The 112992-nt window shown below is 68.1% G+C and carries 106 protein-coding genes and 1 pseudogene (2 of these 107 running past the window's edge); 54 read left to right on the top strand and 53 right to left on the bottom strand.

The genetic code is table 11. The features are described from left to right. The 3 genes in view from E0H73_RS13010 to E0H73_RS13020 are tightly spaced (at most 1 nt apart) and all read right to left on the bottom strand, a layout consistent with a single transcriptional unit that may run on beyond the window. On the bottom strand, window positions 1-310 hold the start of the coding sequence (locus E0H73_RS13010) for a cation:proton antiporter domain-containing protein (protein ID WP_165555625.1). It extends 995 nt beyond the left edge of the window; only the first 310 of its 1305 coding nucleotides appear in the window; the start codon lies at window positions 308-310; its stop codon lies off the left edge, out of view. Further along, on the bottom strand, window positions 307-1554 hold the full coding sequence (locus E0H73_RS13015) for a DUF2254 family protein (protein WP_165555627.1): 1248 nt from the start codon (window positions 1552-1554) through the stop codon (window positions 307-309). The genes E0H73_RS13010 and E0H73_RS13015 overlap by 4 nt, the downstream gene beginning before the upstream one ends. Window position 1555: 1 nt before the next feature. Then, window positions 1556-4120 carry a winged helix-turn-helix domain-containing protein gene (locus tag E0H73_RS13020; protein ID WP_131354307.1) on the bottom strand — a complete coding sequence of 855 codons (2565 nt, stop codon included), beginning with the start codon at window positions 4118-4120 and terminating at the stop codon, window positions 1556-1558. Between the two features lie 338 nt (window positions 4121-4458). On the opposite strand from E0H73_RS13020, the gene E0H73_RS13025 reads away from it, so the two are divergent. Continuing rightward, the gene (locus tag E0H73_RS13025) at window positions 4459-5178 is read left to right on the top strand and encodes a hypothetical protein (protein ID WP_131354309.1); all 720 of its coding nucleotides are present in this window, start codon (window positions 4459-4461) and stop codon (window positions 5176-5178) included. A gap of 33 nt (window positions 5179-5211) precedes the next feature. Here E0H73_RS13025 and E0H73_RS13030 read toward each other — a convergent pair whose 3' ends face one another. The 5 genes from E0H73_RS13030 to E0H73_RS13050 form a co-directional block, all read right to left on the bottom strand. Next, window positions 5212-5694 (bottom strand): DUF7144 family membrane protein, encoded by a 483-nt coding sequence (locus tag E0H73_RS13030; protein ID WP_131354311.1) that lies wholly within the window; start codon window positions 5692-5694, stop codon window positions 5212-5214. 23 nt (window positions 5695-5717) lie between these two features. Continuing rightward, window positions 5718-6161, bottom strand: coding sequence for a DUF7144 family membrane protein (locus E0H73_RS13035; protein WP_131354313.1), 444 nt, complete (start codon window positions 6159-6161; stop codon window positions 5718-5720). A gap of 152 nt (window positions 6162-6313) precedes the next feature. Next, window positions 6314-7138, bottom strand: a complete 825-nt coding sequence (locus tag E0H73_RS13040) for a bestrophin-like domain (protein ID WP_131354315.1) — start codon at window positions 7136-7138, stop codon at window positions 6314-6316. Between the two features lie 6 nt (window positions 7139-7144). After that, window positions 7145-8455, bottom strand: a complete 1311-nt coding sequence (locus tag E0H73_RS13045; protein ID WP_131354317.1) for a hypothetical protein — start codon at window positions 8453-8455, stop codon at window positions 7145-7147. 12 nt (window positions 8456-8467) lie between these two features. Then, window positions 8468-8767, bottom strand: coding sequence for a hypothetical protein (locus E0H73_RS13050; protein WP_131354320.1), 300 nt, complete (start codon window positions 8765-8767; stop codon window positions 8468-8470). A gap of 216 nt (window positions 8768-8983) precedes the next feature. Here E0H73_RS13050 and E0H73_RS13055 point away from each other — a divergent pair, with 216 nt between their 5' ends. The 3 genes from E0H73_RS13055 to E0H73_RS13065 are packed head-to-tail and all read left to right on the top strand — an operon-like array spanning window position 8984 to window position 11853. Next, complete coding sequence (locus E0H73_RS13055) at window positions 8984-9484, top strand: DUF1269 domain-containing protein (protein WP_131354323.1); 501 nt, start codon at window positions 8984-8986, stop codon at window positions 9482-9484. A gap of 14 nt (window positions 9485-9498) precedes the next feature. Next, window positions 9499-9978 carry a hypothetical protein gene (locus tag E0H73_RS13060; RefSeq protein ID WP_131354326.1) on the top strand — a complete coding sequence of 160 codons (480 nt, stop codon included), beginning with the start codon at window positions 9499-9501 and terminating at the stop codon, window positions 9976-9978. A gap of 27 nt (window positions 9979-10005) precedes the next feature. Then, the gene (locus E0H73_RS13065) at window positions 10006-11853 is read left to right on the top strand and encodes a glycoside hydrolase family 15 protein (RefSeq protein WP_131354329.1); all 1848 of its coding nucleotides are present in this window, start codon (window positions 10006-10008) and stop codon (window positions 11851-11853) included. Window positions 11854-11883: 30 nt separating this feature from the next. Here the strand turns inward: E0H73_RS13065 and E0H73_RS13070 are convergent, their stop codons facing one another. From E0H73_RS13070 to E0H73_RS13095, 6 genes are all read right to left on the bottom strand, one after another. Continuing rightward, on the bottom strand, window positions 11884-14238 hold the full coding sequence (locus tag E0H73_RS13070) for an arylsulfatase (protein ID WP_131354334.1): 2355 nt from the start codon (window positions 14236-14238) through the stop codon (window positions 11884-11886). Window positions 14239-14331: 93 nt separating this feature from the next. After that, complete coding sequence (locus E0H73_RS13075) at window positions 14332-16104, bottom strand: SulP family inorganic anion transporter (RefSeq protein WP_238163970.1); 1773 nt, start codon at window positions 16102-16104, stop codon at window positions 14332-14334. Window positions 16105-16124: 20 nt separating this feature from the next. Continuing rightward, a complete protein-coding gene (locus E0H73_RS13080) occupies window positions 16125-17054 on the bottom strand; it encodes a polyphosphate kinase 2 family protein (protein WP_131354337.1) in 930 nt (309 codons plus the stop codon). After that, window positions 17051-19858: a cation-translocating P-type ATPase gene (locus E0H73_RS13085; protein ID WP_131354340.1), complete on the bottom strand. Its 2808-nt coding sequence runs from the start codon at window positions 19856-19858 to the stop codon at window positions 17051-17053. The genes E0H73_RS13080 and E0H73_RS13085 overlap by 4 nt, the downstream gene beginning before the upstream one ends. Next, a complete protein-coding gene (locus E0H73_RS13090) occupies window positions 19855-21552 on the bottom strand; it encodes a SulP family inorganic anion transporter (RefSeq protein WP_131354343.1) in 1698 nt (565 codons plus the stop codon). Before E0H73_RS13090 ends, E0H73_RS13085 begins: the two co-directional genes overlap by 4 nt. 13 nt (window positions 21553-21565) lie before the next feature. Continuing rightward, entirely contained in the window at window positions 21566-23053 is a 1488-nt protein-coding gene (locus E0H73_RS13095) for a DUF2252 domain-containing protein (RefSeq protein WP_131354346.1), read from the bottom strand. Between the two features lie 229 nt (window positions 23054-23282). On the opposite strand from E0H73_RS13095, the gene E0H73_RS13100 reads away from it, so the two are divergent. Genes E0H73_RS13100 through E0H73_RS13110 form a run of 3 tightly spaced genes read left to right on the top strand, consistent with a single transcriptional unit; the run spans window position 23283 to window position 25611 of the window. Beyond that, on the top strand, window positions 23283-24569 hold the full coding sequence (locus E0H73_RS13100; protein ID WP_131354349.1) for a diacylglycerol/lipid kinase family protein: 1287 nt from the start codon (window positions 23283-23285) through the stop codon (window positions 24567-24569). Then, window positions 24566-25150: a phosphatase PAP2 family protein gene (locus tag E0H73_RS13105; RefSeq protein WP_165555631.1), complete on the top strand. Its 585-nt coding sequence runs from the start codon at window positions 24566-24568 to the stop codon at window positions 25148-25150. The genes E0H73_RS13100 and E0H73_RS13105 overlap by 4 nt, the downstream gene beginning before the upstream one ends. Next, window positions 25147-25611, top strand: a complete 465-nt coding sequence (locus E0H73_RS13110) for a DUF6069 family protein (RefSeq protein WP_131354356.1) — start codon at window positions 25147-25149, stop codon at window positions 25609-25611. The genes E0H73_RS13105 and E0H73_RS13110 overlap by 4 nt, the downstream gene beginning before the upstream one ends. A 9-nt stretch (window positions 25612-25620) precedes the next feature. Here E0H73_RS13110 and E0H73_RS13115 read toward each other — a convergent pair whose 3' ends face one another. Continuing rightward, complete coding sequence (locus tag E0H73_RS13115; protein ID WP_131354359.1) at window positions 25621-26235, bottom strand: hypothetical protein; 615 nt, start codon at window positions 26233-26235, stop codon at window positions 25621-25623. Window positions 26236-26245: 10 nt separating this feature from the next. Continuing rightward, complete coding sequence (locus E0H73_RS13120) at window positions 26246-27340, bottom strand: AI-2E family transporter (protein ID WP_202867353.1); 1095 nt, start codon at window positions 27338-27340, stop codon at window positions 26246-26248. Window positions 27341-27604: 264 nt separating this feature from the next. On the opposite strand from E0H73_RS13120, the gene E0H73_RS13125 reads away from it, so the two are divergent. The 6 genes from E0H73_RS13125 (at window position 27605) to E0H73_RS13150 (ending at window position 33241) form a co-directional block, all read left to right on the top strand. Further along, window positions 27605-28015, top strand: a complete 411-nt coding sequence (locus E0H73_RS13125) for a DUF7144 family membrane protein (RefSeq protein ID WP_131354362.1) — start codon at window positions 27605-27607, stop codon at window positions 28013-28015. A 12-nt stretch (window positions 28016-28027) separates the two neighbouring features. Then, window positions 28028-30055, top strand: a complete 2028-nt coding sequence (locus tag E0H73_RS13130) for an alkaline phosphatase family protein (RefSeq protein WP_131354365.1) — start codon at window positions 28028-28030, stop codon at window positions 30053-30055. A gap of 9 nt (window positions 30056-30064) precedes the next feature. Then, a complete protein-coding gene (locus tag E0H73_RS13135; RefSeq protein WP_131354368.1) occupies window positions 30065-31660 on the top strand; it encodes a phospholipase D family protein in 1596 nt (531 codons plus the stop codon). Between the two features lie 87 nt (window positions 31661-31747). Further along, window positions 31748-32314, top strand: coding sequence for a hypothetical protein (locus E0H73_RS13140; RefSeq protein ID WP_131354371.1), 567 nt, complete (start codon window positions 31748-31750; stop codon window positions 32312-32314). Then, window positions 32311-32793 (top strand): RDD family protein, encoded by a 483-nt coding sequence (locus E0H73_RS13145; RefSeq protein WP_131354374.1) that lies wholly within the window; start codon window positions 32311-32313, stop codon window positions 32791-32793. Before E0H73_RS13140 ends, E0H73_RS13145 begins: the two co-directional genes overlap by 4 nt. Window positions 32794-32803: 10 nt before the next feature. Beyond that, on the top strand, window positions 32804-33241 hold the full coding sequence (locus E0H73_RS13150) for a DUF7144 family membrane protein (RefSeq protein ID WP_131354378.1): 438 nt from the start codon (window positions 32804-32806) through the stop codon (window positions 33239-33241). A 4-nt stretch (window positions 33242-33245) separates the two neighbouring features. On the opposite strand, the gene E0H73_RS13155 is transcribed toward E0H73_RS13150, so the two are convergent. Then, on the bottom strand, window positions 33246-35729 hold the full coding sequence (locus E0H73_RS13155) for a helix-turn-helix transcriptional regulator (RefSeq protein ID WP_131354382.1): 2484 nt from the start codon (window positions 35727-35729) through the stop codon (window positions 33246-33248). 386 nt (window positions 35730-36115) lie between these two features. Between E0H73_RS13155 and E0H73_RS13160 the strand changes: the two genes are divergently transcribed. The 5 genes from E0H73_RS13160 (at window position 36116) to E0H73_RS13180 (ending at window position 39081) form a co-directional block, all read left to right on the top strand. Continuing rightward, complete coding sequence (locus E0H73_RS13160) at window positions 36116-36385, top strand: hypothetical protein (RefSeq protein WP_131354385.1); 270 nt, start codon at window positions 36116-36118, stop codon at window positions 36383-36385. Next, the gene (locus tag E0H73_RS13165; RefSeq protein WP_131354387.1) at window positions 36369-36614 is read left to right on the top strand and encodes a hypothetical protein; all 246 of its coding nucleotides are present in this window, start codon (window positions 36369-36371) and stop codon (window positions 36612-36614) included. Before E0H73_RS13160 ends, E0H73_RS13165 begins: the two co-directional genes overlap by 17 nt. Before the next feature lie 102 nt (window positions 36615-36716). Next, window positions 36717-37163 (top strand): DUF6325 family protein, encoded by a 447-nt coding sequence (locus E0H73_RS13170; RefSeq protein WP_131354390.1) that lies wholly within the window; start codon window positions 36717-36719, stop codon window positions 37161-37163. A 10-nt stretch (window positions 37164-37173) separates the two neighbouring features. Further along, complete coding sequence (locus E0H73_RS13175) at window positions 37174-37494, top strand: SHOCT domain-containing protein (RefSeq protein ID WP_131354393.1); 321 nt, start codon at window positions 37174-37176, stop codon at window positions 37492-37494. A gap of 9 nt (window positions 37495-37503) precedes the next feature. After that, window positions 37504-39081 (top strand): MFS transporter, encoded by a 1578-nt coding sequence (locus E0H73_RS13180; RefSeq protein WP_131354395.1) that lies wholly within the window; start codon window positions 37504-37506, stop codon window positions 39079-39081. Here the strand turns inward: E0H73_RS13180 and E0H73_RS13185 are convergent. Continuing rightward, complete coding sequence (locus E0H73_RS13185) at window positions 39062-39598, bottom strand: potassium channel family protein (RefSeq protein WP_165555632.1); 537 nt, start codon at window positions 39596-39598, stop codon at window positions 39062-39064. The genes E0H73_RS13180 and E0H73_RS13185 overlap by 20 nt on opposite strands. Before the next feature lie 141 nt (window positions 39599-39739). Between E0H73_RS13185 and E0H73_RS13190 the strand changes: the two genes are divergently transcribed. Then, a complete protein-coding gene (locus E0H73_RS13190) occupies window positions 39740-41233 on the top strand; it encodes a DUF2252 domain-containing protein (protein ID WP_238163971.1) in 1494 nt (497 codons plus the stop codon). Window positions 41234-41248: 15 nt separating this feature from the next. Next, window positions 41249-41812, top strand: coding sequence for an HdeD family acid-resistance protein (locus E0H73_RS13195; protein WP_131354404.1), 564 nt, complete (start codon window positions 41249-41251; stop codon window positions 41810-41812). 1 nt (window position 41813) lies between these two features. Here E0H73_RS13195 and E0H73_RS13200 read toward each other — a convergent pair whose 3' ends face one another. The 5 genes from E0H73_RS13200 to E0H73_RS13215 are packed head-to-tail and all read right to left on the bottom strand — an operon-like array spanning window position 41814 to window position 46796. Beyond that, window positions 41814-42890: a sulfite oxidase gene (locus E0H73_RS13200; RefSeq protein ID WP_131354407.1), complete on the bottom strand. Its 1077-nt coding sequence runs from the start codon at window positions 42888-42890 to the stop codon at window positions 41814-41816. Between the two features lie 26 nt (window positions 42891-42916). Then, entirely contained in the window at window positions 42917-43780 is an 864-nt protein-coding gene (locus E0H73_RS13205; protein WP_131354409.1) for an enoyl-CoA hydratase/isomerase family protein, read from the bottom strand. Next, window positions 43777-45117 carry a Dyp-type peroxidase gene (locus tag E0H73_RS46565; RefSeq protein WP_202867354.1) on the bottom strand — a complete coding sequence of 447 codons (1341 nt, stop codon included), beginning with the start codon at window positions 45115-45117 and terminating at the stop codon, window positions 43777-43779. The genes E0H73_RS13205 and E0H73_RS46565 overlap by 4 nt, the downstream gene beginning before the upstream one ends. Window positions 45118-45123: 6 nt before the next feature. Continuing rightward, window positions 45124-46254 carry a DUF4331 family protein gene (locus E0H73_RS46570; RefSeq protein WP_202867355.1) on the bottom strand — a complete coding sequence of 377 codons (1131 nt, stop codon included), beginning with the start codon at window positions 46252-46254 and terminating at the stop codon, window positions 45124-45126. A 5-nt stretch (window positions 46255-46259) separates the two neighbouring features. Next, entirely contained in the window at window positions 46260-46796 is a 537-nt protein-coding gene (locus tag E0H73_RS13215; RefSeq protein ID WP_131354412.1) for a hypothetical protein, read from the bottom strand. 151 nt (window positions 46797-46947) lie between these two features. Here E0H73_RS13215 and E0H73_RS13220 point away from each other — a divergent pair, with 151 nt between their 5' ends. Next, window positions 46948-47175: a hypothetical protein gene (locus tag E0H73_RS13220; protein WP_131354415.1), complete on the top strand. Its 228-nt coding sequence runs from the start codon at window positions 46948-46950 to the stop codon at window positions 47173-47175. A 133-nt stretch (window positions 47176-47308) separates the two neighbouring features. Here the strand turns inward: E0H73_RS13220 and E0H73_RS13225 are convergent, their stop codons facing one another. Beyond that, window positions 47309-50158 (bottom strand): beta-N-acetylhexosaminidase, encoded by a 2850-nt coding sequence (locus tag E0H73_RS13225; RefSeq protein WP_131354417.1) that lies wholly within the window; start codon window positions 50156-50158, stop codon window positions 47309-47311. Window positions 50159-50439: 281 nt separating this feature from the next. On the opposite strand from E0H73_RS13225, the gene E0H73_RS13230 reads away from it, so the two are divergent. Beyond that, entirely contained in the window at window positions 50440-51492 is a 1053-nt protein-coding gene (locus E0H73_RS13230) for a Gfo/Idh/MocA family protein (protein ID WP_131354420.1), read from the top strand. 1 nt (window position 51493) lies between these two features. On the opposite strand, the gene ppk2 (E0H73_RS13235) is transcribed toward E0H73_RS13230, so the two are convergent. Both ppk2 (E0H73_RS13235) and E0H73_RS13240 read right to left on the bottom strand, forming a co-directional pair. Then, entirely contained in the window at window positions 51494-52300 is an 807-nt protein-coding gene (ppk2, locus tag E0H73_RS13235; RefSeq protein WP_131354422.1) for a polyphosphate kinase 2, read from the bottom strand. A 42-nt stretch (window positions 52301-52342) separates the two neighbouring features. Further along, window positions 52343-52846, bottom strand: a complete 504-nt coding sequence (locus E0H73_RS13240; RefSeq protein WP_131354425.1) for a hypothetical protein — start codon at window positions 52844-52846, stop codon at window positions 52343-52345. A gap of 118 nt (window positions 52847-52964) precedes the next feature. On the opposite strand from E0H73_RS13240, the gene E0H73_RS13245 reads away from it, so the two are divergent. Then, window positions 52965-53630, top strand: a complete 666-nt coding sequence (locus E0H73_RS13245) for a Type 1 glutamine amidotransferase-like domain-containing protein (protein WP_131354428.1) — start codon at window positions 52965-52967, stop codon at window positions 53628-53630. 5 nt (window positions 53631-53635) lie between these two features. On the opposite strand, the gene E0H73_RS13250 is transcribed toward E0H73_RS13245, so the two are convergent. The 3 genes from E0H73_RS13250 to E0H73_RS13260 all read right to left on the bottom strand — a co-directional run bounded on the left by E0H73_RS13250 (window position 53636) and on the right by E0H73_RS13260 (window position 57628). Continuing rightward, window positions 53636-53977, bottom strand: coding sequence for a TraR/DksA family transcriptional regulator (locus E0H73_RS13250; RefSeq protein ID WP_131354431.1), 342 nt, complete (start codon window positions 53975-53977; stop codon window positions 53636-53638). A gap of 115 nt (window positions 53978-54092) precedes the next feature. Beyond that, on the bottom strand, window positions 54093-55436 hold the full coding sequence (locus tag E0H73_RS13255) for an MBL fold metallo-hydrolase (protein WP_131354434.1): 1344 nt from the start codon (window positions 55434-55436) through the stop codon (window positions 54093-54095). Then, the gene (locus E0H73_RS13260; protein WP_165555634.1) at window positions 55433-57628 is read right to left on the bottom strand and encodes a S8 family serine peptidase; all 2196 of its coding nucleotides are present in this window, start codon (window positions 57626-57628) and stop codon (window positions 55433-55435) included. The genes E0H73_RS13255 and E0H73_RS13260 overlap by 4 nt, the downstream gene beginning before the upstream one ends. 196 nt (window positions 57629-57824) lie before the next feature. On the opposite strand from E0H73_RS13260, the gene E0H73_RS13265 reads away from it, so the two are divergent. Continuing rightward, a complete protein-coding gene (locus tag E0H73_RS13265) occupies window positions 57825-58379 on the top strand; it encodes a CHRD domain-containing protein (protein WP_131354439.1) in 555 nt (184 codons plus the stop codon). Between the two features lie 34 nt (window positions 58380-58413). Here the strand turns inward: E0H73_RS13265 and E0H73_RS13270 are convergent, their stop codons facing one another. Then, the gene (locus tag E0H73_RS13270; protein ID WP_202867356.1) at window positions 58414-61092 is read right to left on the bottom strand and encodes an MGH1-like glycoside hydrolase domain-containing protein; all 2679 of its coding nucleotides are present in this window, start codon (window positions 61090-61092) and stop codon (window positions 58414-58416) included. An 82-nt stretch (window positions 61093-61174) separates the two neighbouring features. Here E0H73_RS13270 and E0H73_RS47170 point away from each other — a divergent pair, with 82 nt between their 5' ends. Together E0H73_RS47170 and E0H73_RS13280 are read left to right on the top strand one after the other, a co-directional pair. Beyond that, window positions 61175-62239: an alpha/beta fold hydrolase gene (locus E0H73_RS47170; protein ID WP_238163972.1), complete on the top strand. Its 1065-nt coding sequence runs from the start codon at window positions 61175-61177 to the stop codon at window positions 62237-62239. 141 nt (window positions 62240-62380) lie between these two features. Then, window positions 62381-63256, top strand: coding sequence for an alpha/beta fold hydrolase (locus E0H73_RS13280; RefSeq protein WP_131354445.1), 876 nt, complete (start codon window positions 62381-62383; stop codon window positions 63254-63256). A 1-nt stretch (window position 63257) separates the two neighbouring features. Here E0H73_RS13280 and E0H73_RS13285 read toward each other — a convergent pair whose 3' ends face one another. Beyond that, window positions 63258-64241 (bottom strand): LacI family DNA-binding transcriptional regulator, encoded by a 984-nt coding sequence (locus tag E0H73_RS13285; protein WP_131354448.1) that lies wholly within the window; start codon window positions 64239-64241, stop codon window positions 63258-63260. Window positions 64242-64322: 81 nt separating this feature from the next. Then, complete coding sequence (locus E0H73_RS13290; protein ID WP_131354451.1) at window positions 64323-65105, bottom strand: glucosamine-6-phosphate deaminase; 783 nt, start codon at window positions 65103-65105, stop codon at window positions 64323-64325. 365 nt (window positions 65106-65470) lie between these two features. Here E0H73_RS13290 and E0H73_RS13295 point away from each other — a divergent pair, with 365 nt between their 5' ends. The 8 genes from E0H73_RS13295 to E0H73_RS13330 are packed head-to-tail and all read left to right on the top strand — an operon-like array spanning window position 65471 to window position 73134. Continuing rightward, entirely contained in the window at window positions 65471-66505 is a 1035-nt protein-coding gene (locus E0H73_RS13295) for a LacI family DNA-binding transcriptional regulator (RefSeq protein WP_131354454.1), read from the top strand. A 57-nt stretch (window positions 66506-66562) separates the two neighbouring features. Further along, complete coding sequence (locus E0H73_RS13300; protein WP_131354457.1) at window positions 66563-67840, top strand: ABC transporter substrate-binding protein; 1278 nt, start codon at window positions 66563-66565, stop codon at window positions 67838-67840. Beyond that, the gene (locus E0H73_RS13305) at window positions 67833-68813 is read left to right on the top strand and encodes a carbohydrate ABC transporter permease (protein ID WP_238163973.1); all 981 of its coding nucleotides are present in this window, start codon (window positions 67833-67835) and stop codon (window positions 68811-68813) included. The genes E0H73_RS13300 and E0H73_RS13305 overlap by 8 nt, the downstream gene beginning before the upstream one ends. Further along, entirely contained in the window at window positions 68810-69700 is an 891-nt protein-coding gene (locus E0H73_RS13310) for a carbohydrate ABC transporter permease (protein ID WP_131354460.1), read from the top strand. Before E0H73_RS13305 ends, E0H73_RS13310 begins: the two co-directional genes overlap by 4 nt. 6 nt (window positions 69701-69706) lie before the next feature. Beyond that, window positions 69707-70459, top strand: coding sequence for a PIG-L deacetylase family protein (locus tag E0H73_RS13315; RefSeq protein ID WP_131354463.1), 753 nt, complete (start codon window positions 69707-69709; stop codon window positions 70457-70459). Between the two features lie 32 nt (window positions 70460-70491). Next, entirely contained in the window at window positions 70492-71244 is a 753-nt protein-coding gene (locus tag E0H73_RS13320; RefSeq protein WP_131354466.1) for a PIG-L deacetylase family protein, read from the top strand. Further along, complete coding sequence (locus E0H73_RS13325) at window positions 71241-72305, top strand: Gfo/Idh/MocA family protein (RefSeq protein ID WP_131354469.1); 1065 nt, start codon at window positions 71241-71243, stop codon at window positions 72303-72305. Before E0H73_RS13320 ends, E0H73_RS13325 begins: the two co-directional genes overlap by 4 nt. A gap of 1 nt (window position 72306) precedes the next feature. Continuing rightward, window positions 72307-73134 carry a sugar phosphate isomerase/epimerase family protein gene (locus E0H73_RS13330; RefSeq protein ID WP_131354472.1) on the top strand — a complete coding sequence of 276 codons (828 nt, stop codon included), beginning with the start codon at window positions 72307-72309 and terminating at the stop codon, window positions 73132-73134. Here E0H73_RS13330 and E0H73_RS13335 read toward each other — a convergent pair. Next, window positions 73125-74033 (bottom strand): LysR family transcriptional regulator, encoded by a 909-nt coding sequence (locus E0H73_RS13335; protein ID WP_131354475.1) that lies wholly within the window; start codon window positions 74031-74033, stop codon window positions 73125-73127. The two genes, E0H73_RS13330 and E0H73_RS13335, sit on opposite strands and share 10 nt — an antisense overlap. A gap of 79 nt (window positions 74034-74112) precedes the next feature. On the opposite strand from E0H73_RS13335, the gene E0H73_RS13340 reads away from it, so the two are divergent. Then, window positions 74113-75108 carry an aldo/keto reductase gene (locus E0H73_RS13340; protein WP_202867357.1) on the top strand — a complete coding sequence of 332 codons (996 nt, stop codon included), beginning with the start codon at window positions 74113-74115 and terminating at the stop codon, window positions 75106-75108. Here the strand turns inward: E0H73_RS13340 and E0H73_RS13345 are convergent. Together E0H73_RS13345 and E0H73_RS13350 are read right to left on the bottom strand one after the other, a co-directional pair. After that, a complete protein-coding gene (locus E0H73_RS13345) occupies window positions 75095-76336 on the bottom strand; it encodes a TolB-like translocation protein (protein ID WP_131354479.1) in 1242 nt (413 codons plus the stop codon). The two genes, E0H73_RS13340 and E0H73_RS13345, sit on opposite strands and share 14 nt — an antisense overlap. A 40-nt stretch (window positions 76337-76376) precedes the next feature. After that, on the bottom strand, window positions 76377-77363 hold the full coding sequence (locus E0H73_RS13350; RefSeq protein WP_131354482.1) for a glycoside hydrolase family 43 protein: 987 nt from the start codon (window positions 77361-77363) through the stop codon (window positions 76377-76379). A gap of 281 nt (window positions 77364-77644) precedes the next feature. On the opposite strand from E0H73_RS13350, the gene E0H73_RS13355 reads away from it, so the two are divergent. After that, window positions 77645-81031: a glycoside hydrolase family 84 protein gene (locus tag E0H73_RS13355; protein WP_165555635.1), complete on the top strand. Its 3387-nt coding sequence runs from the start codon at window positions 77645-77647 to the stop codon at window positions 81029-81031. Here E0H73_RS13355 and E0H73_RS13360 read toward each other — a convergent pair. Continuing rightward, complete coding sequence (locus E0H73_RS13360) at window positions 81016-82146, bottom strand: nucleoside hydrolase (RefSeq protein WP_131354485.1); 1131 nt, start codon at window positions 82144-82146, stop codon at window positions 81016-81018. The genes E0H73_RS13355 and E0H73_RS13360 overlap by 16 nt on opposite strands. A 110-nt stretch (window positions 82147-82256) precedes the next feature. After that, window positions 82257-83033 (bottom strand): universal stress protein, encoded by a 777-nt coding sequence (locus E0H73_RS13365; protein ID WP_165555637.1) that lies wholly within the window; start codon window positions 83031-83033, stop codon window positions 82257-82259. Between the two features lie 501 nt (window positions 83034-83534). Here E0H73_RS13365 and E0H73_RS48380 point away from each other — a divergent pair. Beyond that, a pseudogene (locus tag E0H73_RS48380) lies at window positions 83535-83753 on the top strand (PEP/pyruvate-binding domain-containing protein); the annotation flags it as partial. Window positions 83754-83874: 121 nt separating this feature from the next. After that, window positions 83875-84486, top strand: a complete 612-nt coding sequence (locus tag E0H73_RS47175; RefSeq protein WP_238163974.1) for an Rv1733c family protein — start codon at window positions 83875-83877, stop codon at window positions 84484-84486. Between the two features lie 92 nt (window positions 84487-84578). Here the strand turns inward: E0H73_RS47175 and E0H73_RS13375 are convergent, their stop codons facing one another. Beyond that, window positions 84579-84776: a hypothetical protein gene (locus tag E0H73_RS13375; protein WP_131354491.1), complete on the bottom strand. Its 198-nt coding sequence runs from the start codon at window positions 84774-84776 to the stop codon at window positions 84579-84581. Window positions 84777-85138: 362 nt separating this feature from the next. Here E0H73_RS13375 and E0H73_RS13380 point away from each other — a divergent pair, with 362 nt between their 5' ends. Together E0H73_RS13380 and E0H73_RS13385 are read left to right on the top strand one after the other, a co-directional pair. Then, window positions 85139-85699, top strand: a complete 561-nt coding sequence (locus E0H73_RS13380) for a hypothetical protein (protein ID WP_131354494.1) — start codon at window positions 85139-85141, stop codon at window positions 85697-85699. Window positions 85700-85760: 61 nt separating this feature from the next. Further along, a complete protein-coding gene (locus E0H73_RS13385) occupies window positions 85761-86321 on the top strand; it encodes a flavodoxin family protein (protein WP_131354497.1) in 561 nt (186 codons plus the stop codon). Between the two features lie 38 nt (window positions 86322-86359). On the opposite strand, the gene E0H73_RS13390 is transcribed toward E0H73_RS13385, so the two are convergent. Both E0H73_RS13390 and E0H73_RS13395 read right to left on the bottom strand, forming a co-directional pair. Beyond that, window positions 86360-86692 carry a pyridoxamine 5'-phosphate oxidase family protein gene (locus E0H73_RS13390; RefSeq protein WP_165555642.1) on the bottom strand — a complete coding sequence of 111 codons (333 nt, stop codon included), beginning with the start codon at window positions 86690-86692 and terminating at the stop codon, window positions 86360-86362. A gap of 11 nt (window positions 86693-86703) precedes the next feature. Then, entirely contained in the window at window positions 86704-87012 is a 309-nt protein-coding gene (locus E0H73_RS13395) for a helix-turn-helix domain-containing protein (RefSeq protein WP_131354503.1), read from the bottom strand. A 224-nt stretch (window positions 87013-87236) separates the two neighbouring features. Between E0H73_RS13395 and E0H73_RS13400 the strand changes: the two genes are divergently transcribed. Beyond that, window positions 87237-87890 carry a response regulator gene (locus tag E0H73_RS13400; RefSeq protein WP_131354505.1) on the top strand — a complete coding sequence of 218 codons (654 nt, stop codon included), beginning with the start codon at window positions 87237-87239 and terminating at the stop codon, window positions 87888-87890. Window positions 87891-87903: 13 nt separating this feature from the next. Here E0H73_RS13400 and E0H73_RS13405 read toward each other — a convergent pair whose 3' ends face one another. The 6 genes from E0H73_RS13405 to E0H73_RS13430 all read right to left on the bottom strand — a co-directional run bounded on the left by E0H73_RS13405 (window position 87904) and on the right by E0H73_RS13430 (window position 93558). After that, the gene (locus tag E0H73_RS13405) at window positions 87904-88425 is read right to left on the bottom strand and encodes a flavodoxin domain-containing protein (protein WP_131354508.1); all 522 of its coding nucleotides are present in this window, start codon (window positions 88423-88425) and stop codon (window positions 87904-87906) included. Between the two features lie 70 nt (window positions 88426-88495). Beyond that, window positions 88496-89311: a universal stress protein gene (locus E0H73_RS13410; protein WP_131354511.1), complete on the bottom strand. Its 816-nt coding sequence runs from the start codon at window positions 89309-89311 to the stop codon at window positions 88496-88498. A 170-nt stretch (window positions 89312-89481) separates the two neighbouring features. Continuing rightward, complete coding sequence (locus E0H73_RS13415) at window positions 89482-90459, bottom strand: Acg family FMN-binding oxidoreductase (RefSeq protein WP_131354514.1); 978 nt, start codon at window positions 90457-90459, stop codon at window positions 89482-89484. Window positions 90460-90560: 101 nt separating this feature from the next. Beyond that, a complete protein-coding gene (locus E0H73_RS13420) occupies window positions 90561-92303 on the bottom strand; it encodes a sensor histidine kinase (protein ID WP_202867358.1) in 1743 nt (580 codons plus the stop codon). 48 nt (window positions 92304-92351) lie between these two features. After that, window positions 92352-92798 carry a pyridoxamine 5'-phosphate oxidase family protein gene (locus E0H73_RS13425; RefSeq protein ID WP_165555644.1) on the bottom strand — a complete coding sequence of 149 codons (447 nt, stop codon included), beginning with the start codon at window positions 92796-92798 and terminating at the stop codon, window positions 92352-92354. A 139-nt stretch (window positions 92799-92937) separates the two neighbouring features. Next, on the bottom strand, window positions 92938-93558 hold the full coding sequence (locus E0H73_RS13430; protein WP_131354520.1) for a hypothetical protein: 621 nt from the start codon (window positions 93556-93558) through the stop codon (window positions 92938-92940). Between the two features lie 86 nt (window positions 93559-93644). On the opposite strand from E0H73_RS13430, the gene E0H73_RS13435 reads away from it, so the two are divergent. The 5 genes from E0H73_RS13435 to E0H73_RS13455 are packed head-to-tail and all read left to right on the top strand — an operon-like array spanning window position 93645 to window position 98433. Then, a complete protein-coding gene (locus E0H73_RS13435) occupies window positions 93645-95573 on the top strand; it encodes a thiamine pyrophosphate-binding protein (RefSeq protein ID WP_131354523.1) in 1929 nt (642 codons plus the stop codon). 16 nt (window positions 95574-95589) lie between these two features. Beyond that, on the top strand, window positions 95590-96306 hold the full coding sequence (locus E0H73_RS13440) for a flavodoxin family protein (RefSeq protein ID WP_165555646.1): 717 nt from the start codon (window positions 95590-95592) through the stop codon (window positions 96304-96306). 32 nt (window positions 96307-96338) lie between these two features. Then, a complete protein-coding gene (locus E0H73_RS13445) occupies window positions 96339-96965 on the top strand; it encodes an RNA polymerase sigma factor (protein WP_131354774.1) in 627 nt (208 codons plus the stop codon). Continuing rightward, window positions 96962-97192 carry an anti-sigma factor family protein gene (locus E0H73_RS13450; RefSeq protein ID WP_131354526.1) on the top strand — a complete coding sequence of 77 codons (231 nt, stop codon included), beginning with the start codon at window positions 96962-96964 and terminating at the stop codon, window positions 97190-97192. Before E0H73_RS13445 ends, E0H73_RS13450 begins: the two co-directional genes overlap by 4 nt. 38 nt (window positions 97193-97230) lie before the next feature. Then, window positions 97231-98433, top strand: coding sequence for a cation:proton antiporter (locus tag E0H73_RS13455; protein WP_131354529.1), 1203 nt, complete (start codon window positions 97231-97233; stop codon window positions 98431-98433). 15 nt (window positions 98434-98448) lie between these two features. On the opposite strand, the gene E0H73_RS13460 is transcribed toward E0H73_RS13455, so the two are convergent. Beyond that, a complete protein-coding gene (locus E0H73_RS13460; RefSeq protein WP_131354532.1) occupies window positions 98449-99657 on the bottom strand; it encodes an RNA polymerase sigma factor in 1209 nt (402 codons plus the stop codon). Between the two features lie 11 nt (window positions 99658-99668). After that, window positions 99669-100049 (bottom strand): YciI family protein, encoded by a 381-nt coding sequence (locus tag E0H73_RS13465; protein ID WP_131354535.1) that lies wholly within the window; start codon window positions 100047-100049, stop codon window positions 99669-99671. A gap of 124 nt (window positions 100050-100173) precedes the next feature. On the opposite strand from E0H73_RS13465, the gene E0H73_RS13470 reads away from it, so the two are divergent. The 3 genes from E0H73_RS13470 to E0H73_RS13480 are packed head-to-tail and all read left to right on the top strand — an operon-like array spanning window position 100174 to window position 101759. Further along, complete coding sequence (locus E0H73_RS13470; RefSeq protein WP_131354538.1) at window positions 100174-100962, top strand: helix-turn-helix transcriptional regulator; 789 nt, start codon at window positions 100174-100176, stop codon at window positions 100960-100962. Window positions 100963-100983: 21 nt separating this feature from the next. Further along, a complete protein-coding gene (locus E0H73_RS13475) occupies window positions 100984-101373 on the top strand; it encodes a VOC family protein (protein ID WP_131354541.1) in 390 nt (129 codons plus the stop codon). Continuing rightward, on the top strand, window positions 101373-101759 hold the full coding sequence (locus E0H73_RS13480; protein WP_131354544.1) for a hypothetical protein: 387 nt from the start codon (window positions 101373-101375) through the stop codon (window positions 101757-101759). Before E0H73_RS13475 ends, E0H73_RS13480 begins: the two co-directional genes overlap by 1 nt. 53 nt (window positions 101760-101812) lie before the next feature. Here the strand turns inward: E0H73_RS13480 and ppk2 (E0H73_RS13485) are convergent, their stop codons facing one another. Beyond that, on the bottom strand, window positions 101813-102703 hold the full coding sequence (gene ppk2 / locus E0H73_RS13485; protein ID WP_131354547.1) for a polyphosphate kinase 2: 891 nt from the start codon (window positions 102701-102703) through the stop codon (window positions 101813-101815). A gap of 121 nt (window positions 102704-102824) precedes the next feature. Between ppk2 (E0H73_RS13485) and E0H73_RS13490 the strand changes: the two genes are divergently transcribed. Next, complete coding sequence (locus E0H73_RS13490) at window positions 102825-104213, top strand: mercuric reductase (RefSeq protein WP_131354550.1); 1389 nt, start codon at window positions 102825-102827, stop codon at window positions 104211-104213. 10 nt (window positions 104214-104223) lie between these two features. On the opposite strand, the gene E0H73_RS13495 is transcribed toward E0H73_RS13490, so the two are convergent. Together E0H73_RS13495 and E0H73_RS13500 are read right to left on the bottom strand one after the other, a co-directional pair. Continuing rightward, entirely contained in the window at window positions 104224-105324 is a 1101-nt protein-coding gene (locus tag E0H73_RS13495) for a class I SAM-dependent methyltransferase (RefSeq protein ID WP_131354553.1), read from the bottom strand. A 90-nt stretch (window positions 105325-105414) separates the two neighbouring features. Next, complete coding sequence (locus E0H73_RS13500) at window positions 105415-108459, bottom strand: ATP-binding protein (protein ID WP_131354556.1); 3045 nt, start codon at window positions 108457-108459, stop codon at window positions 105415-105417. Between the two features lie 243 nt (window positions 108460-108702). Between E0H73_RS13500 and E0H73_RS13505 the strand changes: the two genes are divergently transcribed. The 4 genes from E0H73_RS13505 to E0H73_RS13520 all read left to right on the top strand — a co-directional run bounded on the left by E0H73_RS13505 (window position 108703) and on the right by E0H73_RS13520 (window position 112442). Beyond that, complete coding sequence (locus E0H73_RS13505) at window positions 108703-109446, top strand: metallophosphoesterase (protein WP_131354559.1); 744 nt, start codon at window positions 108703-108705, stop codon at window positions 109444-109446. Window positions 109447-109474: 28 nt separating this feature from the next. Further along, window positions 109475-110104 carry a LysE family translocator gene (locus E0H73_RS13510; protein ID WP_131354562.1) on the top strand — a complete coding sequence of 210 codons (630 nt, stop codon included), beginning with the start codon at window positions 109475-109477 and terminating at the stop codon, window positions 110102-110104. A 179-nt stretch (window positions 110105-110283) separates the two neighbouring features. Then, the gene (locus tag E0H73_RS13515; RefSeq protein ID WP_165555648.1) at window positions 110284-110886 is read left to right on the top strand and encodes a TetR/AcrR family transcriptional regulator; all 603 of its coding nucleotides are present in this window, start codon (window positions 110284-110286) and stop codon (window positions 110884-110886) included. Next, entirely contained in the window at window positions 110883-112442 is a 1560-nt protein-coding gene (locus tag E0H73_RS13520; protein ID WP_202867359.1) for an MFS transporter, read from the top strand. The genes E0H73_RS13515 and E0H73_RS13520 overlap by 4 nt, the downstream gene beginning before the upstream one ends. A 15-nt stretch (window positions 112443-112457) precedes the next feature. Here E0H73_RS13520 and E0H73_RS13525 read toward each other — a convergent pair whose 3' ends face one another. Both E0H73_RS13525 and qcrB read right to left on the bottom strand, forming a co-directional pair. Beyond that, window positions 112458-112826 (bottom strand): hypothetical protein, encoded by a 369-nt coding sequence (locus tag E0H73_RS13525; RefSeq protein WP_131354568.1) that lies wholly within the window; start codon window positions 112824-112826, stop codon window positions 112458-112460. 32 nt (window positions 112827-112858) lie between these two features. Then, window positions 112859-112992: the 3' portion of a cytochrome bc1 complex cytochrome b subunit gene (gene qcrB, locus E0H73_RS13530; protein WP_131354571.1), read on the bottom strand. The gene runs 1546 nt beyond the window's last position; the window shows 134 of its 1680 coding nt (coding positions 1547-1680); the start codon falls outside the window, past its right edge; it ends in the stop codon at window positions 112859-112861.

Here is a 112992-nt window from a genome sequence, read left to right on the forward strand (position 1 = left end):
CCAGAATCACGGACAGCGGAAGGCCGAGCGCCAGCAGGCGGCCGGGCAGGCGAATGTCTTCTTTCAGCCGTGAGACGTTGACTCTGGCCGCATCGGCGAACAACAGGAGTGCCAGCGTCAGCTCCGCGAGCAGATGGACGGACGGGGCCTCGACGTCGACGGAGAGCGGGCCCCAGTCAGGGTTCCCCAATGCATAGCCGGCGACCGCGAACACCAGCGGACCGGTGATGTTCAAGCGGGCCAGGAGATCCGAGACCACTGCCCACCCGAGGACGAGAAGCGCGAGGGCCGCGAACGTGCCCTCTGTCACCGCCCCGCCTCCGTCGAGAGGGGTTCGTATCGGCACGCCGCGAGCAGTGCGCAGACTCGAGAAGCGAGCTGGAGGAGAGCTGCGTGCCGCGGCGCCGGGGACGTCTCGACGAGATTGGTCAGCATAACCTGGATGCGCTCGAGAACCATCGGGATACCTGTTGCGACAGGCAACAGATCCTCGACCGCGGTCCGCAGATAGTCCTCCCAGGTCGGCAGCACCAGCCGGACTCGCGGTACGCCGTCGCCGTCGGCGATGTCGCCCACCCAGAGATTGCGACCTGCCAACACGCGCAACAAGCCCTCTGTCGCGTCAAGAGAGTCGACCGCCGTGGCCGGGTCGTTGACGGCCGGGGAGAGTGCGCGCAGTGCGATGTCGGCCAACAGCCGGATCGCCAGCATCGGGTCCTGATCGAAGGACCGTTCTGCACCACGGACAACAGCCGCACGCACCACCTCGTCGGAGAGCTCGCCGTGGTGGATGTCAGCCAGCGGCGAGCCTTCCTGGAGAGCGCTGCCGACGCCGACCCTGAAGACCACCAGCGCGTCGGCCTGCGCGGCAGCTTGCACCAAGCGGCGCAGGTCGAGTTGCTGGAGTACGGCCGGCGGCCCGGTCCAGGTGACGATCCGGAGCGGGGCTGACGGAGCCGGGGTGACGGGCACGCCGGCAGGTACCGAGAACGCGCTCGGGTACAGGTCGTCGATCACGGCGCGGCCCCGGGCGGCCAATGCCGCGAGCACCCGGCTCAGCTGCATCGACCGGAAGGCTCGGATCTGCAGTGCCCAGATCAGTCCCAAGGCGGTCAGCGTCGCGACGGTGGCGGTGATCGGCACCAGCAGCGACACCCGGTCGGCACTGCCGCCGGCCGTCCCCGCCGTGATGCAGAAGACGAATCCTCCGAGGGTGACGGCGAAGGTCCGCCAGACCAGCGGGTCGTCACGGAAGATGCTCAGTCGAGGCGAGAAGGTGCTGGCCGACCACTGCACCACGCTGAACAGCAGTGAGAAGACGATGGTGACCACGCCGACCACTCCGAGCCCGAGAGTGAACAGCAGTTGGGCCGCCTTGCCACCCTCGACGGTCGGGCCTTCGGTCACCCGAGGCAGCGCGAGTCCCAGTGCGAGTCCGATCCCCACGAACAGCAGCTCCAAGAGGCCGGCACGAAGCCGGCGCTGGGCCCGCAGCAGCCGCACCGGCGGAAGCCGGAACGCCCCGGGGACGCGGGCGTCGACCGGATGGCTCACCTCAGGCCTCGGGGCGTGGGGGGAGCAGACCCAGCTCCCATGCTCGCCGTACGGCCTCGTTGCGCCGGGAGGCACTCAGCTTGCGCAGGATGCTCCGAACGTGACTGCGGACTGTGTTGACCGAGACGTACATGATGCTGGCGATCTCTTCGGTGGTCAGCAGCTCGGCGAGGTATTCCAGCACCTCGTGCTCCTTGCTGCTCAAAGTGATGGTGACGACGAGTTCGTACTGGCTCCGGCTCGATCGATCCGCCGTACCGTCATGTCCTGGTCCCGGCGCGCGGAGCCAGGCGTGACGCCGCATCAGTTCGCCGGTCGGCTGAAGCAATTTGCGCAGTGGTCGCGGCGCGTCCGAGAACGGACGGCGGAGGTGCTCGGGTGCGGCCAGTCGCAAGGCGCGCTCCACGTGGAGGTCGCTCCGGCCGGACTCGCCGGTTCTGATCGACTCCGCGGCTCGAACCAGCCAGCTGTCGATCTGCGTCTCGAGGGAGGTTGCGCGCTGCGCGACCGGAGACGGCAGCGCAGGACCCTGCACACCGGCCTCGGTAGCCGCCCGTTGCAGGACCAGGATCGATTCGACCTGGTTGCGGCCGGGGGAATGCTCGATCACCGCGATGGCGTCATGTGGCCGGTGCTGAGCCACCAGAATCTTCGCCTCGTCCACGACCAGGAACTGGCCGAGCCAGTCGTCGGCGCCGGCGCGATAGCTGTTGCCGGCCGCCCTCAGCTCGGCACGGGCCAGGTCGGCATCTCCTCCGGCTCGCAGCACTCTCGCCCGGACCAGAGCCGCGAACGCCCCGAGAACCCGGACATCGAACGTCGGTACGGCGGCCCCGGCGCGATGCACCAGGTCCCGGGCTGCCGTGAGCCCACCCTGGTCGGCGCTCACCCAGGCTCGGGCCACGATCGCCGACTGTGGCTCATCCAGGCGAGCCCCGGACTCCGCCGGCGCGGTGGCTTGTGCAGCGAGCTCGCCGGCCCGCCGCAGATGGCCCCACACCGCCTCCACCAGCGCGGCCATCCCGAAGGCCTCCGCCAGCGCCTCGGGCAGACCGGCCTCGTCGGCAATGGCGATCGCCTCGGCGAAGGCCTCCGCGGCGCCAGGGAAGTCTCCCCGCTGCAGGAGGACCCGGCCTTTGCATCCGGCAACGAGTAGCCTCAGCTCCGGATGCGAGGCCCTCGATCCCACCGACGCAGCGAGGCCCGCTTCGGCGGCGAGTACGGCGTCCAGCGCCGTCGTGACATCGGCCTGAAGACTTGCACAGATCGCGTGCAGCACGGTGATCGCCAGCTCGTGAGCGGGGGTCCGAGGTGGGACACCCTGGTCCAGGCTGCAGCGAGCCTTGCTCAGTTCCGCCGTACACAGGTCGACATCGAACTCCGCGAGTGCTCGAGCGGACCGCACCACCGCGGCATCCGCTCCCTCGAGGTCGTCGGGAAGGTCAGCGACCAACCCTTTCAGCAACTGCCGTTGGCGCCCGACCAGGAGCTGCGCGAAGTCGAAGTCCTCCACCAGATACCGTGCCGCATCGCCCCACTGCCCGGCTGTGATGGCGTGGCGGACCGCCGTCAGCCGCTGCCCGTTCTGTGCGAACCAGTCGGCGGCCGTGCGGTGAAGCTCGGGAACCAGAGCCGGTCGCTCGAACAACAGTTCGGCCCGGAGGAACTCGCGGAACAGTGACTGGTAGCTGTAGCAGTCGTCGGTCCCGGGAACCGGCTGGGTGAACGCGTTCCCGTGGGACAGGAACTCCAGCGACCGGCGGTCACAGAAGCGACCCGTCAGCGCCTCGGCCAGCTCAGGCCAGAGCTGGTCGACGATGCAGGTCCGGAGCAGGAAGTCCCGCAGCGCGGCAGGCTGCGTCTGCAGTACCTCGGTCATCAGGAACGCCGCCACGTTCCCCACATCGCCCCGGAACTCCCGGATGGCCTGTGCGGTGTCGGCCTTCCCGGCCAGATTCATCGCCGCGAACGTCAGGCCCGCCGGCCAGCCGTCCGTTCGTGCCCAGAGTTCTGCCACTTCGGCGGGCGTCAGCTCGACATTCTCGTGCCGCATCAGGCCGGCGGCCTCCTCGACCGTGAAGGCCAGGTCGGCGGCGCGAATCTCCGTCACGGTGTTCGCCAGCCGGTAGCGATGCAGCGGCAGCGGCGGATCCGCGCGGGTCAGCAGGATGATTCGTACGCTTGCATTACCGCGGATGAGGCGATCGACGCTGTCCCAGAGCTCCGGCGTGAGGGTGAGGTCGCCGCAGTCGACCACCAGGACCAGTGCGGGCTCCTCGGCGAGAGCGGAACCCCTCAGGTGGAGGCCGTCGAGTGCGGACTGCAGCGAAGCCATGGACTGCTCGCCGGCGGCGTCCACAGTGATGTGCCTGACCGGGCCGGCCCAGGTGCCGAGTGCCTCCCACGAGAACAGCAGAATCGTCTTCCCGAAGCCTGCCGGTGCACTGACAAGCGTCAGCGGGCCCTGTACTCCTTGGCTCACCAGGTCCAGCAGACGCTGGCGCACCACCGTGCGCCAGGGGATCGCCGACGGTCCCGGCCGGGACGTCTGCTCCTGGTTGTGCATCGGGACCAAGCGACGTCCGCGCCCGTCCCCTGCCTGCTGACCGCCCGGCATGTCCCCTCCCGGCGATTGACCCCACGAGTGGTCGACGGGACGGTGCGCGGTGGTTTCACCGCAGATTTCGAGACGGCATGACACCGACAATCGTCGACCCTGCCCATGCTGCCCCAGGACCGGCGGCAGTAGCTCACCCCGCAGGGGTGAGGCGGGCCCACACGTCCCACCGCCGGACTCGTTTCACCCTGGAAGGAGGAGGCGAGGACCTGTCGGGCCGGTGCATGCTGACGCTGAGCTCGATGGCGGAAGAACGCGATCGAGAACCGGGGCAAAGGACTGAGAACGTGAGCGAGCTGAGGCGGTCATCCGGCGCCGATCTACCCGATCCCGGCACATCCCGCAGCACAAGCCGAACGATCCGCTCGTGGTGTCTCTACCTGGCCACCACAATCGGGCTCGTCTGCGCGATCGCCACGTGGGGTCTGGTCGGGGTCGTCATCAGTGTGGTCGTTGTCGCGATGGCAACAGCCGTCGTCGCCTCGTCCATGTGGGGAGGGGACGGACGGGTCGCGGTGGCCAGGGTCGTCCGGGTCACGCTCGGCGCCGGGCTGATGACGCCGGCCGCCGTGGGCCTGATCGCGGTCGCCAAGGTCGCCGGCGTACTGGTCGTGGTGATCCTGGCACTGACGACGCCGGCCCTCACCTCGCTCGTCCAGGCGCGACGGAAGGCCAAGGGGGATCGTCCCGTCGTACGGCCGGAGCCGACGACACCTCGCGACTCCGTGACGCCGCTCGCCGACGGTCCTGCGGCCATCACCCCGGCGCCGGAGCTCAGTTCTCTCGGCGACGAGGCGTTGTGCTTGGCCTGGCGCCGGAGCTTCCGCCTGCTGGAGACCGCCCCGACGGCCGCCGAGCGCCTGTCCGTCGTCGAGAAGCGTCAGCAGTACCTCGACGAGCTCCACCGGCGCTCTCCGGAGGGACTCGCGGCCTGGCTCGCCTCCGGCGCACGAGCCTCCGGCAACCCGCTTCCGTACGTCGACGATGCGCGGCGCCGAGCCAGCTGAGTCAAGGACTCAGCTGGGGCGCCGCGCCGTCCCTCAGGCCATCGGGGGGATTCGCTGCTTGGTGGCTGAGAGCTGGATCTCTTCCTGCTCGTTCCAGTCCACGCCGCCCTGCCCGCCGATCCGCTCGCGGACGTCGGACCACCGGACGGTGAGTGCGAACAGTACGACGGTGTCCAGCGCGATCATCAGCAGCGACCAGACGGGGTACGCACTGAGCCAGGCGATCTGCGTCACCGCGTGCAGGCACACGAGCACGATGGCCGCGAACCTGGCCCACGTCTGCGCCGCGAGCAGGCCGGCGGCCACGCCCAGCATCAGCAGCCCGGAGATGAGCAGCACCCAGCCGTAGCCGGTCGTGTCCACGACGATGAGGTTGTTCCGCGTCATGGCCAGCCGCTCGTCGTTGAACAGGGCGATGAAGCCCTGGAAGACGTTGACCATTCCGATCACCACGAGCAGCGAGCCGGCGAACACGACGATGCCGGCCAGCACGCCCCCGCCTCTTTTCTCAGCCATCTCGGTCTCCTCTGGATCAGCCGTCAGGCTCTGGCATCGTGCAGATCGCGACCGTGGACGGCCAGCGCCCAGATGACGAAGATGTCGATGGCGATGATGGTCAGCGCCCAGAACGGGTAGTACGGGATGAAGGTGAAGTTGGCCAGCGCACTCAGCACGGCCAGGATGATGCCCACGACCCGCGCCCACGTCTGACCCGCCATGACCGCGAAACCGGCCAGCAGCACGGCGATGCCGAACAGCAGGTGGATCCAGCCCCACGCGGTCGCGTCGAACTGGAACAGGTAGTTGCGGGTGGCTACGTAGAACTCGTTCTCGAAGAGCGCCACCAGACCGGAGAAGGCCTGGAAGCCCCCGGCCATCACCATCATGACGCCGGCGAACAGGGTGAAGCCGACCGCCCAGCCGCTGACTTCGTGTGACTCGCTCGCGCCTTCGTACTGCGATGCTGCAGCCCCTTGTGCCACTGTCGTTCACTCCTTTGTGCATGTCGTGATCGAACGTTCCGCCGCAGCGGAGATGGCACCAGGCTGACCCAGCACCCCGGCCGCGGCATCATCCCCAGGGGAGGAGCGAGCACAGAGTTGCTCGCTGTCCGTGGGTCGCGGAGCACCGCTCGTCAGCGGCGGTTGCCGTCGTTGTCACACGGAGGGGTGACGTCGAGGCCGATCAGCTTGACCTGGGTGTCGATCAGGCCGATGGTTCGCTCCATCGCCGTCGGTTGCAGCCGTCCCACCCCGGCGCCGTGCGGATGGTCGAAGAACACCAGCAGGAACAGCATGAGGGAGATCACCACCGTCACGCTGCCCATCAGGACGGCCTGCGTCAGCGCGCGCTCGGCCGGGTCGGCGAAGAACAGCAGGTACACGAAGATCACCGCGGAGATCACCGACAGGACCAGCCACAAGGGCGTCGGGATGATCCCCTCCGCGCCGTGCACCCGGTCGATGCGCGCCTGTTCCCGGTCAGCGGTCTGGTCCATCCACCGGTCGTACGCCGACTGCTCGACCGCGGTGCGTGGATCGGCGGTCGAGATCGTCCGAAACATCTCCACGCCCCACGGATTGATGGAGTTCCCGAGCGTGCCGGTGTTCAACGCGTTCCACTCGACGCCGACGACGGACCGTGCGTAGCAGGTCAGCTCCCCGCTGAGCTCCGTACGGGCGTTGCCGGGCAGGAACTGCGCCGTCTGGAGCTGCTGCGCCACGATCGTCGCCTCGGACTCGGCGCCGGCCCGCGACTGGTCGTACGACGTGAACGACAAGAAGATGATGAAGCCGAGCAGCACGGAGAACCCGGTGGCCAGCACACCGAAGACACCGGAGGCGCGGTCACCGTCACTGAAGTAGCTGCCCTGCGGCGCCCGCCTGCGCACGAAGAGCATTGCGGTGACGGTGACCGCAGTCGCGAGGACCGTGACCACCAGGGCCCAGACGATGTTCATGCGTCGCTAGTTCGCGGTTCCAGGTACGGCTTCGGCCTCGGCCGGTGGGACAGGGCGAGAGGTCGTCGCCGCCCGGCCGGCGCCGACCAGGACCTGCACGACGATCAGCAACAAGGCCACGAGTGCGAGCGACCAGAACAGCCGGGACGTCGAGATGTTGTTGCCCCACAGCAGTACGACGGCGCCCAGGAAGCCGATGGCCACACGCAGCCACCGGGCGTTGACCGCGACCCAGCGGCCCGCGCTGCCGACCGGGCCGTCGGCCAGGGCTCCGCCGATACCTTCCAAACCGTCGCGGATGGCACTGCGGACGGCAGTGCCGGACTTGTTGGGTCCCGCGAACCAGCCGATCACGATGATGACCAGGCCCAGCCGGAAGAACACCTGCCGGCCACGCTCGAGGTAGGACAGCAGTTGGTCGTAGAAGACCGCGCTCGCCGGACCGAACGTCGTACCCGACAAGGCGTCGATGAACAGCTGCCGTCCGATGGTCAGCGCCAGCGCGATCAGCAGCGCGTTCCCCGCCAGCAGCGCCCCGATGATCACCGTCGTCCGCGGACGCCGGCGCGAGAGCACCAGAGCGAGCAGATAGAGCGCCGCCACCACCACGATCAGCCACTGGGCCACCGGGTTCGCGAACGCGTAGATCGTCCGGAGTTGCTTCACCTGAGGTGCCTCCACCAACACGATCTGCCTGTCGACGTCGGGGATGGGCACGTTCTGCAGGATGGTGAGTCCCCGGTCGACCAGGCGTTGCTTGACCTGGTCGATGACCTGGGAGACATCTAGGACGATCTGGTCACCCTGCAGCGAGACGGCGCCGGTCTGATCACCCTTCAGCACGCGCTGGAGGGTCTGCTGGGCTCTGGTGTTGGCGGCCGTCCAGAGGTCGGCGAAGGCGTCCGACGCGATGAACTCCCGGACCTGGCGGTCGATCAGGCTGTTGATCGCGCCGGACAGCGGTCCGACCAGTCGCTGCAGCCGCGGCCGGTCGGTGATGACACCGGCGAACACGTCGTTCAGGAGCGCCTCGATGTCGACCTGGTCCTGGATCGTGTCGGTGACCTTCGTGGCGATGGCGTTCTGCACCTCTGGCGAGTCCACCAGCGGGCCGACCGTGTTCACGTAGCGTGTCGTGTCGTTCAGCGTGCGTTGTCCCCAGTACGCGATCGCCGCCGGCGTCGTCAGCAACGCCGCCAGCACCAGGCAGACGATCACCGCGGCCGAACGCCCCCTCGATGGCCGCTTCGTCTCGGGCGCCTCGGCGGGCACGCTGCTCTCTGGACCACCGGACAGGGTGGAGTCTGGGACAGACATGCCTGCGCCTCCTCACGCCTGGGCAGTACCTGGGTAGCCGGGGGCCTGGCGGCGCTGGGTCCAGCCGGCGCCCCAGTGCGCGACGTCGAGGAGCCCGGCGAGGACGATCCAGAACCAGTCGAAGCCGTTCAGGCCGCCGCCGGTGTAGAGGATGACGTACATCAGCGTCGCGAACGGAAGGAAGATGAGGCCGAGCAGCGGCCAGATCCACGAGTCGAAGGCGGCGTCCACCAGCCTGGGGCGCGCTATCCAGACGATCAACAGGCCGAGGCGCGGAAAGATCCCGGCGAACAAGGCGAAGAAACACCCCATGTCTGTCCTTTCGCGCACTCGGTCGACTTGGATCGTTGCGCGCGGGGCCGACGCTGAGCATCATCCGCGCGGGGTGAATCGACCCAGGGCGGCGCACCGCTCACCGCGGACCTAGTCCGCCGGGGGTGAGGCTTTCCGCCGGGGCCGGAGGAATGGTGAGGACGACAGGTACGTCGGACCGCGCGGTTGCGGTCGCCCGATCCAGAGGAGAGACCCGTGGGATCTGACAAGAACGCCCCAGTCGATCTGTACATCGCCGCGTACACGAACTCGGAGGCGGCGCAAGGCGACTGGGACGCCATCAAGCAAGCCGCTTCGGACGATGTGATCAAGGTCGACGGACTGGTCCTGGTCAGCCGCGGCATGGACGGCAAGATCAACGTCGACGACGATTTCCACACGGCGGTGAAGGGTGCGGCGTGGGGCGCGGTCGGAGGCGCGGTGCTCGGCCTCATCTTCCCGCCCAGCCTGCTGGCGAGCGCCGTGGTCGGTGCGGGTGCGGGCCTCGGTATCGGTGGCCTCAAGTCCCACCGGGAGAAGAAGGCGATCAAGGCCGACCTCGAGGACACCCTGCCGCTCAACAGTTCGGGCATCGTGGCACTCTTCGAAGAGACCTGGGTCCCCGATGTCGACAAGGCGCTGTCGCATGCGGACAAGGTGACCAAGCACGAGGTCGACGCGGACAGTGCGACGGAGGTCAAGGAGGCCGCCAAGTAGTCGCGAGCAAAGCCATGCTGAGAACCGACGTGCGTCGATGCGTCGTCGCGGCGCTGGCGACCGTTGCCCTGCTCGTCGTACCGACGGCGTGCAGTGACAGCTCGACACAGGGCACGACTGCTCCGTCACCGAGTGCGGCGCCGCAGGCAACGGGGGAGCCGACGGCGGACTGCGCTGCGGCGACGGCTCTGAAGTCGTCGCTGGACACCCTCAGGAATGTGCAGCCGTTGCAGGACGGTCTCACCGCGCTGAACACCGCGATGGCCGGCGTCAAGACCAGCCTGGACGCCGCGGTGGCCTCGGCATCGGCTGCACTGCAGCCCGCTGTAGAGGGTGTGAAGACGGCGTTCTCAGGGTTGGAGACCGCGGCCAGTGGCCTGACCGCGGACAACCTCAGGCAGAAGGCTCCGGCGATCCGTACGGCGCTCACCCAAGTCGGCACCGCCGCTTCGTCGTTCGCCACAACGCTGAAACAGAGCTGCCCGGCCGGCTGAGCGTCGGTAATCACAAGGAGCGCTGCCATGAAGGACTACCCGTTGATCGCCGATCACGGCCTGATCGGGGACCTGCAGACCGCCGCCCTCGTCAGCACCGACGGCTCGATCGACTGGTTCTGCGCACCCCGCTTCGACTCGCCGAGTGTGTTCGGGGCGCTGCTGGATCACGAGAAGGGCGGCCACCTGCGGATCCGCCCGGCGCACGGCACCTTCGAGACCAAGCAGCTGTACTTCCCGGACACGGCGATCCTGATCACCAGGTTCCTGACCGAGGCCGGCGTCGGTGAGGTGATCGACTTCATGCCGGCGACGAGCAGTACGCACGCGACCCTGAACCACCGGATCGTGCGGCTGGTGCGCTGCGTCCGTGGCCGGATGACGTTCGACGTGGACATCGCGCCGCGGTTCGACTACGGACGCAAGCCCCATGTTTGGCACCCGACCGAGCACGGGGGTGTCTACGTGAGCGACGGCGAGACGCTGACCTTCCACATCGTGAGGGAGCCCGACGACGAGCATCTCGGGCAGGCACGGGTGGACGACACCGGCGATGTCCAGTTCTCGATCACCCTCGAGGCCGGCCAGGTGCGCGGCCTGATGCTCGAGACGGCGGCCGACGGCCCGCCACGGGAGATCCGGGTCGCCGAGGCACAACGGCTGTTCGACGAGACGGCCGCGTTCTGGCGGACCTGGTTGGCACAGTCCACCTACACCGGTCGCTGGCGCGAGATGCTCCAGCGGTCGGCGATCACGCTGAAGCTGATGACCTACGCGCCGACCGGAGGCCTGGTGGCCGCGCCGACGACCGCGCTGCCGGAGCAGATCGGCGGCGAGCGCAACTGGGACTACCGCTACACCTGGGTCCGGGACGCGTCCTTCTCCATCTACGCCCTGCTGCGGATGGGGTTCACCGAGGAGGCCACGGCCTTCAGCGGCTGGCTGCGGGACCGCGTGCAGGAGAAGGTCGGCGGGGACGGCGGACCGCTGAACATCATGTATCGCGTCGACGGCTCCTCCGATCTCATTGAGGAGACCCTCGAGCACTGGGAGGGGTATCGCGGCTCCCGCCCGGTGCACATCGGCAACGGTGCCGCCGGCCAGCTGCAGCTGGACATCTACGGCGAGGCGCTGGACAGCATGTACTTCGGCGACCAGCGCGGGCTGACGATCGGTCACGAGGGCTGGATCGCGGTCCGGGATCTGCTCGACTGGCTGACCGACAACTGGGACCAGCCCGAGGAAGGCATCTGGGAGACCCGGGGCGGACGCAAGGATTTCACCTACGGCCGGGTCATGTGCTGGACCGCGTTCGACCGGGCAATCCGGATCGCCACCCACCGGTCCCGCCCCGGGCCGCTGGATCGGTGGGTCCGTGCCCGGGACGCCATCTACGAGCAGGTCATGTCCCGTGGCTTCGACCCGGAACGCCGTGCCTTCGTGCAGCAGTACGGCAGCAAGGTGCTCGACTCGTCGCTGCTGCGCATGCCGACGGTGGGGTTCGTCGCACCGCAGGATCCGATGTGGCTGTCGACGTTGCGGGCGATGGACTCCGAACTGGTCACCGACAGCCTCGTCTACCGCTACAACCCGGAGGCCTCACCGGACGGACTCCGCGGGTCGGAGGGCACGTTCTCGCTCTGCACGTTCATGTACGTCGACGCGCTCGGCAAGGCCGGCCGGATCGACGATGCACGGCTCACCTTCGAGAAGATGCTCACCTATGCCAACCACCTCGGCCTGTACTCCGAGGAGATCGCCCTGACCGGCGAGCAGATCGGCAACTTCCCGCAGGCGTTCACCCACCTCGCGCTGATCGACGCAGCCATGACCCTGGACGCCCAGCTCGACCGAAAGCAGCCCCCAGCGAGCTGAGGGCTGCTTCGGCAGGGCTAGTGGCGTCTCCTACTCGCGCATCAGCATCAGCGCGGCTTCGCGTTCGAGATCCAGGTACGGATCGCCGCTGACGTCGACCGCCACCCGGTTGATCGTGCCGCCGGCGAAGCGGTGCGGCGGCGCACCCGGGTAGTCGTCGGTGATCGGCTCGCCGCTGTGCCTGCCGACGTACAGACCCGCGCCGGCGATGGCGAAGGCTCCGAGCTGGGTCTTGATGCGTCCCTCGCCGACCTTCTCCTTGCCGTGGTAGAGCGAGAGGGTGCCGGTCGCGCCGTCGGGATCCATCCCTTGTTTCTCGAACGAGGCGGACAGGATCAGGTTCTCACCCGTCGGGATGTCCTTCGTCCCGACGATCTGCTGTTCGATCGCGCCGACGAAACTGTTCACGTAGTGCAGCCGGTTGTCCTTCACGTACAGCGCATGGCCGCCGAACCTGGCGCCGATCGCGAACAGCACGCCTTCGGCGCCCGGGGCCGGGATGTCGACCAGCGCGCCGATCGTGAAGGAGCGGTTGCGGGTGTTGACCGATTGCCACTCCGAGACCGGGGCAGTGTCCGGGTAGTACACGTAGCGGTCCTTCGCCGCGGTCAGCTGGGGCCGGGGTGTGGTGAGGATCTCCACCGCGGAGCGGTCGTCGAGTGGGAAGGCCTTGTTCCGGCCGGCCTCGGAGTACCAGAGGTTCACCAGTTCGCGCAGTCTGTCCGGCTGCTCCGCCGCGAGGTTCCTGGTCTCCGACCGGTCGACGTCGACGTGGTACAACTCCCATTCGTCGGAGTTGAAGTCGCCCCAGCCGGCGATGGTCGGGTGCGTGGTGACCGCCTTCCAGCCCTCGTGGTAGATCGCGCGGGATCCCAGCATCGAGTAGAACTGCGTCTTTCGTCCGGAGTCGGCGGTCGCGTCGTCGACGCTGGCCCGCATGCTGATCCCGTCGATCGCGGACTGGGTGTGTCCCTTGATCGCCTCCGGGACCTCGACGCCCAGGACGTCGAGAATCGTCGGGACGATGTCGATCGCGTGGTGGTACTGGTGCCGGAGCTCTCCGCGCGCCGCCGCACCCGCGGGCCACGAGATGATGCAGGGGTCCGAGGTGCCACCGCTGAACTCGTACCGCTTCCACATCTTGAACGGCGTGTTGAACGCCATCGCCCAGCCGTTCGCGTAATGGTTGTACGTCTTCGTGCCACCCAGGTCGTCGAGCTTGGCCAGGTTCTCCGCCAGGTCGTCGGCGATCCCGTTGGCGAACTTCATCTCGTTGACCGAGCCGTTCGCGCCGCCTTCGCCGCTCGCACCGTTGTCGGACACGACCACGACGAGGGTGTTGTCCAGCTGCTCGGTCTGCTCCAGGTAGCTGAGCAACCGGCCGATGTGGTGGTCGGCGTGGGCGAGGAATCCGGCGTACACCTCGGCCATCCGGGCGAAGAGGCGCCGCTCGTCGGCGTTCAGCGTGTCCCATGGACGGGTGTAGTCCAGCGCCGGGAAGGGCTGGTGGTCCGGGCCGCTGCGCGACTCGGGGGTGCCGATCGGATTCACCGGCGGCAGCTCGGTGTCGTCCGGCACCAGACCGAGTTTCTTCTGCCGCGCCAGGGTCTCTTCCCGCAGCGCCTCGTACCCCTGGTCGAAGCGGCCCGCGAACTTCTCGATCCATTCCTTCGGCGCGTGGTGCGGCGCGTGGCAGGCACCGGGTGCGTAGTACAGGAAGAATGGCTTGTCCGGAGCGATCGCCTTGGCGTCCTTGATGAACTCGACGGCCTTGTCGGTGATGTCGTCGGTGAAGTGGTAACCGTCCTCGGGCGAGCGTGGCTGATCGACCGGGTGGTTGTCGTAGACCAGGTCGGGATACCACTGGTTCGTCTCGGCGCCGAGGAACCCGTACCACCGTTCGAAGCCGCGGCCGGTCGGCCAGTTGCGACGGGTCGACGCGAGGTTCATCTCGTCGGTCGGGCACAGGTGCCACTTGCCCACCATGTAGGTGTTCCAGCCGCGCTCGCCGAGGATCTCCGACAGCATGCCGTTCTCCGGCGGGATCGTCCCGCTCGCGTTCGGGAACCCGATCGCCGCCTCGGTGATGCACGCCATGCTGTTGCGGGTGTGGTTGCGGCCGGTGAGCAGACACGACCGGGTCGGCGAGCACAACGCTGTCGTGTGCCACTGGGTGAAGCGCACCCCGCGAGCGGCGATCGCGTCGATGTTGGGCGTCTCGATCGGGCCGCCGTAGCAGCTCAGGGCCGAGTAGCCGACATCGTCCAGGACGATGTAGACGACGTTCGGCGCGCCTTCTGGTGCCCTTGGCGGTTCGAACGGCGACCAATCCGGTTCGGAGTCGCGAATATCGACATTGATCGATCCTCGGAACTGCACAGGCATGACGTCGTCCTCTTCTCGCTGATGGCTGCTTCCTTCAGCCGAGTTTTCGTCAAGCCCCGATCCCGAGTCGTCACCCCGACCGGATGAACGGGCTCACCGCCGGGAGCCCTCGTCGTCAGCCTCCTGCTGCGGACGGCGCCAGCTTGCGCCGGTCTGCTGGACGTACGCCGCGACCGCCGCGTCGAGCGTCGGGTGGAAGTGCGCCGGGTTGATCGTGCGGGTGAGTTCGTACCTTTCAATCTTCTCCCGCACCGGATCCTTCATCTCCGCGAAGACCAGGGACACCCCGCGCGCGTTGAGCCAGGCGTCCAGCTCCTGCAGCATGTCGGACGCCGTGGTGTCGACGTCGGTGATCGGCTCGGCGGCGACGATGATCCATTGCAGGCTGGGATCGTCCGTCGCGATCTCCCGCACCTTGTCGCTGAACATCCGAGCGTTCGCGAAGATCAGGGGCGCGTCGAAGCGGTAGACGACCAGACCACGCAGGAGTTCCGCGTCGGGGTAGCTCTCGGTGTCGTGCAGGCCCGCGACGCCCTCCACCCGGCCGAGCTCGGCCGTGTGCGGCCACCAGGTGCGGCGGAAGACGTTAAGGATGGACAGGCCCACGGCGACGAGAATGCCGGGTAGTACGCCCAGGAAGGCCACGCCGAGCAGCGCGATGATCGACAGCCCGAACTCCGTCCGGCGCTGGTGCCACAGCCGGCGTGTGCCGGCGATGTCGGCCAGCGACAGCGCCGCGGCGATGACGATCGCGCCCAAGGTCGGCTGCGGTACGTACTGCATCAGCGAGGTGGCGAAGACCAGGACCACGGTGATCATGCCGGCGCCGACGATGCCGGTCACCTGGGACCGGGAGCCGGCCTGCTCGGCGACGGCGGTGCGGGACCCGCTGGTGCTGACCGGGAAGCCCTGGAAGAAGCCGGCCGCGATGTTGGCGGCACCAATGCCGACCATCTCCTGGTTCCCGCGCACCCGCTCGCCTCTGCGGGCGGCGAACGCCGACGCGGTGGACATCGTGTCCGCGAGCGCGACGACGGCGATGGCGAACGCACCGATGAGCAACGGCGGCAGATCGTCCCAGCTGACCGCGGGGATCGTGAACGGCGGGAAACCCTGGGGGAGTACGCCGACGGTGTCGACGTCCTTGGACTCCAGGTCGAACGCGCCGACCACAACGGCGGCCAGCACCACGACGATGAGCACGCTCGGCAGTTTGGGCATGAACCGATTGAGCAGCAGGATGCCGGCCAGCGACGCCACCCCGATGACCGCGGCCGTCGCGTTCGCATCGCCGTCCGCGAGCCCGGAGAAGAACGCCTTCGCCTCGGCCACCAGCCCGTCGGCATCGACCGAGAACCCGAACAGCTTGGCCAGCTGACCGATCACGATGGTCAGCGCGAGCCCGTTCATGTAGCCGATCTGGGTCGGCTTCGACAGCAGGTCCGCCACGAACCCGAACCGGGCCAGCCCGGCGACCGTCATCACGACGCCGACGATCACCGCCAGCATCGACGCCAGCGCGACGGCCCGGGCGGGGTCGCCGTTGGCGAGCAGGAGTGGCGCGATCGTTGCCGCGATCATCGGTCCCAACGACGAGTCGGGACCGAGCACCAGTACTCTGGACGGCCCGAAGACGGCGTACCCGAGAAGGCAGAGAATCGAGGTGTAGAGCCCGGTCACCGCGGGCAGGCCGGCCAGCTCGGCGTACGCCATCCCCTGCGGCACCAGCAGCGCGGACAGGACCAGGCCGGCGACGATGTCTTTGGGCAGCCACGCCCGCTCGTAGATCCTGGCCAACCCGACACCGGGCACGTACTCCTGCCACCCGGGCGGATGGATCGCCGGTTGCTTGCCGTCGTCGGCCACGTTCGTCGTACCCCCTCGGCCTACTGAGCCTCGAACGGATCGGCCGCCGCGCCCTCGGGCGCCTGTGCCTCGAGGTCGCGCTTGATCTCCAACAGCGCCTGGCGTGCCTTCTTGCCGACCTTCGGATAGCGGGGATCGATCTCGATCAGCGTGTTGGCGATCACCGCGCCCGCGGCGATGCGCGCGTACCACTTGCGGTCGGCGGGGATCACGTACCACGGCGCCCATTCGGTGCTGGTCCTGGACAGCATCGCCGAGAACGCGCGCTGGTAGTCGTCCCAGTAGTCCCGCTCGCGGATGTCGGCCGCGGAGAACTTCCAGTTGTGGTCGCGAAGGTCGATCCGGCGCAGGAAGCGGCTGCGCTGCTCCTCCTTGGACAGGTTCAGGAAGAGCTTCACGACCTTGATGCCGTTGTCGTTGAGGGTCCGCTCCCACTCGTTGATCTCGCGATAGCGCCGTTTCCACAGTCCCTGGCGGGACCCGCGCGGGAGTTTCTGACGATCGAGGAGTTGTTGGTGCACGCGGACCACCAGCACTTCCTCGTAGTGCGAGCGGTTGAAGATGCCGATCTGACCGCGAGCCGGTAAGCGCAGCCCGTAGCGCCAGAGATAGTCGTGATCAAGCTCCTCGCTGGAGGGGACCTTGAAGCTGCTCACGGCCACACCCTGCGGGTTCACTCCGGTCATGACATGGCGGATGGTGCCGTCCTTCCCGCCGGCGTCGAGTGCCTGCAGCACCACCAGCACACCGTGGGTGTGCTGCGCGTACAGCCGCGACTGGTACTCGGCCAACAGGTCGATGCCCTGGTCCAGCAGTTGGCGGCCGCGCTTCTTCGAACTGATCGTGCCTCTGAAGTCCGGCTCGAAGTCCTTGGCCAGGCTGACCTTCGAGCCCGGTTCGACCCGGAACGGCGCGATGAAGTCGGCGATCCGCTGCTCGCGAGATGTCATCGGCTGTCTCCTGCCTCTGCGGTCGCCGGCGCGCTCCAGGCACGCGCCGGCGCGACGGCGTGGTCCGGCCTGAGCGCCGTACGTTGCTGCTGCCCGCGCCTCCTGACCACCTTGCCCACCTCGACGACGATCGGGAGCAGCGCGGCCAGTCCGATGCAGGTGAGCCACTGACGCGGAGAGAGTGAGACGGTGAGCAGTCCGCTCTGGAGCGTCGGGAGCTGGGTCGCCAGGAAGAGCAGCACAATGGGGATCAGGCCGATCAATGCGGCCTTCAGGATCGGTGGGGTGAGACCGCTGGTCGGGTCGCGTCGGTTGACCACGGCGTTGAACGTGGTCCCCAGCCCCATTACCACGAAGGTCATCGTCATCGACACGGTGCCTTGCGACGTACTCGGGTCGTCCGGGCCCGCGACCAGGGGCAGCAGGGCGGCGACGAACAGCACCAGGGCATAGCAGATCCACATGATCACGGCGCTCCGGTTCGTAATCGGTACGCCGGCATCGCGCGGCGGACGATGCATGACGTCGGGATCACCGGGGTCGACGGCGATGATCACGACCCCGACGGCCGTCGCGAAGAACAACAGGTACAGCACCATCGACGGAGTCATCGCCACGCCGTCGTTGATGTCGAACACGGTGGCGGCGAGGAAGAGGAAGACCAGCGACAGCAGTTGCGTCATCTGGTAGCGCACGTACGAGACGACCTTGTCGTAGACGCGCCGCCCGATCTCCACGGCGTGCACGAGGGTGCCGAAGTTGTCGTCGGTGAGCACCATCCGCGCGGCCTGCTTGGTGACCTCGCTGCCGCTTCCCATCGCCACTCCGATGTCGGCCTGCTTGAGGGCGGCCGCATCGTTGACGGCGTCGCCGGTCATCGCGACGATCAGGCCTTGCTCCTGCATGACCCGGGCGAGCCGCAGCTTGTCCTCGGGGGTGACCCGTCCGAACACATGCAACTCGGGCATGTGCTGCTTCAGTTGCTCGTCGGTGAGCGCGACGAGTTCCGTGCCGCTGATCGCTCCGGGACCAAGGCCCAGATCCTCGCCGATGGCCTGGGCCGTGACCGCATGGTCACCGGTGATCATGCGTACGTCGATCCCGGCGGTGAGCGCCGTACGGACCGCACTCTTCGCCTCCGTGCGCAGGGGGTCGATGATTCCGGCCAACCCAACGAACGACAACTCTTTGGTCAAGGACATGGGATCGTCGGTCATCGCCGTCAGCTCGTGATCGGCCACCAGACGGGCCGCGAACGCGAGGATGCGCAAACCCTTGCGCCCCATCCGTTCGTTGGCCTCGGCGATGCCGTCCTTCAACTCCGCGATCGGGACCTGCGAACCGCTGAGCGGTCCGCCCGCCTGGGTGCAGCGCGCGAGGACGACGTCCGGCGCGCCCTTGACCAGTTCGATGACGTTCTCGACGCCGTCGAGCGTCGCCCGGTGGAACGTCGCCATGAACTTGTACTCGGAATCGAACGGGACCTCCGACAGTCGCGGATAGGCACGCCGGGTCTCCTCCGCATCGATGCCGAGCTTCGCGGCCAGCACGACCAGCGCGGCCTCGGTCGGGTCGCCGATCACCGACCCGTCGTCGCCGACAACCGCGTCGCTGTCCAGCGCCAGTCCGAGGCCGAGACGGGTGAAGTCGGGCACCGGAGTCCCGGCCACCGAACGGATCGCGCCGCTCTTGCGGTATCCCTCTCCGTCGACGGTGAACCACGTCCCGTTCGCGTACAGCGTCGAGACCATCATCTGGTTCAGCGTCAACGTCCCCGTCTTGTCGGTGTTGATCGCGCTCGTCGCACCGAGCGTCTCGACGTCGGTGAGGTTCTTCACCACGGCCTTCGCGTCGGCCAACTGCCTCGCGCCGAGCGAGAGCAGGCCCGAGACGAACGCCGGCATGCCGGTCGGGATCGCGGAGATCGCCATCGCGATGCCGAGCAGCAGCAGGTCCTTGGCCGGCGTCCCACGGATCAGGCCGACCACGACGATCACCGCCACCGACCCCCAGGCAACCAGCCCGAGCACCTTCGTCAGCGAGTCCAGCTCCCGCTGGAGCGGTGACCGGGTGCGCGTCACCGAGGTGAGCATCGTCGCGATCCGGCCCATCTGGGTCTTCATCCCGGTCGCGGTGATCACGATCGTTCCCGTGCCCCTGGTCACCGAGGTGCTCTGGAACAACATATTGGTCTGGTCGCCCAGACCAACGTCGGTGGAGTCCAGCTCACCGGCGCCCTTGGCGATCGGCGCACTCTCGCCGGTGAGCGCGGCCTCCTGCGCCTCGAGTGTCGCGGACCGGACGATGCGGCCGTCGGCGGGCACGATGTCTCCCGCCTCGACCTGGACGATGTCGCCCGGAACCACCTGGGTGGCGGCGATCATCTCCACCTCGCCGTCGCGGACAACCCGCGCCTGCGGTATCTGCAGGTTGGACAGCGCATCGACGCTGGCCCGTGCCGTCAGCTCCTGGCGCGTGCCCAGTCCGATGTTCAGCAGGATGAGCAAGGCAACGATGATGCCGGTCGAGAGTTCCCCGATCAGCAGGCTGACGACCACGACGGCGACCAGCATGAGGTTCATCGGGTCGCGCAGTTGCTGGGCGGCGACTGCCCACGCCGACGGCGGCTTCTCCGCGGCGATCTCGTTCGGACCGTACGACGACAGCCGGCTCGTTGCCTCAGGCCCCGAAAGGCCCGCATCGGCATCGGACCCGGCCGCGGCGACCACGTCCTCCGCCGCGAGGGTGTACGGCGGTCGCTCGACTCCGGTCACCGAAGACGCTGCCATGCCGGTCTCGCTCATGAGTCTGTCCTCGTCTCCATCGCAGCTGTGTCGGCCTGGTAGGCGCGGAAGGCGTCCTCGAGCGTCGGGAAGACGTTGTCCTCGCCGATCGTGTCCAGCGTCCCGTACGCCCGCAGCGTCGCAAGCAGTTGAATATCCGGCTGGACCAGCACGAAGCGAGCGTTGCGGGCCCGGCTGTACTTGACGAGATTGGCCAGGGTCACGCCCGCCGAGTAGTCGATGTCATCGATCCCGCCGCAGTCCAGCGCCACCCAGCGGACCGGGTCCGGAGCCGCGGAGATCACCGACTCGAGGTGGTCGGCGAAGCGGTTGGCGTTGGCGAAGAAGAGTTCCGCGTCGTAGCGGAAGACGACGAGCCCGGGCAGACTCTGCGCTCCTGGCACGGCCGGCTGATAGGTCGGTTCGCCGGCCTCGTCCTGGCCGATGACGAAGTCGCCCGGTGTGTACTGCCGCCGGACCACGTCGAGCAGCGACAGCACGATGGCGAGGATGATGCCCTGCTCGACGCCGACGGCGAAGACCGTGATCGCCGTGATCAGAGCCACGATGAACTCGTCCTGGCGGCGCCTCCACAGTCGCTTCAGTCCGGGCAGGTCGATCAGGCTGACGCCGATCAGGAACACGATCCCGGCGAGCACGGCCTTGGGCATGTCGGCCAGCAGCCCGGTGAAGAACAAGGTGAACAGCAGTGCGACCGCCGCCATCGTCAGGTTGGCGAGCTGGGTGCGGCCCTTCTGCTCGTCGAGGATCTCCGTCTTGGTCGGGCTGCCGTTGACCACGAAGGTGCCGCTGAGGCCGGCGGCGAGGCTGGCGCCGCTGAGTCCCACGATGTCGCGGTTGATGTCGACTGCATCTCCGTGCTTGAACGCGAAGCTGCGGGAGGTGGCGGCGCTCTGGGCGATGATGAGCACGACGCAGGACAGCGCGGTCGGCAGCACCTTGGTCACATCCGACCAGGAGATGCCCGACGGAAGGCCGAGCGGCGGGAATCCGCCCTTCACGGCGCCCACCACGGCCACGTCGTGCGTACTCGCGTCGGTCACGGCGGAGATCGCCGTCAGCAGTACGACGGCAACGATGGCACCGGGGACGACCGGGAGGAACCGCTTGAAGACGACGATGGTCACGATCGTGGCCAGCCCGAAGGCGAACGTGCCGACACTGATCGAGGACAGTGAGCTGATCCAGTGCCACTGCTGTTCGAACCAGTTGCCGCTGCCCTTGGAGACACCGAGCAGGTCCGGAATCTGGCCGGACAGCACCTGGATGCCGACGCCGGTGAGGAAGCCGATCAGTACGGACGCGCTCAGGAAGTCGCCGATGAACCCCAGCCGCAGCAGGCGCGCCAGGATCAGCAGGACACCGCAGACCAGCGCCGTCAGGCTGGTGAACGCCAGCCAGTCGGGCGATCCGGGCGTGACTCCGGCGATGCCGAGGCCGGTGAGGCCTGCCGCGAGTACGGCGGCGGTGGCCGAGTCCGCACCCACGACGAGCAGCCGCGAGGAGCCCAGCAGGGCGAACAGGATGGTGGGGAAGATGATGGTGTACAGCCCGGTGACGATCGGCGTACCGGCGATGGACGTGTAGCCCATCACCTCGGGGATCGCCACCGCGGACAGTGTCAGACCGGCAATGATGTCGCGAGCGAGCCAGGCTCGCTGGTAGCCACTCAGGGCCTCGGGAACCAGTTTCATCCGTCGTCCCGGGTCAGACTTGTGGGGTGGCTTCGATCCGGTGCGTGCTGATGGCGTTGGTGAACTCCGCGAAGTCCCGGTCGTTCTGCTCGGCGTACCGCTCGGAGAAGTCGGTGATCGACTTGTCGAACGCATCGTCGTCGCCGAGATAGGCAGCAATGGAGACCGCGTCACCCGATCGTGCGTGCGCACGGGCCAGGGTCCATCCGCACGTCCGGGCGTAGAAGGCCATCGTCGCCGGCGCCATCAGTTCCACCAGCGCGGAACCCTTCATGTCGCGCAGTTGGCGCCAGTAGAAGTAGCGGTCTGCCTGCACGCCTTTGGACCAGCCGAGGAAGATGTCGCTGCTGGCCTGCATCAGTCGCTGGCCCTGGACCACTCGCTCGCCCGGTTGCCTGTAGGTGCTCTTGGGCAACGGTCCTTCGAGCACCGACGTGGTGGCTTCCTTGACTTGGAGGAACAGCGGGTCGCCGCGGTCCCGGCCCTGCAGCAAGACGATGAACGCCCGGGTTCCGACACTGCCGACGCCGACGACCTTCCGGGCCCAGTCGACGACCTCGAAGCGCTCGAGGAGTTGCCGGACATCGGGCCGAAGGGTGGAACGGTAGTCGCGGAACAGGGTGAAGACGACGTCTTCGAGATCTCCGGGCTCGATGCCGTACGCATGGTGGAGCTCGCGCGCGGGGACGATCACCGGCGGGACACTGGTGATGCGGTAGCGGCCGTCGACCTCTTCGCTGAGTTTGGTCAGCGCCTGATCGCTGGTGCGGGAGTGCGCCTTCTTCGCGTTCTTCTCGAACCGCTTGGTCGCCTCTTTCCGCTCCTTCGACGTCATGCTGGTCGTACCCTCGGCCGTGTCGGTGTCCTTGCGCTTGTGCTTGCCTTTGCCCTTGCCGTCGGTAGCGGACAGGAAATCGGTCACCGACTGCCTGATCTGGTCCTCGGAGGTGTGGGCGTACCACACGTCGAGGGTTTTCATCGAGGCGAACTGGGCCATCGTCTCCCGGTAGGTCGTGACGGCGTCCTTCGTGATCGCACGAGCGTCCGACTTCGAGAAGCCGTTGTTGTAGGCGGCCACCATCAGACTCGCCGCCAGCCGTTTCACGTCGTACTCGAAGGGGCCCGGAAGGGTCTCGTCGAAGTCGTTGATGTCGAACAGCAGGATCCGCTCCGGCGAGGCGTAGACGCCGAAGTTCGACAGGTGGGCGTCCCCGCACAGCTGGACGGTGAGACCCGACGTCGGTGTCTCGGCAAGGTCCGCGGCCATGATCTTGGCGGCACCGCGGTAGAACGTGAACGGTGAAGCCATCATCCGGCCGTGCCGGACCGGGACCAGGTCCGCGTCACGCCGGACGTTCTGCTCCTCGATCAGCGCCACCGGGTCCGGCCGGTCCGCGGCGGGCTTCCACCCGGCGTGACTGTCCGGATGCGCTCGCTCGCGCGCTTCCAGACCGCGTGCGCTGCGCTCGTCGAGAGTCAGATGTACAACTTTCGTCGCCATGATCGGCCGCCCTCCGGGTCCCATCCTGCGATGGGAGTACGTCGCCGACGATTCAGCAGAACCCGGGTCGCCACATCACCCCTGAGGGAGGATCAGGCCCCGCGCGTGGCCCTCACGATCATCCGGCGTGTGGGATGCCGCCGTGGTGGAGGCCGCACAGGATGGGCATGGCGTCGGGGCCTCGGCGCCGGAGCGGAGAGGCTGAGGGCGGGCCGATGGGGTGGAATTCGTGAGGCGGCGGATTGCGGCCGTTGTGGCGCTGTTGGTAGGAGCGGCAACGGTCGTCCTTGCGGTCGTGGTCGCGGTGAGTCAGTTCCCGCGTGGGCTTGCTGTGCTGGCCTGTGTCGTGATCGCTGCTGTCGCAGCCTGGTACGGCGTATTGCGGAGAGGGATCGCGCGCGTCGTCGGCCTGGCCGTGGCCGGGCTGGCGCTTGCCGGTGTGGTGGTCCTCGTTGTCGTGGGCGGAAGCTTCGGCGTCGATCTGATCGTCGTGGTGGGGCTCCTGGTCACTCTTGCTGCGACCCGGGCCGCCTTCACCTCCCACGTGGATCTGCCGCGCGTGCCACCCCCGCAGCATCCGGTGCTGTTCTTCAATCCGAAGTCCGGTGGGGGAAAGGCAGAACGCTTCGCGGTCGCCAAGGAGGCGCGCGACCGCGGGATCGAGCCGATCGAGCTGAAGCTGGGGGACGAGCTCGAAACCCTGGTCCGCGACGCGGTCGCCCGGGGCGCCGACGGTATCGCGATGGCCGGCGGGGACGGATCGCAGGCGATCGTCGCCGCGATCGCCGCCGAACTCTCGTTGCCCTATGCCTGCATCCCCGCCGGCACGCGCAACCACTTCGCGCTCGACCTCGGGGTCGACCGTGACGATGTGGTCGGCGCGCTGGACGCGTTCGTCAACGGCGGCGAGCGGCTGGTGGACCTCGCCGAGGTCAACGGCCGGGTGTTCGTCAACAACGTGTCGCTCGGCCTGTACGCCGAGGCGGTGCAGCGCACCGGCTATCGCGCTGCCAAGATCCGGACCATCCTCGACACCGTCCCGGACGCGCTCGGCTCCGGTGGCAGCGAACTCGACATGCGATGGACCGGGCCGGGCGGCCACGCGCACCGCGGGGGAGCGGCCGTGCTCGTGTCCAACAACCGTTACCGCCTCGGGCGTGCGGTCGGTTCCGGCACCCGGCCGCGTATCGACGACGGCCTGCTCGGCATCACCGTGATGGGGGCGCCCGCAGAGGCCGGTCAACGGCACCTCGAGCGTCCTTGGCGCGAGTGGTCGGCGCCGTCGTTCGAGGTCGATGCCGATCGCCCACTGCCGGCCGGTGTCGATGGGGAAGCGCTCGTCCTCGACGCACCGCTGCGGTTCCGGATCAGGCCCGGAGTACTGCGGGTCCGCATCGCGCCCCAGCACCCGGGCTCATCGCCGTCCGCGCTTGCTCCCGAGGGTCTCCGCGACGGCTTGGCCGCGCTTTGGCACATCGCCCTCGGCTCGGACCGCAAAGCTGCAACATCGCCGTGACCGACTCACAGCACCGGCTCTCCGGCTATGACCGTGCCGCCTACCGAGCGGTGGCGCGGCTGTCGACGCCGGCCTTGGACGAGCCGCTCAGACGGGTGTCCCATCTCGCCAACTTCTCCAAGCTGTGGTTCCTGGTGGCCGGTGCCCTTGCGCTGTCCGGCGGTCCGCGGGGCCGGCGCGCCGCGGTGACGGGGCTCGCCGCGATCGGGGCAACGTCCCTCGTGGTGAACCAGCCGCTCAAGAAGTTCGCGGGTGAACGGCTCCGGCCCGACCGCGCCGGCCACGGCGTTCCGATGGAACGGTGGGTGCCGATGCCCACCTCGGGATCCTTTCCGTCCGGACACTCCGCGTCCGCCGCGGCCTTCGCGGTTGCCGCCGGCGGCGTTGTGCCCGAAGTCCGGCCGGCGTTGCGGGTGATGGCGTCGGTCATCGCGTTCTCGCGGGTGTACACGGGCGTGCACTATCCGAGCGACGTTCTGGTCGGGGTGACCGTAGGAGCGCTGTTCGGGCGGTTGACCGGGCGGCTGGTGCGCCGGCGCTGGCCACCATCGCAGCCGAACGACAAGGAGCACACGTCATGACAGTTCAGCCCCAGCCCGCGCAAGGCGATGCGAACGTGGTCGCAGCCGGCCGGCTGTGGGCCGGCGGCGCGGCCACCGCGGTCGTCGCCGCACTGATCGCGATTGTCGGCATCCTGCTGGCTCGCGGCGTCTTCGACGTACCCGTCCTCGCACCCGAAGGCGAGGGCACCTGGGGAGACGCGGACACGGGCAGATACGCGTTGTACTGCGCTCTCGCGGCGCTGATCGCCACCGGTCTCATGCATCTGTTGCTGGTCTCCACACCCCGGCCCCAGCAGTTCTTCAACTGGATCATGGGACTGGCAACCGTCGCGGCAGCGGTCGCCCCATTCGCCACCAACGGGTCGACGGAGTCGAAGGTCGCCACCGCGGTGATCAACCTCGCCGTCGGGATCGCCATCACTACCCTGGTGAACGGAGCAGCGCGGGTGGCGAGACGAGAAGCCCGCACCGGTCGGTAGACGCTGACGTCAGGGTTTGCGGACAGCTGTTGCCTGCCGCCGCGGCCAGCGGGCGCGGCGGCTCTGGGCGCGGACCAGGAACTCGCCCAGCTGATAGTGCGGGTCGGACGAGGTGGCGAGCGACTCGGGCGCGCCGAAGGAGACGTCGGAGATGGTGAGCCGCGAACCTCGACTCAGTGCATCGTGATAGCCCACCAGCCGGCCGTCCACGCGAAGGTAGGTCTTGCCGCTGGTGTGCCAGTCGAATCTCAGTTCGGCGAGGTGCGTCCGGGGATTCGGCAGCTGGCCGATGTCGTGCCAGGTCCGGTGCAGCCGGACCCGGACCAGGGCCTGGGACGTGGTCAACGGTTCGAGACCCAGGGTGAATTCGTCACCGACGCGAAGGATGGGTAGCGATGAGGTGACGGTCGGCCCTGGGTGCTTGATCCGCACCAGGCAGCTGACCCCGATCACCTCGAGCAGGGGAGCGTCGAGGACATAGTGGAGCGTGCGACCTGGTGCGATCAGCACGGTGCCTTCGGACGGGCTCAGCGCCAGCGAGCTCGGCGACAGTGTGCCGGGCAGGCCTTGGAAGGACCGGATGTTGTGATCCGGGAAGTCGTGCAGCAACACCGAGCGCCACATGGCGATCTCCTCAACCGACCGGCTCGGCGGCGACGTCGCCCGGGGGGAGCTCCGCAGGTTTGGCCGGTGGCGCGTCTCCTGGGAGCTGGCCGCCGGAGATGAGGTCGCTGATCCAGCGGGTGGAGCGGTCGGCGTCGAGGAGCAGGGCTTTGACCAGGAGCGACAGCGGAATCGCCAGCACGGCGCCCAGTGGGCCGAGCAGCCAGGCCCAGAAGACCAGAGACAGGAAGGTCAGGGTCGTGGACAGCCCGACCGCGTCGCCGACGACCTTCGGCTGGATGAGTGACTGGATGATGAAGTTGATCACGCTGTAGGCCAGGATCACCCAGAGCATCGTCGCCCACCCGCTGTCGAGGAGTCCCAGCAACGCGGGCGGGATCACCCCGATGAAGAACCCGATGTTGGGGATGTAGTTGGTGATGAGGGCGACCAGCCCCCACAGCCACGGCAGCGGGATGTCCAGCAGGTACAGGACCCCGACGTCGAACAATGCCACGATCAGTCCGAAGACGGTGGAGACGATCAGGTAGCGCGTCGTACTCCGCGCGAAGCCGGACAGGGCGGAGGTGACGTCCGGCCTGGCCCGCGCCGCCTCGCGCAGGCGGTCCGGGAAGTGGGCGGCGTCGATGCCCATGAAGAACAGGACGGCGATGATGAAGGCGAGATCCCCGAAGACCCCGAGGAGTCCGCCCAGCCAGCTTTGCAGAAGGTCGAACAACTTCCCGAGATCGAACTTCTGCAGAGCAGCCTCGAGTTGCTCCTGGCCGATGCCGTGGTCGGCCAGCCAGCCGCGGACATCCGCGACCAGCTCGGCGAACTTGTCCTGATAGGCGGGCAGCAGGCCGGCGAGCTTGGCGAGCGACAACGCCAGCGCCGCCGCGACTGCCAGCAAGAAGGCGTTCACGACCACGAGCGCGATCAGCGCGGCGAGCCACACCCTCATGCCGCGCCTGATCAGCAGCCGGCGCAGTGGACTCACCGCGATCGTGAGGACGAGCGCGAGGAAGGTCGGCCCGATGATCTCGGCGAAGCTGCGCACCCCGGCAGCTGTCAGGACCGCGGCTCCGGTACCGAGGAGGACGACGACCCCGCGTGGCAGGCCCACGGGGGGAGGTGATGCGCCGGCTGCCGGAACCCGGCCGTCGGGGGAGTCCGTGGGGCCTGCGGACATCGTCGCAACCTCCCTTGCCCGACCCACCTGGGTTTCGAAGATCGCGCAGATCGTCCTGGCCAGCATCCCCCACCCCGGATGATCATTCGCGGACTCCTGGTACGTCGTCCGCCACGGGTGACGCGCCACCGGCCGGTGCGGACCTACTGTCGACGCGCTCGACGTCCGTCGAGGACCGAGCAGGAGGGGTGGACACACATGACCGACAACCGTTCCGTCGAGTCGCAGGCCGACTCGGGCTGGGCGATGACCGGAGTCGCCTTCGCCGCCGCGATGCTGCTGCTGATCGGTGCCTTCCACGTGATCGCCGGCTTCGCCGCGATCCTGAACGACGAGTACCTCGTCCGGGTCAGGGGTTACGCCTTCGATCTGGACATCACCGCCTGGGGATGGATCCACCTGATCCTCGGCCTGGCGCTCGTCGCGACCGCCTTCGGCCTGTTCTCCCGAGCGCGCTGGGCGGGTGTGGTCGCACTCTTCCTGGTGGTGCTGAGCGCGATCGACAACTTCTTCTTCATTCCCTATCAGCCGTTCTGGGCGCTGCTGCTGATCGCCCTCGACGTGTGGGTGATCTGGGCGCTGACGCGTCCGCGCGCGCTGCGTTCGTGACGGCGGTCAACCGTGTCCACGCCGCTGGTCCGCACCGGCGATCTCGGCCGGATCGTCGCCACCTTCGTCACCTCGGTCCTGGCCCTGGCGATCGCGGATGCCGTGCTGCCCGGCCTCGGCTTCTCGTCGTTCCCGCAGTTGCTCGCCGCGGCCGCGGCGACGTTCCTGGTCGGTGCGCTGGTGCGCCCGCTGCTCGTCGCCGCGAGTGCCGCGGTCGGATGGTTCGCCGTCCTCCTGCTGGCGGTGCTCGGCCAGGCCGCGATCCTCGCGTTGGCGCTCACGCTGATCCCGGGGGTCGAGGCGGACTCGTTCTGGGTCGTGCTCGCGGCGGCGTGGATCGCAGCGGCCGCGGCGACGATCGTGGCGTGGCTCTGCACCTCCGGTACGCCGGAAGCGTTCACGGCGGTCCTCGTCCGCCGGACCAAGCGGCGGCGGACACCGGTCGACGATCCCGAGGCTCCTGGCGTCATCTTCGTCCAGCTCGACGGCGTGCCTTTCCCGGTCCTGCGCTGGCAACTCATGGCCGCCACCCTGCCCACGATGGGGCGCTGGATCCGCGACCGCGGCTATCGGCTGGTCGAGTGGACCCCGGTGCTTCCGCCCACCACGCCCGCCAGTCAGCTGGGGATCCTGCACGGCCGTATCGACGGCGTACCCGCTTTCCGTTGGTACGACCGGGAGCTGGGGCGTGTGCTGGTGAGCAACCGGGCTGCTGATGCCGCCGAGATCGAGCGCCGGGCCACCGACGGTCGCGGTCTGCTGGCCGATGGCGGCGTGAGCATCTCCAACCTCTTCAGCGGCGACGCCGAGCGGTCGGTGCTGACGATGAGCAAGATCGAACTCAAGCGCGGTTCGGTCGACACGCGCCGCCGCGCTGCCTGGTATCTGGCTCGGCCGGACGGCTTCGCCGGCAGCCTGTTCGGGGCGATCGCGGAGATCGCCCGCGAGCGGTTCGAGTCGCGTCGCCAACGCCGCCGCGATGTTGTTCCGAGGGGACACCGTGGCTGGCTGTTCGCCGGCATGCGGGCGGTGACGAACGTCGTACTGCGGGACCTCAACACCGCACTGGTGGTCGAAGAGATGATTCACGGCACGCGGGTCGTGTACGTCGACTATGTCGACTACGACGAGGTGGCCCATCACGCCGGCTCCTTGCGGCCGGAGTCGCTGGGCACGCTGGAGCGGCTCGATCATGTGCTCGCGTGCTTGGAGGCCGTGGCCGCGGAAGCGCCGCGGCCGTACCGGCTGGTCATCCTGTCCGACCATGGGCAGTCCCAGGGAACGATCTTCGCCGATCGGTGCGGGATCGACCTGGCCGCGGTCTGCTCGCAGCTGACCGCGGCACACGTCGAAGCCGTCCAGCAGTCGGTCGAGGGCTGGGGCCGCCTGAACGGCCTCCTGGCCGATCTGGCCGGCGGCGGCTCTGGAACGCGGCGGGTTGCCCGTGACGCGGCGGTCCGGGTGCAGAACCGCTCCGCACCGCCGACGGTCACCACCAGTTCGGAGCTGGTCGTCCTCGGGTCGGGCAACCTCGGCCTGGTGTACGCCGCTGAGCAGCGCCGGCTGACGATGGAGGACATCACCGACCGATGGCCGGCCCTCATCCCCGGCCTGGTGAACCACGACGGGATCGGCTTCGTCGCGGTGATGAGCACCGAGCACGGGCCGCTGGCGATCGGACCGTCGGGTGTCCACCGGCTGTCCGATGCCAAGGTGACGGGCGACGACCCGCTGGCGCCGTTCGGTCCTTACGTCACGGCCGACCTGCTGAGAGCGGTATCGATGCCCGAGGCACCTGACCTGTATGTGAACAGCTCTGTCGACCGGGACACCGGCGAGGTCTCCGCGTTCGAGGGCCTGGTCGGCTGCCACGGTGGACTCGGCGGGTGGCAGGGACGGGCGATGCTGCTGGCCCCACCCGACCTGGTGATCCCGGACCGGCCGATCCGCGGCGCGGACAGCCTCCACCGCGTGCTGGTCGCGTACCTCGAACAGCTCGGACAACGCAGCGGCATCTCCCGCAACACCGCGGACGTCTGAGGAGGCGCGATGACCGACCACACTGCCGCGCAATGGTTCCTCCGCCCGCACGAGCGCGGTAATCCCGGCACGGACATCGACCGGGTGGGAGACATCGACGGATCCTGGGTCGACGGCAACCTGGTCCGGCCGCTGATCCACGGGGCGACGTACTTCCGTCGCCTGTACGAAGAACTGTGCGCGCTGCAGCCCGGCGACCGGGTCTACTTCACCGACTGGCGTGGCGACGCGGACGAGAAGTTGCTGCCCGACGGTCCGACGATCGGACATGTTCTGGCTGAGCTCGCCCGATCAGGAATCGAGGTCAGGGCGCTGCTGTGGCGATCGCATTCGGATCATCTGCAGTTCAACGCCAAGGAGAACCGGCGGCTGGGGACGAAGCTCAACGAGGCCGGCGCCGAGGTGCTGCTCGACCAGCGGGTCCGGCGCCTGGCCTCACACCACCAGAAGCTGTTCGTGATCCGGCATCACGGCCGGCCGGAGAAGTCGGTCGCCTTCGTCGGCGGCATCGACCTGTCCCACCAGCGCCGTGACGACGGCGAACACCTGGGCGATCCCCAGCAGGCACCGATGGATCGCAGGTACGGCAACCGTACGCCGTGGCACGACGCTGCGCTGGAGATCCGAGGACCGGTCGTCGGAGATCTGCTCCGCACCTTCATCGAGCGCTGGGACGACGGTCATCCGCTCGACCGGCGGACGCCGTACCGGATGATCGTGCAACGGCTCGCCCGGATGCCTCGCCATCCGCAGTCGCTGCCGGAGCAGTTCCCCGATCCGCCGCCGGCCGGGCCGCACGCCGTCCAGGTCCTGAGAACGTACGCCCACAAACGGCCCGGCTATCCGTTCGCGCCACTGGGGGAGCGGAGCATCGCCCGGGCATACGGCAAGGCGTTCGGCAACGCACGGCGCTTGATCTACCTGGAGGACCAATACCTGTGGTCGGAGCTGATCGCGCAGGGGATCCACGATGCCCTCGAGCGGTCGCCCGAGCTCCGCGTGATCATCGTCGTACCGCGGTATCCGGATTCCGACGGTGCCGTGAGTGGGCCGCCGGCACGCTTCGGCCAGTTGCGCGCTGTGCGGATGCTGCGCCGGACCGCCCCCGACCGGGTCGGTATCTACAACCTGGAGAACGCCGAGGGAGCGCCGATCTACGTGCACGCGAAGATCTGCATCGTCGACGACGTGTGGTTCACCTGCGGCTCGGACAACTTCAACCGCCGCTCCTGGACCTGTGACAGCGAGCTCACCTGCGCGGTGCTGGATGCGACTCCCGACGACCGGGAACTGGTTGCCGAGGGCTCCCGTCGGCTCGCCCGGGACCTGCGGCTGGAGGTGTGGTCGGAGCATCTCGGCTGGCCGACCGCCAGCCTGGCGCAACTCGACCCGTTGACGGGGTTCGAGCTGTGGCAGCGAACCGCCGCGGACCTGGAAGCCTGGTACGCCGGGGGCAAGAAGGGCCGGCGGCCACCTGGGAACATCCGTCCGCACGTGACCCAACCCTTGACCCGTCTCCAAGCGCTCTGGTCCGAACCGCTGTACCGGCTGATCTACGACCCCGACGGCCGCCCCCGCCAGATGCGCCGCAACAACGAGTTCTGACTCTGGGTGTCGAAGACCTCACTGATCCTTGTGGTCTCCCCCGCCATGGATGAGGCGGGCCACGGCGGGCGGACGCAGCATGGTCGCGTGGGTACTTCAGAGCAGTCCGAGAACCCGCCTGACGAGCCGTCGGCGAGCCGAGACGCGATCCTCGTGCTCGACGCGGCAGTCGGGGCCTATGTGCTGGCAGCGGCCGCCGCGCAGACGGTAGGACGCCGGCTCGGGGGAGTTCTGAGCCCGGTCCGGCGCCGGGTCGGGGGAGTTGTCAACCCGGTCGCCGTCGTGATCCTGCGGCCGCCGATGCTGGCGGAGCGTTACCAGGCCGCCACCTGGCTGGCAGCTCTGGCCGAGCGCGGCGGCCGAGGACGTGCGGAGGCGGAGCGTCAACTGTCGGTCATGCTGGACCGGCTGGTTCCCGCGGTAGCGGCAGAAGTGCTGAAGCGACTCGACATGGCCGAGCTGGCGGAGGGTGTCATCGCGGAGGTCGATCTCGCCGAGATGATCCGGCAGTCCACCGGATCTGTGGCTTCCGACACTGTGCGCGGCGTACGCATGCAGGGCATCTCCGGCGACGAGGCCGTGGGCCGGGTAGTGGCGCGGCTGAGGCTGCGGCGCGGCCGGACAGAATCTGAGATGACGCCCACGCAACCATGAGAACGGACGAGCCCGTGTCGATCGTCCCGCGGGAAGCCCAGCCGTACCAGGGACGACGAGCGGGCATCGTCACCCGATCGATCGCCAGTGTCATCGACGCGGTCGTCGTGGCGGTCGCGGTGCTGGCCGGCTATGTGGGCGTCAACGGGCTGAGGTTCCTGATCCGGCCGCGGGACTTCCAGTTCAGTGAGGCATCGCCGTTGCCGAGCATTGCCACCGCGTTGCTCGTTCTCGTCATCTACCTCAGCATCGCCTGGGCGACCACCGGACGGACCTACGGCTGCCACGTGATGGGACTGCGGGTGGTCGACCGTCGTGGCCGACGGGTGCGGCCGCTCGTCGCGCTGCTGCGGGCCGTCTTCGCGGCCTTGTTCCCGCTCGGGCTGCTGTTGTGCGCCGGTCCGCGCCAGCACTCTGTGCAGGACCTCGTCCTGCGTACGTCGGTCATCTACGACTGGCGACCCGGACTGCCACGCTGAGGAGGCGACCATGACGGACACCGATCGAAGCACCGCGAAGCCGCGACGGATCTGGACCGGCCCGATCACGTTCGCCGGCGTGATGATGATCATTCTCGGCCTCTCCCACGGCTTCCAGGGTTTCGTCGCCCTGTTCAACGAGGGGTACTACGTGGTCGAGAAGAACGGTCTCGCCGTCCACATGGGCTACACCGGCTGGGTCTGGACGCACCTGATCATCGGCACGATCGTCTTCGTGGCCGGATTCTGCGTCCTCGTGGGTCAGGTGTGGGCCAGGGTCGTCGGCGTGATCCTCGCTGTCGTGAGCATTTTGGTGAACGTCGCGTTCCTCGCCGCGGCTCCGGGCTGGTCCACGATCATGATCGCGGTGGACATCCTGGTGATCTGGGCGCTGACCTTCCACGGTCGTGACGTACGGCCCAGGCATGGCGCCGGAGCGCGTCCGTAGTGGGCTAGGCGTCTGGGCGTGAGGGCAGCAGTCCCAGCTCCCATGCCCGCCGTACGGCCTCGTTGCGGCGTGATGCGCTCAGCTTGCGAAGGATGCTCCGGACATGGCTCCGTACCGTGTTGACGGACACGTACATCGTGCTGGCGATCTCTTCGGTGGTCAGCAACTCGGCGAGGTACTCGAGTACTTCGTGCTCCTTGCTGGTCAACGACGTGGTGAGGACCAACTCGGGCCGTGCCACTGCCCACCGATCGGCGGTGCGGTCGCGACCGTGCGGACTCGGCGTGCGGAGCCACGGGTGATGTCTCATCAGCTCACCGGATGGCTGCAGCAGCTTTCGCACCGCGGGCGGAGCCTCCGCGAACGGACGGCGGAGCTGCTCGGGCGCGGCCAGTCTGAGCGCGCGTTCCACGCAGATCCCACTACGGCCGCTGTCCCCGGTCCTGAGCGACTCCGCGGCTTGGACAAGCCAGCCGTCCACCTGGGTTTCGAGTGCGATGACGCGGTCCGTGGCCGGGAGCGGCTGAGCGGGCGGGCGCTCGCCGGCTTCGGCGGCTGCTCGCTGCAGCACCAGACGCGATCCGACCTGGTCGCGGCCGGCGGACTGCTCGATCGCCGTGACGGCCTCTCGTGGCTGGTGTTGGGCCACCAGCATCTTCGCCTCGTCGATGGTCAGGGCCTGGCCGAGCCAGCCACCCTGCGCGCCGTAGCTGTTGCGTGCGGCCCGGAGTTCCGCAGCGGCCAGATCGATGTCACCGCTTGCCCGCAGCAACCTGGCCCGGACCAGAGCGAGTGCGGCGGCGAGAACTCGCGCGTCGTGGGTGGGTGCGGTGTCTGCGGCACGCTGCACCATCTCTTCGGCGCTGGGCAGATCGCACCGGTCGGCGTGCACCCAGGCGCCGGCCACGATCGCGGATTGCGACAGTTGTGCCCCCGACTCGGCCAGCGCGGTCGCGTGCGCGACGACCTCCCCGGCTCGCCGCAGATGTCCCCAGGCCGCTTCCACCAGCGCGGCCATGCCAAGGAAGTCGACGAGCGCCTCGTGGGCACCGTTGTCCTCCGCGAGTGCGATGCCTTCGGTGAAGGCCGCGAGGGCCGGCGGGAAATCTCCGAGTTGGAGCAGCACGCGGCCCTTGCAACCGGCGATCAACAGCCTCGGCTCCGGATGCGCGAGGGCCGACTCCGGCGATGCCGCTCTCAGGTCGGCCTCCGCTGTCAGGACCTCGACCAAGGCGCACTCGGGATCCTCTCCGAGGCTTGCGCAGACCGCTCGCAGCACGGACAGGGCCGACTGTCGCCGCGGGGACTTCTGCTGGTCCAGCCGGGCCCTGGCCTTGCCGAGTTCCGATGTACAGCGGTCGACATCGAACCGGGCCAGTGCGCGGGCGGCTCTGATGATCGCGGCGTCGGCGCCGTCCAGATCGTCGGGCAAGTCGGCGAACAGCGTTGTCAGATGCCGGCGCCTGCACCCGACGAGGAGACCGGCGACGTCGAGATCCTCCACCAGGTACCGCGCTGCGTCCCGCCACTCACCGGCCGTGACGGCATGGTGGATCGCCTCGAGCGGCCGACGGTTCTGGGCGAACCAGGCGGCGGCAGCGCGGTGCAGTGCGGGGACGCCGGCAGGCCGCTCGTACAGCAGTTGGGCGCGAAGGAACTCGCGGAACAGCGGCTGGTAGGTGTAGCTGTCCGCTGTCCCCGGAACAGGCCGGATGAACGAGTTGCCGTGCGACAGGAACTGGAGTGACCGAAGGTCACACGCCTGTCCGGTCAGCGCCTCGGCCAGCGCCGGCCGGACCTCGTCGACGATGCAGGTCCGGAGCAGGAACTCGCGCAGCTCGGGCGGCTGCGCGTCGAGCACCTCGGTCATCAGGTACGCCGCCAGGTTGCCCGAGTCGCCGCGGAACTCCCGGATGACCCGCTCCGCGTCGGCCTTCCCGGCCAGATTCATGGCCGCGAACATCAGGCCGGCCGGCCAGCCGTCGGTCCGCGCCTGGAGTTCGGTGACCTCCGAGGCGGTCAACTCGAGCTTGTGCGCGCGCATCAGCGCGGCGGTCTCTTCCGTCGTGAAGGCCAGGTCAGCGGCCCGGATCTCGGCAACGGTGCCCGCCAGCCGGTAGAGGTGCAGAGGGAGAGGCGGGTCGGATCGCGTCACCAGCACGACCCGCACGCGTCCGGCATTGCCGCGGATGAGGCGATGGAGGCTGCGTCCGAACTTGGGTGTCACCGCGAGGTCGCCGCAGTCGACCACGAGCACCAGTACGTCGTGATCGCGGCCCTGCAGACCGTCGCGCACGGACTCCACGATGGCCGGGGCATCTTCGCTGCCGGCGTCCAAGGCGATTCGCTTGACGACGGCCGGACCGTGGTACAGCGCTGCCCACGACTCCAGCAGGATGGTCTTCCCGAAACCCGCGGGCGCACTGATCAACGTGAGCGGCAGCTGAACCCCGAGGCTGACGCGATCGATCAGCCGCGGCCGCGGCACCGTTCCTGGTGGGATCGCCGCCGCGGTCCTGGGTCTGGCTCGTACGCGACTGTCGAACGGTGCATCCGGTGAGGTACTGCGTCGGCTTTCCACCCCTGCGTGCTGATCGCTCGGCATGTCCCCTCCTAGCGCGTGCGGCATCAGTCAACGCTGGGGAGGCGGTGCGCTGCGAGTCGCACCCTTCGAAGAAAACCACGGAAAGCCCTGTAAAACCAGCGTTTCTCGTCCGATTGCCGGACAATTCGAGACATAGCTGTCTCAGTTTGAAGCACGCGGTGGCAGCTGCGCCCGAGCCGGCGCGGCCAGTTCACCCCACAGGGATGAAGCCGCGACACCCGACCTTTGCGAGCGTCGAACGCAGACGTTGGGAACGGAGTGTGGCTTCGATGGTCGACGCGACGTACGAGATCCGCGTGGCGGGCGCCGTACCCGAGCAGGATCTTCGCGACATGGGCGCGGAGACACTGGCCGTCGACCAGGCCAGCACCGTCGTCTACAGCATCCCCGACCAGTCGGCGCTCTACGGTCTGCTGGCCAGACTCCGGGCCCTCGGCATCGAGGTGGTCGAGGTCCGCCGGATCCTGGACCCGGCGTCGGCGTCGACGGAGTGGACCGAGATCGATCCGGGAAGGGCAGACGATGACAGCACCACATGAGAGCCACGGCCCGTCGTACCAGGTCGCCGTTCAAGGGGAGTTGAAGCCTGCCGTTCTCGTGTTCTGCGCGGGCCCGCAGGCTCATCACCAGACATCCGGGGTCTTCCGGTTGCGGGTCCACGACGAGCAGGGAATCGCCGACCTGGTGGCGATGCTCGAGACCGCCGGACTGACGATCCTGAGCATCCGGCAGGTCAGTCCGACGGCCGCTGAGCGCGTGTCAGCCTGAGTTCATCCCGCGCGGGGGATGCCGTCGCCGGCGGCCGCGCGGCAGGGTGGCGATCAAACAGGACGCAGGGTCGCCGAGATCCGTGTGGAGGGATGCAGAGTCATGCCAGATACAGAGGTCCATGGACCCATCGATTACGTGCTCCTCGAGTTCACGGGCAACAAGCTGACCGGCCGAGCGGCCGAGGAACTGGTGAACCTTGTCGAGCGCGGCATCGTCCACGTGTACGACGTACTGCTGGTCGGCAAGGACGCCAACGGCTCCACCTACATGGTCGATCTGGCCGAGGAGTCAGGTCAGGCCGGCGGCTTCGCCGGCCTCGCCGGTGCCCGGTCGGGAATCCTGGCCCAGGACGACCTCCTCGAGGTGGCCGGTGCGATGCAGCCCGGGACCGTGGCGGCGGCGATCGTGTACGAGAACACCTGGGCGATTCCGTTCGTCGCGGCGGCCATGGAGTCCGGCGGCCAGCTGATCGCCGGCGGGCGGATTCCGGCCGAGGACGTGATGGAAGCACTCGACGCCCTGGAAGCCCTGGAAACGACGAGTTGAGGAGCCCGACATGCCACTGTTGCGAGGATTAGCGAGGACCGCGGCTGTCGCGGGCACCGCGTCGGTTGTCGCGGGCCGGGTCCGCCACCACCAGGACCAGAAGTTCGCCCGGCAGGACGCCGAGGCGGCGCAGGCACAGGGCGCACCGGTGTACGCCGAACCTGCACCGGCGCCCGTGTACGCCGCGCCCCCACCGGCGCCCGCCGCCCCGGCGACCGATGTCACGGCCGACCGCTTGGATCAGCTCAAGACCTTGGGCGAACTGAAGCAGTCGGGTGTTCTCACCGAAGCGGAGTTCCAGGCACAGAAGGCCAAGATCCTCGCCGGCTGAGCCGTTGACATGACCGAGGAGACGAGAAGCGTTCCAGCGGGGACGGCGGCCAGCCCGAGGCTCGCCGTCCTCCTCGCGATGGCGATGTTCGTGCTCGTCGTCGACACCTCGCTGATGAACGTCTCCATCTCCTCGGTGGTCAGGGATCTCGACACGACGGTGAGCGGCGTCCAGTCCGCGATCGCACTCGAGGCGCTGGTGTCCGCGGCGTTCATCCTGATCGGCAGCAAGGTCGGTGACCTGATCGGGCGCAAGCGCGCCTACCTGCTCGGTCTGCTCGGCTATGCGGTCGGCGCCTTGGCGATGACCCTGGCCCAGAGCCTGACCGCGATCATCGTGTTCTGGGCCCTGGTCGGTGGCCTCGGGGCGTCGCTTCTGCTGCCCGCCATGCAGTCACTGATCCATGGCAACTTCGAAGGCACGGCGCAGGTGAAGGCCTACGCCATGGTCGGAGCCGCCGCCGCGTTGGCTGCCGCGGTCGGACCGCTGCTCGGAGGCTTCATCACCACGTACCTGTCCTGGCGGATCGCGTTCCTGCTCGAGGTCGTGGTGATCGCGATCGTGATCTCGGGCCAGCATCTCGTTCATGACGTGCCGTACACGGGGGCGCGGCAGGTGGACGTCGTCGGTGCCGTCTTGTCGGTGCTGGGTATGGGCGGCATCGTGCTGGGCATCCTGGTGTGGCAGGAAGGCGGGGAGTTCGTCGGCCTGATCATCGCGACGGGCGCGGTCGCTCTCGCGGGTTTCGGCTACTGGCTGGTGCGCCGCAAGCGGCAGGGCAAGCCGACGCTCCTCGACCCGGCCCTGTTCAGCTCTGCTGTCTACCGGCTCGGCATCTCCGGGCAGATGCTCCAGCAGATCGCGCTCGGCGGCACCATGATCGTGCTGCCCATCTATCTGCAGATGGTCCTCGAGTACAACGCGATGCAGGCGGGTCTGTCCCTCGCACCGCTCTCGCTGAGCATGTTCGGGACGGCGATCCTTGCCGAGAAGAAGGCAGCCGGGCGAAGCGCGACCGGCATCATCAGGTGGGGCTACGTGTCGTTGACCGCAGGCCTGCTGATCCTGATCCCGATCGTGCCGCGGGCCGATTCCGGCTGGATCCTGATCGGCCCCCTGATCATTGCCGGAGTGGGCCTGGGTCTGCTGGTGTCGCAGCTCAACAACTACACGCTGGGGCCGATCTCTGAGGAGCGGGTCAGCGAGGCGGCCGGCGTCAACTCGGCGGCCGGATCGTTCGGACTGTCGTTCGGGTTGGCCTTCGCCGGGGCGATCATGCTGGCAACGCTGTCGTTCACCTTCACGAACCTGGCGGACTCGAGCACGGTCCTTCCGCCGGCGGAGAAGGGTCAGGTCGCCCAGGCTCTGGAAACCGATGCCGAGGTGATGAGCAACACCGAGCTCGACAAGGTGCTCGCCAAGCAGCCGCAGGAGATCCGGGACGAGGTCCTCCGGATCAACACCGAAGCACGGCCGATCGCCCTTCAGGTGGCGCTGGGGATCCCGATTCTGGCCGGCCTGGCCGGGCTGGTGGTGTCCTTCCGGATGAACCGGCGGAAGGCTGCGCTCAGTCCTCCCGGTGACTGAGATTGTGCTGGACCGCTCCGAGGAGTGTGCGAGCGACAAGACCGACGACGACGAGGTCACCGATCATCTGCACGATGGTGATCGTGCGCGCCAGCGACGTCACCGCCACGATGTCGCCGAAGCCGACGGTCGCGAAGACGGTCACCGTGAAGTACGCCGCATCGAGCCGGCTCAACGGCTCGGAGAAGTTCGCGGGATCGGCCCGCGCGATCAGGAAGTACGTCGTGGCGAAAACTGCGAGGAACAGCGGCAGCGACGTCGCCAGCGAGCCGATGGCTCTGATCCGCGGGTACGGCGAGCGGGCGATGTCGCGGATCTGCCAGGCCAGCACAACCGCCACGAAAGTCAGGCCGAGGACCAGGCCCACTACGGCGGAGCTGTCCAGGCGCATGGGCAGAACGAAATAGCCGACGATGATGACCGAGGACACCAGCAACGAACGCAGCAGCGACGTCATCGCGAGGCGGCGGCGGGTCCGCCTGGGCAGCTGAGCGTAGCCGACCTGGGTATCTCTCACAGCCTCAGTGAAGCTCGAACCGGCGTTGGCCGATTCATCCAGTTGGGGTGATGCTTGCCTAGCGATCCCCAGTGTTGGCTGGGTCTCTGGCGGATCAGAGTCTGACCACCCGGCTCGACATGTCCGGAGGGGGCGAACAGCATGAGTGCACGGACCACGATGGTGAGGGTGGGGCATGCCCGACCCACCGCGAGAGCAGCCCGCGCCAATGGTGGACCGGCGTCCGCTGTCCGTCGTCTCGCCCCGTCCGATCATGCCCGCCTGGGTCTCGCGGCGCGGGCAGCGCTGCCGCCGCGCGAGCAGGCGCAGCTGGTACTGCCCGCCAACCGTCCGGATCCGGTCGCGCTGCTCGAGGCGCAGGCCCGGACCCGCGTCGCCGAACTCGTGCCGGTGCGGCACGGCCGGATGATGGTGTCGCCCTTCACCTTCTTCCGGGGAAACGCCCTCGGGATGGCCGCCGACCTCGGCGCGGCACCCGTGTCGGGCCTCACCGCACAGCTGTGCGGTGACGCCCACCTGTCGAACTTCGGGGTGTTCGGATCTCCCGAACGGCGGCTGCTGTTCGACCTCAACGACTTCGACGAGACCATCGCCGGTCCGTGGGAGTGGGACGTCAAACGGCTCGTCGCGAGCCTGTCGGTGGCCGGCCGGGGTAACGGGTTCTCGCGGAAGGAACGCCGTAAGTGTGTCCTGGAGACCGTCCGGCGCTACCGCGATGCCAGTGCCGACTTCGCGACGATGCGGAACCTCGACGTCTGGTACGCCCGTGCCGACATCGACGAGGTCGAGGAGGCCCTTCGCAGCAAGATGACCTCGAGCCGGCGCAGGAACGTCGACCAGACCCTGCTGAAGGCACGCGGCAGCGGGAACCTCAAGGCCTTCGCCAAGCTCACCGAGATGACCGATGACGGCGTCCGGCTCAAGGCTGACCCACCGTTGGTCGTGCCGATCGCCGACCTCCTGCCCGACGCCGGCCGGGAAGAGCTCGAGGCCGCGATCAAGGAGCTGCTGACCCTCTACCGCCGGTCGTTGCCGCCCGAGCGACGGGACCTGTTCGACCAGTTCGAGTTCGTCGACCTGGCCCGCAAGGTGGTCGGCGTGGGCAGCGTCGGCACCCGGTGCTGGATCGTGCTGCTGCGCGGCAGGGACGACGGTGATCCGCTGCTCCTGCAGGTCAAGGAGGCCGGGCCCTCGGTGCTCAAGACGAGAGTGCCGACGGTGCTCAGGCGGCGGTTCGCCCCGCGCAACGAGGGGGAGCGCGTGGTGCAGGGGCAACGTCTCATGCAGGCGGCCAGTGACATCTTCCTGGGCTGGCAGCGGCTCGACGGCATCGACGGACAGACCCGCGACTTCTACGTCCGTCAGTTGCGGGACATGAAGGGGTCGGCCGTGGTGGAGAAGATGGACCCGCGCGGCATGACGATGTACGGGCAGCTGTGCGGCTGGACGCTGGCCCGGGCTCATGCGCGATCCGGTGACCGGATCGCGCTGGCGACGTACCTCAACAGCGACGACGCCTTCCCCGAGGCGATGGTCGAGTACGCCGAGGCGTACGCCGATCAGAACGAGCGCGACTACCAGGTGTTCATGGACGCCATCAGGACCGGCCGCCTGCAGGCCGAGAGTGGCCTGTAGACCGGAGGTCTGGACATGGATCGGGAGCTGTTCACGTCGAGCTGGAAGATGATGGTGGTCCGCGGAGTCGTCGGCATCGTGTTCGGGATCCTGGTGATCATCTGGCCGATCGAGACCGGGCTCGCCCTGATGGTGCTGTTCGGATTCTGGGCGTTGCTGGAGGGCATCAGCCTGCTGGTGTCGGCGGTTCGGCCCAGCACGGAGGGGAGTCGGCTGGGGCGTGCGCTGCTGGGGCTGATCGCGCTGGTCGTGGCGTTCTTCGCGATCTTCAGTCCGGGTGTGACGGCGCAGACACTGACCTGGATCTTCGGCATCTGGCTGATCATCCGTGGGCTGTTCGAGATCTTCACGGCGTTCAGCAGCTACCGGCTCACACCCCGCTGGATACTCCTCCTGGGTGCCGCGCTGTCGATCCTCCTGGGCGTGTTCTTCGTCGCCAACCCCGGCACTGGTGCCGTCGGGATCGCGATCTGGCTCGGCCTGATCGCGCTGTGCTGGGGGCTGGTCTTCGTCGTGATGGGCTTCATGCTCCGCCGCGAACGCTCCTCGCCCGCCCCCGCCAACCCCGCACCCGCCTGAGTCAGCGGACGTCGACGTACGAGATCTCGATGGCGTTGTTGCCGTAACCGATCCGGTTCCACGGCGGTACGTCGGGCTGGACGTTGCCGGCCGCATCGGTCGCGCGCGCCCGCAGGCTGTGCCGGCCGCGCGTGGCCTCCCACGTGTAGCTCCAGTCCTGCCACTCGTACGGCGTCTGCGGCGGCTCGACCACGGCGGGGCTCCATTCGCTCTCACCGGTGAAGCTCAGCCCGACCTCGGTGATCGCCCCGTCTCCCGACCAGGCCTTGCCGCGAATCGTGTACGTGCCGGCGGGGATGGTGGAGGCCGGCGCCGGGTCCGTGATCCGGGCCCGCACCCGCATGTGGGTGACTGGCTCGAACGGCCGGTCCGGCCACTGGTAGATGTAGTGCCCGGTCTGGAACTCGCCCACGAACGGCTCGGTGAGTACGTCGAGCCGGGTCAGCCACTTCACCGACGCGACCGCGTACCAGTGCGGAACGACCAGCCGGAACGGCGCGCCGTGGTCGGGCCGCAGCGGTTCGCCGTTCATCTCGTAGGCGATGAGGATCTCGGCGGCCGGATCGACGGCGTTCGCCAGCGGCAGCGAGCGGACGAAGGTCAGGTCGTCGACGTCGTCGAGGACCGAGCTGAGGTGGTACTTGCCGTGGTCGGCGCCTTCACAGCGCAGCTCGACGCCGTCCGCGCCGGGCCGAGCCTGTGCCAGTACGTCGGAGAGGCGGGCGCCCTTCCAGTACGCCGTCGAGACCGCGTAGCCGCCCCACGGTTCGCCGGTCGGCAACGGCTTGGTGTCGAGGCGGCCGTTGCCGGCGCACTCGAGGGTGACAGCGTGTTCCACGGCCGGCATCGCCCGCAGGTCATCGACGGTGAGCGACAGGGGAGTGGCGACCGCGCCGCCCACGTGCAGGGCTCCGTCGTGCTCCGGCAGCGCGAAGTTGCTGCGGACGTAGTGCTCGTCGGTCGACGTGATGTGATCGCGCAGCGCCGCGTGTGGTGCCTCGGCGTTGAACGGTTCCTCTTTGATCATGGCCAGGGCAGCCCGGTTGGCGGCGATCGCATCGCTAATGGTGACGGACATGGCAAGTGCTCCTCGGTGCCGGCGGATCAGTAGTCGGGGTCCTGGAAGTGCGGGTCGCGGTTGTCGTTGAAGGCGCCGATTCCCTCGATCCGGTCCGGGTGCACCGCGGAGCGCCAGTGCGCCTCCATCATGATCGAGATCGCCTGCTCGACGGGCTGGCCGGCACCCAGCTGGACCGCCCGCTTGACCGCCTGTACGGCGGTCGGCGAATTGCTCGCGATCTTCGCGGCGACACGATGAGCCGCCGGCATCAGCTCCGCCGCGGGATGGAGCTCGTTGACCATGCCCAGCCGGTACGCCTCCTGCGCGGTGATCGGGTCACCGGTCATCAGCATCTGCAGGGCCTTGCCGGGCGGTAGGACCCGCGGCAGCAGGACCGGTGAGCCGCCGCCAGCCGCGAGCCCGATCATCGCCTCCGGCTGGCCGAAGGTGGCGTTGTCGGCGGCAAGGATGAAGTCGGTGCTCTGCGCGATCTCCGAACCGCCACCGTACGCGATCCCGTTGACCGCGGCGAAGATCGGCTTGCGGAGCTGACGCAGGGTGTACAACGTCCGGTCGAAGTCCTGCCGCTGGCGCAACCACTGCTGCTTGGTCATGCTCTTGCGCTGGCGCAGGTCGCTGCCGACCGAGAAGGCACGCGTCCCGGCGCCGGTGATGATCGCGACGCGGATCGCCGGCTCCACCGCAATGGTCTCCAGGACCTCGGTGAGCCGAGCACCCATCTCGGTAGTGATCGCGTTGTCGGCCTGGGGCCGGTTCAACGTGATGACGGCGACGGCGCCCTCGGACGTGTAGTCCAGCAGCACCGACTCCTCGGGGTCCGCGTCGTCCGGTGCGGGCGGACCGAAGTCCAGGTCCTTCCAGCGGTCGGTTCCGGTGGCTTGGGTCATCGGCTCTCCTCGGTCAGGTCGGCCAGCCAGCGCAGCCCGCGGAGGCCAGGAGCGAAGCAGTACTCGCCGCCGCGGGTGACCACGAACGGCGGAATGTCCTGCAGGCGGCGGCGGATCGGGTGCCGGGGAACAGTGAAGATCCCGCTTCCGTCCTGAGGACCCACCAGCGGGTCGCTTTCCTGCGGTGCGCCGATGAAGATGCCATCGTTGAGCCACTGCGTCTTGACGAACTCGAACTGCCGCCCCGGGTGCGCACCGGCGAAGACGAAGATGATGCCGCGGTCCGCTCCGTCGTCGTCGAGGACGCCGTCGGGCAGCGCCGTACCGTAGCTGGTGCCGCGGCGGATCATCCGATGCAGCCGTACGTCGACGGTGTGTTCGTCCTCGAGGGAGTCGCGGGGATTGGCGCGCCGGGCGTGCGCGCCGGCCGGGCACTTGAACCCGCGCGGATCGTCGCGGTAGGCGAAGTCGTTCCTGCGCTTCGGGTCCGCACCGAGCTCCGGATCGTCGTCGTCCGGGGCGAGCGCGAGCGGCGCCCCCGACTGCCAACGGCCGACCATCTTCGCCCCGAGGAGGGCCTCTTCCCTCCGGTTCGCGGCGTGTTCGCGCAAGTAACGGCGGTAGGCGGCGACTCGGGTGTGCAGCTTGCGGAACACGACGTAGGTGCCGTTGCGGCCGAGTACGTCCGGTGTCGGCATCGGTGGCAGCGCGCCGGTTTCGTCGGGGTAGCCGAGGACGAACTCGCCGGCCTTGATCGGCGGCTCGCCCGGGTTCGTCGGCGGTGTTCCGACGCCCTCCACAGCTGGCTGCCCGATCCCGTCCCTGAAACCGAACGACGTACGACCGGACGCCAGCTGGTGGCAGTCCTGTTGCCAGATCACGTCGATCCCGGGGAACTCGTCCTGGGCACGTCGCGCCCGCTCCACCAGCTCGTCGAGACTCGCCTGGTCCGGGGCGAGCGTGGCGAGCGCGATGTGTACGTCGGTCCTGCCGAGCGGCTCTTCCCAGTGGTCGGGGCCGCTCTCACCGACGTCGCCGAGCTCGGCCGCACGGGCCGCCATTCCCTGCTTGAACTCTGGGGCGAAGCTGTCGAGCGACTCCTGCGGTACGCCGAGCGCCTTCAAACCCTGGTAGGTGAAGGCGATCGTCAACCACGCGGACGGGGTGCGGTCCAGGACCGACCGGGCCGGCGACAGCAGCGGGATGAGCCGGCGGACCAGGCGACGGCCGTCGTGCGGGTCGTTCACCCGCAGCAGGATGTACATCCCGACGTACGGCGACGGCCGCTCGTGCAAGGCGCCGGCTTGGATGTCGTCGAGATCGAGTACGTCGGTCATGGCCGCCTACACGTGCACCGGTGGCTGCGGGGGCGTGGGATTCGCGGGGGAGAGGTACGGGAAGACGGTTGACGCCGGCCGCGAGCAGTGGTCGACGCCGTCCCGGATCACCGGCCCGTTGCCGGCGTTGATCAGCAAGGTGAAGAAGGTGTCCATCGCGTCGTCGTTGAGCGCTCGCCCGCCGCAGGTCGTGTGCTCCTGCCCAGCCAGGGCGGCCCGCTCGATCTCCAGGAACGACCCGTGCTCCTGATACGGCTTGCCGATGTCGACCGCCAGCTGGTCAGCGAGCACCAGCTTGGTCAGTGGATGGTCGCCGTGTTCGTCGGGCGGCCAGTCGACGGTGCCGTCCAGACCGTCCCAGAAGGCAAGGTTGGCGTTCAGCCGCGCCCGGTAGGCGCCGAGATAGCCGTCGGCCAGGTGGAACCCGTCCTCCATGTTGTAGAGGTCGCGGATCTCCAGATCCCGGTTGACCTGGTCGAACTGCTTCGGCCCCAGCAGCAGGTTCTTGATCTCGGGCCGGCCGGTCCGCTCGATCCGGATGTTGAGCCGCCCGCGGGTCAGGGTCTCCGCAACCAGACCGACCAGGCCGTCCTGCCGGCCGAGCAGCTGCGCGCAGTCGAGTTCGACGACGATGCTCAGCACGTTCTTGCCGTCCAGGAAGATCGCCGACGGGTCGGTGAACGCGAGCTTGCCGGTCGCGATCGTCTTCAGCGCCGCCGGGGCGTCGAGGATGAACGGATCCCAGCGAGGACCGGCGAACGCCCGTACCCCTGCGCCCTTGCCTCCCTCGGGGTCGCCGACTCCGAAGGTGACCTCGTCGCCGGCCGGCGTGCGGCAGAAACCGGACTGCGGTCCTGCCTCGGGGGACTGGTCGGAGAAGACGCAGTCGAAGACCAGTTCGCCGGTGCCCACGTCGAACGGCGCCGATCCCGGCGGTCCGCCGGCCGGCGCGAGTGGCCGGAGCCGGAGCCGGTAGATCAGCCCGTCCGAGAAGCGGCCGTCGGGTGGTGCGAACGGCAGCGTGTTGAGGACCAGGACCAGGTTGCCCGGTGTCTCCGGGCTGGGAAACGCGAAGACGTCGGTGATGTCGGCGATCGGCTCGGCCAGCGCACGCGGGCCGGAGATGTGGTCGGACATGCCGGTCAGTCGCTCGCCTCGGCGAGCAACGGGGCCAGGGCCGGCGCCTGCAGCAACTCGGCCGCCTCCGGGTTGTCCAGGACCTGCTGGAACGCCTTGTTCACGCGCTCGGCCTTGCGGATCTCCTTGACCGTCCCGCCGTAGTTGCGCGAGTAGCCGCCGGCGGTGAGTTGAGCGGACATGATGAAGTCCTTGACCGCTTGCAGGTCGGGCAGGCCCTCGTAGCCCTCCACGTGCTGGAAGATCGCGTCGAACAGTTTCAGCGGTTTGGACGCGAAGTCCAGCATGTAGGCGTCCCAGGAGCCGTCGAAGCTGGTCGCGAAGAGTAGCCGGGTGTCGTTGTCGAACGGCACGAACCGCGCCTCGTGGATGGACCCGATCGGCAGGTTGTAGTCGCCGGGCCGGTAGCCAGGGGATGCCTGCAAGGCCTTCAGGCTCTCTCGCAGTGCCTCGCCGTGCCCGGGTTTCACGTGGAAGAACAGGCTGAACTCACTCGTCGGGCCGACCTGAAGACCCGGCCGGGACGGCGCTTCGGCTGTCATCGGTGATCACCCTCCTGACGGGGACTGGCCGGCTCAGTCTTGGCCAAGCCCGGCCCGCAAACCTCATCCATGGCGAGTGATTGGCCCGATGACGCGGGGGAGAGGGAGTCTCGGTGTGCACAGGGGACGGAGTTGGGCGCATACTGACCTTGTGGAGCCCTCCCGCGCGACGACGCGTCGTCACCTGTCCACGAGTCCCTTCGAGCCGAAGGTGCCCGAACCGATCAAGACCTTCGAGGTTGGTGATCGGGTCTCCCACGACAAGGAAGGCCTGGGCCGGATCAGTTCGGTCGAAGGAACCTACGCGGTGGTGGTCGACCTGGGCGGCGGCAAACTGCTGCGCGTCATGTCGCCCTTCGCCAAGCTGCACACACTCTGACGTCTCTCAGAGCAGGCTGACCAGCCGTTAGCTGGCCAGCCGCAGTTGCGCGACCAACTTCTGACCAACCACAGGAACTGCGGCCCTGCACACCTTGTGGGTGCGCAGGGCCGCTGGGTTCAGCTACCGGCTGTCAGAGGCCGGCGCATTGGCCGGTCTTGGGGCCGGAGGCGGTGTTGGGTTGGCCTGCGTTGGTTGGGGCGGGGGTGTTGCCCGTGCAGGACAGTGGTCCGCTGATGTGGTTGCCGGAGACAATCGTCGAGCCGGTGTTGTTCTGTACGACGAGCGGACCCGCCACGGTGGCACCGTCGATCGTCACCTGACCCACCGAACTGCGGACCGTCACCGGACCCTGGACCGTCGCCGGCGCGCACTCGCCGCTCTGGTTGCCGAGCCAGACCCGGGTTCGACCGGTCACGCTCACCGGGCCGGACACCGTCGTACCGCAGAGCAGAACGTTGCCTGCGCCGGACGCTGTCACCGGGCCGCGGACCTCGGACCCGGATGCGTAGAGCCCGGCACCCGCTGCCACGTTCACGGGTCCCGAGACCGTCGCGCCGTCGAGACACGCGACGCCCGAGGACACGGTCAACGGGCCCTCGTGCGTCCCGGTCATCATCGTCGTACAGGACGGGACACCGGTCGCGACGAACGGCACGACCCAGGTCTGGCCCTGACGGCTGTAGGTGACTGTCCCGTGATAGACACCGTCGACCGGATAGGTGTGGCTCCCGCTGACGGTCATCAGGCTTCTACCCTGACGTTGGCTCGCCACGTAGTCGCGTGCTGCGACAGTGCCGGCCTCGGCAGCCGACCCGTCACCCCAATCGACCGTGGCAGTGAACTCACCAGGTGGCATCGAGCCGGCGGCCAGACGTCCCAGCGGTGCGTTGCTGACGGTCCGGTCCACGCCGAAGCGAGTGACCGTGCCCATCGATTCCGGAGTCCAGTTGACCTGGGCGATGGAGCCGTAGTTCACATTCGCGAACGCCCACCGTGCTCCAGCGACGCTGAGCCGTTGCACATATGCGTCGTAGTCCTGGGTGAGCACCTTCGGCGACCAGGCCTTCTCCAGGATTCCGGCCAGCCGCGGGAAGACCATGTACTCGTTCGTGGCCAACCCACGCATCTGCTCGCCCCAGATCGGCGCCTCGATGCCGATGATGTCCTCAGCCTTCGGCCCGCCGTACGCCGGTTGCGCCCAGACGTTCCGGTACTTCTCCCACACCCATTCCGGGTCCCATGAGTAGGCCTTGTCGAGTTCGGTCCGCGGCGTCCGGCCGGGCGATCCGTCGTACCCGAAGTCGAGGTACGCGTTCCATTCCGGGGTCGTGATGACACTGCGGCCCTGGTTGAACCACTCGGGCTTGATCAGCGGGGGACCACCGCCGGTGTAGTCGGACCAGTAGTGGTTGATGGAGGTCGAGCCTGGTGCGTAGCCCTCGAGCGCGGGGTTCCAACCCATCATCCGCTTGCCGTTGGCGTTGACGATCGACTCCATCTGCCCGATCCACCACTTGTAGTCCTCGTGGGGCATCCCGATGGCCTCGTCGCCGCCGATGTGGACGATCGGTGCGGGGGAGATCGCGGCGAGCTGTGCGATCGCGTCCCGCCAGAACGCGAGCGCCCGCTCACTCGCCGGGTCGTTCGGGTTGGTGCAGAACCGGTCGGTCTGGGTCTGGCCCTGGCAACCCATCACCGCGACGCCGCCCAGGGACCTGACCGCTGCGGTGGCGTGGGCCGGGCCCTCCAGTTCGGGGACGATCTCGATGAACCGGTCGGCGGCGTACTTGACCAGGCCCTTGAAGTCCTCTTGCGTGTAGAAGCCTGCGATACAACCCGATCCGTTGCATCCGGTGCCGTCCAGCGCCGGGTAGCCCTTGATCTCCAGCCGCCAGGACTGGGAGTCGCTCAGGTGCAGGTGCAGCCGGTCGCCCTTCAACGCGGCCAGCTGGTCGATCATGGACCGGATCTCGGCCACGGTCATGAAGTTGCGGGCAGGGTCGAGTTGAAGACCTCGATGGGCATAGCGCGGGTAGTCCAGGACTGTGATGGGCTGTGCCGTCCACGGTCCTACGCCGGCAGTGGGCGCGTTGATTGCTGCTGGCAACAGTTGCCGAAGGCTCACGAAGCCGTTGAACAGGCCGTGTGCTTGCGGGGCGACGATCTTCGCGCCCGCACTCGACACTGTCAGCGAGTAGCCTTCATCCGCTTTGTCCGCTGGGATTCCGGACACCGGCCCGGTGCTCAGCGCAACGTCGGAGGCCGTGGCGGAACCGGTCACCACGGGAAGCACGAACCCGGTGGCCGGCCGCAGGTAACCGGCGAGCACCTCGCCCGTCGCGGCGAGCGCACTGCTGGAGACGACGATCCGCGACATGGCGGTGAGCTCGAACGGCTGACCGGTGCCGGGCGTCTGCTTGACCGGCACGGGGATGATCTGCCCCACGGTCGGCGGCGGCTTGGGACCGGACCAGAGCTCGAACTCGTTGAGGGTGTACCCGGTGGTCGAAGTCGTCGCCGTGGCTTGCATCCGGACACACGAGACCGGGTCCTGGTGGTCGATCACCTGGGAATCCTTGTCGCTCGGATTCACCACATGGGTGACCGTCGACCAGGTCTGGCAGTCGGCATCCGTGGAGACCTGCAGGTCGTACTCGGACGGCTTGGCTGGGGAAGTCCAGCGGCTGAACACCTCGTAGACCGGGGCGGGCGAGGCCAGCTTGACCTGGAACCAGTCCTGGGTCGGGTCGTAGCCGCCGCCGACCGACGCGTAGTTCGAGGTCCATCCGTTGTGCACGAACACGTCGATCGCGTTGGCAGGCGCGTACGTCAGCGCGGGCGCAGTCATGCGTTGAGACTTGGCAGAGGCAACCGCGCCCGGCAGCAGGGCGAGGTTGACGCTGTCGGGGGTCTCGGCGTACGTCGTGGGTGTGCCGGCGGAGGCCTGGCCCACGGTGAGTGGGACCAGGGCTGCGGCCACAAGCGCACCGATGGTCAGAGCGGGGACAGCTCGAGGGCGAGACCGACGGCCTGCGTCCGGTCTCCCCTCGGGTTTCAGCGACAGGAACGGAATTCTCACGTCACTCCTTACCGGTGCAGGGCGGTGTCACGCGGTCCCGGAGGGCGACCGTACGGGCATCTTCCGTCCCACACGCCGCCTGTGCAAGAGCCCGGGAGGACCCGACTCGCCGGGGCTGGCAAGCGTTTGCCGATCTGGCATAGGGTGAGCACTGAAACGTTGCCGAGTCGGGAGGAATCCGGGTGACTTCCACGCACGCAGTCAGGTTCGCCGCGGTCGGGCTTGATCACGCGCACATCTTCGGTCAGATCGCGGGCCTCGTGAAGGCCGGTGCCGAGTTCGTCGGGATGGCGACCGACGACCCCACGGCCGCGGTCGCGACCAGGGTCCGGGAGCGGTATCCCGAGGTTCCGGTGACCGAGAGTCCGGACGACCTGATCGGCCAGGACGGGATCGACCTGATCGTCACCGCCGCCGTACCGGATCGCCGTGGGCCGATCGCGGTCGCGGCGTTGCTGGCCGGCAAGGACGTCGTCACCGACAAGCCCGGCTGCGTCAGTCTCGAGCAGCTCGACGAGATCGAGAAGGCTGTCGGCCAGAGCGGGCGGTTCTGGTCGGTGACGTTCTCGGAGCGGTTCGAGGTCGCCAGTGTGGTCAAGGCCGGTGAGCTGGTCCGCGAGGGCAAGATCGGGACCGTCGTACAGACCATCGGGCTCGGGCCGCACCGGGTCGGGGACCGCGCTCACCTCAGCGGTGGCGCCGGCCGCCCGGACTGGTTCTACGACAAGAACCGGTACGGCGGGATCCTCGCCGACATCGCGTCCCACCAGATCGACCAGTTCCTCTGGTTCACCGGCGCACAGACCGCGGAGATCGTGACCAGCACGGTCGGGAACTTCGCCAACCCGGACGAGCCGGGCCTGCAGGACTTCGGTGAGATCCTGCTGCGCAGCGAGAACGCCCAGGGGTACATCCGGGTCGACTGGTATACCCCGGCCGGACTGCCGACCTGGGGCGACGGCCGCCTGATGATCCTCGGCACCGACGGCTACATCGAGCTGCGCAAGTACGTCGACATCGCCGGCCGCGACGGCGGCGACCACCTCTTCCTGGTGAACCAGGAGGGCACGCAGTACATCGACTGCTCCGACGTCCAGACGACGTACTACCCCGACCTGGTCTGCGACGTACGCGAACGAACCACGACAGCCGCGCCCCAGGCCCACACCTTCGAAACCATGCGCCTGGCCCTGACGGCCCAGCAACAAGCAACCATCCGCGGCGCAGCCCGATGACCTAACGGGCGAGCTCCGCGGCGTGGTCGGGGACTTGGGTCTGCATGTCTCGCGGGGTTCGCTCGTAGCCTTTGGAAGGCGGGCGTGGCGGCAGGCCCAGCGGTGGTCGCTGGACCTCGTAGTACGGGATGGTCGACAGCAGGTGCGCGATCATGTTGATCCGGGCCGAGCGCTTGTCCTCGCTCTCGACGACGTACCACGGCGCCTCCGGGATGTCGGTGTGCACGAACATCTCGTCCTTGGCGCGCGAGTAGTCCTCCCAGCGGGTGATCGACTCCAGGTCCATCGGTGACAGCTTCCACTGCCGCATCGGATCCTCGAGCCTCCTGCGGAACCGGTTCTCCTGCTCGCTGTCACTGACCGAGAACCAGTACTTGCGCAGCAGTACGCCGTCCTCGACCAGGAGCCGCTCGAAGATCGGGGACTGGTGCAGGAACCGCGTGTACTCCTGGTTGGTGCAGAAGTCCATCACGCGCTCGACACCGGCCCGGTTGTACCAGGAGCGGTCGAACAGCGCGATCTCGCCGCCGGCCGGCAGGTGCTCGATGTACCGCTGGAAGTACCACTCGGTCCGCTCCCGCTCGGTCGGAGCCGGCAGCGCCACGATCCGCGCCAACCGGGGGTTGAGGTACTGCGTCACCCGCTTGATCGTGCTGCCTTTCCCGGCCGCGTCCCTGCCCTCGAAGACCACCACCACGCGGGCCTTCTCGACCCGGACCCACTCCTGCAGCTTCACCAGCTCAGCCTGCAGCCGCAGCAACTCGCGCTCGTACACCTTCTTCTTCAACCGCTTCTTCGCGCCGCTCATCCCTGAACCATCTCGCACGATGTCCGGCTGGGATAGGCCACGTCAGTGGATCAGCACCTCGAGGACGACGATGAGGATGCCGAACGTCGCGTTCACGGCGCCGGTGGTCAACGCCATCGGCCAGCCCCAGCGCTGACGGCGGGCGAAGGTGATTCCCCAGCCGAGGAGCTGCGCGACGCCGCACCACAGCATCAGTCTGATCGCTACGTCGTCCGGCAGTACGTCGAGAGCCCCGAGCGCCAGGATTGCCAGCGCTGGGAGCGGCCCGGTCACCAGGGGCCATTCGTCGGCCATCGCACTCCGCACCGCACGCCAGTCGAGGCCGTCCGCCGCGTTGAGATGGTGAGCGAGCGCGTTGGCGTAGACATGTGCCAGCCAGAAGATGCCTAAGGTCAGGACGGTCACCACCAGCAGCCGGCCGATGGGGGTGTGCTCCGCACCGCCGGCCACCACGGCCATCGACGCGATCGTGCCGTAGATCCCGCCGGCCGAGGCCGACGCCCGACCCGTTTTCCGCCCTGCCTCGTCTTCCCTTGCCTCGCTCATCTCGACGCTCTCCAACCACGGGTTCGTCGCACCGGCCGGTACGGCGATGGTTGCGCTATGGTCCAGTCTGTCTTCTCCTGCACCCGACTCTCCCGACCGCTACGCCCAGGAGGCAAGCGTGAGGCTTCTTCTCACTTCCGGCGGTGTCACGAACCCGAGCATCCACGACGCGCTCGTCGACCTGCTGGGCAAACCGATCGCCGACTGCGACGCGCTCCTGATCCCGACCGCGCAGTGGGGCCACCCGATGTGCGGGCCGGCCTCCGTGCGCGGCTTCGTTGCCGCCGAGCCCACGTGGGACATGGGCAGCCTGGGATGGAAGTCGGTGGGCGTGCTGGAGCTCACCGCGCTGCCCAGCATCGGTAAGGAGCGCTGGGTCCCCTGGGTCCGGGAGGCCGACGTACTGCTGGTGGACGGAGGCGACGCGACGTACCTGTGCCATTGGATGCGGGAGTCCGGCCTGGCGGACCTGCTGCCGTCGCTGCCCGAGACGGTCTGGGTGGGGGTGAGCGCCGGCAGCATGGTGATGACCCCGCGGATCGGCAAGGACTTCGTCGCGTGGCACTCCGCGCCGGACGATCGCACGCTCGGGGTCGTCGACTTCTCGATCTTCCCGCACGTCGGTCACGAGTCCATGCCGGACAACACCATGGCCGAGGCGGAGAGGTGGGCCGCCGACATCGCGGGTCCGGCGTACGCGATGGACGACCAGACCGCCATCAAGGTGACCGACGGCACCGTCGAGGTCATCTCCGAGGGCCAGTGGAAGCGCCTCGACTCCTAGACGGCTCAGCGTGAGGACACGCATTCGATGCAGGTGCGCGCGACTGGTCTCGCCTCGAGCCGGGCTTTCGCGATCGGCTGTCCGCACCGTTCACAGATCCCGTACGTGCCGGCCGCCAGCCGCTCGCGTGCCGCCTCGACCTCGGCCAAGTGACCCTGGACCTGAAGCACGAGCGCTGAGACCTGCGACCTCTCGAAGGCGATCGTCGCACCCTCAGGATCGTGCTCGTCGTCAACGTTGGCGTCGCGAGAGGCAGCCACCACCTCGTCGAAGTCGCCGGTCAGGCCCGCGAGACGACGGAGCGCTTGCCGTCGTTCCGCCTCGAGCAGCTCGCGAACCCTGTCCATCCCCCAATGCTGACACCTCTGCCTCAGGCCGGGCCGAGGAGGCAGATTACGTTCCCTCCGGGTCAGCCAGAACTCCGTCGCTTGCGCCGCAACCCTCATCTCCGCGGGGATCTCGCTACAGCTCGATGGTGAAAGACGGTTGCGGATCGGCGAGGACTTTCACTTCGATGCGGTCGGGATGCTGTGACTCCGCATCCCGGGCTTCTTTGATGGCCGCTGTGAGAGCTTCCCGGCGGCTCGCGATGGTGCGGTCCCCGGAGCAGTTGAACCACATCGTGAACCGGCCGGGGGCCTTGAGCCGGGATTCGACGATCGTTGCGATGACCCGCGGATTGGGGTTGCCGTGGGCACCATCACCGCAGAACACATAGTGGTCGGCGAACACCTGGTCGGCGAACTTCGTGCTCAGGTTGTTCTCCGAGCCGTGGTGCTGGACCTTGAGGATGTCACAGCGGAAAGGCCCGTGGGCCAGGCGCCCGGCGGCTGTCAGGCCCTCGAGGAGTTCGTCTTCGGCGGCGTCCCCGGTGAGCAGGCAGGTCTTGCCGCCTTCCTCGGCGAGTAGCGTGATCGAGGCCCGGTTCGGCGGTGTCACTCGCGCGGAATTCGACTCCGCGATGATCTCCGCCGCGGTGCTGATGGAGCCGATCAGAGCCTCAGCCTCGCCCCTCGAGGTGGGCGGGCCGGCCAGCAGCAGATCGTCGAGACCGAGCCCGGGTCCGTCCGCCAACCCTTGCCCGTCGCCCCGCGGCCCCGCCTGCCGTCCCGAACCGAGCAGGTCCTCGAGCCACTTGCGCCATTCCTTCCGCAGTCCTTCGAGGTGCTCTTCGGTCGGCCCCAGAACGGTCACCGTGAGGCTTCCGAAGTGCCGGCGCTGGATGGGCTTGCGTAGCCGCACGAGTTTGTTCTTGAAGCCCTTGTTGCGGGGGACAGGCGTCTGGTCGTCGACCAGGCTCATGAGTTCGATGCCGTCGCTGATGCTCTCGGTGAGGTCCACGATGGACGTGAGCGCGACCCGTGCCGCGCCGGTACTCGCGGCGTCGCTGCGAGGGGCGAGCTCGATCGCTTCGGAGATCTGCGTGGCGAGAGCACTGATCGGTCCGGCCAGGTCGCCGAGCTGCGCTCGCCACGAGTTGTGCCAGAGCCCGTGGATCTCTGGTGGACGGGGCCGCTTGGGCTCCGGGAAGGCGGGGTTGTTTCCTTCCTTCACCTGGAAGTCGTGCACCTCCCAGGCTGCGACGTCCTGCAACAACGGGATGATCCCCGAGATGTGGTCGGCGTCGATGTGGCTGACGACGACGAGGTCGAGCGGCGCGCCGTTGTCGGCGAGATCCTGCAGGACCGGGCGCGTCTGGGACTCGAAACTGGCCGTTCGCCCGCCGTCCACCAAGATGTGGTGCCCGTCGCCCGACGTCAGCAGCAGACAGTCTCCGTCCTTGGAGAAGAACACCTCGAGCTTCATTGCGTGCCCCCACTCTCGGTTGCGGCCGTCGACCTGACCACCATGTCGGTGAACTTCGCGGTGGCCCGCACGCAGGCGGTGGCGTCGATCAGGCCGAAGCCGGTGTCGTTGCGCCAGCCGAACGTCTGGCCAGGAAGCGGTGACGAGGTCGACCGCAGGATTCCCTGGATCTGCGCCGACGTCAGATCGGACTTGATCCCCAGCATCAGCGCGGCGACGCCGCAGACGAACGGGCTGGCCATGCTGGTGCCGGTCATCTCGATCCACGGGACCTCGCTGTCGAAGCCCTTGGCGGCCACCACAGCGGTTCCGTTCGCGGCGATATCGGGCTTGGGCCGTCCGTCTCGGGTCGGACCGCGGCTGGACGTGACATGCGCGGCGTTGCGATCGATGTCGGCGTTCGCAACGGACAGCAGGCGCTCGGCGCAGGCGAGCGAGCCGATCATGCGGTCGTCGGTGTACGAACCCGGTGCGAAGTACGACGGGTAACGCCATTGCTGCGCGGATCCGGGCACCCGCCGTGGGTCGTCCCGCTCGATCCAGGCGTCGAAGCTGCCGTCGCGCACGACCGCCCCGGTGAGGCGGACACGCCACTCGCCGGAGGCGATCGGACCCAGTTGCGGGCTACCGCCTGGCTGCTGCGGCCCGAAGAACGGTGAGAGCAGCACCGAAATCCGGTTCAGCCCGTTGGCCGGGTGATAGGCCTCGTTGTAGACGCTCAGGACCGTGCCGTTGCCCAGCAGCGCGTTCCGGATCATCTGGCCGAGCCTGATCGGCTCCAGCCAGGGCTGACCGGGCGGCTTGACCTCGACGTCGAAGCGGTCCTGAGGGCCGTACCAGATTTCCAGCTCGTTCTCGGAGATGTCCTGTACGCCGTCTCCGCCGACGATCCAGCCGAGTTCGCGTCGCAGGTTGGTCGCGGGGATCTTTCCGCTGGCGTGGATCCGTCCCTTGACGTATCCCCGGTCGGTGGGCGAGCCGGGCTCGACCTGGCCCGCGTTGCCGGCCGCGACTGACACGCATCTGCCGCGCGTCGCCAGCGCATTGTCGATCCACCGGGCCATGGCGCTCGAGGTGTCGTGGGCGTGCCCGTTGGTCCCCAGGCTGATGTTGATCGACAGCGGGAGAGGGGTGTTGTCCTTGCCGAGTTCCGCGGCCAGTTCGATCAGGTACTCGACAGCGTCAGCGATCCGGGTGGAGTCGTAGAAGCTCGACGACGCGACAGTGTCCTCGGGGCGCAGCGCGAGAAGGACGCCCGCGATGAACGCGTTGCGAGCGACTCCGTCGTTTCCAGCGGCGATCGATGCCACATGAGTGCCGTGCGACCCGATGACCATCTGCGACTGGGGCTCGAGGCTGCTGGCGGCCATGTTCCGGGTGCGCGCGCCGTCGATGGCCGCGTTCATGTGCTCACCGCGGATCTCCGAGCCGTAGTCCAGACCGACGTACCGCCCCAGATTGCGGTTGGCAGGAGAGGGGCGAGAGGTGCCGGCCTGATCCCAGATGGCAACCCAGCGAGTCTTGCTCTTGTCCAGGAAGTCCGGGTGGGCGAAGTCGAACCCACCGACGTCGATGATCCCGACCAGGACATCCTGGCCGTCGTGGTGACGAGCGCTCTCCGCCTTTACCCGCCGCGTATCGCCCGGGCCGTTCGTGATGTTGTGGCCGATCACCGGCTCCGGACCCCGCAATGCCTGGCCCGGTTCGACGTACGCGACGGCCGCATTGACCAGCAGGTCCCGCACGTCCTTCGCGGCGACCTCGACCACGCCGGTGTCGAGTTTCCAGCGCGACCGCTTGGCATAGCGGTTGACCGCATTGATGGCATCCTCACGGACGTTCGGCGTCAGGTCCCGATCGAGCTTGACGAAGAGGCTGAAGACGACGTTCTCCGGGGGCGCCTCCTGCGGGGTCTTCGCCGCAAGGGCGATCACCTCCGCCGGCGACAGAGCCGTCGGGGCTCGCGGACTCGCGGCGTCGACCGGACCAGCCGCCTCGACTTCGATCGTCTCGCGGAACTCAGACTCTCTGGTAACAGGCGCGGCTCCGGTGCCATCGACCGCGGGCTCTGCCAAGGCGACGGACGGGCATTGCTCCGCTCGCGCTTGGTTGACCTGGTCGGTCCCGCCCAAGAAGACATCGAGCTTCGGCGACAACCGTGGATCGAGCGACCTGATTTTCGGCGCGGCCATAGCATCCCCCTGCTTCATCCCCCAGCGCCCCTCGTCCGTCACTCAATGCGTCGTGACAGGGCCAATGCGCTACACAACGATGATGGACCTCATCCCGTCAACAAAGTAGAGGCCCAGCCCGTGACTGAACCCTTGGACCTCCGACATCGTTGATTGGGGTGTGACGACGGTCACACCTCAGTGAGGGAGGGAGCACATGGTGGCAAGACGAGCACGTTGGGTGGCTGCGGCCTTCGCGATCGGGCTGGCGGCCACGGCGACAGGTAGTGTGGCGACCGCGGGACGCGACGACGCGGGCAGTACGCCGAACACGATCCGCGAGCAACTGACCGGCTACGAGGAGGATCCCGCTCCGATCTCGACGAACGGCAGTGGACGGTTCCAGGCCCAGATCAACGACCGGGCGCAGGAGATCACCTATCGCCTGAGCTACACCACGTTGGAGGGCGCGGTCCAGCAGGCGCACATCCACTTCGGCGGTAAGGCGCAGAGCGGCGGGATCAGCGTGTTCCTGTGCACCAACCTGGGCAACGGCCCGGCCGGGACCCAAGCGTGCCCCGCGGCACCGGCGACCGTCAGCGGCACGATCAGGCCGGCCGACGTCATCGGTCCGGCGGCCCAGAGCCTGACCGCCGGCCAGTTCAACGACCTGGTCAAGGCGATCCGGAACGGCACGACGTACGTCAATGTGCACAGCAGCCTGTTCCCCGGCGGTGAGATCAGGAGCCAACTGGACCACCACCACAACTGATCAACGAAACGTGAGGGCGGGTCGTTGCCCGCCCTCAAGCCGAGCCGTCGCCCATCGTGCGGAGGACATCCCCGATGGACTGCACTGACCCGTGCCTGCGCCGGATCAGGTCGGCGACGATCCCGGTCCAGCCGGTCTGATGCGCGGCGCCCAGACCGGCGGCGTTGTCGCCGTGGAAGTACTCGTGGAACATCAGGTTGTCCTTCCAGTGCGCGTCGCTCTGCAGCCGCTCGACCCCGCCGAAGCAGGGCCGTCGGCCGTCCGGGCCGACGAGGAAGATCGACACCAGCCGGGCGAACAGGTCGTCGGCGATGGCGTCGAGAGCTAACAGTTCGCCCGATCCGGTGGGGTATTCGACCTTCAGGTCATCGCCGAAGAAGCGGTGGTAGCGCAGCAAGGCGGTGGTCGCGAGGAAGTTCAGCGGGAACCACACCGGCCCGCGCCAGTTCGAGTTGCCGCCGAACATGTCCGTGGTCGACTCGGCCGGTTCGTAGTCCACCGTGGCGCGCACCCCCTCCACCTCGAGGGTGTACGGGTGGTCGCGGTGGAAGGCGGACAGCGAGCGCAGTCCATGCGGCGACAAGAACTCGTCGGGATCGAACAGCTTGCCGAACAGGCGCAGTACCTGCTCGACCCCGATCGCTCCCATCAGTAGTCGCTGCTGCCCGGCGTCGCCCCGCAGTACGCCGGCCTCCGCCAGACTCTCGCGGTCACGCAGGCCCTGGCGATCGAGGAACTCCGCGAACTGCTTGCCTGGAGCAACAGCTCGCTCCAGCAGTTCGTCGTCGATCACGGCCACCGCCAGCATCGGGATGATGCCGACCATCGAGTGCACCTTCACCGGTACGACGCCGCCCGGGGTGGCGATCCGGTCGTAGAACAGGCCGTCGGTCTCGTCCCACATCCCCTGCTGGGCCATCGCGGTGCGAATCGCGGCGAAATGCTCGAGGAACTTGTGCACCAGGTCGCGCGCGGGCCGGTGCCCGGTCCGGTTCAGGATCGCCGCGATCGTCGTCAGCGCCAGCGCGTACGCCGCCATCCAGCCGGTGGCGTCGGCCTGTTCGAGCACCCCGCCGACCGGCAGATGCGAACGGTCGAGCGGGCCGATGTTGTCCAGCCCGAGGAACCCGCCCTCGAACAGGTTCGACCCGTCGGCGTCCTCCCGGTTGACCCACCAGGTGAAGTTGACCAGCAGTTTGTCGAAGATCCGGCTGAGGAAGTCGAGATCGCGCCCGCCGTCGATGGCGAACACCTCCAGCGCCGCGAACGCCTGGACCGGCGGGTTCACATCGCTGAAGTCCCATTCGTACGCCGGGAGGGCGCCGTTCGGGTGCTGGAACCACTCGCGGCACACCAGCAGCAACTGGTTCTTGGCGAACTCGGGATCGACGTGGGCCAGCGCGATGCAGTGGAACGCGAGGTCCCAGGAGGCGAACCAGGGGTACTCCCACTTGTCCGGCATCGACATCACGTCGAAGGCGTTGAAGGTGCGCCATCGATGATTGCGTGCGGCGTGCCGCGAGGCCGGCGGCACCGGCTGTCCCGGGTCGCCGTCCAGCCAGCGGGCAACGTCGTAGTAGTAGAGCTGTTTGCTCCACAGCATGCCGGCGAAGGCCTGCCGCATCACCATCGCCTCGTCGGGCGAGGCGGCCGCCGGGGTGAGATCGGCGTAGAACTCGTCAGCCTCCGCCCGGCGGGTGTTGATGACCTCCTCGTACTCCGATCCGAGCGCGGTCGCGGCATCAACGCCCGATCGGGCCGGACGTAGCCGCAGCCGCAGTTCCACGGTCGAGCCCGGCGCGACGTCGACGCGGTACCAGACTGCGCACTTGGTGCCGCGCTGAGCCGGATCGACGGTCGGTGCACCGGTGACGACGTGGTCGTTGATCCCGTCCTTCGGGTACGGCGTCGACCCGGCAACGCCGTACAGCCGCTGGATGTTGGTCTCGTTCTCACAGAACAGCAGAGTCGGCGTGGTGCCGTCGGGCCCCGGTGCGGCCAGTAGTTCCAGCTCGCCAAGGGATGGGTGCGAGACGCGCACGCTCGATGCACCGGTTGCGGCGAGCTCGGGTCGTTGAACACCCGGGCTCCACGACCAGGTGTTGCGGAACCAGGCCGTCGGCAGGACGTGGAGTGTTTCCGGGTCCGGCCCGGCGTTCGTGACCTGGATCGTCATCAGCAGGTCGGTCGGGCTCGCCTTGGCGTACTGCACCTCGACGATCCAGTACCGATCCTCGTCGAACGCCCCGGTGTCGAGGAGTTCGTACTCTGGGTCGTGCTTGCCGCGCCTGCTGTTCTCGGCGAGCAGGTCTTCGTACGGGAACGCGCGCTGCGGGTAGTGGTAGCGCCAGCGGTTCCAGGCATGGCTCGGTACGGCGTCGAGGTACCACCAGTAGTCCTTGACGTCCTCGCCGTGGTTCGCCTCCGCGCCGGTCAGTCCGAACGGCCGCTCCTTGAGGATCGGGTCGTGCCCGTTCCACAACGCCAGCCCGAGACACAGCCGTTGCTCGATGTCGCTGAACCCGGCCAGTCCGTCCTCGCCCCACCGGTACGCCGTGGAGCGGGCGCGGTCGTGCGAGAGGTAGTCCCACGCCTCGCCGTCGGCGCTGTAGTCCTCCCGCACCGTGCCCCACTGACGCTCGCTGAGGTACGGACCCCACAGACACCAGTCGCTCCGGTCACCCGCCATCCGCTCGCGTTCGACTCCGGACATGTGCCCCATTGTTCGGCGACCACGCCACATCCCGCCTCGTCTGCGGCTGATGAAGCGGAGCCGGCCTCGCTACGATCGGGAGGTGCGACACAAGGTCGGCTACTGTGCGGCGCCGGATGCGGTGAAGCTGGCCTACGCCGTCCATGGTGGCGGTCCGCCGATCGTCCGGGTGGCGACCTGGATGACCCATCTCGAGTTCGACTGGGAGAGCCCGGTGTGGCGCCACTGGCTCGACGCTCTCGGAGACGGTCACACGCTGATCCGGTACGACGAGCGCGGCTGCGGGCTCTCGGATCGCGACGTGGACGACATCTCGTTCGATGCCTGGGTGGCTGACCTCGAAGCCGTGGTCGATGCGGCCGGCGTCGATCGGTTCGCGCTGCTCGGCGTCTCGGCCGGTGCGGCGGTCGCGGTCGCGTACGCGGCCCGTCATCCCGAGCGGCTCACGCATCTCGTTCTCTACGGGGGATACGCGCGCGGCCGGACCCTTCGCGGTGCGGGGCAGCGCCGGCTGCAAGAGGCGTTGGTCGCCGCGATCTCCGCCGGCTGGACCAATCCGGATCCGACGTTTCGGCACCTCTTCAGCATGCTGTTCCTCCCAGCCGGCACGCCCGAGCAGATGGGGTGGTACGACGACTTGCAGCGACACTCCACCTCGGCCGCGACCGCAGTACGTCTCTACGACGCGCGTGGCCGCCTCAACGTGGTGGACCTCGCGGCGCGGGTGCGGACAAGGACGCTCGTCGTACACGCGGCGGGCGACCGAGTCGTGCCGGTGGACGAAGGCCGGCTGCTCGCCACCTTGCTCCCCGAAGCGCAGCTGGTCCTGCTGGAGTCGGCGAACCACATCCTGCTGTCGGACGAGCCCGCGTGGGCGAACTTCGTCGCGGAGTTGCGTGCCTTCCTCGGGACGGAGCCGGCGGTCGCCCAGCCAGGGACCGGAATCGAGGAGCTCAGCCCGCGGGAGCTGGACGTCCTCGCGCTCGTCGCGGCCGGGCTGACGAACGAGGTGATCGCCGACAGGCTGAGCCTCAGCGTCCGCACTGTCGAGCGTCATCTGACGAACACGTACGTCAAGCTGCGGGTCTCGGGCAAGGCAGGACGTGCGGCCGCGGCGGCCAGGTTCTCCGAGGCGCAGCGTCCCTGATCCGGGCGGTTGCGTGTTGACCGCCAGCCCGACCCTGCGGCATTGCGTGCTGACTCCGATGCGGGCGACTCGTGCCGCTGCCTACCTTCACAGGTATCAGCGCAAACGCCCGGGTTTCGGGCCGTTCGAAGGAGGCATTCGATGGAGCACATGGTCGTTTCCGACCGGGCATCGGCGGTTATCGCCGAGCCGACAACGACGTACGACGTCCGCGGTGGGGGAGGTGTCAGCCTGCACGTCCGCGAGTGGGGAAACCGGCAAGGGCGTTCTGTTGTCTTCATTCACGGATGGTCGGCGAGTCACGTGTGCTGGGCGCGGCAGATGCAGGGCCGGCTCGCGGACGAGTTTCGTCTGGTGGCGTTCGACAATCGGGGCCACGGCATGTCCGAGAAGCCGCTGGACGCGGACAGCTATCGCGACCCGCAGTTGTGGGCCGACGACCTCGCCGCGGTCATCGATCAGCTGGGCCTGGACCGGCCGGTGCTGGTCGCCTGGTCGTACGGCGGATTCATCGTCTCCGACTACATCCGGGCGTACGGCGAGGACCGGACAGGTGCCATCAACCTGGTCGGGGCGGCCGTCATGATGAAGCCACCCACGTTCGACAACATCGGCCCCGGTTTCCTCGAGAACGCTCCGGACGCCGGCCTGCCCGACCTGGCCACGAACATCGCCGCCGTACGACGCTTTCTGGGCGTCTGCACCGCCGAGCCGCTCGAGCCGGACGACTGGAGCGCGGCCCTGGCCTGGAACATGGTCGTTCCGCCCGAGGTGAAGGGCGCGTTGATCTCGCGCCAGATCGACGGCGACGACGTACTGGCGAGGCTTTCGGTGCCTGTCCTGGTGACCCATGGTCGGTCCGACACCATCGTGCTGCCGTCGATGGCCGAACACGTTCTCGACGTCTGCAAGACCGCCAGGCCGTCCTGGTACGACGGCGTGGGCCACATGCCCTTCATCGAGGACGAGACCCGCTTCGACCGCGAGCTCGCTGAACTCGCCGCGGACGTCGTCTAGCTCAGGAGGTCGGGGCAGGTCCCGACGACTGGCGCGGGGTGAAGTCCCCTTGGATCCGGAGTGAGTCCGGCTGCTTCCCCGCCATCACCTCGCCCAGCAGCTCCACCGCCGCCGCGCCGAGCCTCCCGATCGGCGCGCTCACGGTGCTGAGCTTCGGCGTGAGAACCCTGGCCAGCAACACATCGTCGCAGCCGACGATGGATCGATCGCCCGGCACGGAGAGTCCCCGCTCCGCAAGTCCCGCGACAACGCCGCACGCGGTCAGGTCGTCGAAGGCGAAGGCCGCCGTCGCGGGGGAGTCGGTGAAGGCCGCGGCACCTTCCCTACCTCCTTCGTACGAGGCCTCGAAAGGCCCGAGCTCGATCAGCTCCACCTCGGCCGAGGCCGCCCACTTCCTGATCGCGGAGGCACGCTGCCGGGCCGCCCAGGACGCCGACGGACCGTGCAGCAGGGCGACCGTCTCGTGGTTCAGGTCGCGAAGATGGTCGCCGGCCTGCGCGAGTGCCGCCGAGTGGTCACAGATCACCGTGGTCGTATGCATCATCTCCCGGTTCACCACGATCGCCGGGGTGGAGCCGAGCGCGTCGCGCAGCCGGGCCGGGGTGCCGCGCGGCGACGCCACGATCACGCCGTCCACCTGCCCTGCCAGCCGGCGGATGAGCGCGGCCTCCGCGGAGGTGCTCTCCTCCGCGTCCACCATGATCACCGACGCGTCGTTGTCCGCCGCCGCCTGCTGGATCGCACGGACCAGCGGCGGGAAGAACGGATTGGTGATGTCGGGGATGTACAGCCCGATGGCGCCGGTCCGGCCGGTGGCCAGGCGACGTGCCGACCTGTTCGGCTGATACCCCAGCTCATCGGCCTTGGCGAGGATCCGCGCCCGTACGTCGTCGCGCACCTGATCCGGACGGGTGAACGCCCGCGACACCGTGGACCCCGACACCCCGAGGGCGTCGGCGATCGAGTAGATAGTCACCTTCGTCATGGGTCGGCTTCCTTCGGCTCTCGGGCACCGGCGCGATCGGCACTCGCCCCCGCGTGCACTCTATCGACACCACGGCGCCTGTCAGGCGCCCAGAGTCGAGCGCAGAGTCGCGCGCAGCCGGCTCGCGGCGTCCGCGTCCAGATAGAGGGTGCAGCCCGGGTGGGTGCGCAAGATGGTGCTGGGGCAGTGTTCGCCCAGCGGATCGAGCAGAGTGGCCCGCACGGCCTCCGCTTTGCCTTCCTTCGACACGACACAGAACAGCCGCGCCGCGTCGAGCAATCGCGGAACGCTGAGGGTCAACGCGCGGGTGGGTACGTCGTCGAAGGAGTCGAAGCATTCGTCGTCGACCTGCTGTTGCCGGCAGATCTCGTCGAGCTCGACGACCTTCACCGCGTGCGGGTCGTCGAAGTCCGCGACGGGCGGATCGTTGAAGGCGATGTGGCCGTTGACGCCGATGCCCAGGCAGACGATGTCGATGGGTGCCTCGGCGAGCAGGTCCGCGTAGCGACGGGCTTCGGCGTCCGCCCCGTGGGTCGGGTCGAGCACATGTGCGGTGCCCAGCGGCACCCGATTCCACAGCGCTTTCTTGAGCCAATTGCCGAAGCCGGCCGGATCGTCGGCGTCGAGCCCTATGTATTCGTCCATATGGAATGCCGTCACGGCGGACCAGTCGATATCCGGCTCGGCCAGTAATGCATTGATCGTTTCTGCCTGGCTCGGTGCGGAGGCGAAAATCACTCGCGCTTCTCCCTGGCGGGAGATGACCCGGCGCAGCTCGGCCGCGATATCGGCTGCGGCCGCTCGCCCAGTCGCGACAGGATCGGAGAAGATGCGCACCCAAGGCTCGATTGTTGGCGTTGTCATGCTGCATAGCTTGGGCTGCAACCGCTTGCAGGTCAAGCCGCACTGGCGCGCCTCCGAGCCCGTCCGCAGGTGCGCCGACGTCGACCGGCCAGGCGGAGCCGCCGACTCAGCGGTCGAGGAGTCGTTGACCTGCAAGCGGTTGCATGCTCTAATGACCGAACGATCCAGAGAGGGCGGACGTCTCCCGGGCCGGCGCGAGGAAACCCTTCACGACTCGGCGGGAGATTGTCAGTCGCACGTGTGCGGAGAATTCGGCGACAAAAGATCCGCCGGCATCTCCGCGGCCATTTTCCTCGTGTTGTCCATGCTGTGTTCGGTTGGCTTGATGGAGCGTTTTACTAAAACGTTCTACCAGGAGGTCGGCGATGAGCTCTGATCGAGTGACGATCCGGCAGATCGCCGAGATGAGCGAGGTCTCCGTGAGTACGGTGTCGAACGTTCTGAACGGCCGCACCCTGCGGATGTCGGCGGAAACGCTGGAACGGGTCCGCGGTGTCATCTCGACGCTCCGCTACCGCCCCAGCAGCATCGCCCGCGGGCTGGTCACCGGACGGACCGCGACCATCGGGCTGGTCGTCGCCGAGATCGAGACGGCGCTGTTCTTCAGCGCTGTCGGTGCCCTCGAAACGGCGGCCCGCGCTGCGGGCTACAACCTGATCGTCTGCCACGCCCGCGGTTCCCGGGACGAGGCCGAGGTGGTCACTGTGCTGCGGACGAAGGGCGTGGACGGGATCATCTTCATCGCCAACTCCGAGGCGGTGGACGACGCCCATCTGACCGGTCTGCCCGCTGCCGGGATCCTCGCCGTCGTCATCAACCGGCGACGTCCCGGTCCGGAGTTCGGCCGGGTCACCTGGAACGATCGGGCCGGCGTCGCCGGCGCCGTCGAGCATCTCCACGACCTGGGGCACCGGCGGATCGCCTTCCTGCGTGGTCCTCGATCCCGTGACAGCACTCGTGAGCGTGCCGCGGGCTACCGCCGGGGACTCAAGAAGGCCGGCCTGCCGTATCAGGAGGACTATGTCCGCCTCGCGGACTACACCGCCGATCCGTCGACCTGGGAGCGAGCCGCCGGCGAGCTTCTCGATCTCGACCCCGCGCCGACGGCCATCATCGCCTCCGACGATTCGGTGGCGGCGGTCGTGATCCGTACGTCGCAGCGCCGGGGGCTGTCGGTTCCCCGTGATCTGGCCGTGGTCGGGATCGACGACCAGATGTTCGCAACCCTGCTCAATCCGCCGCTCACCACCATCCGGCTTCCGGTGAAGGAAGCCGCTGAACGCGCTCTGAAAATGCTCGTCGACGCCATCGCGGGGCAGTCGATGCGTGAGGTCCGGCTCGACACGGAACTCGTGGTCAGGGACTCCAGTTCGCCAGAACCTCGCACCACCGTCAGCTAGCCGGATGCCTGCCGTCCGGCAAGGTCGCTGGACCGTCCAGTCCTGGAAGGAAAGAACATGATTACGAGGCGCAACTTCTTAGCGGCCACCGGCCTGGCTTCGCTCTCCGCCGCCGGGCTCACCGCCTGTTCCGGGGGTTCGGCCGGGGGCGACGCCAAGGGCGCGGCGAATCTCGAGGTCATCTGGTGGGGCGCCGACGACCGGGCGGCGATCACCAACTCGATCCTCGGTCTGTACGGGAAGAAGTACCCCGGCAACACCGCGAAAGGGCAGTTCCTGCCGTTCGGTGACTACTTCAACAAGCTCAACACACTGGCCGCGTCGAACAGCCTGCCCGACATCATCCAGCTGAACCTGCCGAACCTCGCTGCCTACGTGAAGAACGGCTTGCTGCTCGATCTCGGCGATGTCGATCTGGGTGACTACGCCAAGGCGTCGTTGGAGACCGGCAAGATCGACGGCAAGCTCTACGGCATCAACTTCGGCTACCAGTACCTGACTGTCATGTACAACACCGAGCTCGTGACGAAGAGCGGGCTGAGCGTTCCGAAGGATCCGGCCGACTGGAACGCATGGGGCGACTTCGGTGTCGAGTTGGCCAAGAAGCTCGGCAACGGCGTGTACGGCATGAGTGACAACAGCGCCGAGTCGAACACCTGGGCGTCGTGGCTGACCAGCCGCGGCAAGGGGTTGTTCTCGACCGACGGCAAGCTGGCTCACGACGAGGGCGATGCCGTCGCGTGGTACCAGTACTGGAGCGGACTGCGCGACCGCGGCGCCATCGCCTCCGGTGCGGAGAGCCAGACCTATGTGTCCAACGGCGGTGCGGCCGTCGATCCGCTCACCACCGGCAAGGCCGTGGTCTCGATGAGCCCGATCGTGCAGTTCCAGGGGTATCAGAAGGTCAACAAGATCCCGCTGGGTCTGGCGCCGTGTCCGATCGGCCCGTCCGGCCGCGGCGAGGTCAATGCGTTCTTCGGCTGGGGCATCTCCTCGAAGACGAAGAATCCGCAGGCTGCCAAGGAGTTCCTGAATCTCTGGTTCACCGATCCGGCGGCGTTCAAGGAGCTCGGCCTGGATCGTGCCATCCCGGCCTCGCAGAAGCAGCTCGACACCGTGAGCCAAGGTGCCACCGGCGCGATCAAGACCATGCTCGGCTTCATGGACTCCTACAAGATCTCCCCGGCCTCGCAGCCCGCGTCGCCGCCGAGCATCGGCAGCAAGGTCCAGGACAGCCTGACCCGGGCCGCCGAGGCGGTGCTGGCCAAGAAGCTGTCCCCGGAGCAGGCCGGCGCCCAGTACTTCAGCGAGATCAAGGCCGCCGCCGGTGAGTAGTTCGCTGGTCCGGAACGCGGGCGAGCAGGTCGAGGTGCCGGCCCCGGGCACCTCCGACCTGGCTCGCCCGCCGGGGGACGCGGCGATGAGCATGAAGGGCAAGAAGAGCAAGGCCGGGTACTTGTTCCTGACCCCGTGGATCATCGGCTGCGTGTGCCTCACGCTCGGGCCGATCATCGCGTCGCTGTACTTCTCCTTCACCGACTACAGCCTGCTGGCCAGCCCGCACTGGGTCGGCTTGAAGAACTACAACGACATGTTCCACGACAAGCGCTACTGGGCCTCGGTCGTCGTCACGGTGAAGTACGTGTTCATCGGGGTCCCGATCAAGCTCGGGATCGCGCTGCTGATCGCGATCCTGCTCAAGGACGGCATGCGGCACATGTCTGTCTACCGGGCGATCTACTACGTGCCCTCGCTGCTCGGCGGCAGCGTGGCGATCGCGATCCTGTGGCGCCAGATCTTCGGTGATCCAGGCATCTTCCAGTCGTTCCTGGCACTGTTCGGGATCGAGAGCCAGGGATGGCTGACCAGCCCGGCCACCTCGCTGAACACGCTCATCGTCCTGGAGGCCTGGCAGTTCGGCTCGCCCATGCTGATCTTCCTGGCCGGCCTGCGCCAGATGCCCCAGGACCTGTACGACTCGGCGGCCGTCGACGGCGCCGGGGCGGTACGGAAGTTCTGGCACGTCACGTTCCCGCTGCTGACCCCGATCCTCTTCTTCAACCTCGTGCTGCAGATGATCGGATCGTTCCAGGCGTTCACGCCGTCGTTCATCATCAGCAGCGGCACCGGCGGGCCGGTCGACAGCACGCTGTTCTACACCCTCTACCTGTACATCCAGGGCTTCGGGAACCTCCAGATGGGCTACGCGTCCGCGATGGCCTGGGTGCTCCTGGTCGTGGTCGGCGGCATCACCGGGCTGTTGTTCTACACCGCCAAGTACTGGGTCTTCTACGGAGATGCGAGATGACGACGAGCACCATCGACGTGGGCCGGGTCCGGACCCGGCCCAAGGTCAAGAACACCAAGCCGCTGTGGCGCCGGATCGTCAAGCACGGCGTACTGATCCTCGGCGCCGTCCTGATGATCTACCCCCTGCTGTGGATGTTCGGATCGTCGTTCAAGCCGGAGAGCCAGATCCTCGGTACCGCGAATCCCTTTCCCGGCAAGGGCGCCAACCTCAAGGGCTATATCTCGGGCTGGTCGGCGCTGGGTTTTCCCTTCTGGCGCTACTTCCTCAACTCGTTCATCATCTGCGCGCTGTGCATCGTCGGGAACCTGTTGTCCTGCTCGCTGGCGGCCTTCGCCTTCGCCCGGCTCGAGTTCCGGTTCAAAGGCAAGATGTTCGCGATCATGATGGGCACGATCATCCTGCCGTTCCACGTCCTCGTCGTACCACAGTTCGTGCTCTTCCGCACGATGGGCATGGTCGACACGATCCTGCCGCTGGTGGTGCCGAAGTTCCTGGCCGTCGACGCGTTCTTCATCTTCTTGATGATCCAGTTCATGCGGAACGTGCCCCGCGAACTCGACGAGGCGGCAGCCCTGGACGGCTGCGGACCGCTCGGACTGTACTGGCGGATCATGATGCCGCTGTGCCTGCCGGCGCTCGCGACCACGGCCATCTTCACCTTCATCTTCACCTACAACGACTTCTTCAGTCAGCTGCTCTATCTGTCCGACACGTCGAAGTTCACCGTGCCGCTGGCGCTGAGATCGTTCATCGACAACACCGCGACCTCGAACTACGCCGGCCTGTTGGCGATGTCGACGCTTGCACTGCTGCCCGTCATCGGGTTCTTCCTCGTGTTCCAGAAACTGCTGGTCGAGGGCATCGCCACGACCGGCATCAAGTGAGGTGACATGTACTTCAAGGATTACCGGAAGGTCCTGGTGGTCTTCGCCCATCCCGACGACGCCGAGGGGCAGTTCGGCGGCACGATCGCCCGGCTGGTCCGCCAAGGCGCGGAGGTCAACTACGTGTGCTGTACGGACGGCAGCCGGGGCGGCACGGATCCGTCGATGACGGATGCCGAGCTGACCGCGATCCGGGCGGCCGAGCAGCGGGCTGCCGCCGATCTGCTCGGCGTCAAGGAGGTCACGTACCTCGGCCGGAAGAACGGCACCCTGGAGGTCACCACGGACCTGCGCCGCGACATCGTCCGGGAGATCCGCAGGCACAAGCCCGAGCTGATCCTGACGCTCTCGCCGTTCCGCGTTCTCGACGCGCCCATCGGGCTCTCGCACGCCGATCACATGAACGCGGCGGAGGCCACGCTCATCGCGGTGTATCCCGAGGCCGACAGCCCGCGTGCCTATCCCGAGTTGCTGGACGAGGGGTTCGAGCCGCACAGCGTGAACGACGTCTGGATCCCGGCGGTGAACGGGGCCGACCGCATCATCGACGTCACGGACACGGTCGAGGTGAAGGCGCGGGCCTGGTTGTGCCACAAGAGCCAGGCCGGCGCCAAGACGGGCAAGCCGGCCTGGTCTTTCGAGCCTCGGATGGGCGCGCGGATGCGGGCGGCCGGCGCGAAGATCGGCGTCGCCTTCGCCGAGAGCTTCCGAAACATCGAGATCACGAGTTCCGTACCGGCTCCCAGCCCACAGGTCTGAACCCATCCCGGCCCGCACTCTCGAGGAGACAGATGTACTTCAAGGATTACCAACGAGTCCTCGCCGTCTTCGCCCATCCTGACGACGCCGAGTTCCAGTTCGGCGGCACCGTCGCCGCGCTGACCCGGCGCGGAGCAGAGGTGAACTACGTGTGCTGTACGGACGGCAGCCGCGGCGGCACGGATCCGTCGATGACCGACGCCGAACTGACGGCGATCCGTGCGGCGGAGCAGCGCGCCGCCGCGGACGTGCTCGGCGTCAAGGAGGTCAGGTACCTCGGCCGGAAGAACGGCACGCTGGAAGTGACCGAAGATCTCCGCCACGACATCGTCCGCGAGATTCGGCGCTACAAGCCCCAGCTCATCCTCACGATGGCGCCGTTCCGCGTCCTGGACATGCCGATCTCGCTGTCCCACGCCGATCACATGGCGGCGGCCGAAGCGACGCTGATCGCGACGTACCCCGAAGCCAGCAGCCCGCGTGCCTACACGGACCTGCTCGACGAGGGGTTCGAGCCGCACCGGGTCAACGATGTCTGGATTCCGGCCAACGGCGACGCCGACCGGATCATCGATGTGACGGACGTCGTGGAACTCAAGGCCCGTGCGATCAAGTGCCACACCAGCCAGCTCGGTGGCAAGACCGGCAAGCCCGCCTGGAGTTTCGACGACCGGCCCGGGCCGGCGCTGCGCGCGGCGGGTGCGAAGATCGGTGTTGCTTTCGCCGAAAGCTTCCGCACCATCGAGATCCTGAAAACCGAACCAGCGAAAGGCCCTCAGGTATGAGTGACGACAGTCTCGGCTTCGGCATCGTCGGCTGCGGCGTGATCAGCCGCTGGCATGCCAACGCGTTGAGCGAGATTCCCGAGGCGAAGCTGATCGCCGTCAACGACGTGATCGGTGAGCGCGCCGACGCTCTCGCCGCGGAGTTCGGCGTAGAGAGTTTCGCGAACCTCGACGACATGCTCGCCCGCGACGACATCCAGGTCATCTGTGTCGCCACCCCGAGCGGCCTGCACGCCGAGATCGGCATCGCGGCGGCGCAAGCGGGCAAGCACGTGCTGGTGGAGAAGCCCATCGACGTCACGCTGGAGATGGCGGACAGGCTGATCACCGCCTGCGCCGACGCCGGCGTCCAGCTGAGCGTGATCTCCCAGCACCGCTTCGACGACGGCCTGCAGGAAGTGCGTGGCCTGATCGATTCCGGCCGGCTCGGCCGGCTCGTGGTCGGGACGGCGTCGACCAAGTGGTACCGCACGCAGGGGTACTACGACGGCGCCGACTGGCGAGGTACCTGGAAGCTCGACGGCGGCGGCAGCCTGATGAACCAGGGCGTGCACTACGTCGACCTGCTGCTGTGGCTGATGGGTCCGGTGAAGAGCCTGGTCGCCCAGGCCAGCACGCTCGCGCACGACATCGAGGTCGAGGACGACGCGGCGGCACTCGTGCGCTTCGTCAACGGTGCCGTCGGCACGGTGCATGCGAGCACCACGATGTACCCGGGACTCCCGGAGCGACTGGAGATCTGCGGTACGGAGGGCTCCGTGGCGATCGACGACGGGACCATCGTGATGAAGGAGCTCAAGGACGAGAAGGGCGAGACCGGTGCCTATGGCAACCGCAAGTCCACCTCCTCCGAGGGCGTCGCGTCGACGACAGCCGCCTCCGATCCCACCGCGATCAAGCACGAGGGCCATCGCCGCCAGATTGTGGACCTGATCAGTGCCATCAAGTCGGGCACCCCGCTGTTGAGCTCGGGGCAGGACGGCCGCCGGGCGCTGGAGTTCATCCTGTCCGTGTACGAATCCTCCAAGACCGAAGCGCCGGTCGCGCTGAGCGGAGAATGAGATGTGGACACTGTCCGGCTTCGCCGATGAGATCTCGCCCGAGCCGTCGGTGCAGTGTGAGGTGCTCACCGGCTTGGGCATCTCCCACATAGAGGTCCGCAGCGCCTGGAACACCAATGTGCTCGACCTGGACGACGAACAACTGGCCGCGGTTACCGCCCAGTTGCGGGACAGCGACATCCGGACCTCCTCGATCGGCTCACCGATCGGCAAGGTCTCGGTCGTCGACGATTTCGACGAACACCTGCGCCGGTTCGACCGCGCCTTGCGGGTGGCGGAGGTGCTCGAGGCGCCGTACATCCGGATCTTCTCCTTCTACTATCCGGATGGCGACGAGCCCAAGCAGCACCGTGACGAGGTACTGCGGCGACTGTCGACGCTCGCCGAGCGGGCGGCCGGGCGAGACGTGATCCTGCTGCACGAGAACGAGAAGAAGATCTACGGCGATCTGCCGGAACGCTGCCTCGACATCATCGAGTCCGTCGGCTCACCGAACCTCAAGATCGCCTGGGATGCGGCGAACTTCGTCCAGTGCGGGATCTCCCCCTTCCCGGAGGCCTTCAACCTGTTGCGCCCACATCTGGAGTACGTGCAGATCAAGGACGCCCTGCTCGCCGACAACCGCGTAGTGGTGGCGGGTGCCGGCGACGGCGGCGTCGTCGAGACGATCCGTGCCCTGAAGGCAGACGGCTTCGACGGCTTCTTCTCCATGGAACCCCACCTCAGCACCGCCGGCCCCGCCGGAGGCTTCAGCGGCCCCGACCTCTTCCAGCAAGCCACAACCGCCTTCACCAACATCCTCGACCAGGAAGACATCCCCTACCGCTGATCCGGTGACGGTCGCCCAAGAGGCTCCTCGGCAACACCTCTACCGGTCAGGAAGTCGCGGAAGGCGGCTGCTGCGGGGGTCAGGGGGCGTTCGCCGAGGGTCATCAGGCCGATGGGTGGGTGGTTGAGGTGCGGGAGCGGATGGACCTCGATCGGCGGTCCGGGAGCGCGGGCCGCCGATCCAGCGAGCAGGGCGACGCCCAGGCCGGCGGAGACGAGTTCACGGATGCTGGCCGGGCTGTACGTCTCGAACTCGATCCGCGGGATGAAACCGGCGTCCGCCGACGCCCGGGTGAGAATCTCGTGCAGACCGCTCCCGACCGGCAGACAGATGAAGCTCTCATCGCGCGCGGCCGCGAGGGACGGCTCGTCCAACCGACGCCCGGGAGGAGTGACGAGTACGACGCTTTCCTCGACCAGCCGGCGTACGACGTACCGCGGTGACAGATCCGCGTGGACCGGGCCGATCACGACATCGAGCTCACCGCCGTCGAGGGCCTCGAGCAGAACGTCGATCAGCCCCGAACGCAGCGTGAGCCCGAGACCGGGATAGCGCCGGCGGAAGTCGGCCAGCTGCGCCGGCAGCTGAAGGGTGCCCAGCACTTCGGTGGCGCCGATGCGCACCCGTCCGCGCAGCACCGCCGCCAGTTGGTCGAGATCCGCGCGCCCGGCGTCGAGCTCGTCGAGCACCCGCCGCGTGCGCGACCAGAACAGCTCACCTGCGTGCGTCAGGGAGACTCGGCGGGTACTGCGCTGCAGCAGTTCGGTTCCCAGCTCGGTTTCGAGCCGCCGGATCTGTGCGGAGATCGCCGGCTGCGCGATGCGCAGGTTCTCGGCGGCGCGGGTGAAGCCACCATGACGTACGACGGCATCGAAGTAGACCAGTTGGCGCAGCTCCACCGATTCATCCTCGACCGCGATAGATGTCAGCGCAAACTGGTCTTGGACTTATGGATCGGACCTCTTGCACCGTTGACGCATGCAGCAGAGACGACTGGGACGCAACGGATTCACGACCTCGGCACTCGGACTGGGGTGCATGGGTTTCTCGCAGGGCTATGGGCCGGCCGACGACGGCGAGTCGATCAAAGCGATCCACCGGGCCGTCGAGCTGGGGGTCACACTGCTCGACACAGCCATGAGCTACGGCCAGGGGCACAACGAGCAGCTCGTCGCCCGCGCCCTCGCCGAGCTGGCCGGGCGCGACGAGGTCCAGGTGGCGACGAAGTTCGGCATCGTCCGGACCGAGCAGGGAGTCGGGCTGGACGGTCGCCCCGAGCACGTCCGCGGGTACTGCGATGCCTCGCTGCTGCGCCTCGGCGTCGACATCATCGACCTCTACTACCTGCACCGGGTCGACCCCGGCGTACCGATCGGTGAAACCGTTCAGGCGATGGCGCAACTGGTCGACGACGGCAAGGTGCGGCACCTCGGGGTCTCCGAGGTCACCGCCGAACAGCTCCGGGCAGCCGACGCCGTCCATCCGATCGCGGCGGTCCAGTTCGAGTGGTCGATGGTGTGGCGCGACCCTGAGCTCGACATCATCCCGGCGGCCCGCGAACTCGGTGTGGGACTCGTGCCGTACAGCCCGCTCGGACGCGGCCTGCTCACTGCCACGCTCGACCGCGACACCGTCGGCTCGAGCGACTTCCGTCGTACCGATCCGCGCTTCCAGGACACCAACCTCGAGCGCAACCTGGCCCAGATCCAGGCTTTGCGCGCGGTGGCCGACGGCCTGGCGATCACGCCGGGACAGCTCGCGCTGGCATGGTTGCTGGCCCAGGGCGACGACGTCGTACCGATTCCGGGCACGCGGCGCCTTGACCGGGTCGCCGAGAACGCCGGCGCGACGGACGTCGAGCTGAGCCAGGCCGAGCTGGACCGCCTGGACGCCGCCGTGCGGCCCGAGGCGTGGGCGGGGGACCGGCGCTCGTTCGCCGTACCGGCCACCACCCGGACCATCAGCGGCTCGTGACGACGAGTGTTGGTGGGTCGTGGACGGGGCCCGGAAGTGCGGTTGTCTCGTACGGCTGCCGCAGTCCGGGCCGCCAGGCGAGTAGCCGGGTGCGGGATCCCGCGTTGAGGGCGACCACCAACCAGTCTCCACGCGCGGCGAATGCCAGACCGGGTTGAGTCTTGGTGGGCAGTTCGATTCCCGGCACGATGGCCAGCCGGCCGGTGTCGAGCCGCATGATCGCGATGTCCATGGGCGGGAGCGGGTGGCCGTCGAACCGTGAGTCTGTCGTCGCTCGTTCGATCAGGAAGGCAACCCTCGTGCCGTCAGGGCTGACGACGCCGCAGCAGGCGAGGCGGGGAAGAGGGGATCCGACGGTCTGGCCGCCGGCGATCGCCCGGCGGTGGAGCGTGCACAGTGCGGCGTCGTCGCCGCAGCCACTGGTCCAGAGGACTTGGCCCGCGCCGACAGCGAGGGGCGCGACACGTTGTTCGAGCTTGGCTTGCAAGCGACCGGTGCGTGCGTCGACGAGCGCGAGCCAGGTCGGCGAGATCCCCGGATCGGGCTGCAATTGCCCGACGACCGTGTCGCCCACGATCGCGGATGCGTAGAAGCCGTGCGGCAGTCGCACCTGCGGTCCGCCGGCGACTGGAGCGATCGTCGCGAAGGGGTTGTCGATACTACTGGCGAAGGAAGCGATCCATACCCGATTGCCATCGGTCAGTGGTGACTCGGTGGGACCGAGTGGGCGGATGACACTCACCCGGTGATCGACGCTGATGCGCAACATGGCATACGGAGCCGTCTCGTCGCAGGACCCGGTGGTCGCGTACGCCGTGATCGGATCGCTGGCCAGCACAGCGGCGTACTCGCCCGGACGGACGACTGCGTCGGGCAAGGTCGTCGCGTGGCCGTTGTCGAAGTCGACGAGTCGGAGCCGGTCTCCGCCGAGTAGTACCTGGATCCCGGTGTGCTCCGCGGGTGGCGCACTCGACACGATCGGCAGCAGCGTGTCCGCTCCGCAGGCGCCGGATGCAGTCGGCCAAGCACGCGCAGTCCGCCCGTCCGGGACCGTGCTGATCAGATCGGACGGGGTGGGATTTGGTACGGCCTGACGGTCCGAACCACCGGTCGAGGCATGGAGGACGATCAGGGTCAGCACCACCAGGACCAGAATCCATCCGGCCCTTCGGCGCCCGCGTCCCGAGGCCTTCCCGACTTCGAGGACCTCGTCCTGATCCTGCTCCACACCTCCATGAAATCACCGCCCGAGCCGGGAGCCGATCTCGTTATCTCGGCGGGACAGGCGGGAGGAATGCGGGGACGGTCGGCGTGGCACCGTCCTCGCCCCAGACGAGTCTCGCGGCGTACATGACGCGTCTCTTGTTCGGGTCGGTCACCACGCCGTCGTACTGACATGGCTGGTCGTCTGCTGTGCACACCCAACCGTGCAGGTAGATCAGGTCCGGGCCGCCATCACCGGTCACGACGTCGGCTCCGCCGGGGCCGCACAGGCCGGTGCTGGCTTGATCCAGCAGCACATGCTCTTGCTTGTCCGCGAACGACCATGGGTCGGTCGACCGCCGCCACACGGTCGAGTAGCGGCACTGGTCGAACCAGTTCGCCGATGCCAGCAGGACGTACTGGTCGCCGCGCTTGACCATCACCGGGTTCTCGATGCTGTCCGCGTGCCGCACCAGTTCGTGGCTGAGCTCGCCCCGGCTGTGCAGGCCGTCTGCCGACAGCGGGAACATGCGGATGGTGCCGGGTGTCTTCTGCGTCTTGTACAGCAGGTAGCGCCGGCCATCGGAATCCTGGAAAGGATTCGGGTCGATCACACCGGCGGTCGCATCGGGTCGGTCCGCGACCGGGTCCTCGCCGCCGAGGATCGGGCAGATCAGTGGAGTGTCGGTCGGTGTGTAGGGGCCGCCGGGATTGTCGCCTACTGCGGTCCCGATGCAGCGTTGTCCGGCGAAGCCCTTCGCCTGCGCGGCGTAGTACAACACCCAGCCGGCCGAGGTGTACCAGGCATCTGGAGCCCAGACCGCGCCCGTGCCGGTCGCCCAGGTTCCCCAACGGCTCAGTGCGTTCGGTTGGGCGGTCCACGGCCCGCCGGGTGTGTTGGATCGTCCGACCTCGGCCAGAGGACCGCCGGTCATGAAGGCGTAGTAGTCGCTACCTACCCGCAACAGACCTGGGTCGGCCGCACTCGGACCGTAAACCGGCGCCGGCACCGGCCGCGGAGCTGCTTGCGCACCGGACCCGACGGTCGACATCAATGCAATCGCACACGCAGCCAACGCAACGACCAACCGTGTACCCGTTCGACCACTCACGCCACGCCTCCTCGGACCCCCCGCGAATGAGAGGCCAACGGTATACGCAGATTTACAACGCTGTAAATCCAAGTATGTCGGTCGATTGACAATCCTTGCGACCTGTTCCGCCGCCGGTCCGAACCAAGAGTCGGAAGTCTGGAGGTGTCTGGGGTGAGGTCTTGACGAGCAGTTCTGCGCACTGGCTAACTGTCCTCATCCGCCCTGCCCGAGGAGACTCGATGCGCCTGCTCCGGTCTGCTGTCAGCGTGCTCGCCCTGGTCACCCCGTTTCTGCTGGTACCACAGGAGGCCGACGCCGGTCCTCCTGCCACGGTCGCGGTCTCTCCCGAGCCGCAACAGCTCGTGCCCCGTGGTGACGGCTTCCCGATCACCCCGGTGGTGGGCCTGGTGCTGACCTCACGCTCCGATGCGGATGCCGAGCGCGTCGTACGCCAGGCCCTGAACCGCGCCGGTGTCGGGACGATCCGGACCACGGACGGCAGCGACCCCGGTACGCCGACGACGATCTGGCTGGGTCGCGCCACGTCGGTGCTCAGCGACTTGCGGGTCCCGGACAGCACAGGCCTGGCTGCGGAGGGGTACGTACTGGCAGCCGGTCGCGACCGGCACGACCGCGGTCACGTCGTGCTCGACGGCGTCGACTCCGACGGCACGTACTACGCCGCGCAGTCGTTCGCGCAGTTGATCCAGGCCCGACCGGGCCGCGACTGGATGCCCGGCGTCGCAGTTCGGGACTGGCCGACGATGCGCTATCGCGGCGCGATCGAAGGGTTCTACGGCACTCCGTGGTCGCAGGCGGATCGCCTGGACGAGCTCAGCTATCTCGGTGAGCACCGGATGAACACCTACGAGTACGCGCCGAAAGACGATCCGTACCACCGGGAGAAATGGCGCGACCCGTATCCGGCGGACAAGCTCGCGCAACTGGCCGAACTCGTGACCCGCGCGCGGCAGAACAAGGTGGACTTCACCTTCGCGCTGTCGCCGGGCCTGTCGATCTGCTACACCTCGGAGGCCGACTTCCAGGCCCTGATCGCCAAGTTCCAAGCGCTGTACGACGTCGGCGGCCGATCCTTCACTGTGCCGCTCGACGACATCGACTACAACACCTGGCACTGCGACGCGGACCAGGCGAAGTACGGAACGGGCGGCGGCGCGGCGGGCCGGGCGCAGAGCGACCTGCTGAACCGGGTGCAGCGCGAGTGGGTCGAGACCAAGCCGGACGTCGCGCCGCTGCAGATGGTGCCGACGGAGTACTACAACGTCAGCGAAACGCCGTACAAGAAGGCCTTGCGGGAACAGCTCGACCTCGACGTGGTCGTGCACTGGACCGGGATCGGGGTCGTGCCGCGAACCATCACCGCAACCCAGGCGGCCCAGGCCAAGGCCGTGTTCGGCCACGACATCCTGATCTGGGACAACTACCCGGTCAACGACTATGCGGGCGGCCGGCTGCTGCTCGCGCCGTACAGCGGCCGTGAGCCCGCCATTGCCGACCAGGTCGCCGGTGTCATCTCGAACCCGATGAACCAGGCGGCGGTCAGCAAGATCGCGCTGTACTCGTTCGCCGAACTCGGCTGGAACCCGGCGAAGTACGACGAACAGGCTTCCTGGCGTCGCGCTCTGGCCGAGCGTGCGGGCGGTGATCCGGCGACGACCGCGGCCTTGCAGGTGTTCGCGGATCTCAACACGTACGACGGAACGTTGCACCCGGACAGCGCGCCGTCCCTCGGCGCCGCGATCGACCAGCTCTGGCAGCGGTGGCGATCCGGGCAGCACGCCGAGGCGATCGCCGGACTGCGGCCACGGGTGACCACCGTCATCGCCGCTCCCGGCACGATCCGGGCGGGTGTGGTCGATCCCGCGTTCGCGGACCAGGCGGAATCGTGGCTCAAGGCAACGGAGTTGTGGGGACAGGCGATGGGGCGCGCACTGGATCTGCTCGCGGCCCTGGACGCCGGCGACGGCGCGGCGGCCTGGACTCAGCGGCAGCAGATGAGCGGTCTTGTCAGCCAGGCACAGGCGATCCGGGACAGCCGGGCGCCGCACAACGGTACGTATCCGCGGATCGGTGAACGGGTGATCGACGAGTTGATCGCCGAAACCGGCCGGGTCCACGACCGCTGGCTCGGCGTACAGCCGGGGCGCACCGCGTCGACGAACCTCGGTACCTACCAGGACAACGTGCCCGCGCGGATGGTCGACGGGGATCAGAACACCTTCTTCTGGAGCAACGGCACGCCTGAGCCGGGCTCCGAGGTCCGGGTCGATCTCGGCGAGCCGGCGACGATCGGCGCGATCGCGGTGCTGATGGGTAAGGCGTCCAGCCCGAACGATTACCTCCACTCGGGGGTACTGGAGTACTCGCTCGACGGCGTCCGGTGGACCGAGTTGACTCGCGCGACGACAGCTGAGGTACGGGCCACTGCTCCGGCAGGTACGACGGCACGCTACGTGCGGTACCGCTCGTTGTCCGCCAGTGACTTCTGGCTGGTGGTGCGAGAGTTCTCGGTCGAGACGATCGGCGGCCGGAACACGACGCTGACGGCAGGCGGTACGCCGGCGCCCGCTGCGGGGTCGTCCTACCAGCGTGCGGTGGACGGCAGCCTGGACACTGCCTACGTGCCGGTCGCCGCGCCGGGTGCCGGCGACGCGTTGACGGTCGGCTTGTCGGCGCCCAGAGAACTCGCCGGTCTGACCGTTCTTCAACAGTCGTCGGCCGTCGGGGCGGCGGACGTCGAGGTCCAGGTCGGCGGCGCCTGGCAACGGGTCGGAGCCGTGTCGTCGGCCTATGCCGAGGTGGCAGTGGCCGACCTTCGGGCGGAGGCCGTGCGCCTGGTGTGGAAGGGTGGAACTCCGGCCGTGGCCGAGATCGTGCCACTGTGGACGGACACACCACTCGCCGGACTTCGCGTCGGCGAGAACCGGGCCGACGTGGTTCGTGGTGAGGCGTCGACCTTCGTGGTAGACATCTCGGCCGAACGCGGTGTCGACGTGAGCGGCACCCTTCTCGTCGCGCCGCCGGCAGGGTGGACCGCACAACCGGTGAGCACACAGGTGGTCGTGAAGCGAGGCTTCACCCGGTCGGTGTCTGTGCAGCTGACGCCTCCCGCCGACACCGCCTTGGCCGACGTGGACATCCCGGTGACGTTCACCTCGGGCGCGACGAGTGTCGAGACCGTACTGCGGGTCGCCGTACGGCCGCGCACCGCTGCGACCAATGTGGCTCGCGATCGCCCGGTCGTTGCCTCAAGCATCGAACCCGGTACGTCGTTCACCGCTGATCTCGCAGTTGACGGGAACACCGCCACGCGCTGGGCGTCGGGATACGACGATGCATCGTGGCTCCAGCTCGATCTCGGTACGACGACCCGGCTCGGCAAGCTCGTGCTGCGCTGGGAGGCGGCGTACGGCTCGGCGTACAAGGTGCAGGTTTCCGACGACGCGAGCACGTGGACGACCCTGACCGAGGTGGCCGACGGCGACGGAGCAACTGACACGGTGTGGCTCGACGGTGCCGGCCGCTACGTCCGCCTGCAGGGTGTCCACCGGGCCACGCAGTACGGCTACTCCCTGTATGAAGTCGAGGTCTACCCAGCAACCTGACCTTCCTGGTGCCGGCCGCCGTTGAGGGTTGTCGTGAACGTGTCTTCGAAGCGTGTTGCGTCGGCGGTGTATCCGACCAGTTGGGGTGTGCCGTCCGGTGTGTCGATCGTGCGGCCCGACGAAGGGCCGTCGAGGACCACGAAGACACGTCGCGGCCGGTACTGGACGAGGTCGTCGCGCGGGCCCAGGACGAGTGACGTCGCGGCGAGTGCGTCCCACCAGAACATGATGTTGAGCTCGATGAGCGGCGGCATGTCCGGTTGGGTGAGGATCGCGTGGACCAGCCGCGCCTCCACCGTGCCGGCTGCGGCGCCGAGCCGGTCGACGTACGCCTGGGTGATCATCACGTGGTTCGTGGCGTCCAGCGGAACGATCTGGACCCGGCCGGCAGGCACCGTCCGGAACACGAAGTCGGCGGCGTGCGGGTCGATCCAGAGGTTGACCTCCTGGGTGTTGTCGAACCCGCCGGTGGTCGAGCCGAAGAGATTGCCCGGTACGTCGAACGCTCCACCCATGACGTAGAGCGACTCGATCCTCCCCGCCACATCCCGGTTCTCGCGCAAGGCCGCGGCCACGTTGCTGAGCGGGCCGGTAGCCAGCACCGTCACGCGCTCACGCGAGCTCAGGACCGACCTGGCGATCAGCTGTGCCGCCGTCAACGACGACGGCTGGTCAGGCTGGTCGGCGTCGTCGAGCGCCCCGGTCAGGACGCGCTCGAACGTCTCCCTCGCCTCCGGCGGTGCCAGGTGCACGCCGGTCGGTGAACCGTCGGCCACCGGCACACGCGGCAGACCGCACTTCCGCAGAATCGTCCGCGCATGTGTCAACGACCGGCCCACCGTACCGATGCCGTTGTTCACCACCGTGACGGCACGCAGTTCGATCCGGCCTTGCTTGTGCGCCTGACAGAGGAATGCCAGCGTCGACGCATCATCGAAGTCCAGGTCACTGTCGTAGACAACCGGAACGGGCCGGTGCCCGGCCGGCTCCGCCACGGTCGCCGCCGTGGCCGGACCTACTCCAACGGAGGCAATGCTCAGTGCCACCCCGGCTGCCAGTGCGGCAATACTCTTCCGGAACCGGCCTGTCCGTACACGGAGACTGATCCGCTTCATCGACAACTCCAAGCTCGAACCGATCGAAGCGAAGAGTCTCCCCGACCTCCCTTTCAGACCGCTTTCATCCCGAAACGCGGGATGTGTGGCCGGACTGGTGGTCGGGGGGATCAGCCGCCGACGGCGGCTGCGGGGATGACGGCGACCGGGCAGGGGGCGTGCTGGAGGACTGTCTGGCTGATCGAGCCGATGAGCATGCCGCTGAAGCCGCCGCGGCCACGGGCGCCGAGGACGATGAGGCGGGCGTCGGCGGACAGCTGCAGGAGATGTTCGGCCGGATGGCCCGTGATCTGGATCAGTTCGGCGTCGTGGCCTCCGCGGCGGTGTACGGCGTCCTGTAGTTCGGTATCGGTGATGCGGTGCAGCTCGGTTCCGGCGGGCTGTGCTGCGATGACGCGGACGGGGAGGTCGCGGCGGCGGGCGTAGTCCAGTCCGAAGTCGAGAGCCGACTCGCTTGCGGACGAACCGTCGTACCCGATCACGACCCGGGTACCGGAGTCTCCGGCGAGATCCGGACGTACGACGACGAGCGGGCATCTGGCGTTGGCCGTGAGATCGAGGCCGGTCGCGCCGACCAGGGCACCTACCATCACGCCCAGACCGCGGCTGCCGATCACCACCAGCTGCGCCTGGCCGGATGCCATCACCAACGCGGTCGACGGTGCGCCGTACTCGAGCCGCGCCTCGACCTCGATCGCGGGCTCGAGCCTACGGACCTGTGCGACCGCGTCGTCGACGACGGCTCGAGACGCGGACAGTCCAGCGCTGACCGCATGCACGAGCTGCAGTTGCACCTTCTGTGAGGCCGCCTCGGTCGTGGCCCAGCTGATCGCGACCTCGGCGGCGTGCGAGCCGTCGATGCCCACCACGATCGGTTTGTGGTTCATCATCGACTCCCTGCTGAGACCTGCAGCGGGCGCAGGTCCGGCGGACCGCGTCGGTCGGCGTCACGAAGGTCGTGGGTGAAGGCGAACGGCCTGCCGTCCACCGCGAGTTGCCGGACCCAAGGCGCTGGTACGACCTTCGAGTGTGCGTGATGCACGAGTTCACCTCCACTGCCGGTCTCCTTCGAGCATCGGCGTGGTCTGCAGGTGTGCGCACCGGCCGATCGGTCCCCGGCGACCGGGACTTTGGCCTCTCAGCGGGCGGCTGGCCGGAGTAGTCCGGGGCCGGGTTGTCCCGGATGACGGGACTTTCGGCTCTGAACGCAGAGCAGCGCGTCAAGCAGTGTGGAAGCACAGGGGAAGTGACCGGCCCGTCGGGAGTGGACTGAGGAGCAGCGTGGCAGAGGGGCCACCAGATCCGCCGTCATCAAGACGGTTCCGCCCGGCGGGCCGGTCTCTCTGTCGCTGCCGCTCGGTGCGAGATGTCCGGAGGGAGGCTGCGATGTGCATCGACGCGGTGACCGCGGCGGCGTACGAGGAGTTGTCCGCGAGGGCCGGCTCGGTCCGGTCCTGCATCTGAACACGGGCGCCGATGTGCTGGCCGCCTGCCGGCGGTGCTTCGCGGATCTGTTCAGTGCTGCGGCGGTCGGCAACCGCGAGCTCTGCGGACCCGACGACCTCGAGGCAACCATGGCGGTCACCGTCCAGCTGATGGTGCGGTCCGACCGAGGCGGATCAGTCGGCGAGGACTTTGGACTCTGGTCACAATCGCTCTGTGCGCGCATCGTGAAGAGTGCAGGGCGAGCCGAAGGCGTTTGCGACCGACGCCGTCGAGGAGTGCGCAATGAGCAGGACGGCCAACCGGGATATGCCTTCGTGGGGGCTGATGCTGGCGCGCCGGCTCGGGTTCGGCCGCAACCCCCTGCGCCGCCGGCTCGATCGAATCCAGTCGCTGGTCGTGCTGACCGCGGTCCTGGTCGCTGTCCTGATGATCCCGGTCGCGGTGACGGTGAGTAGAGGAGTCACTCACTCCATCGAACAATCTGAGGCCGTACGCCGAGCCACCATGACTGAGGTTCGGGCGCGAGCGTTGGAGGACACGCCGCCCGCGATCCCGGAGGCCGGCGCCGAGGCGACCTCGAGGGTGCGGGTGTCGTGGACCGATCCGGCCGGATGGCCGCACGAGGGACGAGCCAACGTGCCGCTCGGAACCGCGAAGGACGCCGAGGTGACGATCTGGCTCGATCGGTCCGGCGGGATCGCCATACCACCTCGCCGGCCGGGCGACAGCGCGGCGGTCGGTGGCGCGGTCGGTCTGAGTACGGCGATGGTGTCGTGGCTGCTGATTGCGGGCCTGGCCAGGCTGTCCGTCGTACCTCTCGACCGGCGCCGCCTGCGTGACTGGGACCGCGAATGGGCGATGGTCGGACCACGCTGGCGCCATCGCAGCACGTAGCGGGCCGCGAGATCAGGAGGCACAGCGGGTGGCATCCCACCTCCGAGAGAGGATGCCACCCGCCATGTCACCGCACTGACCTAACGGTCAGTTCATTCCTCCCACTGGAACTGCCAGCCCGGAGCGCAGGGCCACTCGGGGGCGCAGGTCGAGTTCGGGTCGTGGTACCAGACGTCGGACACCGCGTACCCGTAGTGCCGGTACACGTTCTGCTTCTGAATGCACTCGTCCTGGGTCGCACAGGTGACGGTGTGGATGGTCTGGGTCTTGCGCCTGGGCCACCGTCGCACCGCCGGCAACCACAGCCACCGCGGCCGCGGCCATCGCAACCATTCGCCCGATCGATCTCATGCAGTATCTGCCTCTCGCGTCAATAGATAGGTGCCTTATGCAACTCTCGTTCAGGCTAGTACCGGTCTAGACAGCCGGGCAAACGATTCGATCCCAATGGAATGACGTTTGGCGAACGGATGCTGTGGGCAACGACTAGCGGTGGTCTCTCAGCGTGTGGGCGGTGGGGAGCGGTTGCTAGCGGCAAGGGGCCTGGGCGGACGGGACTTTGGCTTGTGCCGGTGAGGTGAGAACGGCTCTGACCGGCGTCGCGGAGCGGGCAGACGATCGAGGTGTCGAATCGAACTGAAAGGAAGACACCATGACCACCACGCCGCACCGCCGCGACCTACCGGCTCCTGTGATGGAGCCTGACGGCGATCGTCGCCTGATCGTCACGACAGCTGCGGGCCGTGCGCTCGCGGTACTTCGGATCGCCTTCGGGCTGACCTTCCTGTGGGCGTTCGTCGACAAGTTGTTCGGCCTGGGCTACGCCACCCCGTCCGGCAAGGGCTGGGTCGACGGTGGCGACCCGACTGCGGGATTCCTGGGCAAGGGCACCAGCGGTCCGCTGGCCGACTTCTACCAGTCGCTGGTCGGTGACTGGTGGGTGACTCCGCTGTTCATGATCGGCCTGGCTGGTATCGGCGTCGCGCTGACGTTGGGCATCGGGATGCGGATCGCGGCGGTTTCCGGCTCGTTGCTGTACCTGCTGATGTGGTCGGCGAACCTGCCGCCGGAGAACAACCCGGTGCTGGACGAGCACATCCTCGGCGCGATCACCCTCGTCGCTCTCGCGCTCGTTGCTGCTGGCAATGTGTGGGGCTTCGGTGGCTGGTGGGGCAAGCTCGACATCGTCCGCCGCCACCCGTGGCTGCGGTGACCACAATGACCGGCGCGGCGAGCTGGTCGTTCCGGCGTACTGACACTGAAGGAGGTTGATCATGTCCGAGATCGCACGTGCACTCGTCGTCTACGAGTCCATGTACGGCAACACCGCGCGGATCGCGTCCGCGATCTGCGTTGGTCTGCGGCAGAGCATTCCCACCGAGATGGTGCCGGCGTACCGGGCGCCGGCGGTGATCCCCGGCGATGTCCGCTTGCTGGTCGTGGGCGGACCGACGCACGCATTCTCGATGAGCCGGCCCTCCACACGCCAGGACGCCAGCAATCAGCACGGAGTGGTGATGCCGATCGAGGTCGGGATCCGCGAGTGGCTCGAGTCGCTGACCGCGGACACGACGTCCACCTCGGTACGCCGTCGTACCCGCGTCGACGTCGCAACTTTCGACACGCGCATCGCCAAGGTCCGCCGGCTCCCCGGCTCGGCCGCGAGGTCGGCGGCCAAGGTACTGCGCCGGTTGGGCTTCCGGGTGCTCCTCGGATCCGCGAGCTTCTTCGTGGACGAGTCGACCGGACCCATCCGCGAAATCGAGATCGAACGCGCCCGCCGCTGGGGCGAAGACATCGGCCAACTGCACGCCGCCTCAGCCACCGCAGCCTGAACCGGTCCCGGCCACCGGTCAGCCCTTCGGCTGTGTGATCACCAGGAGCGGATGCGGCGGCCGGAGATTCGGCGGGGTTCGATGGCTATGTAGGTCTCGCGCGTGCCACCGGCCCAGGGCTCGACCCGGCCGAGGGCGACCTGGATCTCCTGGCCGGTGGCCGGCCGGACGGTGCCGTTCACCAGTACGCTCCAGCCGTCCTGAAGACCCTCGTCGACGAAGTCGAGCTCGAACGCGATGGGCGCCAGGTCGTACTGAGCGACCGCGCTGTCGGCGGCTGTGCGGAAGACGATCAGGTCGTTCACGTAGCAGTAGTTGACCGGGATCACGAGCAGCTCGTCTGCCTGGTTGAACGCGATCCGCCCGACCACGCCGCCCTCGATCAGCTTGATGCACTCGTCCGGCGCATCGGTTCCAGCTCCGGCTCCGGCGTCAGAACCGACGGTCGCGTCGGCCGGCTCCGGCGTGGTGCGAACAAGCCGCTGATGGTGGTGTCGAGCGCGCGCGACAGTCTGAGGAGCTCACCCCCGGTCAGCGCGTCCGGATCCGTCTCGATGTGCTCGATGCGGCGCGTGCTCATCCCAGTGCGTTCGGCGACTTCCGCCGTACTCAGTCCCAACTCGAGCCGACGATGCTTGACTCGCCGGCCGAAGTCACCCGGCACCTCACCGTTCTGCGACCTGTTCTCCATGCGGCCTCCGCCTCCCTTCGTTCTGTCCTTCCAGGCAACCAGGCGGGTGGCCAGAGACGCAGGGGACGAAGGCCTGAGACAGTGGGCCGGGCGGTCGCCTGCACGCCGCGACGGAACAGGCCAAAAGTCCCGTGTGGGGCGGGACAGTTGCCCCTCGTCCGTGGCGTAGCCGGAGATGGATGCTGGAGGCGGAGCATACGGCGGGTGAGTCCGAAGGAGATGAGATGACGATCAGGGTCTTTCTGCTGGACGACCACGAGGTGGTCCGGCTGGGGCTGCACCAACTGCTCGAGGACGAGCCGGACATCGAGGTGGTGGGTGACGCTTCGACCGCCGCGGAGGCGCTCGCGCGGATCCCCGCCGTACAGCCCGATGTCGCTCTGCTCGACGTCCGGCTGCCCGACGGCGACGGCGTGTCCGTCTGCCGCGAGATCCGCTCCACCATGGACAACCCGCCGGCTTGCCTGATGCTCACGTCGTACTCCGACGACGAAGCGCTGTTCACCGCGATCATGGCCGGAGCCGCCGGCTACCTGTTGAAGCAGGTGCACGCCAGCGATCTGGTCGGGGCGATCCGCCGCTTGGCCGCGGGGGAATCCTTGCTCGACCCCGCCATGACCCAGAAGGTCCTCGAGCGCCTGCGCCACCCAGTGGTCGAGGAGGACCCCCGGTACGCCACCCTCACCGAGCAGGAGCGCAAGATCCTCGCCGAGATCGCCGTCGGCAAGACCAACCGCCAGATCGCGCAATCGCTCTACCTGGCCGAGAAGACCGTCAAGAACTACGTCTCCTCCCTGCTGCGCAAACTCAACGTGGAACGCCGCACCGAAGCCGCCGTCTTCGCCATCGAACACGCCAAGAACCACCCCAAGACCTAGCGACGATCACCTGTCACGACCAGTCAGGGGTGCTGGGTTGGGTGGCGGAGATGGCGGCACTGACGTCGGCGGACCAGGTGCGGATCTTGTCCCAGTCGCGGAAGTCACCCGCCAGGTTGCCGGTGGCCAGGCGGCCGGCGAGGAAGCCCTTGGCGGTGGCCGGCTCGAGTCGGCCCGCGAAGGTCATCGGGGGAGTCGCTCCGATCTGGCGAGCGAGTCGTCGGACGACCGGAGGCAGCTCCTGGGCTTGGTGCTTGTCGGGACCAACTGGGCCGCTGTGGAAGAGCCAGACCTGCCGCTCGCTGAGCTCATCACGGTTCCTTCGCAGGAACTGCACGGCCTCGCGCCGCCAGCGCCGGATGTAGATGGCGCTGCCGAGGACCACGACGTCGTACGGCGCGACGGTAGGGACGGACGTGACGTCGAGGACGTCGACTTGGTGGCCGTGCGCCCGCAGTTCGGTGCCGATCGCCTCAGCGATGCCCGCGGTCGCGCCCATCTTGGTGGCGTAGGCAACCAATACCTTCGTGGACATCGAGATCTCCTTCCGTTCGTTTCCAGCACATCAGCAACCGAACGACCGGGTCAGTGCCGAACGACCTGGGTCATTGGGTCTGATGACTTTCGACGGCCGAGGTGGGGATCACGGCTACCGGGCAGGGGGCCTGGTGCAGGACGGTTTGGCTGACTGAGCCGAGGAGCAGGCCGGCGAAGCCGCCGCGGCCGCGGGAGCCTACGACCAGGAGTTGGGCGTCGGCGGACCATTCGAGTAGCAGCTCGGCCGGGTGGCCGGTGACCTGAACGATCTCAGCCGTCCGCACGTCCTGCTGGGTCGGCAGGGGTGACCCGACGTCATCTTCGTCCTCGGGTAGGACCGTGACGATCCGGGCGACGAGTCCGTGGCGGTCGGCGTACTGGAGACCGAAGTCGACGGCGGCGTCGGCGGCGGGAGAGCCGTCGTACCCGATCACCACCCGGTTCCCGACCACTGCGTCTTCTGCGGGACGTACGGCGACCACCGGGCAGTGCGCGTGGGCAGCGAGCTCCAGTCCGGTGGAGCCGACCAGCAGTCCGAGCGCCCGGCCGGCATCGCGGCTGCCGATCACGATCAGCTCGGCGTTCCGGGACTCCGCCAGCAGCACGGGGGAGGGGAAGCCGTCGACCCGGTCGGCCGTGACGGATACGCGAGGCTCGAACGTGCGCGCCAGGTCCAGCGCCTCGGCAACGATCTTGTCGGCCGCGGCACGAAGCCCCGGCGCGGCATCGCTCGGTCCCAACGGCACCCGGAACTCCGCCCACACGAACGCATGGACGAGATGGAGACCGGCACCGCGGGCCGCCGCTTCGACCGCGCCCCAGCGGATCGCGCTCTCGCTGTCGCCCGCACCGTCGATGCCGACGACAACTCTCTTCTCAGCCATGCCACCACGATGCCGGTGCGAGGCACCACCAGCGCAGGGGCGAAGGTCCCGCGCGTCCGGTGCCGACGGCCCTTATCAGCGGACGCGGGGCAGATCCGCGGCCTCGAAGCGGATGGCGAGGCGGTCGAGCTCGGTCTCCCAGCGCTCGATCTCCTGCTGCAACGAACTGGTCATGTCTCCACCCCGGTGCGAAGGAACTCCGAGACCGGCCTCCGGCCGGTTCCGTTGCCGGGCCGGCCAGGCGCGAAACGGATGATCATGTGCGCGTGTCCCGGCCGCTGCGTCAGTCGCTGCACCGCACGGCGCAGGTCGTCGAACTCCAGCGGCTGGTTCAGGAACGATGCGGTGACGCCTTCACGGGTCGCGGTCAGCAGCACTCGTTCGAGGGCCAGCCCCGCCGCGACCTGGTCCGCAGGCTGGTCGCCTTCCGTCGACAGGATGGCCAGGTTCGGGTGTTCCTCGAACGTCGTCTCCGCGCGCATCCGGTCGACCGGCCGGGTAGCCATGTCCCGAACGGCTGCCGGGTAGCTGGCCGGCCGTGGCCCGAGCGCCGTACTCGGGATGCCTTCGGTGGTGCGGTCACCGCCGACCCAGCGCGCCCGTTCGGCGCGGCGATGCCAGTCGTGGACTTCGCGGAGATCGGTGTCCACGACCATGTCGAGTACGGCGCGGACCTCGGTTTCGCCGAGCCAGGTCAGTTCCGCATCTTCGGCGTACGCGGCCTGCAACAGAGCGACCTTGGTGCCCTCCAGCAGCGGCTGCGCGCCGGACGGGCGGCGATCGGTGTGGCGCCTGGGGATCTGCTGCGCGAGGTCACGCCGGTCCTCGTCCGGCCTGCTGGTGGGTTCGACGACGATCCGGGCCAGTAGGTCAGGTTCGTCCGCGTACGGCGCCAGGCCGAGCCAGGTGCCGTAACCGAGGGACTCGGCCGCGCACCGCAGGTTGAAGGTCGCCGCGCCGGCCGCGATCCGCATGGCCCGGCCCGTCGGGTCCTCTGCCGGCAACGTGCGCGAGCCGTCGACGAACAGGTCGATGACGTGCCCTCCGACCTCGAACCGCCAAGGCTGGGTGTTGTGCATGCTCGGTGCGGCGACGGCCGCCGCGAGCAGTACGTCGATGTGTTCAGCCGACAGCTGCCGCTCAGACACCGGAATCTCCTCCCACTGGTACGTCTTCTCCTTCAGCGTGGCCGGTGGGAGGACGGCGCCGCTGCGGGCAAGAGTCCTGACTCGGGGAGGCCGTTCGGCCGTCAGTTGATCGGAGCCCTGAACTCCACGATCGTTCCGTGGGGCTGGTTGTCGGAGATCTGAACGCCTCCGCCGAGCGCTTGGGCGCGTTCGGTGAGGTTGCGCAGGCCACTGGAGCGACGGCGCGGCCCGATGCCGACACCGTCGTCAGAGATCCTGGCGACGACCTGCTCGGAGTCGACCGACAACTCGACGGTGACCTGCGAGGCCCCGGCGTGACGGACGACGTTGGACAGCGACTCCCGGACGGTCGCGAGAATCTGTGGCCGGACGGCGGTCGGTACGACGGTGTCGATCGGGCCGGTGCAGATCAGCTGCGGCCGGAACCCGAGCGGCTCGGTGTACTCCGTGACCATCGCCTGGACACTCCCGCGGAGCGAACTGCTGTCAGGCGTCTGCTGGAGCTCGAAGATCGCAGCCCGCAGATCGTGGATGGTCGTGTCGATGTCGTCGACCGCCCGGCTGAGCCGCAGTTGATGCTCGGGTCGGGCCAGCCGGTGCATGCCCTGGAGCTGCAGCCCGGTCGCGAAGAGTCGCTGGATCACCAGGTCGTGCAGGTCCCTCGCGATCCGATCGCGGTCCTCGAGCACGAGAATCGTGTCCCGGTCACGCTGTGCCTGGGCACGTTCCAGGGCCAGCGTGGCCTGGCCGGCGAACATCCGGATCAGGTCGGAGCCTTCGGAGACCGTGCTGCTCGCGCCCTGCTCGGCGGCGACCACGAGGAGTCCGCCGGTGTCGGTACTGCCGGCGGGTAGTGGCACCATCGTCGTACGGCCGAGGGTTGTGCCTTCGGGGAAGTCGGTCAGTACGCCGGCATCCTTGAGAAGCCGGGCCAGATCGTCGATCACGACCTGTTCGCCACCGGCGATCGCGCGGCCGAGGAGTGGAAGGTCGGCCGAGACGCGGCGCCCGAGGAAGCGGCCGAACTCGGGCGGACCGTCGACGGCACTGACCACCAACTCCGAGTCCTCAGTGAGCAGTACTGCCGCGACCTGGGCGCCGGATACCTCGCGTGACCGCTGCGCGATCAGGAGGAGTGCCTGCTCGGGACCGAAGTCGCCGAGCATCAACTGGGTGATCTCGGCGGTGACCTCGTGCCACCGCCGGCGTTGCTCGGTGTCGGCGTACAGCCTGGCGTTGTCGATCACGACGCCGGCCGCGGCCGCGAGTGCGGTGACGGTGCGCTCGTCGTCCTCGGTGAAGTCGGCGCCGCCGGTCTTCTCGGTCAGGTACAGGTTGCCGTACGCGTGCTCCCTGGTCCGGATCGGTACGCCGAGGAAGGACTTCATCGGAGGGTGGTTCGCCGGGAAACCGTACGAGCGCGGATGCTCGGCAAGATCCGTGAGCCGGATGGGCTCGGGATGGTCGATCAGCAGGCCGAGGATGCCGTGCCCTTCGGGATACGGGCCGATGGCCGCGATCTCCTCGTCGCTGACACCGTGAGTGATGAAGCGGACGAGGCGCTTGCCGTCCGGGCCGACCACACCCAGTGCGCCGTACCGGGAATCGGCCAGCTCGCAGGCGGCGCTGACGATCCGGTCCAGGGTGCTGTTCAGATCGAGGTCCGCGCCGATCCCGACGACTGCATCGAGCAGCGCCCGTAGCCGCTCCTGGGAGTCCATGATCTCGTCGACCCGGCCGAGCAGTTCCTGCAGCAGCGCGTCGAGACGCACCCGGGAGAGTCCGGCGAACTCCAGCGCCCCCTCGTCCCAGCGTCCCCGCTCCGCACGCGAACCCTCAGGCACGGCCTCAGACTACGGAAAGTCGTCGGTGATGTGAACCAGAGTTGGGGTCTACGAGACGCCAGTGTGTGGACGCCGCGCCCAGGGGAGCAGCCGTCGTCCGTGGACCGATTCGATTCCCAGCCGGATCAGTTGCGGATCGTCCATCGGGAGCCAGGAGTGCAGCGGGAGCGAACGGCGCAGGGCCTCGGCCTCATCCGCCGAGACCACAGACAGGTGGCCGATGGCTGTGACGGTCCAGCCGAGCTGGCGATCGAGATCGACCTCGTCGGCCTCGAAGGCCACCACGTCACCGCGCTCCGCCGCGCGCAGCTTCTGCCCGGGTCCGGTGTTCAGAACGATGGTGTCGTCGTCCAGCAAGAAGTTGACCAGCCGGATCGCCGGGAGACCACCGAGCGTGTAGACCAACCGGCCGAGCGGAACCGAACGGAGCAGCCGCAAACACTCCGGCGGACTCAGAACCTCGAGATGCGACTGGTCGAACTGGGTGGTGGTCATCACGGTCTCCAGACAGTGGACGAGACGACGGGGCTGTGCCTGTCCACCCATCAACCATCGGCGGGTGTGGAGCCCGGCAGTAGGGTCTGGTAGCCCGGGGAGCTCGGGACTTTGTGCCCTGCCTGGCGGAGGGCCGGTCTCAAGCGTTCGCCGCCTCCGCGCCGGCTCGGAAGAAGGCGAGTACGGCGGCCGCGTCGGGAAGCTCGGACATCGGCCGGGCGGCGCCGAACGGCTGGTTCCAGAAGTCACCGGTCCGCGGCGTCCACGGACCGACGTACGCGTAGGGCTCCGGGATTGTGTCGTCGCCGGGCGATACGCCGTAGTTGACCTCGCCCACGCTGATGCCGACGTCGAAGTGTTCGGGCCACAGCACCGGCTCCTCGGCCGGCGCCAGGGCGCGGAGGGCGCTGTCGCCGTGGGCGAAGGCGTCGGCCAGGACGCGCGCCGCTTGGGGATCGATTTCGATCCTGTCGTCCGGCCGAAATTCGGGACCACCTGAGTACACGTCGTCGAGCCGTCTGGCCTCGACGCCGACGCGGTCCGCCAGCTCGGCAAGGCTTCCGGCCAGCGGCACGGACGCCGTCGGGGTGACCAGTGTGACGCCGTCGACGCGCAGGTCCGGCATCACCACCGTGGCGAAGCCACCGGGTACGACGCGGAGCCTGATGTCACTGCTGTGCCGGTACTGCGGTCCCGCCAGCACCAGCTCGGCGACACCGTGCAGGGACCGGCGGGTTACGGCAAGCGAACGTTCGTCCATGACTGCAGTCTCCTCCTGTAACGCCCGGCCGTCGCCCGGCACTGATCTCTCACATGGTCCGTGTCACGAGGGGCAGGAGGCGTTACATGTCGGGCAACTGGCATCGAGTGGACGAGGGCGACGTACCGGATGACGGCAGGGTCCGCAGTGTGGTGGTGGACGGCCGGAGCATCGCGCTCGCGCGGTGCGGGCTGCGGCTGGGTGCGCTGGAGAACAGGTGCCCGCATCAGGGCGGCCCGCTGGGGGAGGGCTCCATCGAGAAGGGGCTGCTGCGGTGTCCCTGGCATGGGTACGACTACGACCCGATCACCGGTCAGCCGCCGGAGGGGTTCTCCGACGGCGTTCCGTCGTACCCGGTGGACGAGCGGGCGGACGGTGTCTACGTCCAGCTGCCCGAACCGCCGGAGCCGGTGCGCACTGTTGCCGACGTACTGGTCGAGACCTTGGTTGCCCATGGCATCACTCACGTGTTCGGCATGGTCGGGCACTCGAACCTCGGGTTCGCGGAGGCGATGCGACGGGCGGAGGCACGCGGCGAGCTGACCTACATCGGGATCCGGCACGAGGGCGCGGCCGCGTTCGCCGCCAGTGCGTACGGAAAGCTGACCGGCCGGCCCGCAGCCTGTTTCGCGATCGCCGGTCCGGGGTCGACCAACCTGCTGACCGGACTGTACGACGCCAAGCTCGACGGCTCGCCCGTGGTCGCCATCTCGGGGCAGGTGCCGTCCAAGGTGCTCGGCCGGGGAGCGTTCCAGGACCTCGATCTGACCGCCGTCTTCAAGGACGTCGCGGTGTCCAGTACCGCGGTCCAGGCCGGGAGCGATCACGCCGAGCTGGCGGCCCTGGCGGTCAAGCATGCGCTTGACGGTCGCGGCGTGGCTCATCTGGTCCTGCCTGACGAGGTGCAGGTACTGCCGTCTGAGGCAGCGGCGAAGGATTCGGTCGGACGGTTGTCCCGGCGCTGCATCCGGCCCGACGAGGACACCTTGGTCCGGGCGGCCGCACTGATCCGCGATGCTCGTCGGCCGGCTCTGATCGTCGGTCACGGTGCGCGCGGCGCCGAGGAGCAGGTACGGGCGTTGGCCGAGCGGCTGAACGCTCCGGTGCTGACGACGTTCAAGGCCAAGGGCCTGGTGCCCGACAGCCATCCACTCGGTGCGGGTGTGCTCGGCCGCAGCGGCACACCGGTGGCCAGCTGGCTGATGAACGAGTCGGATCTGCTGATCGTGATCGGCGCTTCGTTCTCGAACCACACCGGCATCGCCAACTACAAGCCGATCGTGCAGATCGACGACCACCATGCCGCCATCGGCCGCTTCGATGCCGTCACCGTGGACGTCCTCGGCGACGCCGCACTCGCCCTCGATGCACTGAGCGGACTGCTGACCGAGACCAAGTCCGAGGACCAGCGCGCCGATGTCGCCGAGCGCTGGGCGATCTGGCGGGCGGAGAAGGCGCGCCGCGTGAACGACGACCGCGGTCGCGGCGTCTCGGCCGCGGCAGTGTTCGACGCACTGTCCCGGCACCTCCCGACCGACGCGGTGGTGACTGTCGACGTCGGCAACCATGCCTACTCGCTCGGTCGCTACCTGGAGTCCGAAGGGCAGCCGGTGCTGATGTCGGGGTACCTCGGCTCGATCGGGTTCGGGTATCCGGCCGCTCTCGGCGCCTGGGCCGGGGCGCCCGGCCGGCCGATCGTCGCGGTCACCGGCGACGGCGGATTCGGACAGTACGCCGCCGAGCTCACCACCGCCGTCAAGTACGGCATCCCGATCAAGCACGTCCTGCTCGACAACCATTCGCTGGGCAAGATCAGCAAGGAACAACTCGCCGCCGACTACCCGGTCTGGCACACCTCGCTGCACAACCCCGACTGGGCGTCGTACGCCGAACTCTGCGGCGCCACCGGGCTGCGCGTCACCCGTCGCGAGGAACTCGACGACGCGATGACCGCACTCTTTGCCACCACCGGACCGGCCCTGCTCTGTGTCGAGCAGGACGCCGAGCTGCTATGACCACGAAGGAGACACCATGCCTGAAACCTTGCCCGAGTACGACGACCTCCGCGCCCTGTTCCTGAACTGCACGCTGAAGCGCTCGCCGGACGTCAGCAACACCGAGGGGCTGATCGACGTCAGCCGGAAGATCCTGGAGAAGCAGGGCGTCCAGGTCGACGTGATCCGCCCGATCGACCACGACATCGCCACCGGGGTCTGGCCGGACATGACCGAGCACGGCTGGGCGACCGACGGCTGGCCGGCGATCCAGCGGCAGGTGATGGACGCCGACATCCTGGTGATCGCCGGCCCGATCTGGCTGGGCGACAACAGTTCCGTCACCAAGCAGGTGATCGAACGCTTGTACGGCAACTCGTCGATCCTCAACAAACACGGTCAGTACGCGTACTACGGCCGGGTCGGCGGTTGCCTGATCACCGGGAACGAGGACGGCGTGAAGCACTGTGCGATGAACATCCTGTACTCGCTGCAGCACCTCGGCTACACCGTCCCACCGCAGGCCGACGCCGGCTGGATCGGGGCGGCCGGACCCGGCCCGTCGTACCTGGACGAGGGATCCGGCGGCCCGGACAACGACTTCACCAACCGCAACACGACGTTCATGACCTGGAATCTGTTGCACCTGGCAAGGATGCTGAAGGACGCGGGCGGTGTCCCGGCGTACGGCAACCAGCGCTCCGAGTGGGATGCCGGCTGCCGGTTCGACTTCGAGAACCCGGAGTACCGCTGAACACTCTGCTGTACGGTCGGCGTGTGGGGGTCATGCCGTCGGACGACGTGCTGGTCGCCGGCCTACGGGCCGGGGACGAGGAGACGTTCGCCTGCCTGCTGAACGGCTGGTCGGGATCGATGCTGCGACTGGCCCGGACCTTCGTGTCGACGACGGCCAGCGCCGAGGAGGTCGTCCAGGACACCTGGCTGGCCGTGTTCCAGGGCATCGGCCGGTTCGAAGGCCGCTCGTCGCTGCAGACCTGGGTCTACCGGATCCTGGTCAACGTCGCCCGCCGGCGCGGCACGCACGAGCAGCGAACGGTGCCGTGGGCCAGTCTGGTCCCGGACGAGGGACCGACCGTCGACCCGAGCCGGTTCCGCGGGGCGGACGACCAGTATCCGGGCGGTTGGCGGGCGTTCCCGGAACGCTGGCCGACGACCGAGAACGAAGTACTCGCGCACGAGGTCAGGGCGACGGTGGCCGAGGCGATCGAGAAACTGCCGCCGCGGCAGCAGGTGGTGCTGACCTTGCGTGACATCGACGGACAGACGGCGGATGACGTGTGCGCCCTGCTGGGTATCTCCACGGCGAACCAGCGCGTCATCCTGCACCGGGCCCGCGCGGCGGTCCGCGGCCACCTCGAACGGTATTTCACGACGGCCGGAGCTGAGTCATGACCTGCGCTGAACTCGTCGAACTCGTGACGGCATTCCTCGACGGGGCACTGGATCCCGAGACGGAGCAGCGCTTCGTCGACCACCTCTCGATCTGCGACGGCTGTGACATCTACGTCGAGCAGCTGCGCCGGACGATCGCGGAGGTCGGACAGGTGGAGCCGGAGAACTTGTCCGGCGAGACCCGTGACCGGCTGCTCGATGCCTTTCGCACGTTTCCTCGCGACTGAGCTGTAACGCTCGTCCGGGCAGCCGGCACTGATCCGGCATGCCAGACGTGGAGTTCACCAATCTGTTCGTGGTCGCGGCGCTCGCGCTGCTCGCCCCACTGCTGCTCGGGTTCGCTCCGCGACTGCGGCTGCCGGCTGTGGTGCTGGAGATCGTGGCCGGCATCGTCGTCGGCCCGCATGGCCTCGGACTGGTCCAGATCGACGAGCCGGTGCAGATCGTCGCCCTGCTGGGACTGGGGTTCCTGCTGTTCCTGGCCGGGCTCGAGATCGACGTACGTCGGTTGCGCGGCCCGACACTCCGGCTCGCGCTCCTCGGCTATCTGGTCACGCTGGTGCTCGGCAGTGTCGCCGGCATCGGCTTCTCGGCGGCCGGGTGGGTCAACAGCGTGCTGCTGCTCGCGGTCACCCTGTCTGCCACGTCACTGGGTCTCGTGGTGCCGGTGCTCAAGGACGCGGGCAAAGCCGACGGCGCGGTTGGTCAGTTCACCATCGCCGCGGCCTCGGTGGCCGACTTCGCCGCCGTCCTGGTGCTGTCCCTGGTCTTCTCGACCGAGGGCGGCAGTCCGGGGGAGCGGCTCGTCATGGTCGGGCTGTTCGCACTCCTCGTGCTGGTCACCGGATTCGTCGTGGCCACGGCCGGACGGTCACAGCGGATCGGCGGCGTGCTGGAGCGATTGCAGGACACCACGGCCGAGATCCGGGTCCGGGCCGCCGTCGTACTGCTGGTCGCATTCGTCGCACTGGCCGAACGGTTCGGGCTGGAGACGATCCTCGGCGCCTTCCTCGCCGGAGCGGTGGTCGGACTGGTCGACCGCGACTCGAGCTCGCACCCACGCTTCCGGACCAAGCTGGACGCACTCGGCTACGGCTTCCTCATCCCGGTCTTCTTCGTGACCAGCGGCCTCCGCCTCGACCTCCGCGGTCTGCTCGACGATCCGGCCGCACTGCTCCGCGTTCCGCTCTTCCTACTCGCCCTGCTCGTCGTCCGCGGCGTACCGGCGTACCTCGCAGTGCGGACACTGGGTCCCCGAGCAACAACCGCGACGGCACTGCTCCAGGCGACCTCGTTGCCGTTCATCGTCACAGCGACGCAGATTGGCGTGATCACCGGCCTGATGGGACCAGTCACCGCCGCCGCCCTCGTCTGCGCAGGCCTCCTGTCGGTGCTGATCTTCCCGGCCACCGCCCTGGCCCTGCTGAAACAACCCGCTGCCGACCGAGCAACAGCGCGCCAGGTCTGACGATCTGGGTGACCTTCAGACCTCACGCTCGAGGGCTTCGCTCCGCCGGCGGAGGAACTGGATCTCGGGCTGGGTTCTGGCCACTTCTGCCGCGGCAGCGTAGGCGTTGGCTGCCTCCTCGTGACGGCCGAGGCGTTCCAGCATGGCGCCGCGCGAGGCGTGCAGCAGGTGGTACTCGGCGAGCTGGTCGGCGAGCTCGTCCAGCATGGTCAGGCCGGTGGCCGGCCCTTCGATCTCGGCCAGTGCGACTGCGCGATTGAGTGCGACCACCGGTGTCGGCATCACGGCCAGCAGCCGGTCGTAGAACCGAACGATCGTAGGCCAGTCGGTGTCGCGGTAGTGCGGGGCCGCGCAGTGGATGCCCTGGATCGCCGCCTGGAGCTGAAACGGTCCCGGGCGGCGACTCCGAAGGCAGACAAGGACGAGTTCGTGGCCCTCGGCAATCAGCGAGCGGTTCCAGACCGACCTGTCCTGGTACTGAAGCAGTACGACGTCGTCACCGCCACCGCGTGCCGGCATTCTCGCCTCGTTGAGCAGCATGAGGGCCAGCAGGCCGACCGCTTCCGGCTCGTCGGGCATCAGGTCCACCAGGACACGCGCCAGCCGGATCGCCTCGGCGCGCAAGTCCCAGCGGTTCCGGATGTCATCGGCTCCGGCGTTGTAGATCAGGTACAGCACCGAGAGCACCGCGCGGAGACGGTCCGGCAGTTCGGCCTCGTCGGGGACCCGGTAAGGGATGCGCGCGGACTTGATCTTGTACTTCGCCCGTACCAGTCGCTTCGCCATGGTCTCCTCGCTGACCAGGAACGCCGAGGCCACCTCCGCGGGGGTGAGTCCGGCGATCAGGCGCAAGGTCAGTGCCACCTGGTGCTCGGTGCGGATGGCCGGGTGGCAGCAGGTGAAGATCAGTCGCAACTGGTCGTCATGCATGAGCTCTGCATCCTCGGATCTGGAGTCCTGCCGCCGGTGGTCGACCGCGACCTGCTCGGCGAGTTCGCGGCCGCGGCGGCCGCGACGTACGACGTCCACGGCTCGGTTGCGCGCGGTCGTGACGATCCAGCCGGGCGGATTGTCGGGCACACCGTCCCGCGGCCACCGCTGGACAGCTGTCACGAAGGCATCCTGTACGGCGTCCTCGGCCAGCGAGATGTCACCGAAGAGGCGGGTCAGGGTGGCCACGGCTTGGCCGTGGGCCTCGCGGAACGCTCGCTCGACGTCGTCCATCGACCGTTCCGTCAGTGTCCGTCCTCCAGCCGCCCGGTGGCGCGGAACGGCCGGACCTCGATCGCGTGATTGATGGCCTCGACGACCTTGGTCGCCCACTCCAGCGCCTCGTCGAGGTCCTCGGCGTCGATGATGTAGAAGCCGCCGATGTGCTCCTTGCCCTCGGCAAAGGGTCCGTCGGTGGTGACCTTGTCCAGGCCAGTGCCTCCGCGCACGACAGTGGCCGCGTCCGGGCCGTGCAGGGCGCCGCCGAACACGAACGCGCCGGCCTTGTCCATCTCTTCCTCGAGTGCGATCACCCGGCGCATGAACGCTTGCCTGTCTTCGGGCGTCGACGGCGCGCCCCCGACCTGGTTCTCCGTGTCATACACCGACAGCAGGTAGTGACTCATTGCCTACTCCTCGTCTCCGCGGGGTCGTCCCGCTCTGACCTACTGACGAACGGCAGCGCGCGGATCAGGACACCCTCGGGACAGGATCTCAGGACTGTCCCCGCTCGCGTCTAGGCTCCGAAACATGAACCGCATCGACCGCCTCTACGCGCTGGTGGAGGAGCTGCGTGCGGCCGGGCGACGCGGACGTACGGCGCGACAACTGGCTGCTCGTTTCGAGGTGAGCGTTCGCACCGTCGAGCGTGACCTGAGCGCGCTCGGGCAGGCCGGTGTTCCGCTGGCGACCAAGCAGGGCAGAGGCGGCGGGTACACACTCGACCGGTCGATGAGCCTGCCGCCGCTCAACTTCACTCCGCGCGAGGCGGCGGCCGTGGCCGTGGCGCTGAGCCGGACCGAGCACGTCCTGTTCGCCAACGATGCCCGCAGCGCGCTGCAGAAGATCGTTGCCGCGATGCCGGAGTCGGCGCTGGCGGAGGCACGCGATACCGCGGACAAGGTGCGGCTGGTCGTGCACAAGGTGCCGGACCCGGACGCGGAGGTTGCCGAGATCATCTGGCGGGCGGTGCGCGACAACCAGGTGCTGCGCATCCACTACATCGACGTCGGCGGCGTTCGGACGGAGCGTGAGGTCGAGCCGCAGTACGTGGTGGTCGGCACCAACGGCTCCTATCTCACCGCGTGGTGCCACCTGCGAGGCGACGACCGGGTGTTCCGGATGGACCGCATCACCGCGGCCGAGCCGACGCCGCGCCTCCCGAGGCTGCGGCCTGTCGTCCCCGAGCCGATCGTCGACGGCCACGAGATCAGGCTGCCGGCGTCCGTGCTTCGTCCCGAAGATTCTCTGCCGAACTCCGACATAGGGCTGTCGCGAACGACTGCCACGGTGGGTGCAGCCCGTCGTACCGGCGGGTGATCCGATCAGAAGGAGACGCACATGACCACCCCCGCTCCCGGCACCTTGGCCTGGTTCGAGGTCGCCACCAGCGACGCCGACGCCGCGCAGAAGTTCTACGGCAGCCTCTTCGACTGGACCTTCGAGGCCAACGGCCCCGCTGCGTCCGGCGGATCGGACTACCGCAACATCAAGGCCTCCGGCGCTGACGGTCCGATGGGCGGCATCTTCGCCACTGGCGGCCAGGTGCCCAACCATGCCGTGTTCTACATCCTCGTCGCCGACGTCGAGGGCACCTGTGCCGATGCCGAGCAACTCGGCGGATCGGTCGTCAGCAAGCACCTCGATCCCGGTCCCGGCGCGCCGAAGTTCGCTTACCTGCGCGACCCGGCCGGGAACCAGTTCGGGGTCTTCACCCCGCCAGCGGCCTGATGGCGAAACGCACCCAGGGGACGTCCCCGTCGGAGCAGTCCGGCGGGGACCCTGCGGCTCGCGACCTGTACGACGAGCTCACCGACGACCTGCTGTACGACCCCGCCATCGGCCGCGCCACGATGATGGGCTACCCCTGCGTGCGGCTGGCCGGACGCTTCGTGGCGTCGTACGACAAAGCCGGTTCCCTCGTCGTGAAGCTGCCGCACGAGCGAGTGGTCGACCTCGTCGAGGCCGGCACCGGCGATCCGTTTGCCCCGGCCGGCAAGGTCTTCCGCGAATGGGTGTCGATCTCAACTCTCGACCCCGAGCTGTGGCGCAGCCTCCTGGCCGAGGCTGTCGACTTCGCCCGCAAGTCCCTACGCAATGAGCCGGCCGGTGGGTGAGGACCTGGACACCACGGCGTCGATGCGTGCGAGGTCGACGGTGTGGAGCTCGGTCAGTCGCCGACGGCTTCGATGCCGCGTTGGACGATCTTCGGGTCGGGCTCGCCGACGATGCCGGTGTCCTTGCCCTCGTAGTCGAAACGGCTGAGGAAGGCGCGCATCGCGTTGATGCGGGCGCGCTTCTTGTCGTTGCTCTTGATCGTGGTCCAGGGCGCCCATTCGGTGTCGGTTCGCCGGATCATCGTTTCCTTGGCGGTGGTGTAGTCGTCCCACTTGTCCAAGGACTCGAGGTCGATCGGCGACAGTTTCCACTGCCGGACCGGGTCGACCTGGCGAATGATGAACCGGGTGCGTTGCTCGGCCTGGGTGACGGAGAACCAGAACTTGGTCAGGGAGATGCCGCTGTCGACCACCATCCGCTCGAACAGCGGTGTCTGGGCCAAGAACTGCTCGCACTCCGGCTCGGAGGCGAATCCCATCACGCGTTCGACACCGGCGCGGTTGTACCACGACCGATCGAACAGGACCATGTCGCCGGCCGAGGGCAGATGCTGGACGTAGCGCTGGTAGTACCACTGGGACTGTTCCCGGTCGCTGGGTTTGGACAGCGCGACGGTGTGGGCGTAACGGGGGTTCAGGTGCTCCATGAAGCGCTTGATCGTCCCGCCCTTGCCGGCCGCGTCGCGACCCTCGAACAGGAGCACGTGTTTGGTGCCGGTGTCGGAAGCCCAGTTCTGGAACTTGAGCAGCTCGACCTGCAGCAGATACTTCGCCTCGTCGTACTCCTCACGGGGCATTCGTTCGTCGTACGGATAGTTCTCCCGCCAGGTGTCCACGGCGCGGCCGTCCGGGTTCAGCAGCACCGGGTCGTCGTCGTGGTCGTCACCGATGTGGTGGCCGGCGATGTTCAGCCGGTCGATGTACTCGCGGACGTCGCGCAACATGCTGCCGACGGTACTCCCGAATGCAGCGCCGGTCGCGGCCTTCACGCGAGACGCCCTTCGACGAGAGGATGGCCGGGGCGCCGGCCCGGCTGGGGCGTTCGTGATCAGAGGAGATGGCGCAATGGTCGATGAGCACTACGACGCGATCGTGATAGGGACCAGCCAGGGCGGACGGTTCCTCCCCATCGAACTGGCGAAGGCGGGCCGGAAGGTGGCGCTCGTCGAGCGTGACCAGCTCGGTGGCGTCTGCGTCAACACGGGGTGCACTCCGACCAAGACGATGGTCGCCAGCGCTCGCCTGGCCTACCAGGCGCGTCGCGGCGCGGAGTACGGCGTACGTACTGGTCAGGTAGCGGTCGACCTGGCGGCGGTACGTGAGCGCAAACGGGCCATGGTCGCCGGCGCGCGGGAGAACTACGCGAGCCGGCTGGCGCAGGACGGGCTCGACCTGATCGAAGGCGAGGCCCGTTTCACCCGGCCGAGGACGGTCGAGATCGCCTTGAAGGACGGCGGGACGCGGCAGCTCAGCGCGGAGGTGATCGTCATCGACGCGGGGACCCGGCCGAAGCCGCTGGTGGTCCCCGGTGCGGACGGCATCCGGGTGCTCGATTCAACCTCGATCATGGAGCTGGACGAGGTGCCGGAGCACCTGATCGTCCTGGGCGGCGGCTACATCGGGCTGGAGTTCGGGCAGATGTTCCGCCGGTTCGGCAGCGAGGTCACCATCTGCCAGAGCGCCGCGCGCCTGATGATGGCCGAGGACGAGGACGTCTCCGACGAGGTCGCCACGATCTTGCGCGATGACGGCATCACGGTTCTGACCTCCTCGACGCCGGTCCGGATCGAACCGGCCACCGGCGGCCGGGTGCGGGTGAGGGTCCGCACGGAGGACGGCGAGCAGCAGTTCGAAGGCTCGCATCTGCTGTCGGCCATCGGCCGCGTGCCGAACACGGGGGCGCTCACCACCGAGGCTGCCGGCATCCGTCTCGACGATCGCGGCTTCATCGGGGTCGACGAGTACCTCGAGACCAGCGTCCCCGGGGTGTACGCGATGGGCGACATCAAGGGCGGCCCGGCCTTCACCCACCTGTCCAACGACGACTACCGCATCCTGCACGCCAACCTGGTCAGGCACGAGAAGGCGAGCACGCGGGACCGGATCGTCCCGTACGCCGTCTTCATCGATCCGCAACTCGGTCGCGCCGGGATCACGGAGCGCGAGGCCAGGGTGCAAGGACGCGCGGTCCGGGTGGCGAAGCTCCCGATGAGCGCCGTGATCCGGGCCATCGAGACCGGGGAGACGCGCGGCTTCATGAAGGCCGTCGTCGACGCGGACAGCGGGCAGATCCTGGGCTGCGCCGTCATCGGCAGTGAAGGCGGCGAGATCATGACGATGATCCAGGTCGCCATGCTCGGAAAGCTCACGTACGTTGACCTGGCCGGCGCGATCTTCACTCACCCGCTCCTCGCCGAAGGCCTCAACACCCTCTTCGCGCTCTTCGACGCCTGACAGCGCAGACTCAGCCCTGGAGACGGTAGAAGCGCCAGAACGGGTGCTCGATCGGGACGATCTCGAGGCTGGTGAAGCCGGCGGTTTCGGACAGGCGTTGCATCCTGGCGGGCCGGATCTCGAGCGGACCGACGACCTCGGAGCCGGTCTCGGTGCGGCCCTGCGGAATACACCAGAGGGTCCCGGCTGCGGCCATGAATCGCTCGACCTCGTCACCCGGAGCGGTGAAGTTCTCGGCGACGTTCTCCTCCATCACGATCACCGAGCCGCCGGGGGCGAGCGAACGCCGGGCGGCCTCGAGTGCCGCCACCGGGTGTGGCAGGTCGTGCAGGCATTCGAAGAAGAACGCGACGTCGTACCCGTCGCGGGGGAGCGGCCGGGTGATGTCGGCGACCTCGAGGTCGACCCGGCCGGCCACCCCGCGATCGGCGACGTACCGGCGGCCGCGGGCGATGGACTCCTCGTCCAGGTCGTACCCGTCGACGGAGATGTGCGGGAACGCTTCCGCAAGCCGGATCGACGCCCAGCCCACGCCCGCGCCTAGGTCTGCGACGCGTGCCGGGCGGGTGCTGTCCGCGAGGCGGGCCTGGACCTCCGGGACCTGCGGAAGCCACTCGTCGATCAACGAGTTCTCGTAGGCGGGCCGGTTGAGCGCTCCCTGTGCGGTCACGGCGTCGGCGCCGTACGACGTCAGCGGCACACCGTCCCCGCTGCGGAACGCCGCGACCAGTGACGGAAGTGCTCGGCCCATCGCCGGCGCGATATAGGCCATGCCGCCGGCATAGAACGGACTCGTCTCGTCAACCAGCGTCTCGTGCACACCGTCGCACAAACTGAACACCGCCTCTTCGCTGACAGTCAGCAGTCCCGCAACGGCTTGTTGGGCCAGCCACTCCTGCGTGTAGCGGAGATCCGCGCCGCTTCGCTCAGCCAGTACGGCGGCCGTCGCGGGCCCGTCCTTCGACAGCGAGCGGTAGAAGCCCAGCTCGACGCCGAGGTAGGCGTTGAGGAGTTCGGCAGTGGCCAGCGTCTGCAGGAAGAGGCGGCCGGACACCTCCTCGGCGGCGGATGGGGTGGGGGTTTCCTCGACCTGATCCAGCATCGTGCTCATGATGTTCTCCCTGGTGCTGCGCGGCGCCCGGTGCGCCGCCTCTACCAGGGAGGCGCCAGGTCTGCTGTGGCGATGCCACACGTCTGACGGCTAGCTGTGCCAGGTCGCGGTTTCCTCCGGGCGATAGACGCAGAACCGTCCGGTCGAGACGGCCAGCTCGAGGTGGCGGGCCAGGCCCGGATGGACCTCGCGGATCGCCTTGATCGCGGTCGCGACGCGCATCGCGACGGCCTTGCGGGCCCGTTCGGCCGGGTCCCCGGTCGTGCGCGCCCGGCCACCGAGGCCGTAGGCCGCGGCCAGTTCGCGGACCAGGAAGTCCCGCTCCTCGACGAGGGTGCCGACCCGCTGAGACGTGCCGTCCCGTTCGGCCTCGACGATGTCGGACTCGAGTTCGGCCACTCGCCGCTTGTACGCGTCCTTGGCCATACCGTCGAGCACCGGGCCGGTGTCTCCGCCCGCCGCCGCTCGGGGCGGGCCGCCCGCAGCGGCAACGAGGTCGAGGACATGCACTGGCGTGCCGGGCTGGCCCAGGAGCACGGACAGGTCGTGCATTCCCTTGGAATCCGGGACAGTCGCCTCGCCGTCCCGCCAGCGCAGGTGCCAGGTTCGCCCGTCCTTGCGGAACACGCCCTCGATGTTCGCGGTCCGTTGTACCACTCCGCTGCTCGCGGCGAGATCCTCCTCCGCTCGGGTCAGCCATGGGACAGCGTTGGCGCCTTGGTACGCCGAGATCGCCTTGGACAGCAGGCGTCGCGCGTCGCCCATCCTGCCGCGGTACGCCGCCAGTCGGCCGAGGAGGTGTGCGGTCACGCCCATCACTCCGCCGCCGATCCCGTCGATCACCCACAGGTCTTCGTACGGCGCCAACCGCCGAGCCACCTCGTCGGCGACCTCGGCGCGATCAAGCGCGATGGCCGCGTCGCCGGTGTGCCACATTCCTTCGAGCCACTCGCAGTCGTCGGGGATCGCATTCAGGCCGCGGCTCATCAGCCGGTCGAAGTATCGTCCTGCCCGGGAGAGGTCTCCGGCCGCGGCTAGGTAGCTGGCACACATGCCCAGAGCAACGGATGACTCGGTCACGGCCTTGACGGCCGCATCGATGTCGTCAATGAAGTTCGCTGGAAGTACGCCGGCCGTCCGGTGGGTCCACATGCGCAGGGTGAAGACCATGAGGGCGGCGTTGGCGCTGCCGGCCCGACGTCCGATCGCCTCGGTCTCATCGGCGTAGCGGGCCGCCGTTTCGAAGTCGCCGGACATGAGTGCTCGCGCTCCACGCCACAGCGGGACGTACCAGGAGTAGAGCGGCAGCATCAGGCGGTTCGCCGTACGTGCGAAGGCATCGATCTCCGCGTCGACCTCGGGCCAGTCGCCTCGCTCCATCAGCGCCACCAGGCGGAGGCGACGGGCCAGCAACTGACACGGTGAATCGTGCCCGCGTTCGGCGACCGAGAGCATCCGGCTTGCCGCGGCGAACCGCTCGTCGAGCCGGGCCGGGCCGGCGATGGCGTCGCAGTACGCCGCGAGCGCACCCGACTCGACGCAGGGATGGCCGACTCGTTCCGCCATCGCCACGGCGGAGCGGGCCAGGTCGAGTCGCTCGCTCTCCCGGTCGGTCCCCGCATAGGCGAGCGACAGCCGGCCCATCACCGCAGCCCGCATGCCGCCGTCCCGTTCCGGCAACGACGCCAGCGCTTCCTCGAGCAGTTCTGTCTGCAGCTCGTCGTACTGCGGCACCTCGAACCCACTCAGGCCGGCGCCGAGTCCGAGCGCGGCCATCGCCAGGTGACTGGCCCGGCCGTTACGCCGCGCCAGTTCCGCGGTCTGTGCGAAGGTCTGCCGGGCGCCTTCGAGATCACCGGCGTACATCTGTGCCTCGCCCAGCTCGAGCATGACCTTCGTTCGCTCGATGTCCTTGCCCCGCAAGGCGATCCGGTACGCATCGACCGCCTGCTCGTAGCCCATCCGCTGTCCCGCCGAGCGGGCCGCTCGCAGCGCCCAGGCCGCCGCGCGTTCGGCGGCATCCGGACCGAACGCGGCGGACCAGTGCCTGGCCAGCTCACCCGCGGCCTCGTCGTCGTCTCCGGCCGTCGCTTCGAGCTGCTCGGCCAGCGCTCGATGTAGGGCGGCCCGCCGCGCAGTACCGAGCGAGGTCTCCAACACCTCCTGGACCAGCGCGTGCGCGAACCAGAGTCGATTGTCGACAGGCGGCCCGGCCAGCAAGCGGGCGGCCGCCGCCTCCTCGAGCTCATCGGCCAGGTTGCCGGCGACAGCCATGACGAGTGAAACGTCGGCACCGTTCCCGGCTACCGCCGCAACCTCCAGGATCCGCTGACAGTCCTGGCTGACGCGGGCGATCCGCCGGGCCAGCACCTCTCGCACACCATCGGGTACGCCGGTCGTCGAGGACCGAGCCGCGAGCAGCCGGGAGACCTCCCGCACGAAGAAGGGGTTGCCGCCGGTGCGACTGTGCACCATGGTCGCCAACTCGTCGGCGGGGGTGTCGCCGAGAACCCGCGTCACCAACTCCGCCACCTCGTCGATCCCGAGACCGTCGAGCCGGATCCGCGGTACTGCGGTGGGCAGATCATGGACAACCGCCCGCACATCCTCGCCGGTCTTCGGCGGCTCGTCACGGTAGGTGGCGACGAGCAGCACACGAAGACCCGGGAGCGCGTCGACGACTTGACGGAGCAGCAGCAACGAAGCGCTGTCGGCCCACTGCAGGTCTTCGAGGATGAGAACGACCGGACCGTCGCCAGAGACCTTCTGCAACGTGTCGATCACCGAAACGAACAGCCTGGCCCGGACACCGGCGTCGCCGCGCAGCACTCCCAGTCCGTCCGCGCCGTGACCGGCAGGCCCGTCGCCGGCGAGCCGATGCTCTGGCGCCAGCTCACGAAGAATGGTTCGCCACGGCCAGAACGGCGGCATGCCGGCGGCCGAACACCAGCCCCAGGCAACGGTGACACCCAACTCAAGCGCACGATCAGCAAGCGCCTCGGCAAGCGTCGTCTTGCCCATACCCGGCTCACCGAGGACGATCGCGGACCGGCCGCGGCCGTCGATGGCCGCCGCCAGCAGGGCGTCGAGCTCGGCCAGTGGCCGGGCCCGGCCCACCATCACCCGTCGCTCCATCCGACGCCTCCCCGCTTCACATGCTAGGCAGCATGGCTCTCGGGGTCAGCACTTCGGCCGAAGCGTCCGCGCCCGGTAATGCCGCGTCGTGGACAGGTCACGTCCGGTTCCGGAATCTCGCTTGCTGGTGACGACGAACCCAGCTTAGAGTGCCTAACGGAACGAACCAGAGATGCCATTAGTCACGACGTGCGGATCGCCGCCTGAGCCAGCGGTCGATCCCAGTTGATGGAGGAGAGAGAAATGTCAGTGCTGCTTGCCCAGATCAGTGACCTGCACCTGGACGGCACCGAGCGGGCCACCCGCCGCGCGGTCCGTGTCATGGACTACCTGCGGAATCTGCCTCGACCGATCGACGGCCTCCTGGTCACCGGCGACATCGCCGATCACGGCGCCGAGGCCGAGTACGAGGAGGCGGCGCAGATCCTGGCTGCCGAGTTCCCCGTGCTGATGTGTCCGGGGAACCACGACGCGCGCCCGGCGTACCGAAAGGCGCTGCTCGGGGAGGAGCCCGGCAGTTCCCCTGTCAATCAGGCGCACCTCATCGCAGGCACGGCCGTGTTGATGTGCGACTCCACGATCCCTGGCCGCGACGAGGGGAGACTCGCACCGGAGACTCTCGCCTGGATCGACACCACCCTCGCCGAGCTTCCGCGGGACACTCAGGCGTTGATCTGCTTCCACCAGCCACCGGTCGAGCTCCACCATCCGCTGCCCGACGCCGAGATCCTCGAGCGTCCCGGCGACCTGGCCGCCGTACTCGAAAAGCATCGGCAGGTCGCCGCAGTCATCACCGGACACGCCCACACGGCGGCGGTCTCGACGTTCGCCGGCCGGCCGCTGATCGTCGGGCCGGCGATCACCTGGACGCTGCGCCTTCCGTGGGAGGGCGATGACGCCGCGGACCTCGAGCAGCCGCCCGGACTCGCCTTCCACATTCTTGACGACGACGGACGACTGACGACGCACTACCGGGTCGTGCTCTGATCCCCGTCGCCCCGATCGCGGAGACACCATGATCCACCGCGCTGCCGTCGCCGGATTCGCCGCGGCGGTCCTTCCGCTCATCGCTACCCCCGGCGCCAGCCTCACCCTGCTCATCCGGCATGTCAGTGACGGCGGGCGCCGGCGGGCAGTCCCCGTCATTTCGGGCACGGTCAGCGGCCTGTACGTGCACGCCAGTCTGGCGATGGCGGGTCTGTCGGTGCTGGTGATGCAATCAAGCCGTGCCTTCACCGCGGTCAAGCTCGTCGGGGCCACCTACCTCATCGGCCTCGGGCTGTGGAACTGGTACTCCGCGTCCTCGCCTGCAAGCCTCATGACCACACGCCGACGCCTGCCGAGGTCGACGGAATCCCTCTACGGGCAGGCATTGCTCGCCAACGTCCTGAATCCGAAGGCCGCGTCGATCTACCTGACTCTGATTCCGCAGTTCATCGCGCCCAGTGAATCTGTCGGTGGTCAGATCTTGGCTCTGGCAACCGCACACGCACTGCTGATCGCGCTGTGGCTCCTGCTCTGGACCATCGTCATCCGCCGCGCCTCACCCGTGCTCCGCGGCGCCCGCTCCAAGCTCATCACCACCAGGATCACCTCGGTCGTACTCATCGGCCTCGGCATCAGAACAGCAGCAACGACCCGCTGACCCAGGCCCGCCGGCAGGCGATCTGCTCCTTGGTGCGTCCGGAAGGCTATTGCGCTACGCTCAAGTAGCGAAACGGAGTAGTAGCGGAACTCGTTCGTAGTGTAACTCCATGGAGGTCTGCCTTGAGTCAGGTGCCGAGAGCCGCGGGCACGCCCAAAGTCCGTCGTGGCGGACGTTCGTTGGACAGCGAACGTGACGTTGCCCTGCGGGAGGCGGCGCTGGCGTTACTTGCCGAGGTGGGCTACGACCGGCTGACGATGGACGCGGTTGCGGCCCGGGCGCGGGCGGGCAAGACGACGATCTACCGGCGCTGGCAGAGCAAGGCCGAGCTTGTCGTCGATGCGCTGAACAACCTCAAGGGCGAGCACGACATCCCGGACGCGGGCTCGTTACGTCAGGACCTGCACGCCATGGCGGAGGCCATGACGGGCGCGGAACACCACGTCAGCGCCTTGACGGTCGGCATGGTGAACGCGCTGGCCCACGATGCCGAGCTGCGGCGCGTGTTCGGGGAGAACTTCATCGCGCCGCGGATGGCCGGGTTCCGGGTCGTCTTCGAGCGGGCCGTGACCCGCGGCGAGATGCCCGCCGGCCATGACCTGGATCTTCTGGCCCGGCTGTTTCCCGCGCTGGGTCTGCAGCAGTTGGTGATGTCCGGCGAACTTCCCGACGCCCAATCGGCCCGCCGCATGATGGACGAGGTCGTCTACCCGTTGGCGACCGCGCCGACCACCAGCACCCACACCGCCTCGGCCACCAGAGTCGAAGGGACACTCAAGTGAGTAACGACAACGCCATGCAAGCCGGGCCACCACCTGCCGGACCCGACGCCGCGGCCGGCGCCGATCATCGCTGGCTGATCCTCGCGGTGATCGCGCTGGCTCAGCTCATGATCGTGCTCGACGCGACGATCATGAATATCGCGCTGCCCAGCGCGCAGGACGATCTCGGGTTCTCGATCGTGGACCGGCAGTGGGTCGTGACCGCCTATGCCCTGGCGTTCGGCAGTCTGCTGCTGCTCGGTGGCAAACTGTCGGACCTGTTGGGCCGGCGGGCGATGTTCATGACCGGTTTGATCGGCTTCGCCATCGCGTCGGCGGTCGGCGGGGCGGCCGTGAACTTCGGCATGCTGGTCGCGGCGCGCGCCGCTCAGGGAGTGTTCGGGGCGCTGCTCGCCCCGGCGGCGCTGTCGCTGTTGGCGGTCACGTTCACCGACACCAAGGAGCGCGGCCGGGCCTTCGGCGTGTTCGGCGCGGTCGCCGGTGCCGGCGGCGCGATCGGCCTGTTGCTCGGAGGCGTCCTCACCGAGTATCTGAACTGGCGTTGGTGCCTGTACGTCAACCTGATCTTCGCCGGCATCGCCGTCATCGGTGCGGTCACCATGCTGCACCGCCAGGCCCCGTCGTCGACCCGGCCCAGGCTGGACCTGCCCGGTGCGGTCTTGGTCTCCGCCGGCATGTTCTGCATCGTCTACGGCTTCTCCAACGCTGCCCTGCACAACTGGCACACCCCGTCGACGTGGGGCTTCCTCGCCGCCGGCGTCGTACTGCTCGCCGGGTTCGTCTGGCGGCAGTACACCGCCACGGAGCCACTGCTGCCGCCGCGGATCGTGGCCGACCGCACCCGCGGCGGCGCCTACCTGACCATGCTGCTGGCCGCGATCGGCATGTTCGGGATCTTCCTGTTCCTCACCTACTATCTGCAGCAGACCCTCGGTTTCTCACCGTTGATGTCCGGGGTGGCGTTCCTGCCGATGGTGGGCTGCCTCGTCCTGGCCTCGGCCACCGCGAACGTCGTGCTCATGCCGCGCGTCGGACCCCGGCCCCTTGCGCCGACCGGCATGCTGCTCGCTGCGCTCGGCTTGGTTCTGCTGACTCGCATCGGCGTGGACACCGGCTATGCCTCTCACGTCCTGCCCTCACTGCTGATCATCGGTTTCGGCTTCGGCATGGTGTTCGCGCCGGTCTTCAACAGCGGCACGTTCGGCGTCGCCCCGCAGGATGCCGGCGTCGCGTCGGCAACGATCAACACCGGCCAGCAGTTGGGCGGCTCGATCGGCACGTCCCTGCTCAACACGATCTTCGCCAGTACTGTCACCAGCTACATTGCGACTCACGTCGGCCCGGCCACCCTGGTCAACGGCCGGCCCAGCCCGGAACTGGCGGGTGCAGCACAGATCCACGGCTACATCACGGCCTTCTGGTGGTCGGCCGCCATCCTCACCGTCGGCGCGATCGCCGCCCTGATCCTGTTCCGCAGTGGTCCATTGACCCAGTCCGGCGACCAGCAGCCCGCCGAGCCCCCGTCCGCCACCACGACGCCCGCCACCGGCGACTAGCGCTGGTTGGGTGAGTCACCGCTCGGCGAGGCTTCTGGCCACTTGCTGTAGCGCCATATCTGCCGCGATCTTGAGTGGAGTGATGTTGCGGGCGGTGACCGACAAGAGGTAACCGCCCTGGATTGCCGCGAGGAACGCGGTGGCGAGGACAGCAGGGTCGACGTCGGCGAGCAGCAGCTGGTTGCGCTGGAGCCGCGCAAATCCTGCGGTGAGATCTTCCCAGGTGTGGAGAAGCCAGCGCCTCGCGTCTTCTCCACATCCGTCCGGGATGGCTGCAGGTGGGAGCTTGGTCGCTCGCTGCGTCGAGGAGATGTGGTTGCCGAGGGCCACCACCAGCGACTGCGTCCAGCTGGCGAGCTGCTCAGGTGAGTCCAGGTTTCTCACCGTGTTCACGTCGAGCGGAAGTGGATCCGAGCTCATTGGTCGCCGCGACCGCCGTCCCCGCTGGCGACCTCTCGGTAGGTCTCGGTGTCCTCCGTCAGTTCGTGGATCTCGTCGCCGGAGTGCGCCGCCTCGATCTCCTGGGCCGTCGGCTTCTGGACCACGTCGG

The sequence above is a fragment of the Kribbella pittospori genome, from assembly GCF_004331465.1.
GTDB lineage: Bacteria > Actinomycetota > Actinomycetes > Propionibacteriales > Kribbellaceae > Kribbella > Kribbella pittospori.

What these genes read in the sequence shown, in the direction of transcription:
- E0H73_RS13020 (WP_131354307.1), bottom strand. Translation starts at nt 4,120, where the DNA reads ATGCACAACCAGGAGCAGACGTCCCGGCCGGGACCGTCGGCGATCCCC.
- E0H73_RS13030 (WP_131354311.1), bottom strand. Translation starts at nt 5,694, where the DNA reads ATGGCTGAGAAAAGAGGCGGGGGCGTGCTGGCCGGCATCGTCGTGTTC.
- E0H73_RS13040 (WP_131354315.1), bottom strand. Translation starts at nt 7,138, where the DNA reads ATGAACATCGTCTGGGCCCTGGTGGTCACGGTCCTCGCGACTGCGGTC.
- E0H73_RS13045 (WP_131354317.1), bottom strand. Translation starts at nt 8,455, where the DNA reads ATGTCTGTCCCAGACTCCACCCTGTCCGGTGGTCCAGAGAGCAGCGTG.
- E0H73_RS13050 (WP_131354320.1), bottom strand. Translation starts at nt 8,767, where the DNA reads ATGGGGTGTTTCTTCGCCTTGTTCGCCGGGATCTTTCCGCGCCTCGGC.
- E0H73_RS13060 (WP_131354326.1), top strand. Translation starts at nt 9,499, where the DNA reads ATGCTGAGAACCGACGTGCGTCGATGCGTCGTCGCGGCGCTGGCGACC.
- E0H73_RS13065 (WP_131354329.1), top strand. Translation starts at nt 10,006, where the DNA reads ATGAAGGACTACCCGTTGATCGCCGATCACGGCCTGATCGGGGACCTG.
- E0H73_RS13070 (WP_131354334.1), bottom strand. Translation starts at nt 14,238, where the DNA reads ATGCCTGTGCAGTTCCGAGGATCGATCAATGTCGATATTCGCGACTCC.
- E0H73_RS13080 (WP_131354337.1), bottom strand. Translation starts at nt 17,054, where the DNA reads ATGACATCTCGCGAGCAGCGGATCGCCGACTTCATCGCGCCGTTCCGG.
- E0H73_RS13085 (WP_131354340.1), bottom strand. Translation starts at nt 19,858, where the DNA reads ATGAGCGAGACCGGCATGGCAGCGTCTTCGGTGACCGGAGTCGAGCGA.
- E0H73_RS13090 (WP_131354343.1), bottom strand. Translation starts at nt 21,552, where the DNA reads ATGAAACTGGTTCCCGAGGCCCTGAGTGGCTACCAGCGAGCCTGGCTC.
- E0H73_RS13095 (WP_131354346.1), bottom strand. Translation starts at nt 23,053, where the DNA reads ATGGCGACGAAAGTTGTACATCTGACTCTCGACGAGCGCAGCGCACGC.
- E0H73_RS13110 (WP_131354356.1), top strand. Translation starts at nt 25,147, where the DNA reads ATGACAGTTCAGCCCCAGCCCGCGCAAGGCGATGCGAACGTGGTCGCA.
- E0H73_RS13115 (WP_131354359.1), bottom strand. Translation starts at nt 26,235, where the DNA reads ATGTGGCGCTCGGTGTTGCTGCACGACTTCCCGGATCACAACATCCGG.
- E0H73_RS13125 (WP_131354362.1), top strand. Translation starts at nt 27,605, where the DNA reads ATGACCGACAACCGTTCCGTCGAGTCGCAGGCCGACTCGGGCTGGGCG.
- E0H73_RS13135 (WP_131354368.1), top strand. Translation starts at nt 30,065, where the DNA reads ATGACCGACCACACTGCCGCGCAATGGTTCCTCCGCCCGCACGAGCGC.
- E0H73_RS13145 (WP_131354374.1), top strand. Translation starts at nt 32,311, where the DNA reads ATGAGAACGGACGAGCCCGTGTCGATCGTCCCGCGGGAAGCCCAGCCG.
- E0H73_RS13150 (WP_131354378.1), top strand. Translation starts at nt 32,804, where the DNA reads ATGACGGACACCGATCGAAGCACCGCGAAGCCGCGACGGATCTGGACC.
- E0H73_RS13160 (WP_131354385.1), top strand. Translation starts at nt 36,116, where the DNA reads ATGGTCGACGCGACGTACGAGATCCGCGTGGCGGGCGCCGTACCCGAG.
- E0H73_RS13165 (WP_131354387.1), top strand. Translation starts at nt 36,369, where the DNA reads ATGACAGCACCACATGAGAGCCACGGCCCGTCGTACCAGGTCGCCGTT.
- E0H73_RS13170 (WP_131354390.1), top strand. Translation starts at nt 36,717, where the DNA reads ATGCCAGATACAGAGGTCCATGGACCCATCGATTACGTGCTCCTCGAG.
- E0H73_RS13175 (WP_131354393.1), top strand. Translation starts at nt 37,174, where the DNA reads ATGCCACTGTTGCGAGGATTAGCGAGGACCGCGGCTGTCGCGGGCACC.
- E0H73_RS13180 (WP_131354395.1), top strand. Translation starts at nt 37,504, where the DNA reads ATGACCGAGGAGACGAGAAGCGTTCCAGCGGGGACGGCGGCCAGCCCG.
- E0H73_RS13190 (WP_238163971.1), top strand. Translation starts at nt 39,740, where the DNA reads ATGAGTGCACGGACCACGATGGTGAGGGTGGGGCATGCCCGACCCACC.
- E0H73_RS13195 (WP_131354404.1), top strand. Translation starts at nt 41,249, where the DNA reads ATGGATCGGGAGCTGTTCACGTCGAGCTGGAAGATGATGGTGGTCCGC.
- E0H73_RS13200 (WP_131354407.1), bottom strand. Translation starts at nt 42,890, where the DNA reads ATGTCCGTCACCATTAGCGATGCGATCGCCGCCAACCGGGCTGCCCTG.
- E0H73_RS13205 (WP_131354409.1), bottom strand. Translation starts at nt 43,780, where the DNA reads ATGACCCAAGCCACCGGAACCGACCGCTGGAAGGACCTGGACTTCGGT.
- E0H73_RS46565 (WP_202867354.1), bottom strand. Translation starts at nt 45,117, where the DNA reads ATGACCGACGTACTCGATCTCGACGACATCCAAGCCGGCGCCTTGCAC.
- E0H73_RS46570 (WP_202867355.1), bottom strand. Translation starts at nt 46,254, where the DNA reads ATGTCCGACCACATCTCCGGCCCGCGTGCGCTGGCCGAGCCGATCGCC.
- E0H73_RS13215 (WP_131354412.1), bottom strand. Translation starts at nt 46,796, where the DNA reads ATGACAGCCGAAGCGCCGTCCCGGCCGGGTCTTCAGGTCGGCCCGACG.
- ppk2 (WP_131354422.1), bottom strand. Translation starts at nt 52,300, where the DNA reads ATGAGCGGCGCGAAGAAGCGGTTGAAGAAGAAGGTGTACGAGCGCGAG.
- E0H73_RS13240 (WP_131354425.1), bottom strand. Translation starts at nt 52,846, where the DNA reads ATGAGCGAGGCAAGGGAAGACGAGGCAGGGCGGAAAACGGGTCGGGCG.
- E0H73_RS13250 (WP_131354431.1), bottom strand. Translation starts at nt 53,977, where the DNA reads ATGGACAGGGTTCGCGAGCTGCTCGAGGCGGAACGACGGCAAGCGCTC.
- E0H73_RS13255 (WP_131354434.1), bottom strand. Translation starts at nt 55,436, where the DNA reads ATGAAGCTCGAGGTGTTCTTCTCCAAGGACGGAGACTGTCTGCTGCTG.
- E0H73_RS13260 (WP_165555634.1), bottom strand. Translation starts at nt 57,628, where the DNA reads ATGGCCGCGCCGAAAATCAGGTCGCTCGATCCACGGTTGTCGCCGAAG.
- E0H73_RS13265 (WP_131354439.1), top strand. Translation starts at nt 57,825, where the DNA reads ATGGTGGCAAGACGAGCACGTTGGGTGGCTGCGGCCTTCGCGATCGGG.
- E0H73_RS13270 (WP_202867356.1), bottom strand. Translation starts at nt 61,092, where the DNA reads ATGTCCGGAGTCGAACGCGAGCGGATGGCGGGTGACCGGAGCGACTGG.
- E0H73_RS13280 (WP_131354445.1), top strand. Translation starts at nt 62,381, where the DNA reads ATGGAGCACATGGTCGTTTCCGACCGGGCATCGGCGGTTATCGCCGAG.
- E0H73_RS13285 (WP_131354448.1), bottom strand. Translation starts at nt 64,241, where the DNA reads ATGACGAAGGTGACTATCTACTCGATCGCCGACGCCCTCGGGGTGTCG.
- E0H73_RS13290 (WP_131354451.1), bottom strand. Translation starts at nt 65,105, where the DNA reads ATGACAACGCCAACAATCGAGCCTTGGGTGCGCATCTTCTCCGATCCT.
- E0H73_RS13295 (WP_131354454.1), top strand. Translation starts at nt 65,471, where the DNA reads ATGAGCTCTGATCGAGTGACGATCCGGCAGATCGCCGAGATGAGCGAG.
- E0H73_RS13300 (WP_131354457.1), top strand. Translation starts at nt 66,563, where the DNA reads ATGATTACGAGGCGCAACTTCTTAGCGGCCACCGGCCTGGCTTCGCTC.
- E0H73_RS13310 (WP_131354460.1), top strand. Translation starts at nt 68,810, where the DNA reads ATGACGACGAGCACCATCGACGTGGGCCGGGTCCGGACCCGGCCCAAG.
- E0H73_RS13315 (WP_131354463.1), top strand. Translation starts at nt 69,707, where the DNA reads ATGTACTTCAAGGATTACCGGAAGGTCCTGGTGGTCTTCGCCCATCCC.
- E0H73_RS13320 (WP_131354466.1), top strand. Translation starts at nt 70,492, where the DNA reads ATGTACTTCAAGGATTACCAACGAGTCCTCGCCGTCTTCGCCCATCCT.
- E0H73_RS13325 (WP_131354469.1), top strand. Translation starts at nt 71,241, where the DNA reads ATGAGTGACGACAGTCTCGGCTTCGGCATCGTCGGCTGCGGCGTGATC.
- E0H73_RS13330 (WP_131354472.1), top strand. Translation starts at nt 72,307, where the DNA reads ATGTGGACACTGTCCGGCTTCGCCGATGAGATCTCGCCCGAGCCGTCG.
- E0H73_RS13340 (WP_202867357.1), top strand. Translation starts at nt 74,113, where the DNA reads ATGCAGCAGAGACGACTGGGACGCAACGGATTCACGACCTCGGCACTC.
- E0H73_RS13350 (WP_131354482.1), bottom strand. Translation starts at nt 77,363, where the DNA reads ATGTCGACCGTCGGGTCCGGTGCGCAAGCAGCTCCGCGGCCGGTGCCG.
- E0H73_RS13355 (WP_165555635.1), top strand. Translation starts at nt 77,645, where the DNA reads ATGCGCCTGCTCCGGTCTGCTGTCAGCGTGCTCGCCCTGGTCACCCCG.
- E0H73_RS13360 (WP_131354485.1), bottom strand. Translation starts at nt 82,146, where the DNA reads ATGAAGCGGATCAGTCTCCGTGTACGGACAGGCCGGTTCCGGAAGAGT.
- E0H73_RS13365 (WP_165555637.1), bottom strand. Translation starts at nt 83,033, where the DNA reads ATGAACCACAAACCGATCGTGGTGGGCATCGACGGCTCGCACGCCGCC.
- E0H73_RS47175 (WP_238163974.1), top strand. Translation starts at nt 83,875, where the DNA reads ATGAGCAGGACGGCCAACCGGGATATGCCTTCGTGGGGGCTGATGCTG.
- E0H73_RS13380 (WP_131354494.1), top strand. Translation starts at nt 85,139, where the DNA reads ATGACCACCACGCCGCACCGCCGCGACCTACCGGCTCCTGTGATGGAG.
- E0H73_RS13385 (WP_131354497.1), top strand. Translation starts at nt 85,761, where the DNA reads ATGTCCGAGATCGCACGTGCACTCGTCGTCTACGAGTCCATGTACGGC.
- E0H73_RS13395 (WP_131354503.1), bottom strand. Translation starts at nt 87,012, where the DNA reads ATGGAGAACAGGTCGCAGAACGGTGAGGTGCCGGGTGACTTCGGCCGG.
- E0H73_RS13400 (WP_131354505.1), top strand. Translation starts at nt 87,237, where the DNA reads ATGACGATCAGGGTCTTTCTGCTGGACGACCACGAGGTGGTCCGGCTG.
- E0H73_RS13405 (WP_131354508.1), bottom strand. Translation starts at nt 88,425, where the DNA reads ATGTCCACGAAGGTATTGGTTGCCTACGCCACCAAGATGGGCGCGACC.
- E0H73_RS13410 (WP_131354511.1), bottom strand. Translation starts at nt 89,311, where the DNA reads ATGGCTGAGAAGAGAGTTGTCGTCGGCATCGACGGTGCGGGCGACAGC.
- E0H73_RS13425 (WP_165555644.1), bottom strand. Translation starts at nt 92,798, where the DNA reads ATGACCACCACCCAGTTCGACCAGTCGCATCTCGAGGTTCTGAGTCCG.
- E0H73_RS13430 (WP_131354520.1), bottom strand. Translation starts at nt 93,558, where the DNA reads ATGGACGAACGTTCGCTTGCCGTAACCCGCCGGTCCCTGCACGGTGTC.
- E0H73_RS13435 (WP_131354523.1), top strand. Translation starts at nt 93,645, where the DNA reads ATGTCGGGCAACTGGCATCGAGTGGACGAGGGCGACGTACCGGATGAC.
- E0H73_RS13440 (WP_165555646.1), top strand. Translation starts at nt 95,590, where the DNA reads ATGCCTGAAACCTTGCCCGAGTACGACGACCTCCGCGCCCTGTTCCTG.
- E0H73_RS13445 (WP_131354774.1), top strand. Translation starts at nt 96,339, where the DNA reads ATGCCGTCGGACGACGTGCTGGTCGCCGGCCTACGGGCCGGGGACGAG.
- E0H73_RS13450 (WP_131354526.1), top strand. Translation starts at nt 96,962, where the DNA reads ATGACCTGCGCTGAACTCGTCGAACTCGTGACGGCATTCCTCGACGGG.
- E0H73_RS13455 (WP_131354529.1), top strand. Translation starts at nt 97,231, where the DNA reads ATGCCAGACGTGGAGTTCACCAATCTGTTCGTGGTCGCGGCGCTCGCG.
- E0H73_RS13460 (WP_131354532.1), bottom strand. Translation starts at nt 99,657, where the DNA reads ATGGACGACGTCGAGCGAGCGTTCCGCGAGGCCCACGGCCAAGCCGTG.
- E0H73_RS13465 (WP_131354535.1), bottom strand. Translation starts at nt 100,049, where the DNA reads ATGAGTCACTACCTGCTGTCGGTGTATGACACGGAGAACCAGGTCGGG.
- E0H73_RS13470 (WP_131354538.1), top strand. Translation starts at nt 100,174, where the DNA reads ATGAACCGCATCGACCGCCTCTACGCGCTGGTGGAGGAGCTGCGTGCG.
- E0H73_RS13475 (WP_131354541.1), top strand. Translation starts at nt 100,984, where the DNA reads ATGACCACCCCCGCTCCCGGCACCTTGGCCTGGTTCGAGGTCGCCACC.
- E0H73_RS13480 (WP_131354544.1), top strand. Translation starts at nt 101,373, where the DNA reads ATGGCGAAACGCACCCAGGGGACGTCCCCGTCGGAGCAGTCCGGCGGG.
- ppk2 (WP_131354547.1), bottom strand. Translation starts at nt 102,703, where the DNA reads ATGTTGCGCGACGTCCGCGAGTACATCGACCGGCTGAACATCGCCGGC.
- E0H73_RS13490 (WP_131354550.1), top strand. Translation starts at nt 102,825, where the DNA reads ATGGTCGATGAGCACTACGACGCGATCGTGATAGGGACCAGCCAGGGC.
- E0H73_RS13495 (WP_131354553.1), bottom strand. Translation starts at nt 105,324, where the DNA reads ATGAGCACGATGCTGGATCAGGTCGAGGAAACCCCCACCCCATCCGCC.
- E0H73_RS13500 (WP_131354556.1), bottom strand. Translation starts at nt 108,459, where the DNA reads ATGGAGCGACGGGTGATGGTGGGCCGGGCCCGGCCACTGGCCGAGCTC.
- E0H73_RS13505 (WP_131354559.1), top strand. Translation starts at nt 108,703, where the DNA reads ATGTCAGTGCTGCTTGCCCAGATCAGTGACCTGCACCTGGACGGCACC.
- E0H73_RS13510 (WP_131354562.1), top strand. Translation starts at nt 109,475, where the DNA reads ATGATCCACCGCGCTGCCGTCGCCGGATTCGCCGCGGCGGTCCTTCCG.